The organism is Agrobacterium sp. S7/73, from assembly GCF_019355535.1.
Lineage (GTDB): Bacteria > Pseudomonadota > Alphaproteobacteria > Rhizobiales > Rhizobiaceae > Agrobacterium > Agrobacterium tumefaciens.
Genome location: NZ_CP072137.1, coordinates 1,612,380 through 1,726,396 on the forward strand (window position 1 = coordinate 1,612,380; position 114,017 = coordinate 1,726,396).

At 59.8% G+C, this 114,017-nt stretch carries 107 protein-coding genes (2 of these 107 cut by a window edge); 48 read left to right on the forward strand and 59 right to left on the reverse strand.

The features are described from left to right. The 7 genes from J5276_RS22335 to J5276_RS22365 all read left to right on the forward strand — a co-directional run. A protein-coding gene (locus tag J5276_RS22335) for a sugar ABC transporter substrate-binding protein (protein WP_003518078.1) crosses the window boundary here: on the forward strand, positions 1-704 show its 3' portion. 610 nt of this gene lie to the left of the window's left edge; the window shows 704 of its 1,314 coding nt (coding positions 611-1,314); the start codon falls outside the window, past its left edge; its stop codon occupies positions 702-704. Between the two features lie 172 nt (positions 705-876). Then, entirely contained in the window at positions 877-1,749 is an 873-nt protein-coding gene (locus tag J5276_RS22340; RefSeq protein ID WP_013761441.1) for a carbohydrate ABC transporter permease, read from the forward strand. Between the two features lie 12 nt (positions 1,750-1,761). Further along, on the forward strand, positions 1,762-2,586 hold the full coding sequence (locus J5276_RS22345; protein ID WP_003510506.1) for a carbohydrate ABC transporter permease: 825 nt from the start codon (positions 1,762-1,764) through the stop codon (positions 2,584-2,586). A gap of 12 nt (positions 2,587-2,598) precedes the next feature. After that, positions 2,599-3,597 carry an ABC transporter ATP-binding protein gene (locus tag J5276_RS22350; RefSeq protein ID WP_219256721.1) on the forward strand — a complete coding sequence of 333 codons (999 nt, stop codon included), beginning with the start codon at positions 2,599-2,601 and terminating at the stop codon, positions 3,595-3,597. A 91-nt stretch (positions 3,598-3,688) separates the two neighbouring features. Beyond that, on the forward strand, positions 3,689-5,173 hold the full coding sequence (locus J5276_RS22355) for a mannitol dehydrogenase family protein (RefSeq protein ID WP_174012322.1): 1,485 nt from the start codon (positions 3,689-3,691) through the stop codon (positions 5,171-5,173). A gap of 6 nt (positions 5,174-5,179) precedes the next feature. Continuing rightward, entirely contained in the window at positions 5,180-5,899 is a 720-nt protein-coding gene (locus J5276_RS22360; protein WP_003516170.1) for an HAD family hydrolase, read from the forward strand. Positions 5,900-5,959: 60 nt separating this feature from the next. Continuing rightward, positions 5,960-7,534 (forward strand): FGGY-family carbohydrate kinase, encoded by a 1,575-nt coding sequence (locus J5276_RS22365; protein WP_003516172.1) that lies wholly within the window; start codon positions 5,960-5,962, stop codon positions 7,532-7,534. A gap of 65 nt (positions 7,535-7,599) precedes the next feature. On the opposite strand, the gene J5276_RS22370 is transcribed toward J5276_RS22365, so the two are convergent. Further along, complete coding sequence (locus tag J5276_RS22370; RefSeq protein ID WP_025595058.1) at positions 7,600-8,433, reverse strand: MurR/RpiR family transcriptional regulator; 834 nt, start codon at positions 8,431-8,433, stop codon at positions 7,600-7,602. 295 nt (positions 8,434-8,728) lie between these two features. Here J5276_RS22370 and J5276_RS22375 point away from each other — a divergent pair, with 295 nt between their 5' ends. Further along, entirely contained in the window at positions 8,729-9,466 is a 738-nt protein-coding gene (locus tag J5276_RS22375; protein ID WP_003516176.1) for a sulfate transporter family protein, read from the forward strand. Here the strand turns inward: J5276_RS22375 and nth are convergent. Beyond that, a complete protein-coding gene (nth, locus tag J5276_RS22380) occupies positions 9,428-10,210 on the reverse strand; it encodes an endonuclease III (RefSeq protein WP_003516179.1) in 783 nt (260 codons plus the stop codon). The two genes, J5276_RS22375 and nth, sit on opposite strands and share 39 nt — an antisense overlap. A gap of 37 nt (positions 10,211-10,247) precedes the next feature. On the opposite strand from nth, the gene J5276_RS22385 reads away from it, so the two are divergent. Both J5276_RS22385 and J5276_RS22390 read left to right on the forward strand, forming a co-directional pair. After that, positions 10,248-10,727, forward strand: a complete 480-nt coding sequence (locus J5276_RS22385; protein WP_003516181.1) for a DUF2244 domain-containing protein — start codon at positions 10,248-10,250, stop codon at positions 10,725-10,727. 131 nt (positions 10,728-10,858) lie between these two features. Continuing rightward, positions 10,859-11,731 carry a bifunctional helix-turn-helix domain-containing protein/methylated-DNA--[protein]-cysteine S-methyltransferase gene (locus tag J5276_RS22390; RefSeq protein WP_003516183.1) on the forward strand — a complete coding sequence of 291 codons (873 nt, stop codon included), beginning with the start codon at positions 10,859-10,861 and terminating at the stop codon, positions 11,729-11,731. Between the two features lie 66 nt (positions 11,732-11,797). Here J5276_RS22390 and J5276_RS22395 read toward each other — a convergent pair whose 3' ends face one another. Next, entirely contained in the window at positions 11,798-12,784 is a 987-nt protein-coding gene (locus J5276_RS22395; RefSeq protein ID WP_065660367.1) for a sugar-binding transcriptional regulator, read from the reverse strand. Between the two features lie 206 nt (positions 12,785-12,990). Between J5276_RS22395 and tal the strand changes: the two genes are divergently transcribed. Next, positions 12,991-13,956 (forward strand): transaldolase, encoded by a 966-nt coding sequence (tal, locus tag J5276_RS22400; protein ID WP_013762313.1) that lies wholly within the window; start codon positions 12,991-12,993, stop codon positions 13,954-13,956. Between the two features lie 105 nt (positions 13,957-14,061). Here tal and J5276_RS22405 read toward each other — a convergent pair whose 3' ends face one another. Continuing rightward, positions 14,062-14,835 carry an IclR family transcriptional regulator gene (locus J5276_RS22405; RefSeq protein WP_003516189.1) on the reverse strand — a complete coding sequence of 258 codons (774 nt, stop codon included), beginning with the start codon at positions 14,833-14,835 and terminating at the stop codon, positions 14,062-14,064. Positions 14,836-15,051: 216 nt separating this feature from the next. Between J5276_RS22405 and J5276_RS22410 the strand changes: the two genes are divergently transcribed. Continuing rightward, positions 15,052-15,783 (forward strand): SDR family oxidoreductase, encoded by a 732-nt coding sequence (locus tag J5276_RS22410; protein ID WP_013762314.1) that lies wholly within the window; start codon positions 15,052-15,054, stop codon positions 15,781-15,783. A gap of 58 nt (positions 15,784-15,841) precedes the next feature. On the opposite strand, the gene J5276_RS22415 is transcribed toward J5276_RS22410, so the two are convergent. The 5 genes from J5276_RS22415 to J5276_RS22435 all read right to left on the reverse strand — a co-directional run bounded on the left by J5276_RS22415 (position 15,842) and on the right by J5276_RS22435 (position 19,612). Further along, the gene (locus J5276_RS22415) at positions 15,842-16,015 is read right to left on the reverse strand and encodes a DUF1328 domain-containing protein (RefSeq protein WP_003516193.1); all 174 of its coding nucleotides are present in this window, start codon (positions 16,013-16,015) and stop codon (positions 15,842-15,844) included. Positions 16,016-16,124: 109 nt separating this feature from the next. Further along, positions 16,125-16,979, reverse strand: coding sequence for a metal ABC transporter permease (locus tag J5276_RS22420; RefSeq protein ID WP_019566953.1), 855 nt, complete (start codon positions 16,977-16,979; stop codon positions 16,125-16,127). Continuing rightward, positions 16,976-17,836, reverse strand: a complete 861-nt coding sequence (locus tag J5276_RS22425) for a metal ABC transporter permease (RefSeq protein WP_003516197.1) — start codon at positions 17,834-17,836, stop codon at positions 16,976-16,978. Before J5276_RS22425 ends, J5276_RS22420 begins: the two co-directional genes overlap by 4 nt. After that, positions 17,817-18,725, reverse strand: a complete 909-nt coding sequence (locus J5276_RS22430) for a manganese/iron ABC transporter ATP-binding protein (RefSeq protein ID WP_162729747.1) — start codon at positions 18,723-18,725, stop codon at positions 17,817-17,819. The genes J5276_RS22425 and J5276_RS22430 overlap by 20 nt, the downstream gene beginning before the upstream one ends. Beyond that, positions 18,722-19,612, reverse strand: coding sequence for a metal ABC transporter substrate-binding protein (locus tag J5276_RS22435; protein WP_013762318.1), 891 nt, complete (start codon positions 19,610-19,612; stop codon positions 18,722-18,724). The genes J5276_RS22430 and J5276_RS22435 overlap by 4 nt, the downstream gene beginning before the upstream one ends. A gap of 314 nt (positions 19,613-19,926) precedes the next feature. Between J5276_RS22435 and J5276_RS22440 the strand changes: the two genes are divergently transcribed. After that, entirely contained in the window at positions 19,927-20,811 is an 885-nt protein-coding gene (locus J5276_RS22440) for a hypothetical protein (RefSeq protein WP_174012456.1), read from the forward strand. Between the two features lie 252 nt (positions 20,812-21,063). Here J5276_RS22440 and lysS read toward each other — a convergent pair whose 3' ends face one another. From lysS to J5276_RS22465, 5 genes are all read right to left on the reverse strand, one after another. Beyond that, complete coding sequence (gene lysS, locus J5276_RS22445; RefSeq protein ID WP_013762320.1) at positions 21,064-22,563, reverse strand: lysine--tRNA ligase; 1,500 nt, start codon at positions 22,561-22,563, stop codon at positions 21,064-21,066. A gap of 203 nt (positions 22,564-22,766) precedes the next feature. Continuing rightward, the gene (gene gltX / locus J5276_RS22450; protein ID WP_013762321.1) at positions 22,767-24,224 is read right to left on the reverse strand and encodes a glutamate--tRNA ligase; all 1,458 of its coding nucleotides are present in this window, start codon (positions 24,222-24,224) and stop codon (positions 22,767-22,769) included. A gap of 212 nt (positions 24,225-24,436) precedes the next feature. Then, complete coding sequence (locus J5276_RS22455) at positions 24,437-26,209, reverse strand: SLC13 family permease (RefSeq protein ID WP_003516208.1); 1,773 nt, start codon at positions 26,207-26,209, stop codon at positions 24,437-24,439. Between the two features lie 235 nt (positions 26,210-26,444). After that, complete coding sequence (locus tag J5276_RS22460) at positions 26,445-27,203, reverse strand: TerC family protein (RefSeq protein WP_003516210.1); 759 nt, start codon at positions 27,201-27,203, stop codon at positions 26,445-26,447. Positions 27,204-27,385: 182 nt separating this feature from the next. After that, positions 27,386-28,072 carry a TetR/AcrR family transcriptional regulator gene (locus J5276_RS22465; protein ID WP_003516212.1) on the reverse strand — a complete coding sequence of 229 codons (687 nt, stop codon included), beginning with the start codon at positions 28,070-28,072 and terminating at the stop codon, positions 27,386-27,388. 160 nt (positions 28,073-28,232) lie between these two features. Here J5276_RS22465 and J5276_RS22470 point away from each other — a divergent pair, with 160 nt between their 5' ends. The 11 genes from J5276_RS22470 to J5276_RS22520 all read left to right on the forward strand — a co-directional run bounded on the left by J5276_RS22470 (position 28,233) and on the right by J5276_RS22520 (position 44,035). Continuing rightward, positions 28,233-29,438, forward strand: coding sequence for an HlyD family secretion protein (locus J5276_RS22470; RefSeq protein ID WP_112497599.1), 1,206 nt, complete (start codon positions 28,233-28,235; stop codon positions 29,436-29,438). A gap of 30 nt (positions 29,439-29,468) precedes the next feature. After that, positions 29,469-31,052, forward strand: a complete 1,584-nt coding sequence (locus tag J5276_RS22475; RefSeq protein ID WP_013762324.1) for a DHA2 family efflux MFS transporter permease subunit — start codon at positions 29,469-29,471, stop codon at positions 31,050-31,052. A 368-nt stretch (positions 31,053-31,420) separates the two neighbouring features. Further along, complete coding sequence (locus J5276_RS22480; protein WP_013762325.1) at positions 31,421-32,443, forward strand: LacI family DNA-binding transcriptional regulator; 1,023 nt, start codon at positions 31,421-31,423, stop codon at positions 32,441-32,443. A 103-nt stretch (positions 32,444-32,546) separates the two neighbouring features. After that, entirely contained in the window at positions 32,547-34,001 is a 1,455-nt protein-coding gene (gene xylB, locus J5276_RS22485; protein WP_174012458.1) for a xylulokinase, read from the forward strand. 240 nt (positions 34,002-34,241) lie between these two features. After that, positions 34,242-35,552 (forward strand): xylose isomerase, encoded by a 1,311-nt coding sequence (gene xylA / locus J5276_RS22490; protein ID WP_003516221.1) that lies wholly within the window; start codon positions 34,242-34,244, stop codon positions 35,550-35,552. Positions 35,553-36,321: 769 nt separating this feature from the next. Then, complete coding sequence (locus tag J5276_RS22495) at positions 36,322-37,701, forward strand: GH1 family beta-glucosidase (protein WP_113473458.1); 1,380 nt, start codon at positions 36,322-36,324, stop codon at positions 37,699-37,701. Between the two features lie 371 nt (positions 37,702-38,072). Beyond that, complete coding sequence (locus tag J5276_RS22500; RefSeq protein ID WP_003516226.1) at positions 38,073-38,702, forward strand: NAD(P)H-dependent oxidoreductase; 630 nt, start codon at positions 38,073-38,075, stop codon at positions 38,700-38,702. A 295-nt stretch (positions 38,703-38,997) separates the two neighbouring features. After that, positions 38,998-40,098 (forward strand): methionine ABC transporter ATP-binding protein, encoded by a 1,101-nt coding sequence (locus tag J5276_RS22505; RefSeq protein WP_013762329.1) that lies wholly within the window; start codon positions 38,998-39,000, stop codon positions 40,096-40,098. Next, positions 40,088-40,756: a methionine ABC transporter permease gene (locus J5276_RS22510; RefSeq protein WP_003516230.1), complete on the forward strand. Its 669-nt coding sequence runs from the start codon at positions 40,088-40,090 to the stop codon at positions 40,754-40,756. Before J5276_RS22505 ends, J5276_RS22510 begins: the two co-directional genes overlap by 11 nt. A gap of 53 nt (positions 40,757-40,809) precedes the next feature. Continuing rightward, complete coding sequence (locus J5276_RS22515) at positions 40,810-41,589, forward strand: MetQ/NlpA family ABC transporter substrate-binding protein (RefSeq protein ID WP_003516232.1); 780 nt, start codon at positions 40,810-40,812, stop codon at positions 41,587-41,589. A 196-nt stretch (positions 41,590-41,785) separates the two neighbouring features. After that, positions 41,786-44,035 (forward strand): EAL domain-containing protein, encoded by a 2,250-nt coding sequence (locus tag J5276_RS22520; RefSeq protein WP_003516234.1) that lies wholly within the window; start codon positions 41,786-41,788, stop codon positions 44,033-44,035. A 110-nt stretch (positions 44,036-44,145) separates the two neighbouring features. On the opposite strand, the gene J5276_RS22525 is transcribed toward J5276_RS22520, so the two are convergent. From J5276_RS22525 to J5276_RS22535, 3 genes are all read right to left on the reverse strand, one after another. Beyond that, positions 44,146-45,102 carry a rhodanese-related sulfurtransferase gene (locus J5276_RS22525; RefSeq protein ID WP_174012324.1) on the reverse strand — a complete coding sequence of 319 codons (957 nt, stop codon included), beginning with the start codon at positions 45,100-45,102 and terminating at the stop codon, positions 44,146-44,148. Between the two features lie 100 nt (positions 45,103-45,202). Further along, a complete protein-coding gene (locus J5276_RS22530) occupies positions 45,203-46,111 on the reverse strand; it encodes a CHAD domain-containing protein (protein WP_111789864.1) in 909 nt (302 codons plus the stop codon). Next, entirely contained in the window at positions 46,095-46,583 is a 489-nt protein-coding gene (locus J5276_RS22535) for a CYTH domain-containing protein (protein ID WP_003516240.1), read from the reverse strand. Before J5276_RS22535 ends, J5276_RS22530 begins: the two co-directional genes overlap by 17 nt. Positions 46,584-46,754: 171 nt before the next feature. Between J5276_RS22535 and J5276_RS22540 the strand changes: the two genes are divergently transcribed. The 4 genes from J5276_RS22540 (at position 46,755) to J5276_RS22555 (ending at position 49,450) form a co-directional block, all read left to right on the forward strand. Then, positions 46,755-47,393: a 2-dehydro-3-deoxy-phosphogluconate aldolase gene (locus J5276_RS22540; RefSeq protein WP_003516242.1), complete on the forward strand. Its 639-nt coding sequence runs from the start codon at positions 46,755-46,757 to the stop codon at positions 47,391-47,393. Between the two features lie 110 nt (positions 47,394-47,503). Next, positions 47,504-48,199, forward strand: coding sequence for a tellurite resistance TerB family protein (locus J5276_RS22545; RefSeq protein ID WP_111789865.1), 696 nt, complete (start codon positions 47,504-47,506; stop codon positions 48,197-48,199). 332 nt (positions 48,200-48,531) lie between these two features. Further along, the gene (locus tag J5276_RS22550) at positions 48,532-49,224 is read left to right on the forward strand and encodes a GNAT family N-acetyltransferase (RefSeq protein ID WP_019566970.1); all 693 of its coding nucleotides are present in this window, start codon (positions 48,532-48,534) and stop codon (positions 49,222-49,224) included. Beyond that, entirely contained in the window at positions 49,211-49,450 is a 240-nt protein-coding gene (locus tag J5276_RS22555; RefSeq protein ID WP_003516247.1) for a hypothetical protein, read from the forward strand. Before J5276_RS22550 ends, J5276_RS22555 begins: the two co-directional genes overlap by 14 nt. On the opposite strand, the gene J5276_RS22560 is transcribed toward J5276_RS22555, so the two are convergent. The 3 genes from J5276_RS22560 to J5276_RS22570 all read right to left on the reverse strand — a co-directional run bounded on the left by J5276_RS22560 (position 49,441) and on the right by J5276_RS22570 (position 52,419). After that, complete coding sequence (locus tag J5276_RS22560) at positions 49,441-50,502, reverse strand: nickel/cobalt transporter (RefSeq protein WP_019566971.1); 1,062 nt, start codon at positions 50,500-50,502, stop codon at positions 49,441-49,443. The two genes, J5276_RS22555 and J5276_RS22560, sit on opposite strands and share 10 nt — an antisense overlap. Continuing rightward, positions 50,496-51,137 carry a DUF1007 family protein gene (locus tag J5276_RS22565; protein WP_004430943.1) on the reverse strand — a complete coding sequence of 214 codons (642 nt, stop codon included), beginning with the start codon at positions 51,135-51,137 and terminating at the stop codon, positions 50,496-50,498. Before J5276_RS22565 ends, J5276_RS22560 begins: the two co-directional genes overlap by 7 nt. Positions 51,138-51,240: 103 nt before the next feature. Next, positions 51,241-52,419, reverse strand: a complete 1,179-nt coding sequence (locus J5276_RS22570; RefSeq protein WP_174012326.1) for a hypothetical protein — start codon at positions 52,417-52,419, stop codon at positions 51,241-51,243. Positions 52,420-52,689: 270 nt separating this feature from the next. On the opposite strand from J5276_RS22570, the gene J5276_RS22575 reads away from it, so the two are divergent. From J5276_RS22575 to J5276_RS22585, 3 genes are all read left to right on the forward strand, one after another. After that, complete coding sequence (locus J5276_RS22575; RefSeq protein WP_004430950.1) at positions 52,690-52,977, forward strand: hypothetical protein; 288 nt, start codon at positions 52,690-52,692, stop codon at positions 52,975-52,977. A 488-nt stretch (positions 52,978-53,465) separates the two neighbouring features. Next, positions 53,466-54,113 carry an outer membrane protein gene (locus J5276_RS22580; RefSeq protein WP_174012328.1) on the forward strand — a complete coding sequence of 216 codons (648 nt, stop codon included), beginning with the start codon at positions 53,466-53,468 and terminating at the stop codon, positions 54,111-54,113. 190 nt (positions 54,114-54,303) lie between these two features. After that, the gene (locus J5276_RS22585; RefSeq protein ID WP_065663296.1) at positions 54,304-55,485 is read left to right on the forward strand and encodes an MFS transporter; all 1,182 of its coding nucleotides are present in this window, start codon (positions 54,304-54,306) and stop codon (positions 55,483-55,485) included. A 218-nt stretch (positions 55,486-55,703) separates the two neighbouring features. On the opposite strand, the gene J5276_RS22590 is transcribed toward J5276_RS22585, so the two are convergent. The 3 genes from J5276_RS22590 to J5276_RS22600 all read right to left on the reverse strand — a co-directional run bounded on the left by J5276_RS22590 (position 55,704) and on the right by J5276_RS22600 (position 58,981). Continuing rightward, on the reverse strand, positions 55,704-56,696 hold the full coding sequence (locus tag J5276_RS22590) for a WD40 repeat domain-containing protein (RefSeq protein WP_025595037.1): 993 nt from the start codon (positions 56,694-56,696) through the stop codon (positions 55,704-55,706). Between the two features lie 244 nt (positions 56,697-56,940). Continuing rightward, positions 56,941-58,065, reverse strand: a complete 1,125-nt coding sequence (locus J5276_RS22595) for a GTP-binding protein (protein WP_004430957.1) — start codon at positions 58,063-58,065, stop codon at positions 56,941-56,943. Between the two features lie 115 nt (positions 58,066-58,180). After that, entirely contained in the window at positions 58,181-58,981 is an 801-nt protein-coding gene (locus J5276_RS22600; protein ID WP_174012330.1) for a creatininase family protein, read from the reverse strand. Positions 58,982-59,060: 79 nt separating this feature from the next. On the opposite strand from J5276_RS22600, the gene J5276_RS22605 reads away from it, so the two are divergent. The 3 genes from J5276_RS22605 (at position 59,061) to J5276_RS22615 (ending at position 61,986) form a co-directional block, all read left to right on the forward strand. Further along, positions 59,061-59,570 carry a MarR family winged helix-turn-helix transcriptional regulator gene (locus J5276_RS22605; RefSeq protein ID WP_004430960.1) on the forward strand — a complete coding sequence of 170 codons (510 nt, stop codon included), beginning with the start codon at positions 59,061-59,063 and terminating at the stop codon, positions 59,568-59,570. Positions 59,571-59,701: 131 nt separating this feature from the next. After that, entirely contained in the window at positions 59,702-60,724 is a 1,023-nt protein-coding gene (locus tag J5276_RS22610; protein WP_004430963.1) for a LacI family DNA-binding transcriptional regulator, read from the forward strand. A gap of 299 nt (positions 60,725-61,023) precedes the next feature. Then, a complete protein-coding gene (locus tag J5276_RS22615; RefSeq protein ID WP_013762344.1) occupies positions 61,024-61,986 on the forward strand; it encodes a 2-hydroxyacid dehydrogenase in 963 nt (320 codons plus the stop codon). A gap of 133 nt (positions 61,987-62,119) precedes the next feature. On the opposite strand, the gene J5276_RS22620 is transcribed toward J5276_RS22615, so the two are convergent. The 11 genes from J5276_RS22620 to J5276_RS22670 form a co-directional block, all read right to left on the reverse strand. Continuing rightward, positions 62,120-63,247, reverse strand: coding sequence for a Gfo/Idh/MocA family protein (locus tag J5276_RS22620; RefSeq protein ID WP_174012332.1), 1,128 nt, complete (start codon positions 63,245-63,247; stop codon positions 62,120-62,122). A gap of 145 nt (positions 63,248-63,392) precedes the next feature. Beyond that, positions 63,393-64,205, reverse strand: coding sequence for a 5-deoxy-glucuronate isomerase (gene iolB, locus J5276_RS22625; RefSeq protein ID WP_013762346.1), 813 nt, complete (start codon positions 64,203-64,205; stop codon positions 63,393-63,395). Positions 64,206-64,305: 100 nt separating this feature from the next. Beyond that, positions 64,306-65,214 carry a myo-inosose-2 dehydratase gene (gene iolE / locus J5276_RS22630; protein WP_174012334.1) on the reverse strand — a complete coding sequence of 303 codons (909 nt, stop codon included), beginning with the start codon at positions 65,212-65,214 and terminating at the stop codon, positions 64,306-64,308. Position 65,215: 1 nt separating this feature from the next. Beyond that, complete coding sequence (iolD, locus tag J5276_RS22635) at positions 65,216-67,042, reverse strand: 3D-(3,5/4)-trihydroxycyclohexane-1,2-dione acylhydrolase (decyclizing) (RefSeq protein WP_035200203.1); 1,827 nt, start codon at positions 67,040-67,042, stop codon at positions 65,216-65,218. Then, positions 67,039-68,955 carry a 5-dehydro-2-deoxygluconokinase gene (gene iolC / locus J5276_RS22640; RefSeq protein WP_174012336.1) on the reverse strand — a complete coding sequence of 639 codons (1,917 nt, stop codon included), beginning with the start codon at positions 68,953-68,955 and terminating at the stop codon, positions 67,039-67,041. Before iolC ends, iolD begins: the two co-directional genes overlap by 4 nt. A 170-nt stretch (positions 68,956-69,125) precedes the next feature. Further along, entirely contained in the window at positions 69,126-69,941 is an 816-nt protein-coding gene (locus J5276_RS22645) for a MurR/RpiR family transcriptional regulator (RefSeq protein ID WP_004430982.1), read from the reverse strand. A 187-nt stretch (positions 69,942-70,128) separates the two neighbouring features. Then, the gene (locus J5276_RS22650) at positions 70,129-70,845 is read right to left on the reverse strand and encodes an ABC transporter ATP-binding protein (protein WP_004430985.1); all 717 of its coding nucleotides are present in this window, start codon (positions 70,843-70,845) and stop codon (positions 70,129-70,131) included. Continuing rightward, the gene (locus tag J5276_RS22655) at positions 70,826-71,590 is read right to left on the reverse strand and encodes an ABC transporter ATP-binding protein (protein WP_112154169.1); all 765 of its coding nucleotides are present in this window, start codon (positions 71,588-71,590) and stop codon (positions 70,826-70,828) included. Before J5276_RS22655 ends, J5276_RS22650 begins: the two co-directional genes overlap by 20 nt. Next, positions 71,587-72,594 (reverse strand): branched-chain amino acid ABC transporter permease, encoded by a 1,008-nt coding sequence (locus J5276_RS22660; RefSeq protein WP_174012338.1) that lies wholly within the window; start codon positions 72,592-72,594, stop codon positions 71,587-71,589. Before J5276_RS22660 ends, J5276_RS22655 begins: the two co-directional genes overlap by 4 nt. A gap of 1 nt (position 72,595) precedes the next feature. Further along, on the reverse strand, positions 72,596-73,459 hold the full coding sequence (locus J5276_RS22665; RefSeq protein ID WP_111801973.1) for a branched-chain amino acid ABC transporter permease: 864 nt from the start codon (positions 73,457-73,459) through the stop codon (positions 72,596-72,598). A gap of 82 nt (positions 73,460-73,541) precedes the next feature. Further along, complete coding sequence (locus J5276_RS22670) at positions 73,542-74,714, reverse strand: ABC transporter substrate-binding protein (RefSeq protein WP_097099478.1); 1,173 nt, start codon at positions 74,712-74,714, stop codon at positions 73,542-73,544. A 379-nt stretch (positions 74,715-75,093) separates the two neighbouring features. Here J5276_RS22670 and J5276_RS30435 point away from each other — a divergent pair, with 379 nt between their 5' ends. Next, the gene (locus J5276_RS30435; RefSeq protein WP_013762356.1) at positions 75,094-75,465 is read left to right on the forward strand and encodes a hypothetical protein; all 372 of its coding nucleotides are present in this window, start codon (positions 75,094-75,096) and stop codon (positions 75,463-75,465) included. Positions 75,466-75,658: 193 nt separating this feature from the next. Here the strand turns inward: J5276_RS30435 and J5276_RS22680 are convergent, their stop codons facing one another. From J5276_RS22680 to J5276_RS22700, 5 genes are all read right to left on the reverse strand, one after another. Further along, the gene (locus J5276_RS22680; protein ID WP_174012340.1) at positions 75,659-77,392 is read right to left on the reverse strand and encodes a M14 family metallopeptidase; all 1,734 of its coding nucleotides are present in this window, start codon (positions 77,390-77,392) and stop codon (positions 75,659-75,661) included. 5 nt (positions 77,393-77,397) lie between these two features. Beyond that, entirely contained in the window at positions 77,398-78,246 is an 849-nt protein-coding gene (locus J5276_RS22685; protein ID WP_004430999.1) for an ABC transporter permease, read from the reverse strand. Between the two features lie 6 nt (positions 78,247-78,252). Beyond that, positions 78,253-79,176, reverse strand: coding sequence for an ABC transporter permease (locus J5276_RS22690; RefSeq protein ID WP_174012341.1), 924 nt, complete (start codon positions 79,174-79,176; stop codon positions 78,253-78,255). Positions 79,177-79,252: 76 nt separating this feature from the next. Then, positions 79,253-80,788 (reverse strand): ABC transporter substrate-binding protein, encoded by a 1,536-nt coding sequence (locus J5276_RS22695; RefSeq protein ID WP_174012343.1) that lies wholly within the window; start codon positions 80,786-80,788, stop codon positions 79,253-79,255. 41 nt (positions 80,789-80,829) lie between these two features. Next, positions 80,830-82,650: an ABC transporter ATP-binding protein gene (locus tag J5276_RS22700; protein WP_174012345.1), complete on the reverse strand. Its 1,821-nt coding sequence runs from the start codon at positions 82,648-82,650 to the stop codon at positions 80,830-80,832. A gap of 524 nt (positions 82,651-83,174) precedes the next feature. On the opposite strand from J5276_RS22700, the gene J5276_RS22705 reads away from it, so the two are divergent. After that, a complete protein-coding gene (locus J5276_RS22705) occupies positions 83,175-83,468 on the forward strand; it encodes a putative quinol monooxygenase (protein WP_174012347.1) in 294 nt (97 codons plus the stop codon). Positions 83,469-83,550: 82 nt separating this feature from the next. On the opposite strand, the gene J5276_RS22710 is transcribed toward J5276_RS22705, so the two are convergent. Next, positions 83,551-85,452 carry a bifunctional sugar phosphate isomerase/epimerase/4-hydroxyphenylpyruvate dioxygenase family protein gene (locus tag J5276_RS22710; protein ID WP_026331045.1) on the reverse strand — a complete coding sequence of 634 codons (1,902 nt, stop codon included), beginning with the start codon at positions 85,450-85,452 and terminating at the stop codon, positions 83,551-83,553. Positions 85,453-85,573: 121 nt separating this feature from the next. Here J5276_RS22710 and J5276_RS22715 point away from each other — a divergent pair, with 121 nt between their 5' ends. After that, a complete protein-coding gene (locus J5276_RS22715; RefSeq protein WP_111801969.1) occupies positions 85,574-86,269 on the forward strand; it encodes a TetR/AcrR family transcriptional regulator in 696 nt (231 codons plus the stop codon). Here J5276_RS22715 and aroQ read toward each other — a convergent pair. From aroQ to pcaD, 12 genes are all read right to left on the reverse strand, one after another. Then, positions 86,241-86,684, reverse strand: coding sequence for a type II 3-dehydroquinate dehydratase (aroQ, locus tag J5276_RS22720; RefSeq protein ID WP_004431014.1), 444 nt, complete (start codon positions 86,682-86,684; stop codon positions 86,241-86,243). The two genes, J5276_RS22715 and aroQ, sit on opposite strands and share 29 nt — an antisense overlap. Beyond that, positions 86,681-87,568 (reverse strand): shikimate dehydrogenase, encoded by an 888-nt coding sequence (locus tag J5276_RS22725; protein WP_019566995.1) that lies wholly within the window; start codon positions 87,566-87,568, stop codon positions 86,681-86,683. The genes aroQ and J5276_RS22725 overlap by 4 nt, the downstream gene beginning before the upstream one ends. A gap of 58 nt (positions 87,569-87,626) precedes the next feature. Next, positions 87,627-88,388, reverse strand: coding sequence for an amino acid ABC transporter ATP-binding protein (locus tag J5276_RS22730; RefSeq protein ID WP_004431018.1), 762 nt, complete (start codon positions 88,386-88,388; stop codon positions 87,627-87,629). A 29-nt stretch (positions 88,389-88,417) separates the two neighbouring features. Next, positions 88,418-89,257, reverse strand: a complete 840-nt coding sequence (locus J5276_RS22735) for a transporter substrate-binding domain-containing protein (protein WP_149916192.1) — start codon at positions 89,255-89,257, stop codon at positions 88,418-88,420. Between the two features lie 34 nt (positions 89,258-89,291). Beyond that, complete coding sequence (locus J5276_RS22740) at positions 89,292-90,128, reverse strand: transporter substrate-binding domain-containing protein (protein ID WP_004431022.1); 837 nt, start codon at positions 90,126-90,128, stop codon at positions 89,292-89,294. A gap of 43 nt (positions 90,129-90,171) precedes the next feature. After that, positions 90,172-90,822: an amino acid ABC transporter permease gene (locus J5276_RS22745; RefSeq protein ID WP_004431025.1), complete on the reverse strand. Its 651-nt coding sequence runs from the start codon at positions 90,820-90,822 to the stop codon at positions 90,172-90,174. Between the two features lie 10 nt (positions 90,823-90,832). After that, a complete protein-coding gene (locus tag J5276_RS22750) occupies positions 90,833-91,501 on the reverse strand; it encodes an amino acid ABC transporter permease (protein WP_004431026.1) in 669 nt (222 codons plus the stop codon). 368 nt (positions 91,502-91,869) lie between these two features. Continuing rightward, on the reverse strand, positions 91,870-92,931 hold the full coding sequence (locus J5276_RS22755) for a 3-carboxy-cis,cis-muconate cycloisomerase (protein ID WP_174012349.1): 1,062 nt from the start codon (positions 92,929-92,931) through the stop codon (positions 91,870-91,872). Between the two features lie 18 nt (positions 92,932-92,949). Next, positions 92,950-93,570 (reverse strand): protocatechuate 3,4-dioxygenase subunit alpha, encoded by a 621-nt coding sequence (gene pcaG / locus J5276_RS22760; protein WP_174012351.1) that lies wholly within the window; start codon positions 93,568-93,570, stop codon positions 92,950-92,952. Positions 93,571-93,572: 2 nt separating this feature from the next. After that, positions 93,573-94,313, reverse strand: coding sequence for a protocatechuate 3,4-dioxygenase subunit beta (gene pcaH / locus J5276_RS22765; protein WP_004431032.1), 741 nt, complete (start codon positions 94,311-94,313; stop codon positions 93,573-93,575). Further along, complete coding sequence (gene pcaC / locus J5276_RS22770; RefSeq protein ID WP_004431033.1) at positions 94,310-94,732, reverse strand: 4-carboxymuconolactone decarboxylase; 423 nt, start codon at positions 94,730-94,732, stop codon at positions 94,310-94,312. The genes pcaH and pcaC overlap by 4 nt, the downstream gene beginning before the upstream one ends. A 3-nt stretch (positions 94,733-94,735) precedes the next feature. Next, positions 94,736-95,533, reverse strand: coding sequence for a 3-oxoadipate enol-lactonase (gene pcaD, locus J5276_RS22775; RefSeq protein ID WP_174012353.1), 798 nt, complete (start codon positions 95,531-95,533; stop codon positions 94,736-94,738). A gap of 95 nt (positions 95,534-95,628) precedes the next feature. Here pcaD and pcaQ point away from each other — a divergent pair, with 95 nt between their 5' ends. Continuing rightward, positions 95,629-96,570, forward strand: coding sequence for a pca operon transcription factor PcaQ (pcaQ, locus tag J5276_RS22780; protein ID WP_019567002.1), 942 nt, complete (start codon positions 95,629-95,631; stop codon positions 96,568-96,570). On the opposite strand, the gene pobA is transcribed toward pcaQ, so the two are convergent. After that, positions 96,567-97,739: a 4-hydroxybenzoate 3-monooxygenase gene (gene pobA, locus J5276_RS22785; RefSeq protein WP_111789878.1), complete on the reverse strand. Its 1,173-nt coding sequence runs from the start codon at positions 97,737-97,739 to the stop codon at positions 96,567-96,569. The two genes, pcaQ and pobA, sit on opposite strands and share 4 nt — an antisense overlap. A gap of 119 nt (positions 97,740-97,858) precedes the next feature. Here pobA and J5276_RS22790 point away from each other — a divergent pair, with 119 nt between their 5' ends. Further along, entirely contained in the window at positions 97,859-98,782 is a 924-nt protein-coding gene (locus J5276_RS22790) for a helix-turn-helix domain-containing protein (protein WP_174012460.1), read from the forward strand. Here J5276_RS22790 and J5276_RS22795 read toward each other — a convergent pair. Further along, positions 98,752-99,513, reverse strand: coding sequence for an IclR family transcriptional regulator (locus tag J5276_RS22795; RefSeq protein ID WP_004431042.1), 762 nt, complete (start codon positions 99,511-99,513; stop codon positions 98,752-98,754). The genes J5276_RS22790 and J5276_RS22795 overlap by 31 nt on opposite strands. A 137-nt stretch (positions 99,514-99,650) precedes the next feature. Between J5276_RS22795 and J5276_RS22800 the strand changes: the two genes are divergently transcribed. The 9 genes from J5276_RS22800 (at position 99,651) to J5276_RS22840 (ending at position 109,047) form a co-directional block, all read left to right on the forward strand. Beyond that, on the forward strand, positions 99,651-100,358 hold the full coding sequence (locus J5276_RS22800) for a 3-oxoacid CoA-transferase subunit A (RefSeq protein ID WP_112154176.1): 708 nt from the start codon (positions 99,651-99,653) through the stop codon (positions 100,356-100,358). Further along, on the forward strand, positions 100,355-101,050 hold the full coding sequence (locus J5276_RS22805) for a CoA transferase subunit B (RefSeq protein WP_004431045.1): 696 nt from the start codon (positions 100,355-100,357) through the stop codon (positions 101,048-101,050). The genes J5276_RS22800 and J5276_RS22805 overlap by 4 nt, the downstream gene beginning before the upstream one ends. A gap of 10 nt (positions 101,051-101,060) precedes the next feature. Next, positions 101,061-102,266 (forward strand): 3-oxoadipyl-CoA thiolase, encoded by a 1,206-nt coding sequence (pcaF, locus tag J5276_RS22810; protein WP_174012355.1) that lies wholly within the window; start codon positions 101,061-101,063, stop codon positions 102,264-102,266. A gap of 403 nt (positions 102,267-102,669) precedes the next feature. Beyond that, the gene (locus J5276_RS22815; RefSeq protein ID WP_060642650.1) at positions 102,670-103,698 is read left to right on the forward strand and encodes a LacI family DNA-binding transcriptional regulator; all 1,029 of its coding nucleotides are present in this window, start codon (positions 102,670-102,672) and stop codon (positions 103,696-103,698) included. A gap of 282 nt (positions 103,699-103,980) precedes the next feature. Further along, positions 103,981-104,922: a sugar ABC transporter substrate-binding protein gene (locus tag J5276_RS22820; RefSeq protein ID WP_174012357.1), complete on the forward strand. Its 942-nt coding sequence runs from the start codon at positions 103,981-103,983 to the stop codon at positions 104,920-104,922. A gap of 142 nt (positions 104,923-105,064) precedes the next feature. Beyond that, positions 105,065-105,964 (forward strand): sugar phosphate isomerase/epimerase family protein, encoded by a 900-nt coding sequence (locus J5276_RS22825; RefSeq protein ID WP_004431052.1) that lies wholly within the window; start codon positions 105,065-105,067, stop codon positions 105,962-105,964. Between the two features lie 10 nt (positions 105,965-105,974). Continuing rightward, positions 105,975-106,985 carry a Gfo/Idh/MocA family protein gene (locus J5276_RS22830; protein ID WP_174012359.1) on the forward strand — a complete coding sequence of 337 codons (1,011 nt, stop codon included), beginning with the start codon at positions 105,975-105,977 and terminating at the stop codon, positions 106,983-106,985. Positions 106,986-106,994: 9 nt separating this feature from the next. Next, on the forward strand, positions 106,995-107,780 hold the full coding sequence (locus J5276_RS22835; protein ID WP_076844714.1) for a TIM barrel protein: 786 nt from the start codon (positions 106,995-106,997) through the stop codon (positions 107,778-107,780). A 220-nt stretch (positions 107,781-108,000) separates the two neighbouring features. After that, positions 108,001-109,047 carry a LacI family DNA-binding transcriptional regulator gene (locus J5276_RS22840; protein ID WP_174012362.1) on the forward strand — a complete coding sequence of 349 codons (1,047 nt, stop codon included), beginning with the start codon at positions 108,001-108,003 and terminating at the stop codon, positions 109,045-109,047. 10 nt (positions 109,048-109,057) lie between these two features. On the opposite strand, the gene J5276_RS22845 is transcribed toward J5276_RS22840, so the two are convergent. The 5 genes in view from J5276_RS22845 to J5276_RS22865 are tightly spaced (at most 2 nt apart) and all read right to left on the reverse strand, a layout consistent with a single transcriptional unit that may run on beyond the window. Next, positions 109,058-110,116 (reverse strand): carbohydrate ABC transporter permease, encoded by a 1,059-nt coding sequence (locus tag J5276_RS22845; RefSeq protein ID WP_013762383.1) that lies wholly within the window; start codon positions 110,114-110,116, stop codon positions 109,058-109,060. A 2-nt stretch (positions 110,117-110,118) separates the two neighbouring features. Further along, positions 110,119-111,114, reverse strand: a complete 996-nt coding sequence (locus J5276_RS22850; RefSeq protein WP_004431062.1) for a carbohydrate ABC transporter permease — start codon at positions 111,112-111,114, stop codon at positions 110,119-110,121. Position 111,115: 1 nt separating this feature from the next. Beyond that, positions 111,116-112,222, reverse strand: a complete 1,107-nt coding sequence (locus J5276_RS22855) for an ABC transporter ATP-binding protein (RefSeq protein WP_019567012.1) — start codon at positions 112,220-112,222, stop codon at positions 111,116-111,118. Then, positions 112,222-113,574 carry a glycoside hydrolase family 28 protein gene (locus tag J5276_RS22860; RefSeq protein ID WP_111795307.1) on the reverse strand — a complete coding sequence of 451 codons (1,353 nt, stop codon included), beginning with the start codon at positions 113,572-113,574 and terminating at the stop codon, positions 112,222-112,224. The genes J5276_RS22855 and J5276_RS22860 overlap by 1 nt, the downstream gene beginning before the upstream one ends. Beyond that, on the reverse strand, positions 113,571-114,017 hold the 3' portion of the coding sequence (locus J5276_RS22865) for a glycoside hydrolase family 88 protein (protein WP_013762386.1). Its footprint extends 648 nt past the window's final position; only the last 447 of its 1,095 coding nucleotides appear in the window; the start codon falls outside the window, past its right edge; the stop codon is at positions 113,571-113,573. The genes J5276_RS22860 and J5276_RS22865 overlap by 4 nt, the downstream gene beginning before the upstream one ends.

The following is a 114,017-nucleotide window of genomic DNA, read 5'->3' on the forward strand; positions in this document are numbered from 1 at the left end:
GCTGGTTCGATGAGAACTGGAAGCCGCAGTTCGATCAGCCGGAATGGAAGAGTGCTCTTCAGTTCTACGTCGATCTGATGAAGGATGCCGGTCCGTCGGGTGCTTCCTCCAACGGCTTCAACGAAAACCTGACGCTGTTCCAGCAGGGCAAATGCGGCATGTGGATCGATGCCACGGTGGCTGCTTCCTTCGTTTCAAACCCGAAGGATTCGACCGTTGCCGACAAGGTCGGTTATGCGCTCTTCCCGACGCATGGCGAGCTGAAGAACCATGGCAACTGGTTGTGGTCCTGGAACCTTGCTATCCCGAAGAGCTCGCAGAAGGCGGATGCCGCCGAGAAGTTCATCTCCTGGGCAACCAGCAAGGAATATACCCAACTCGTCGCTGCCAAGGAAGGCTGGGCAAACGTGCCTCCGGGTACCCGCACCTCGCTTTACAAGAATGCTGACTATGAAAAAGCAGCCGCCTTCGCCAAGCCGACGCTTGCTGCGATGGATGCCGCCGACATCACCAAGCCGACCGTAAAGCCCGTGCCTTACACCGGCGGTCAGTTCGTGGCGATCCCTGAATTCCAGGCGCTCGGCACCACGGTCGGTCAGCTGTTCTCGGCGGTCGTTGCCGGCCAGTCCAGTGTCGACGATGCGCTTGCCAGCGCCCAGTCGACAGCGACGCGTGAAATGACCCGCGCCGGTTACATCAAGTAATCCTCCTGAAGATCGCTGTCCGGCGCCAATGCCGGGCAGCGAACCTTGGGGGCGCAAGCCGCGAGCTGCGCGGCGGCCTTTAAGCCTTTCAAATCAAAACTGGAATGAGCCGGTTCTTCCGGATATGCCGGGGGCATTTCGTGATGCCCGAGCCCATGGGGAGGTTAGTGCAATGGCAACACGAAACACGAGCGGTCTGGCGCGGGTTATGCTTGCGCCTTCGGTGCTGCTTTTGCTGGTGTGGATGATCGTGCCCCTGGCGATGACGCTGTGGTTTTCGTTCCAGAACTACAATCTCCTCAACCCTGCCAATGTCAGCTTTGCGGGCCTGTTCAATTACCAGTATTTCTATACCGATCCGGCCTTCTTCCAGTCGATCTTCAACACGCTTGCCATCGTCGGCGGCGTGCTTCTGATCACCGTCATCGGCGGTATTGCGATTGCGCTTCTGCTTGACCAGGACATCTTCGGTCAGGGCATCGTGCGCATCATGATCATCTCACCCTTCTTCGTCATGCCGCCTGTCGCGGCGCTGGTGTGGAAGAACATGATCATGCATCCCGGTTACGGCGTGCTTGCCGATCTGTCGCGCTTCTTCGGCCTGCAGCCGGTCGACTGGTTCGCGCAGTTTCCGCTGCTCTCCATCATCATCATCGTCGCCTGGCAATGGCTGCCCTTTGCCACGCTGATCCTGCTCACCGCCCTGCAGTCGCTCGATGGCGAGCAGAAGGAAGCGGCCGAGATGGATGGCGCCAACTTCATCAACCGCTTCATCTACCTGACGCTGCCGCATCTTGCCCGCGCCATCACCGTCGTCATCCTCATCCAGACGATCTTCCTGCTCGGCGTTTACGCGGAAATCCTCGTTACCACCAATGGCGGCCCCGGCTATGCCTCGACCAACCTTGCCTTCCTCATCTATCGCACGGCGCTTCTGGGCTACGACGTCGGCGGCGCATCGGCCGGTGGCATCATCGCCGTCGTGCTCGCCAATATCGTCGCCATCTTCCTGATGCGCGCCGTCGGCAAGAACCTCGACCGTTAAGGAGAAGCGATCATGGCCCGCAAGACAACGACACGCGCAAAGATCGGCTTCACCATCGCGGCATGGGCCGTGGCGTTGCTGCTGTTCTTCCCGATCCTTTACGCCTTCCTCACCTCGATCAAGACCGAGCCGGAGGCGATCGCAGGCTTCAGCCTCATTCCCTCGGGCACGCTCGAAAACTACATCACCGTGCAGACCCAGCGCGATTACTTCAAGCCGTTCATGAACTCGGTCGTGCTGTCGCTCGGCTCGACGATCATCGCGCTCATGATCGCCATTCCCGCCGCCTGGGCCATGGCATTCTCGCCGACCAAACGCACCAAGGACATTTTGATGTGGATGCTCTCCACCAAGATGATGCCGGGGGTGGCGGTGCTGGTGCCGATCTACCTGATCTTCCGCAATGCCGGCCTGCTCGATACCCGCATTGGGCTGACCGTCATGCTCACCTTCATCAACCTGCCGATCGTGGTGTGGATGCTTTATACCTACTTCCGCGAAATCCCCGGCGAGATCCTTGAAGCAGCCCGCATGGATGGTGCCTCGCTCTGGAACGAGATCGTACATGTACTGACCCCAATGGCGGTTCCGGGCATTGCCTCGACGCTGCTCCTGAACGTCATTCTTGCCTGGAACGAATCCTTCTGGACCATCCGGCTGACGACCACCAATGCGGCACCGCTGACGGCCTTCATCGCCTCCTTCTCCTCACCGCAGGGGCTGTTCTGGGCCAAGCTCTCGGCCGCCTCGATGATGGCGATCGCCCCCATTCTCGTCATCGGCTGGTTCTCGCAGAAACAACTCGTGCGTGGCCTCACCTTTGGCGCCGTGAAATAAGGAACGACAATAATGGGCAGCATTTCCCTTCAGAACGTGTCCAAGCTCTTCGGCGAGGCAAAAGTCATCCCGTCGATCGATCTCGACATCCATGACGGCGAGTTCGTCGTCTTCGTCGGCCCCTCCGGCTGCGGCAAGTCAACGCTGCTGCGCCTGATTGCCGGGCTGGAAGACGTCTCCGGCGGCAGAATAGTCATCGACGGCAACGATGCCACCGAAAAGGCCCCGGCCGAGCGCGGCCTTGCCATGGTGTTCCAGTCCTATGCGCTTTATCCGCATATGAGCGTCAGGAACAACATCGCCTTCCCGCTGAAGATGGCCAAGCTCGACAAGGCCGTCATCGACAAGAAGGTCGACGATGCCGCCCGTATCCTCAACCTCACCGATTATCTCGAACGCCGGCCCTCGCAACTGTCCGGCGGCCAGCGCCAGCGCGTGGCCATCGGCCGCGCCATCGTGCGCGAACCGAAGGCGTTCCTGTTTGACGAGCCGCTCTCCAACCTCGATGCGGCGCTGCGCGGCACCATGCGGCTGGAAATCTCCGAGCTGCACAACACGCTGAAGACGACGATGATCTACGTCACCCACGACCAGGTGGAAGCCATGACCATGGCCGACAAGATCGTGGTCCTCAACCGCGGCAATATCGAGCAGGTCGGCTCACCAATGGAGCTGTACCGCTCGCCCGCCAACCTCTTCGTCGCCGGCTTCATCGGCTCGCCGAGCATGAACCTGGTGACCGGCGATTACGCCCGGCAAAAGGGTGCGACCACCGCCGGCGTGCGGCCCGAGCACCTGACGCTGTCGAAAGAAACCGGCCTGTGGCAGGGCAAGGTCACGGTCGCCGAGCATCTCGGCTCCGACACCTTCCTCCACCTCGACGTCCCCGGCATCGGCCCCATCACCGCCAGAACCGACGGTGAATTCGAATGCAAACACGGCGATACCGTCTTCATCACACCAGATGATGCCAAAATCCACAGGTTCGATGACAAGGGCATCGCGATATGACGCGAAGACCGGAAGGCAAATCCGCGCTGCGTGCCGGGTATCTGTCATCCGGTCCTGGCACAAACAACGTTTCCCCTTCGAGGATCGTGACATGACATGCAAACTCTCCCTCGCCACGCTTGATGAAGCCAAAAAAACCGCGGCGATTCCGGCCTATTCCCGGGCCGATCTTTCCGCCGGAATCTTGCATTTCGGCGTCGGCAATTTCCATCGCGCCCATCAGGCGGTCTACCTGGACGACCTGTTCAACACCGGCGCGGACCACGACTTCGCCATCATTGGTGCGGGTGTACTGCCATCGGACGCAGTAATGCGCGAAAAACTTGCCGCGCAGGATTTCCTGACCACGGTGGTGGAGCAGGACAATAATCGCACCGGTGCGCGCGTCACCGGGCCAATGATCGACATTCTGAAGGTTGGCGATACCCAAGGCATTATCGACACGCTCGCAGATCCGAAAATCCGAATTGTTTCGATGACGATTACCGAAGGCGGTTATTTCATCGATGCTTCCGGCTCCTTCAATCCGCAGCATCCCGCGATTGCCGAGGATGGCAGGAACCCGTCTTCCCCGAAAACCGTGTTCGGCCTTATCGTTGCCGGGCTGAAGGCGCGGCGCGACAAGGGGCTTTCACCCTTCACCGTCATGTCCTGCGACAACATTCCCCATAATGGCAAGGTCACTAAAAACGCGGTGGTCGGTCTCGCCGCCTTGTCCGATCCGGCCTTCGCCAACTGGATCGGCGATAACGTCGCTTTCCCCAATTCGATGGTCGACCGCATCACCCCCGCCACGGGAGAGCGCGAACGCAATATCGCCCGTGACGATTTCGGCATCGAGGACAATTGGCCGGTCTTCTGCGAAGAGTTCAAGCAATGGGTGATGGAGGATAATTTCCCGGCGGGCCGACCGGCGCTCGAAAAGGCGGGCGTTCAGTTCGTCAAGGATGTTGCGCCTTACGAGCACATGAAGATCCGCATCCTCAATGGCGGCCATGCGGCGATCGCCTATCCGGCAGCGCTGCTCGACATCCATTTCGTGCATGAGGCGATGGAGCATCCGCTGATCCGGGCGTTTCTGGCAAAGCTCGAAAAGGAAGAGATCATCCCGGTCATTCCGCCCGTGCCCGATACCGATCTTGGCGAATATTTCGGCCTGATCGAACGGCGTTTCCTCAACCCGAAAATCGGCGATACCATTCCGCGCCTCGCGCAGGATGGCTCCAACCGCCAGCCGAAATTCATCCTGCCCTCCACCGCCGACCGTCTGGCGCGCGGTGAAGATATTGTCGGTCTGTCGCTGGTTTCAGCACTGTGGTGCCGTTATTTCTACGGCACCTCCGACAGCGGCAGGCAAATCACCTTCAACGACGCCAGCGCCGAGAGGCTACAGGCGGCAGCCACAAAGGCCAAGGACGACCCGATGGCCTTCCTTTCACTTGACGATATCTTCGGGGAGGTTGCCGAATCGGAGCTTTTCCGTAAACGCTTCTCTCATGCATTGACGACACTGTGGCACGAAGGCACGGCGAAGACCTTGCAGCTTTATCTGGATGACAAGCTGGCTGAAAAGTGACGTGAGATGCGAGACGGAACCGGACCTCTTCTGATTTTCGACTGCGACGGCGTTCTGGTCGACAGCGAGCCGGTCTCCATCTCGGTTCTTCTCGACATGCTCTCCCATCTTGGCGTGGAGATGGGGGAGGAAGAGGCCTACAACCGCTTTCTCGGTCGCAGCGTTGCCAGCATGACGACGACTTTGTTTGAGGAATACGGTATCGAGACCGACATCGATTTTCTCGAGCATATGCGCGCGACGCTGTTTGAGCGTTTCCGCACCGAGTTGCGCCCCATCGACGGCATTGCCGAAACGCTGGACAGGCTGGTGGCCTTCAAACGCTGCGTTGCCTCCTCAAGTCAACCGGAACGCATCCGTTACTCGCTGGGGCTGACCGGCCTCATCGATAAATTTGAGCCGCATGTTTTCAGCGCCACCATGGTGAAGAACGGCAAGCCGGCACCCGACCTTTTCCTGCATGCGGCGAGGCAGATGGGCACTGATCCGCGTCAGTGCATCGTGATCGAGGACAGCCCGGCGGGCATTGCGGCGGCGAAGGCAGCCGGCATGGCGGTTTTTGCCTTCACCGGCGGCTCGCATGCGCGGTTTCCGGCATTTCGCGAAAAGATCGCGGAGCTCGGGGCCAATGCCACGTTTGACGCCATGGAAGATTTGGTTCAACTTGTCGGCGATTATATGGGGAAGGGCGGTTTTGACAGCCAGGTGGAACGTGACGCAGGCTGAAGGAAACCATGCCTGCCACCGCCCGGAGGTCGTTACGCAAGGGATGGAACTGAAGTCTTGATGCGTCAAAATCTCGTCGCTGTCGATGTCGGAACGGCGAGCGCCCGCGCCGGGATTTTCGACCCGACCGGCAGGCTTCTCGCCCGCTCAACCCATCCCATCCTGATGCAAAGGCCGCAGGAAAACCACGCCGAACACGATTCCACCGATATATGGAACGCCGTCTGCCTTGCGGTGAGAGCAGCGCTTGCCGACGCGGGTGTGTTAGCGGACAGCATAGCGGCCATTGGTTTTGATGCTACCTGCTCGCTCGTTATCCGTGATGAGCGTGGGGAACCGGTTTCTGTCTCCGTCACGGGCAAAGACCGGTTCGACACCATCGTCTGGCTGGACCATCGGGCAATCGGCGAGGCCGACCGGCTGACGGCATCCGGCCACCGCGTGCTGGATTTCGCCGGCAAAAGCGTGTCACCGGAAATGCAGATGCCGAAGCTGATGTGGCTGAAGGCGAATTTGCCGGCAAGCTGGGCGCGCATGTCTTTCGCCTTCGATCTGGCGGATTTCCTGACATGGAAGGCAACCGGTTCCACTAAGCGTTCAAATTGCACGCAGACGGCGAAGTGGAATTTTCTGGCGCAGGAAAATCCCGGCTGGCAGGCGGATTATCTCAATCTTGCCGGGCTTGGCGATCTGAAACAGCGGGCAGGCCTGCCCGAAACGACCGTGATGCCGGGCACAGCCATCGGCCCGCTTTCGCCCGAGGCTGCCGCCGAACTCGGCCTTGACACCGGCTGTCAGGTGGCGGCGGGCATGATCGATGCTTACGCCGGCACGCTGGGTGCGCTTGGCGGATGCCTTTCTGATGATGTGGGTAAACATGTGGCGCTGATCGCCGGCACCTCTAGCTGCCTTGTCGCCATGTCCGAGCGGCAGATGCCAGGCCACAGCCTGTGGGGTCCCTATTGGCAGGCGGTGCTGCCCGGCCACTGGCTGGTGGAGGGCGGGCAATCTGCCACCGGCGCGCTGCTCGATCATATCGTGCGCATGCACGCGGCGGGCGGAGAGCCGGATACGGCGCTGCACGCCCGCATCGTTGCGCGGGTTACCGAATTGCGCGCGCTCGAGGGCGCGGCCTTTGCCGAACGGCTACATGTACTGCCGGATTTCCACGGCAACCGCTCACCGCTCGCCGATCCGCATGCGGTGGGCGTCATCAGCGGGCTGACGCTCGATACATCCTTCGACAGTCTCTGCCGGCTCTACTGGCGCACTGCCGTGGCGATTGCGCTTGGCGCGCGCCATGTGCTCGATGCGATGGAGCGTTTCGGTTATGCCGTCGAAAGCCTGCACGTTACCGGCGGCCATGTGAAGAACCCGCTGTTGATGGAGCTTTACGCTGATGTGACCGGCAAGCGCATCGTCGTGCCTGCCACAGCCGACGCCGTTCTTCTCGGCACTGCAATGACGGCGGCAGCCGCCGGCGGTGTGCATGCGGGCCTTGCAGCGGCGGGTGCCGCCATGTATCCGGGCAATACGGAAATCCCAGGCAATCCGGCGCTCACACCGCTTTACGAGCGGGATTATCGCCGTTTTCTCGCCATGCACCGCCATCGCCAGGAGCTGGAAAGCCTCTGATCTTTGCCGACAACGGCAGGTAAGGTCGTGGCGGACGGGCGCGATCCGTTTCCTCCCGCCGAGGGTCAGATGCCAAGCGAGCGTTTCAGGCCGGTTAGGTTTTTCATGCGTGCCGTGCGCTGCTCGTCGGCTCCGGCAATCAGGCTGCAGAGGGTGAATTCCATCAGCGCAACGAGCTGCAGCAGGCCTTGTCCGCCGGTCTGGGTGTGCGGCATGGCAAGACAGATATCGGCGCTTTCCGGTCCCCATTCATAAAACCGGGTGGTGATCAACAGGGTTCTGTAGCCGCTCTTTCGCGCTGTCGCAGAAAGGCTCTGCAAGGGCGTGATGCTGCCGCCGCAATCCATGAGGATGAGAAGCGCTTCTGCGGGATCGAAGTCCCAAAGGGCGATATAGGCGGCGCTGTCGCTGCCGAGGAAGTGCACGCGTCTGCGATACTCCAGCAACCGCCCGTGAAAGTGCCTTCCAGTGCCAAGGCCTTCCGGTGACGTTGCCAGAAAAACATCTGCCGCCGAAGCGATCTCGCTCATGGCGACGCGCCATATCGGCTGGTCCGTCATTTCGAAAGCAGCCTGAATGGCCTGGATCTGTTGGGAAAGGAGTTGCGAAAACGGATTGGACTTCTGATCGCCGCTTTCAACAATAGCGGGCTGGTCCACGCCCGCGGTCTCTTCGGCGTGGCGCAGATCGATGCGAATATCGCTGAATTGCCGGTATCCGAGCGAGCGCAGAAAACGTCCAACCGTCATCGGACTGAGACTGAGCTTGGCAGCCAGCGTCTGCGCCGTCTCAAACGGCAATTCGTCCAGATGCTCGATCAGATATTTGGCGATCTTGCGCTCTGAAGGCGTACCGGCCTTCATGGCACGGGTCAGATTCAACAGTAGCTGTTCCACCAACGCCTCATTCTTTTATATTTATGAACGATGATGCATCCGCGCGCCCGGGCGAGCGTGCGAACCGCGACTTGTCGGTGGGGGCGAGCTTTTCCGGCCTTGTCCTCCACCGGACCGGAATGCGAATTCTAATAGATAGATTATTATATTTTAGAGACGTCTTTTATTCAAGGGAAATTCCATCAGCGGTTTAATTCCCAACAGCGACGTCTTCATTCCTGTCTTGCGGAGCGGATGGGCGGCGCCTATCTCTCCTGAACGCCAGTTTAAAACGCGAGAGGCGTCACAGGAGTTCCGAATGATTTTTAATGCGGCGAGGCTTGCCTTCAGCAATCTTTTTGCCACCGAGACCCGGTCGGTGTTCTGGAAGGTTCTAGGGCTGACGCTTCTGGTGCTGGCAGCGCTGTGGTTCGCCATCCGCTCTGTCTTCATCTATTTCGCCTTGCCGTGGGTGGATACGCTGATCCCCAGCGTGCCTGACTGGGCGGGATGGCTGACTTTCGTTTTCGCCATTTTCGCCGGAATCGGGCTGGCTTTGGCGTTGGCCTTGCTGATCTCGCCCGTCACTGCCGTTATTGCCGGATTGTTTCTCGACGATGTCGCCGAAGTCGTGGAGAAAAAGACCTATCCCGATGATCCGCCGGGCAAGGCGATGCCCATCGGTGAGGCCGTGGTGTCATCGATCAAGTTCTTTGGCGTCGTCATTGCCGGCAACCTGATTGCGCTTTTGTTGCTGCTGGTGCCGGGCGTCAACCTCATCGCCTTTTTTCTGGTGAACGGTTATCTGCTGGGCCGGGAGTTCTTCGAATTTGCAGCCATGCGTTTCCGCTCGCCCGCTGACGCGCGGCTTTTCCGGCTGAAACACCGCACAACCGTGTTCATGGCCGGGCTGGTGATTGCAGCGTTCCTTGCAATCCCCTTCCTCAACCTTCTGACGCCGCTTTTTGCGGCTTCGATGATGGTGCATCTGCACAAGGCCGTCAGCCGGCGCGATCCGTCATTCGCCGCTGGCCGCACCGAACAATTGCGCGGGTAGTTCCACGAGCGGAGCTGGAATATCGAAGGTCTTTTCCGGTGACTTGCAGATATCGGCAATCACGCAGCGCTCGCATTCCGGTTTGCGCGCCTTGCAGCAATAACGCCCGTGCAGGATCAGCCAGTGATGGGCATGGAACAGATATTCTTCGGGAATGATGCGGACGAGCCGGTCTTCCACTTCATCCGGGGTTTTCCCCGGCGCAAGACAGAGCCGGTTGGCAATACGAAAAACATGGGTGTCCACGGCGAGTGTGGGCACACCGAAGGCCATCGACATCACCACATTGGCCGTCTTGCGGCCCACGCCGGGCAGGGTCACCAGCTCCTCGCGCGTCCTCGGCACCTCGCCGCCGAAATTGTCGATCAGCATCTGTGACAAAGCGATAACGTTCTTGGCCTTGTTGCGGTAAAGCCCGATGGTCTTGATATGGCCGATCAGCTCCTCCTCGCCAAGTGCCAGCATTTTTTCCGGCGTATCGGCCACCTTGAACAGCGCCCGCGTCGCCCGGTTTACGCCCACATCGGTCGCCTGCGCCGAAAGCGCCACGGCCACCAGCAGGGTAAAGGGGTTGGTATGTTCCAGCTCGCCTTTCGGCTCCGGCCGCTGAATGGAGAAACGGCGGAAGATCTCGTTCAACTCGTCCTTCGAATAGATCGTCTTCACACGCGCCGGTCTGCGGGCGGATGTCGCATTTGACTTTTTCAATGTTTGGGTGCTGGATCGTTTTTTGGCGACTGTCATGACCTATCTATAGCCAGCCCGCCCTGAGGAAATCAACGTGGATACGCTCAACGATCAGCCGATTTTTGCGGCGGAACTCGTTCCGCATCGTTCGCTCGGAAGAAGAGGTTTCCGGCTCCTTCTCGCCTTGTCCGGGCTTGCATGCCTCCTCCATGGCGGCTTTTTCCTCACCACTGGCGCATGGCCCGTCGGCCTGTTCCTCGGGCTGGATTTTCTGCTGCTTTATGTCGCCTTTCGCGCCAATTACCGGGCAGCGAAGGCGCGGGAAGAGGTGAGCGTCTCGCGCACCAGCCTGTCTATCCGCAAATTCTCCCCGACTGGCCGCGTCGTCGAGCATCGTTTCAACCCATTCTGGGCCCGCTTCAGGGTTCAGCGGCACGAGGAAATCGGCATCGTCTCCATGCATGTAACGGGTGAAGGCAAGGCAACGGATATCGGCTCGTTTCTCAATCCGGATGACCGGGAAAGCTTCGCCAAGGCTTTCGGCGGTGCGTTGGCGACGGTGCGGCGGATGTGAGCGGATAATTCCGCTTAAAACCCGTCAATCGGCTCGAGGCCGGTATCTCGGCAGAAACTGAGTACGGCGCAAGAAACGGGTGGAGACCGACGCGCTTTGATGGTTTTCTGTGAGGCGTTAGGAGACATGCGATGAACGCCAATATCATGCTGAATGAAGACATCACCCCCATCGGTTCGGATTACGATACGGTGCGCGGGGTTATCGAGCTTTTGACGCTGGATTATCGCGACCAGCCCTCCCTTGAAGCCATTGCCGCAAGGCTCGGCCAGTCGCCGACGCAATTGCAGAAGACCTTCACCCGCTGGGCCGGTCTTTCCCCCAAGGCGTTTTTGCAGGCCGTAACGCTCGATCATGCCAAAAGGTTGTTGCGCGAAGAGGATCTGCCGCTGCTGGAAACCTCGATCGAGGTCGGCATGTCTGGGCCCGGCCGCCTGCACGATCTGTTCGTCACCCACGAGGCCATGTCTCCGGGCGAATGGAAGGCCAAGGGCGGTGGATTGACGATCCGGTACGGTTTCCATGTTTCACCCTTCGGTCTTGCATTGGTCATGGTGACCGATCGCGGTCTTGCCGGCTGCGCTTTCGCCGATCCCGGCGAGGAAAGAGCCTGTTTCGAGGACATGGCAGGTCGCTGGCCGAATGCGGATTATGTCGAGGATCGTGAAGCCACCGCGCCCTATGCCGCACGTATTTTCGAACCGACGCTGTGGTCGGCGGACCGGCCACTGCGGGTCGTGCTGCTCGGCACGGATTTTCAGGTGCGGGTATGGGAAAGCCTTCTGAAAATTCCCATGGGCCGCGCCGTTACCTATTCGCACATCGCCTGCGATATTGGCCAGCCAACTGCCTCCCGTGCGGTCGGTGCAGCTGTTGGCGCGAACCCGGTCTCCTTCGTCGTTCCTTGCCATCGCGCTGTGGGAAAAAGCGGGGCGCTCACGGGTTATCACTGGGGCCTTACCCGCAAACGGGCGATGTTGGGATGGGAAACGGGGAAGGTGTGAGGCAGCTCTCCCTCATCCCTGTGACAAGCGCAGAAATGAGGAACAGCCCGGGTCGCATGTCGAGGCCTAAACCAGTTCTATCAACGCTCTTGCCGCCGCCTCGTCTGTAATCAGCGTATTGCATCCGATGCGCTTGATGGTGGCGCGGATGGCGATGGCTCGGTGGGCGCCGCCGGAGGCGAGCACGATGTGTTTGGCCTTGCGCAGCGTGTCTAGATCGATCGCCATGGCGCGCTCGTTGATCGGGTGATCGACGGAGCGGCCTTCCGCGTCGATGAAGTTGAACATGGTGTCGCAGACGCAGCCGGCATCGATGAGTTCCTGAAGCGTTTCCTTCGAAATGAAACCTTCCGACAGCGAAGTGGAATGCGGGCCGATATCGCCGCAGGATACGATGGCGAGGTCGAGCGTTTCGGCCAGATCATAAAGCGTGGCAAGTCCGCATTTCTCAATCAGCGCCCGTTTGGTCTCGACGGAGTCTACCAGCAGCGGTGCAAGGAACATGTAACATTCCGCCCCAAGCGCGCTTGCCAGCCGCCAGGTGTAATCAAGCGGGTTTGTCTGGTGCACGGCGACGATACCGCCGAGCAGCGAGACGACCTTGCAGTTTTCCCGGCGCGGCGGGCGAAAGCTGGATAGCGAGGCGGTCATGGTGCGCCCCCAGCCGACGCCGATGGTGGCGTCGTTCGGCACCGCTTCGGAAAGGAATTGCCCGAGCGCCAGGCCAACGGCCTTGGCCGTGCCTTCGGCATTCGCTTTGCCGGGGGATGGGCCGGGGGAGGGAATGATCACCGCCTCATCCAGCCCATAAGCTGCCTCCAGCCTGCCGGCCAGTTCGACGAAATCCTCGATGCCCTCGTTGATCCAGATCTGTACTTCGGAGCGTTTCATCGCCTCGTCCAGAAGGCGTATGACGGTGGAGCGGCTGATGCCGAGCTTCTCGGCGACATCTTTCTGCGTCAAACCCTGATTATAGTAGAGCCATGCGGCACGCAGCCTCAGCGAAGCCGCTTCCGAATAGGCCGTATGGGTTTCTCTTCTCAGTTTCGCCACGGTTTTTGTCACTCTCTTTATGGGGCGGAGTATCGCAGGCATGAAACTTATGTCAATTGCGATGCGCAAATGTCTTGACTTTCGACCTTGCCGCTTGCGATAGTCGGAGCCGGACAAAACCGTGATTTCGGCCTTGGGCGCACCATGGTGCGGGAACGAAAAGACGGCTGTGCAAGTTTACAAGAGATCATGAAGGATCATTCGCCATGACGTCCAAACTCGAACAACTTCGCGCTATCACCACGGTCGTTGCCGATACCGGCGACATCGAGGCGGTTGCGCGCCTGAAGCCGGTGGATTGCACCACCAACCCCACCATCGTTCTGAAGGCGCTCGGCACCCCCGCGTTCGCGGATGCGGTGAAGGAAGCCGTTGCCTGGGGCAAGAAACAGGGCGGCCAGTCTGACGCTGTCGTTGCGGCCGTTGCCGACCGTCTTGCCATTTCCGTCGGTGCAGCCCTTGCAGGTCTGGTTCCCGGCCGCGTATCGACGGAAGTCGATGCCGACCTGTCCTTCGACACACAGGCCTCCATCACCAAGGCACGCCACATCATCGCCTCCTACAAGGAGCGCGGTATCGAGCGTGAACGCATCCTCATCAAGCTGGCTTCCACATGGGAAGGCATCAAGGCTGCAGAAGTCCTGCAGTCCGAGGGTATCGACTGCAACCTGACGCTGCTGTTCTCGCAGGCACAGGCCATCGCCTGCGCGGAAGCGAAAGCTTTCCTCATCTCGCCCTTCGTCGGCCGTATCCTCGACTGGTACAAGAAGTCGACCGGCGAGACCTACACTGCCGAGACCGATCCGGGCGTCGTTTCGGTGCGCAGCATCTACAATTATTACAAGGCCAATGGCATCGGCACCGTCGTCATGGGCGCATCGTTCCGCAATGTCGGCGAGATCGAAGCGCTTGCCGGTTGCGACCGCCTGACGATCAGCCCGGCGCTGCTGGAGGAACTGGACAAGGACACCGGCACGCTTGAGCGCAAGCTTTCGCCCGACAATGTGAAGGCCGAGCCGCTGCAGTCGCTTGATGAAAAGGCGTTCCGCTGGGCAATGAACGAAGACGCGATGGCAACCGAGAAGCTCTCGGAAGGCATCCGCCTGTTCGCCAAGGATCTGGTAACGCTGCGCGAAATGGTCCGCAAGGAACTGACGCTGGCTGCCGCCTGATAACAAAAAGGGGAACCATCCCGGTCCCCTTTGCGTTTAAGATACAGAAATCTTCAGTCACTTTAAACGCGATCGGTCCCTGCCGGTCGCGTTTTTTTGTGCGTCTCAGATGGTTCCCTGACCCGTCGCCACTTCGGAAATGCGCCTTGCCGCATCGCGGATCAGTACCTCGCAGGCCTCGCGCGTCGGGGCCTTGCCGCCAAGCGGGGTGATATAGGGGCAGGTGATGACGGCAAGTGCGGTACCATCAAGTGTCAGCACGGGGGCGGAAATATTGCGCACGCCTGCGGTCTGCATGCTGTCCATGGATTCGAAACCATTCCTGCGAACTTCCGCCAGCCGCTCTTCAAGGTCTGAAGGCTCGGTTTCCCCGCCACCGCGCACCTGCTCGGTGATCATGATCTTGCGCTGCACCTCGTTCTGGAAGGCCAGCAGCACATGGCCGGAACCGGTCTGGAAGAGGCTCATCTGCGCGCCCACCCGCATGGACATCGCCCAATAGGTGGAGGACTCCTGTTGGGCGATGACGACAACACTGCCGCGGTCGTAAACTGCCAGATGACAGGCCTGCTCGGCGCTTGCGGAAAAATCGCGCATCACCGGGGCTGCGAAAGAGACCAGCCGGCGCACCGGCGCGTGAAAATGTGCGAGCCCGAACATTTTCAGCGTCAGCGAAAACCGGTCACCCTCCAGCCGCTGTACGTAACCACGGCGCACCAGGCGGTCCAGCATGCGGTAAAGCTCGTTCGGGGTTTTGCCTATGGCCTTGGCAATCTCGATCTGCGTCAGCCCGCCATCCGTGCGGGCGAGAAGCTCGAGAATGTCCAGACCCTTGTCGAGGGCGGGGGCGCGATATCTTTCGCTGTCGTCTTCGGTCATCTTGCCTCGGTGGCGTTTTGCAGGATTGCCTGGCGGGAAATGCACTTTTTAAATACCGTTGCCGCACGCTGCCCTTTTGCGCAAGCCTGCTTGACGTTACATGAATACCGCGTTTACATATGAATTGTCGATCCATATTTGAGATCAATGAAATTCACTGGCGAAATTCAGCGGCTCGGCCCCAGCGGGCGGGTGCGCCGTAGCGGGAGGCTATTCATGGTGCAGGATTTTAACGGGCGGACAGTGGTAATCACCGCAGCCGGCCAGGGTATCGGCCGTGCGACGGCGGAGCGATTCATATCGCTCGGTGCGCGCGTCATCGCCACTGATATCAACGAGCAGGCGCTCTCGACCCTGAAAGGTGCGGAAACGCGGGTTCTGAACGTGCTGGATGGCGATGGTGTGAAGGCTTTTGCTGCCGATATCGGCCATGCGGATGTTCTGTTCAACTGTGCCGGTTTCGTTCATTCCGGCACCATTCTCGATTGCGAGGAAAAGGACTGGGATTTCTCCTTCGACCTCAATGCCAAGGCCATGTACCGCACCTGCCGCGCCTTTCTGCCAGGCATGCTGGAAAAGGGTAAGGGCGCAATCGTCAACATGTCCTCCGTCGCATCCAGCGTAAAGGGCGTGCCGAACCGTTTCGCCTACACCGCCTCCAAGGCGGCTGTTGTCGGTTTGACCAAGGCAATTGCTGCTGATTTCGTCACCAAGGGTATTCGCTGCAACGCCATTTGCCCAGGCACAGTGGATAGCCCGTCCTTGCACGACCGCCTGCGCGCCACCGGCAATTACGAACAGGCCCTAGCCGACTTCATTGCCCGCCAGCCTATGGGCCGCATTGCCACGCCGGAAGAAATCGCCGCACTCGTCACCTATCTCGCTTCGGACGAGGCAGGTTTCACCACTGGCCAGATCCATGTGATCGACGGTGGCTGGACAGGCTGATAATTCCATACGGGAGAGAGGAGAAGGCGACCGGCCCAAAAGCCGGTCGCCTTTTTTATTACGCCACCACGCTTCCAGCGATCAGTGCAAGCACGAGGAAGACCAGGAAGATCACGACGGCGATGAAGAACAGGATACGGGCAATGCCCGACGCCGCTGCCGAAATGCCGGTAAAGCCGAATACGCCCGCGATCAACGAAATAACAAAGAAAATAAGAGCCCATTTCAGCATGGAGCTTCCCCTTTCGCTTAATTTTCATGAGTTTGCCGCTTGAGGGCAAGCTCATGAAAATGACGCGCAAAAGGGGAAAATGTTCCACGCGCCCGCAAAAATCGTTCTTTTACACCACCGTTTCATTGGCGGCGTCGATCCGGCGGGCCTTGAGGCTGGTGCGAATGAATGTCGCGACGAATGCCAGGCTCATGAACAGTACAATGGTCGGGGCTGGCGCGCTGTCGATCAGGAAGCTTAGCCATATTCCTGCAAGCGAAGAGAGAACCGCAACCGAGATGGCGACCAGGAGCATGGCGGAAAAGCGCCGCGCCAGCAGGAAGGCGATGGCGCCGGGGGTGACCAGCATTGCGACGGAGAGGATGATACCCACAGCCTTCAGCGCGCCGACCACGGCAAGCGACAAAACCATCAGCAGACCGTAATGCAGGATGCGAACGGGCAGGCCGATTGCCTTGGCATGCTGCGGATCGAAGGCATTGACCAGCAGGTCTTTGCGCAGCACCCCGAGAAACAGGGTGGCAAAAAGCGCGATCAGCCCGGTCTCCAGCATGTCTGAAGGCGCAATGCCCAGCATGTCGCCGAAGAGGATGTGATCCAGATGCATGTCGCTCTGCACCTTCACGTAAAGCACCAGACCCAGCCCGAACATGCCGGAAAAGACGATGCCGAGCACCGTGTCTTCCTTGATGCGGCTATTTTCCTTGATGAAACCGGTGCCGAGAGCGCAGATCATACCGGCGGTGAAGGCGCCGATGGAAAGGGGAATTCCGGCAATGTAGGCAATCACCACGCCGGGCAGCACGGCGTGCGAAACTGCGTCCCCCATCAGCGACCAGCCCTTCAGCACCAGAAAACACGAGAGCATGGCCATCGGCACGGCAATCATCAGGGTGATGATGAAGGCATATTGCATGAAGGGCAGCTGAAACGGCAGGATGGCGAGTTCGAGATATTCGCTCATTGCGCTTCTCCCAGTGCCTTGCGCGCTTTGGCGCGCGAAGCGAGCAGCCCGTGTTTGGGTGCAAACACGAAAGCGGAAAGGAAGATCGCTGTTTGCAGCACGACGATAACGCCGCCGGTGGCGCCGTCGAGGAAGTAGCTGAGATAAGCGCCGACGAAGCTGGTGGTCGCGCCGATCACGAGGCTCATCAGGATCAGCCGCTCGAAACGGTCGGTCAGAAGATAGGCGGTCGCGCCTGGTGTCACCACCATGGCAACGACAAGGAAGGCGCCGACGGTTTGAAGGGCTGCAACCGTGGAGGCGGCAAGCAGGGTGAAGAAGATCACTTTCAGCACTTCCGGTTTCAGCCCCACTGTGCGCGCATGGTTCTCATCGAAGAACACCACCATGAAGTCGCGCCATTTCAGCGCCAGTACGATGAGGCTGATGCCGCCGATCAGGGCAAGCTGTATCGTGTCTTCGGTGGTAATTGCCAGAATATTGCCAAGCACGATGGTCTGGATATTGATCGAGGTGGGCGACAGCGACACCATGAACAGCCCCAGCCCGAAGAACGAGGTGAAGATCAGGCCGATGATTGCGTCTTCCTTGAGCCGGGTTTTCTGATTGAGGAACAGCATCGAGCCAGCCGCAAGCCCGCCGGAAAGAAAGGCGCCGAGCGAAAAGGGCAGCCCCAGCATATAAGCGCCCGCAACGCCGGGAACGATGGCGTGCGAGAGCGCGTCGCCGATCAGCGACCAGCCCTTTAGCATAAGATAAGCGGAAAGAAAGCCGCAGACGCCGCCCACAAGTGCGCTGACCCAGATGGCATTCAGCATGTAGCCATAGGTGAAAGGCTCAAGAAGGCTGTTTATCATCGGCTTTTTCCTTCGGAGCCTGCGGATCATGTCCGTTCTGGCCGTTCTTTCCGTAGATCACGAAAGGCCGCTCATCGTCGGTAATCACCTTCACCCGGCGCGGATCGGCATCATCATGCAGTTCGGCCCCGCCGAGAACGAAGTGGCGCAAGCTGCCGCCAAAGGCTTTTTGCAGGTTCTCTTCGTTAAAGGTGTCCGCTGTTTTGCCCGACGCCAGAACGGTACCCTTGACGAAGACGGCGCGATCGCAGAATTCCGGTACGCTACCGAGATTATGGGTGGAAACCAGCATGACGCGGCCCTCCTCACGCAGTGCCTTCAACAGCGCGACGATCTGTTCTTCCGTCGTCACGTCGACGCCGGTGAAGGGTTCATCCAGCAGGATAACCTGACCTTCCTGCGCCAGCGCGCGGGCCAGAAACACCCGCTTCTTCTGTCCGCCGGAAAGCTCGCCGATCTGCCGCTTGCGATAATCAAGCATATTGACGCGCGTCAGCGCTCTCTCGACCATCTCGTGATCGTGTTTCGACGGAATACGGAAGAAGTTCATGTGGCCGTAACGGCCCATCATCACCACATCCTCAACCAGTACGGGAAAACTCCAGTCCACCTCTTCAGCTTGCGGCACATAGGCGACGAGGTTTTTTCTGAGCGCATCCTTCACGGGTAGGTCGAAAATAGAGACAGAACCGGTGGCCAACGGCACAAAACCCATGATTGCCTTGAAAATCGTGGACTTGCCGGCGCCGTTGACGCCGACAAGTGCAGTGATCGTACCGCGTGGAATGGAAAAGCTGGCATTTCTTAATGCGGTGTGGCCGTTGCGATAGGTCACTGTCGCATTTTGAACCGTCAGGCCGCCGCCGCTTTTTTTGCTGCCCATTCTCATGAAGACAGTCCTTTGGCGATGGTGCTGCTCGTCACGCGCAGCAGGTCGAGATAGGTCGGAACAGGGCCGTCGGCCTCGCTCAGCGAATCCACGTAGAGTATGCCGCCATAGGCCGCTCCGGTTTCCTTGGCCACCTGCCGGGCGGGATCGGCGGAAACCGTGCTTTCGCTGAAGATGACCTGAATATTATGTTCGCGCATGGCGTCGATCACGCCGCGCACCTGTTGCGGCGTACCCTGGCTGTCGGCATTGACCGGCCACAGGAACAGTTCCTTCAGCCCGAAATCCCGGGCGAGATAGGAGAACGCCCCCTCGCTCGTGACCAACCACCGCTTGTTCTCAGGAAGCGCGGAAAGCTCATCGCGGATGGGCTGCACAGTGGCACGGATCTTGTCGGAATAGGCCTTGGCATTGGCGGCGTAAATCTCGGCGTGGGCGGGATCTATTCCAGCGAGTCCTTTGCGGATATTTTCCACATAGATCAAGGCGTTATCGGGTGACATCCAGGCATGCGGGTTGGGTTTCCCCTGATACGCCCCGCCATTGATCGCCATCGGTTCGATGCCGTCGCTGACAGTCACATCAGGCACGCCTGAAAGATTGGCCAGAAACTTCTCGAACCACAATTCCAGATTGAGGCCGTTGCGCAGCACCAGATCAGCCTTGCGGGCCTTGAGAATGTCGCGAGGCGTCGGCTGGTAGTTGTGAATTTCAGCGCCTGGCTTGGTGATGCTCTCCACCTCTGCCGCATCGCCCGCCACATTGCGCGCCATATCGGCAATGATCGTGAAGGTGGTCACCACCTTCGGTTTTTCCTGCGCGACAGCCGCAGCAGGCAGGAAAAGCGAAAAAGCAAAAAGGGCATGGCGGATTTTATGGAGATTCACGTCTGTCACCGATTTTTGTTGCGATCAACTCGCAACACCATCTGTCATGGAAACACACTTGTCAACGCTATTGCAAATCATTCGCAATTTAGCGGATTTCAAAAATGTCTGAAAATGGTGCGCTTTTGCCCGCACGGCGCCGGGGGGATTAAACTTTTTTCAATGAGAAAGCGGCACTATCGCAAGGCTCGGACAACGAGGTCCCGAGCTTATCCCGCGTGTGTTCCTCATCCTTCGAGCCACGTTCCGGGGTGAGGGCGATAGGCGGGGTACTGAATGTCAGGATTTTGCGCGTGAAGGCTGTATTCGGACGAATGCGGTTTTCGCGCAAACTCGTTATGATCGGAGGCGGGATCCTGCTTTTGGCGGGTGCGACCGGTTCTGCTGCCGTGTTTATCGGCAGCGAGCGGCTGCTCGGGTCCACCTATGCCTCCGTCAACGGGCTTTCCTGCGACGCAGTCCAGACAGTCAACATCCGCAAGAACGGTTCCCTGTGGGTCCGCAAATTCATTCGTACTGACGGCGGCAACGGCACGGACCGGTTGAAAACAGCGCTGCGTGTCGCCAGGGCAGTTTACGACAAACAGAAGCCTGATCTGGTCCAGGTTTCCGTGCTGGATAAAAACGGCCCGCAATTGCGCTCGGAAATGCGCGGCCGCGCTATCGCGGCCCAGGTGGTCTTCATTGCCGACCCTGCGAAAATTCCCGAAGGCGCCGATGCCCAGCGTTATTCCGCCTTTTATTACGACGGTGCATCAAACGGCAGCGGCCAGTTTTACGGGCTGCGCATCGATCTGCCGCTGGAAGATGCCGAAGCAATGGCCGCAAGCCTGAGCGATGCCGCCGACTGCGCAACCCCCGCTTCGGACGCCGCACCCGAAGGGCATGGCGGAAAAGCCGCAAAAGGCGCGGGCGGACACGGCGAAACCAAGGGCGAAGGCGACGGCGGCCACGACGCTGCGCCGGCGCAAACGCATGAGGGCGGACCCGGTGCGGAAGCCCACGGCGAACCCGTAGCCGACGAAGAACTTCTGACCTCGACCCCGGAAGCCGATGGCGGCAGCATCTTCAGCATCAGCTATCTGAAATCACTGATCTTCGGAAAAGGCACAACGACCGCGCAGGCGGCGGAAGAGAAGCTGGCCGAGAGCGCGCCTGCGGAAGAGCCGGCTGCGGGGAAGGCGAAGGCGTCGCATTAGGAGCGTTTGAGCTCTTGCTGACACCTCGGAACTAAAACCATCTGGAAAATTGATACGGCTGTGCCGACGTTTGTAAAATATCGTCGCAGCGCCTTCTTTCGTGATGCCGGACCTGATCCGGCATCCAGCCTTTGCGCGTCTGCGCCATGAGACGATCTAGCAGGAAATTTTGCCACAGGGGCCACAATGTTCGGTAGAGACCGGGCGCATGAGGGCAAGGGCGGCCATGCGGCCGCCTTCGCTTGATTATCCTTAGTCCGCCTTGTTGCGGCGGGCCGGGAAGAGGATGACGTCGCGGATCGAGGGGGCGTTGGTCAGGAGCATGATCAGGCGATCGACACCGATGCCGAGGCCGCCGGCGGGTGGCATGCCCTGATCGATGGCGTCGAGGAATTCGTCGTCCAGCTGCTTGTCCTTTTCACCGCGGGCATGGGCCTGCTCAAGCTGCTCCACCATGCGGCGGCGCTGCTCTTCGGGATCGTTGAGTTCGGAGAAGGCATTGCCCACTTCCCAGGCGTTGCAATAGCTCTCAAAACGCTCAACGAGGCGCGGTTCGCCCGGCACTTCCTTGGCGAAGGGCGAGATATCCTTCGGGAAATGCGTGACGTGGCTCGGCTGGATAAGCGTACCTTCGACCTTCTCTTCGAAGATGAAGGCAAGGCATTCGCCCCAGGTCCAGTCCTTCTCGACGGCGAAACCGGCAGCCTTGGCGGCGGCGCGGGCTTCCTCGTCAGTCTTGATCGCAAGGAAGTCAATGCCGGTCGCTTCCTTCACCGCATCAGGCATGGGCACGCGCTTGAACGGACCCTTGAAGGAAATTGTCTGGCCCTGGAATTCCACCTCGGTCGTGCCGTGGAGGGCAATCGCCAGCGTCTCGAACAGACGCTCTACGAGACCCATGATGTCTTCGTAGTCGGCATAGGCCCAATAGCACTCCATCATGGTGAATTCAGGATTGTGCCGGGTGGAGACGCCTTCGTTGCGGAAGTTCCGGTTGATTTCGAACACCTTGTCGGAAAGACCTGATACCAGCGTGCGCTTCAGGAACAGTTCCGGCGCGATGCGCAGATACATGTCCATCTTCAGCGTGTTGTGGAAGGTCTTGAACGGATCGGCCGTCGCACCGCCATAAACTGTCTGCAGCATCGGCGTTTCCACTTCGAGGAAGCCTTCGGCCTCCATGAAGCGACGGATGCCGGACAGGATCTTCGAGCGCTGCAGGAAGCGCAGCTTGGAGTCCTCGTTCGCCAGAATATCGAGATGGCGCTTGCGGTAACGCAGCTCGATATCGGAGACACCGTGCCATTTTTCCGGCATCGGCAGCAGCGACTTGGTGAGCATGGTGATTTCTTCGGCGTTGATCGTCAGCTCGCCGCGCTTGGTGCGGCGCACCTTGCCGGTTACGCCGATGATGTCGCCAATGTCGATCATAGGCAGCAGATTGCGCGCCGTTTCCGGCGTCGTATCTTTGTGAGAGAAGATCTGCACCTTGCCCGAGGCGTCATGGATATCCATGAACATGCCGGAATTGCGCGACGAATAAACGCGGCCCGCCACCGTTACCGTGTCGCCGGTTTCCGTGTCCGGTTCGATATCGGCATATTTTTCCGCCAGCTCCGCATTGGTCAGCGTGCGATGGAAATGGGCCGGATAGACATCGCCGATCTGCTCGCGCAGCAGCGCAAGTTTCTGGCGGCGCACTTCGGTGGCGTCGGAGGAAAGGGCGGTGGTTTCGGTTGTCTTGTCGTTCATTGTTCAATCCTGTTGCGGCGTTGCCGCGGCGACAATTGCCTCCCGTATCCCTCATTCCTGTGCTTGTCACAGGAATCCAGTGCGCCCAAGTCCTTGGCGCGGGAGACCTCAATTCATTCTTTCACGGCGCCGACGCGCCGTGGCTGGATTCCTGTGACAAGCGCAGGAATGAGGGGTGGATTTAAAACCCGCCCCGGCAGGCATCAAGCACCGCTGCCAACCATCGTGGCCACAACGGCAATAGCGACCTTCAGGCGCTGGCGCACGACGGAGCGGCCGAGCAGCGCCATCGAGTCAAACAGCGGCAGCGAGCGCGAGGAACCGGAGACGGCGACGAAGAGCGGCGGCGTGACGACGCGCAGTTTCTTGCCCGTGCGTTCGGCAATGTCGCGCAGCTCGGCCTCGATGGCTTCAACGTTCCAATCAGGCATTTTTTCCAGATCGGTGGCAACCGTGGTGAGGATTTCGTGGATTTCCTCGGGTTTGCTTTTGAGACCGGCAAAGGAGGCGGGCGTCAGGCCAACGTCGCTCGAAAGCAGGAAGCCGGCAAGGTTTGGCAATTCGCCGAGCTTGGAAATGCGGCTCTGGGCAAGCTTCAGGCCTTCGGTCAGGCGGGAATTTTCCATCGCCCATTCCAGCGTGCGGGCAATGAAGTCCTCAGGCGTGAGCTTTTCGCGCAGCCAGCGGCCGTTCAGCCAGTCCAGCTTCTGGATATCGAAGATGGCGCCGGCCTTGGAAAGTGCTTCCGGATCGAACTTCGCGGCCAGCTCTTCCATGGTCAGCAGCTCTTCGCCTTCGGCGATCTGGATGAAGAACAGGCCGAGGAAGTTCATCAGCGCTTCCGGCAGGTAGCCGAGCGCGGAATAATAGGAGATCGACGTCGGGTTCTTGCGCTTGGAAAGCTTCGACTTGTCGGCGTTGCGCATCAGCGAAAGATGCATGAACGTCGGCTGGTCCCAGCCGAAATAACGGTAAAGCAGGATGTGCTTGGGCACTGAAGCCAGCCACTCTTCGCCGCGCGCCACATGGGTGATCTTCATCAGATGGTCGTCGATGACGTTTGCCATGTGATAGGTCGGCATGCCGTCGGCCTTGATCAGCACCTGCATGTCAACCGAATCCCAGGGGATCGAGACATCGCCGTAAACGCCGTCATGGAAATCGCACGAACCTTCGGTCGGGATTTTCATGCGCACGACGTTGGCTTCGCCGGCGGCGACGCGGGTGGTCACTTCTTCAGCCTTCAGGTGGAGGCAGAGACCGTCATATTTTGGCGGCTTGCCAGCGGCGCGCTGCGCTTCGCGCATCTGCTCAAGCCGCTCGGGCGTGCAGAAACAGCGGAAGGCATGGCCTTTTTCCAGCAATTCTTCGGCATAGGGCCAGTACATCGGCTTGCGCTCGGACTGGCGGTAGGGACCGTAGGGGCCACCGACGTCAGGGCCTTCCGACCAGGTGAGGCCGGTCCAGCGCAGCGCCTCCAGAACCTTCTGCTCATATTCCAGCGTCGAGCGGGTGGCGTCGGTATCCTCGATGCGCAGGATGAACTCGCCGCCGTGTTTCTTGGCGAAGAGATAGTTGAACAGCGCGATGTAAGCGGTGCCGACATGCGGCTCGCCGGTGGGGGAAGGTGCGATGCGGACGCGAACGCCGGAAGTGGTCATGAAATTCACTCGTCGTGACGGGGTGGTGACATCGGGGCGGCTTCACCCTTCTATCACGAAGTTTTCGTTTGAATGCGGCGGGAAAGGGTGCGGAAAGGCGTGTTGAACGCACTTTTGCATATTTCCGTTCGGCATCGGCTTAGGCCATATTATGCCGCAGGCGTCAAGGAAATATGGCGCTTGCGCTGTCTTCGCCCGGGCGTAAACCGCCCCTAATTCACCGGCCAGACATAAAGCAGCATCGGAATGCTGGCAATGACGATCATGATCGACAGCGGCAGTCCAAGGCGCGGATAATCGCTGAACCGATAACCGCCCGGACCCATGACCAGCGTGTTGCACTGGTGGCCGATGGGCGTGAGGAAATCGCAGCCGGCGCCGATCGCCACCGCCATCAGAAAGGCCTCCGGCCGAAAGCCGAGCGTGGTGGCGAAACCGGCGGCGATGGGTGCCATAACCAGCACGGTTGCAGCATTGTTGAGGAAGGGCGTTACCGCCATGGCAGTCAACAGGATCATGCCGAGTGCTGCGAAGGGCGGCAGTCCTTGTGCGGCATGGCCGAGCCAGGCGGCGATCAGCTCGCTGGCGCCGCTGGTGCGCAGACTGTCGCTGACGGGAATGAGGGCGGCGAGCATGACGAGGATCGGCCCGTCGATCGATTTATAGACTTCGGTCAGCGGTATCGCGCCGACAACGATCATCAGGAAGGCGGCGGCGAAAAAGGCGACGGATACCGGCACCAGCCCGCTGCCGGCGGCAATCATGGCCGCGGCAAGCACGATGACGGGCAAAAGCGCGCGGCGCTGCACTCCAAGCAGGATTTCCCGCTGCGCCAGGGGCAGCAGCGAAAACTCCTGCAATACCTGTGGCAGGTTCTTGCGGCTGCCCTGCAGGAGAATGACGTCGCCCGCCTGCAAGGTCAGGTCGGAGAGCCGCTGGCTGACGCGCTGGCCGCGACGGCTGACTGCAATCAGATTGACGCCGCGGGTGTAGGACAGCGCCAGTTCGCGCGCGGAAATCCCGTTGAGAACGGATTCGTTGCTGATAACCGCTTCCATGGAAATAAGGTCGGCGGTCTTCTGGCCGTTCTCGGTGAGCGGCTTGCCTGACAGCAGCAGCTTGGCCTGCGAGACGATGCGGTCGAGGCCCTCCGGGTTGCCTTCGAGAAGAATGGTGTCGCCCGGCTTCAGATTGACATCGGGGAAGGGGGAGATACGCCGGGGTCCGCGCAGGATCGTGCTGGCGATTACGTCGCCATCCGCCTGTTTCAACAGCTCCCGCAGCGGCTTGTCGGCGTATGTGCTGTCGGCGGGAAGCGTCGCCTCGGCGGTATAGGCCGACTGGTCCAGAATATCTTCCATCGATGCCTGCTGGCGGTTGCGCACCGGCAGCAGGCGGTAACCGAAGGTCAGGAAGATGATGCCGATCACGGTCAGCCCGGCACCGACCGGGGTGAAATCGAACATCGAGAAGCTCTGCCCGGTCATTTCCTCACGCAGCCTGGAAACGACGATGTTGGGCGAGGTGCCGATCTGCGTCATGAGCCCGCCCAGAAGGGCGGCGAAGGCCATGGGCATCAGATAATAGGAAACAGGGCTGCCGGATTTGCGGGCGAACTGGAAAGCAACCGGCATCATGATGGCAAGCGCGCCGATGTTCTTGATGAAGGCCGACATGATGGCGACGACGATCATCAGAAAGGCCAGTTGCAGGGTTTTGGAGTGCATCTCCGGGAAATATTTCTTGATCGTCATATCGACGACCCCTGAACGCGCCACGGCCGAACTGACGATCAGCGCGCTGCCGACGATGATGACGATATCGTCCGAGAAACCGGAGAACGCCTTGTCGAAAGGCACGACCCCAACCGCCACAGCCACCAGCAACGCGCTGCACGCGACCACATCATAGCGGAACCTGTCCCATATGAACGCGACCATCATGCCGGCGATCACGGTAAAGGCGAGGATCTGGTCGGTCGTCATGCTTGCTTATGCTTTCGAAGGAGAGACGGCGGGACGGACTCTTCCGGTAGGGATGTCGAAGAACGCGAGGCGGGGCATGCGGTTCCGAATGGCCGGCGCGTTCCACACGTTCGCGTCATACCGGCCTTGAGCCGGTATCAGCCGCCGCGCGTCGGCGCGGCGGAAAGTGTCCCTTCAGCCCAAGGGCTTGGGCTGAAGGGATGCCGGATCAGGTCCGGCATGACGGTCAGGGCAATCAGTGCGGTTTGGCCGCCTGTGCTTTCTTGCGCTGTCTGGCGTTACGCGCCAGCATGTTGAGCAGTTCCACCAGCGCCGAAAACGCCATGGCGGCATAGACGTAGCCCTTGGGAACATGGAAGCCCATGCCTTCGGCGATCAGGGTCGTGCCGATCATCATCAGGAAGGCGAGTGCCAGCATGACGATGGTGGGGTTGCGCTCGATAAAGTTGGCGAGCGGCGTTGCGGCGAGCAGCATCACGGCAACGGCAAAGATCACGGCCACGATCATGATCGGCAGATGCGGTGTCATGCCAACGGCGGTGATGATGCTGTCCACGGAGAACACGAGGTCGAGCAGCAGGATCTGGCCGATGGCGGCGCCGAAATTCATCGCAACCGGGCCGCCCACCATGTCTTCCTTGTGATCTTCAGGATCGACATTGTGGTGGATTTCCTTGGTGGCCTTCCACATCAGGAAGAGACCGCCGGCGATGAGGATCATGTCCTTCCACGAGAAGGCGTGGCCGAAGATTTCGAAGACCGGCGTGGTGAGCTGCACGATCCAGGCCACAGTGCCGAGAAGGCCGAGGCGCATGATCAAGGCAAGCCCGATGCCGATCTTGCGGGCTTTTTCGCGCTGTTCAGGCGGAAGCTTGTTGGTGAGGATCGAGATGAAGATCAGGTTGTCGATGCCAAGCACGACCTCCATGACGATCAGGGTGACCAGCGCCACCCAGGCAGCGGGGTCGGACAGAAGAGGGAGAACGGACTCCATCAGGGAATTTTTCCTTTCAGCAACAAGGCCACCCGAAACATTCGGTTCGTGGAATTTATAGCGCAATACGCGAGAAACAAGGAGACCGCGCCTGTGATAGGCAAGATTTCATCGAAATTTCGCGCAAACCGCGTATCAGGCCCCGTGCCGTTGCCGGTCCGGTCGCCCGTTGCTGAATGATTTCAGGCCTTGTCGGTTCCGTAAGCCGCCATGAACACCATGATGGCGCTGTCGATCACCCGGTCCAGCTCCTCTTCGGGAACCGGGCCTTCGAGTTCTCCGAACAGGCGCAGCTTGAAGAAAGTTCCCGTGGAAAGCTCGATATATTGCCGGGCGGCAAGTTCGACGTCATCGACCTTGAGATGGCCGAGCGAGACCTGATGCTCGATGAAATCCTGAAGAACGGTGCGCACGTTGTTGGGTGCTGCGATGAAGAAACGCTGCGCCAGCTTCGGCATGCGGTCGATAACGCCGATCACCGAGCGCATGGCCGGTATCATTTCGGAGCAGATCATCTTGTTGGCGAAGGCCTTGCCGAACTGTTTCAGGCCGTCGCGCACCTCTTCGGTGCCGGCCAGAATGTTGCGCATGGAGGTCGCGAATTCCTGGCGGTGATGATCGACAAGGGCGGCGAACAGGTCTTCCTTGTTGGAGAAATAGACATAGATCGTTCCCTTGGAAACGCCGGCTTCCCGCGTGATGTCGTTCATGCTGGCGGCATCGAAGCCCTTGCGCTTGAACACGCGCCAGGCGCCGGCAACAATCTGCTCACGCTTGGCCGGGTCTTCGCCCGCAGCAAAACGCCCGGCGGGGTTTCCCGGACAGCCCGTTTCGGTTTCCGTCTCCATATCCATGTCTTCACCTGCCATCGTTACCGGTTCCTAGCACTGCAATGGCGTAAAAAAAATTAACCGAACGTCGAACCAATCAGTTCGATTACACTTGATATGTGTCAGGAAAGGGATTATGTCAATCGAACCGAACGGTTCAGTTCGAAAAACTTTCTTCAATTTATCACGGTACAATCTCATGTCGGCCCAGAAGAATAGCGCGGTTCGCGCCGTCAACGATGCGGAAGAGGCGGACGTTTCCGCCAAGGCTGAGACCTCTCCGGCAAAGCCGGTGGAGGCCCCGCCGCAACAGCCGCCACAGACAATTGCCGCACGTAAGAAGAAGAAGCGTTCGCCGCTTCTGCCGATCTTTGCGATCGCCCTTCTCGCTGGCGCCGGCTGGTACGGTTATAACTGGTGGATCGACGGTCGCTTCATGGTTTCGACGGATGACGCCTACATTCAGGGTGATATCGCGGTCATCGCGCCCAAGGTTTCGGGTTACATCGCCAAGGTGAACGTTGTCGAAAACCAGGAAGTCAAGGCGGGTGATCCGCTGGTTACTCTGGATGACGGCGACTATCGCATCGCGCTTGAACAGGCCGACGCGCAGATCCGCACTGAGGAACTGTCGCTGAAGCGCATCGACGCGCAGATCATCGGTGGCGAGGCAGCGCAGGAACAGGCCGTTGCCCAGAAGGGCGCTCTGGATGCGGCCCTTCGCGGCGCGGAAATCACCCAGAAGCGCGCCACCGAATTGCAGGCGAAGGATGTCGGCACCGTTGCCGCTTCCGACAGCGCGCAGGTCGCGCTCGATCAGGCCAGGGCGAATGTCGTAGCCGGCGAGGCGGCGATCTCGTCCGCGAAAGCCAATGTCGAGCTTCTTCGCGCCCAGCGCGAGGAAGCCGAAAGCACCATCCGTTCGCTGCAGCTTTCCAAGGACAAGGCGGCCCGCGATCTGGCCTTCACCGTGCTGAAAGCGCCTTATGACGGCGTTATCGGCAATCTGGCGGTGCAGACGGGCGATCTCGTTTCGGTCGGCAAGCGCCTTGCTTCGCTGGTGCCGTTGAACGAGCTTTATATCGACGCCAATTTCAAGGAAACGCAGCTGGCCCGCGTGGTGCCCGGTTCGAAGGTCCGCGTCCATGTGGATGCTTTCGACGACGAGACCATTGAGGGCACGGTCCAGTCGATATCGCCCGGTTCCGGTTCGGTCTTCTCGATGCTGCCGCCGGAAAACGCCACGGGTAACTTCACCAAGGTCATCCAGCGCGTACCGGTGCGTATCGTCTTCTCAAAGGAAGATCTCGCCAAGCACAATCTGCGTGCGGGCCTGAGCGTCGTCGTCGATGTGGATACCCGCACGGCGCCGGAAAACACGAAAACGGCGCACGTTAACCCATAGGCCAACCAGGGCGTCGTTGAGGGCAAGATCATGGCGGCTACGGTTGTCGGCACAGGCGGGGTATCTGTTCCCGTCGATCCACCCATGGACAAGCGCAGGCTCATCGCGTTCTTCGCGATGGTCTTCGGCATGTTCATGTCCATTCTCGATATTCAGATCGTCTCCGCCTCGCTTGCGGAAATCCAGGCAGGTCTCGGGGCGGGCTCCGACGAGATCGCCTGGGTGCAGACATCCTATCTGATCGCAGAAGTCATCATGATCCCTCTGTCGGGCACGCTGGCGCGCATCCTGTCCACGCGCGTATTGTTTGCCACCTGCGCCGCCGGCTTCACCCTGTCGAGCGCGCTCTGCGCCACCGCGACCAATATCGACCAGATGATCGTCTACCGGGCGATCCAGGGCTTTATCGGCGGCGGCATGATCCCGTCGGTCTTTGCGGCCGCCTTCACCATTTTCCCGCCCTCCAAGCGTTCGGTCGTCTCGCCGATCATCGGTCTCGTCGCCACGCTTGCGCCCACCATCGGTCCCACGGTCGGCGGTTATCTTTCCAATGCCTTCTCCTGGCACTGGCTGTTCCTCGTCAACATCATTCCCGGCATCATCGTCACCATCCTGACATGGAGCCTGATCGATTTCGACAAGCCTGAAACCTCGCTCTGGAAGAAGTTCGACTGGTGGGGGCTGATCTCCATGGCCGTCTTCCTCGGCTCTCTGGAATACGTGCTGGAAGAGGGCAACAACAAGGACTGGTTCAACGACGAGCATATCGTCATCGGTTCGGTGGCCATGGTCATCGGTGCGGTGGTGTTCTTCTGGCGTGCCTTCAAGGTGGACTTCCCCGTTGTGGACATCCGCGCCTTTGCGGACCGAAATTTCTCCATCGGCTCGCTGTTTTCCTTCGTGATGGGCATAGGGCTTTACGGGCTGACCTATCTCTACCCGCTCTATCTCGGTCGCGTGCGCGGTTACGATGCGCTGATGATCGGCGAGACCATGTTCGTTTCCGGTCTTGCCATGTTCTTCACCGCGCCGATTGCCGGCAAGGTGTCCACCAAGCTCGATCCGCGCATCATGATGGCCATCGGCTTCATCAGCTTCGGTTGCGGCACGTGGATCATGACGCATGTGACCACCGACTGGGATTTCTACGAGCTGCTGATTCCGCAGGTCCTGCGCGGTTTCGGACTGATGATGTGCATGGTGCCGATCAACAACATCGCGCTCGGCACGCTTCCGCCCGCGCGCATCCGCAATGCCTCGGGCCTGTTCAACCTCACCCGCAACCTCGGCGGCGCGGTTGGCCTTGCCGTCATCAACACCCTGCTGTCGCAGCGCACCGACGATCATTATGTGCGGCTGGCGGAACATGTCAGCTATTCCAATCCACAAGCGCTGGAGTGGCTGAACAATGTCGGCGCGAACTATGATTCCTACGGGCTGGACGGTGCTTCCGTCGCGATCAAGAAGCTGGTCGGCATGGTCTCGCAGCAGGCGTGGATACTCGCCTTTGCGGATGTGTTCTTCGCGCTGACCCTGCTGTTCGGCAGCCTGATCTTCATGACCGTGCTGATCCAGAAACCCAAGGCAGCGCCGCCACCAGACGCGGCGCACTGAACAAAATCCCCTCCCATCCACCGCAGAGCTGGGGCCGTCGGAAATGACGGCCCCTTTTTTGTGTGCTTCGCGATACTTTTCCGTCATGCCGTCCTTGAGCCGGTATCCAGTAAGCCCAAGTCCTTGGCCCAGGGCTAAAATGACGGAAGTTGTTGGTCAGCCCCGATATTCTGCAGCCTGTTGATTTTATTGACGTGTCTAAATCCTTGGGAAAAGCCGAGGGATGACGCCGGGCAAAGGCGCGCACCCATAGTGCAAAGGTAGAAATAAAGTGAAATCATCGTCTTGCTGAAAATGTGAGGTACGTACATCATTTTTCGGTTTACGACGGCGGCAAAGCTGGATATTCAAATGGCACGGGAGGAAACATGAAGCCGACAGTTCACGATATCGCCGAGCGGGCGGGTGTCAGCCTTGCCACCATCGACCGGGTGCTGAACATGCGCCCCGGCGTTCACGCCGCTACTCGAGCGCGGGTGGAGGCGGCGATTGCCGAGCTTGGTTATGTGCGCGATATCGCTGCCGCCAATTTGGCCAAAGGTCGCAATTATTCACTGGTCTTCATCCTTCCCGGCAACGACAATTCCTTCATGGCGACGCTGCGAGCCGAAGTTCGTGCCGCAGCCGCCCGTGCCCATCTGGAGCGCACGGCGATCCGCGTTATCGAGGTGCCGCCTTTCAATGCCGCGGCACTGACGGAGGCGCTGGAAGTCGCGCGGCGGGAAAAGCCGTCGGGCGTCGCCTTCGTCGCGACCGATTCTGAGGATGTTGCTGAAGCCGCAGACCGGCTGGCCGAAGATGGCATCGCCACCGTCACGCTGGTTTCCGATCTCTCCGGTTCGCGCCGCGACCATTATGCCGGCGTCGACAACGTTGCGGCCGGGCGCACGGCGGCTAGCCTCATGGGGCGCTTCCTGTCCGGGCGCGGCGGCGATATTGCGGTCGTTGCCGGCTCCATGCTGGTGCGCGACCATCGCGAACGCCTAGACGGCTTCCGCTCCGTCATCGAAAGCGAATTTCCGGACCTGCGACTATTGCCGGTCCTCGAAGGCCGGGACGATCCCGTCACCGTCGAGGCGCTGGTCACCAAGGCGCTTGCGAGCGACGCGCTGTCCGGCATCTACAGTCTCGGCGCCGGTAATCGTGGCCTCATCCGGGCGCTCAGAGCGTCATCGGGCGAAAGGTCGCCATCCGTCATCGCCCATGAGCTCACCGAAAACACGGCCAATGCGCTGCGGGAAGGCGTGCTTGATGCCGTGCTCAACCAGGATGCAGGGCATGAGGTGCGCAGCGCCATTCGCGTGTTGAAAGCGCGCGCGGATGGTCTCGCTGTCATCGCCGCGCAGGAGCGTATCCGTATCGACATATTCCTCAGGGACAATCTGCCCTGAGGAGAGCATTTCCAGGAAAAGTGGCCGCCGGTTTTCCGTCCGGAAATGCGGTGACCCTTAAAATCGCTGAAGTGGCGCAAGGAGCGCCGGAATGGAGAATTACATGTATCTCGGTCTCGATCTTGGAACATCCGGTGTCAAAGCCCTGCTGATGGACGGCGATCAGAAGATCGTCGGCTCGGCCAACGGCTCGCTGGAGGTCTCGCGCCCGCATCACGGCTGGTCGGAACAGGACCCGGCGGACTGGATCGCTGCCACGAAAACCGCAGTCGAAGGTCTGAAGCAGAAGTTTGCGAAGGAACTCGCTGCCGTGAAAGGTATCGGCCTTTCCGGCCAGATGCATGGCGCGACGCTGATAGACGCGAGCGGCAATGTGCTGCGGCCGTGCATTCTGTGGAACGACACGCGCTCCTATGCGGAGGCTGCCGAACTCGATGCCGATCCGCGCTTCCGCAAGATCACCGGCAACATCGTATTCCCAGGCTTTACCGCACCGAAACTGGCCTGGGTCGCGAAGAACGAACCTGAAATCTTCGCGAAGGTGGCCAAGGTACTGCTGCCGAAGGATTACCTGCGACTGTGGCTGACGGGTGAATATATCTCGGAAATGTCGGATTCCGCCGGCACATCGTGGCTGGATACCGGTGCACGCAAATGGTCTGCCGATCTTCTGGCGGCGACCGGACTTGAAGAAAAACACATGCCGTCGCTGGTCGAAGGCACCGAGGAGGCAGGTGTGCTGCGTGCCGAGCTCGCCTCGCAATGGGGCATTGCGGGCAAGGCCGTGGTGGCCGGCGGTGCGGGTGACAATGCCGCTTCCGCCTGCGGCATGGGCACGGTGAAAGCGGGCCACGCGTTCGTTTCGCTCGGCACTTCCGGCGTGTTGTTTGCCGCCAACGCCTCCTATCTGCCGAAGCCGGAAAGCGCCGTACACGCGTTCTGCCACGCGCTTCCCAACACATGGCACCAGATGGGCGTCATCCTGTCCGCTACCGATGCACTCAACTGGTATTCGCGCCTCACCGGCAAGTCCGCAGCCGAACTGACGGGTGAACTGGGCGACGAGCTTCTGGCGCCGAGCGGCGTCACTTTCGCACCCTATCTTTCCGGCGAGCGCACGCCGCATAACGATGCCGCCATTCGCGGCTCTTTCATTGGCCTTTCGCATGAAAGTGACCGCAGGGCGCTGACGCAGGCTGTGCTGGAAGGCGTGACTTTCGCCATCCGTGACAATCTCGAAGCGCTGAAGTCGGCCGGCACCTCCATTTCCCGCGTCACCGCCATCGGCGGCGGTTCGCGCTCGGCCTATTGGCTGGCCTCGATCGCGACTTCGCTCGGTGTGCCCGTGGATATTCCGGCCGAGGGCGATTTCGGCGCCGCTTTCGGCGCCGCCCGACTCGGTCTCATCGCTGCAACAGGTGCAGATCCGGTTGCAGTCTGCACGCAGCCGGAAACGGCGCGGACGATCGAGCCGGTGGTGGCGCTTGGCGATGCTTATGAGGAGGCTTACCAGCGGTATCACGCGCTTTATCCCGCCATTCGGTCGCTTTCGCATTGAGGTTTTGCGTGCGCCGTTCACCCCTCTCTGCCCTGCCGTGCATCTCCCCCACAATGGGGGAGATCGACAAGCGGCTAGGTCACGTCCTCCTGTGAGGTCGCGATCGAAGCGGTTGAGCGCAACTTGCTGATCTCCCTCCTTGTGGGGGAGATGTCCGACACGACAGAGGGGGTAAGCGGCCCGCGCAGACCTCGAATTTTTGAACACCACCTAAACCCACCCCAGAGGAGGAACCATCCAATGAGCACAGGCTTCTTCGGCGATATCGCCAAGATCAAATATGAAGGCCCCGACAGCACCAACCCGCTCGCCTTCCGCCATTACAACCCCGACGAGATCGTTGCCGGAAAGCGTATGGAAGATCACCTGCGCTTTGCCGTGGCTTACTGGCACACCTTCACCTGGCCGGGCGGCGACCCATTCGGTGGGCAGACGTTCCAGCGTCCGTGGTTTGAAGACACCATGCAGGCCGCCAAGCTGAAGGCCGATGTCGCCTTTGAATTCTTCTCGCTGCTCGGTTCGCCGTTCTATTGCTTCCACGACGCCGATGTGCGCCCGGAAGGCAGGAACTTTGCCGAAAACACCAGGAACCTCAACGAGATCGTCGACTACTTCGCGCAGAAGCAGGCTGATACCGGCGTAAAGCTTCTGTGGGGCACGGCGAACCTGTTCTCCAACCGCCGCTTCATGTCGGGTGCCGCGACCAATCCGGACCCGGATGTCTTCGCATTCTCGGCTGCGACGGTGAAGACCTGCATGGATGCCACCAAAAAGCTCGGCGGCGCCAATTACGTGCTATGGGGCGGTCGTGAAGGTTACGAAACGCTGCTCAACACCGATCTTTCGCGCGAGCTGGACCAGCTCGGCCGCTTCCTCAATCTGGTTGTGGAATACAAATACAAGATCGGTTTCGAAGGCACGATCCTGATCGAGCCAAAGCCGCAGGAGCCGACCAAGCACCAGTACGACTACGACGTCGCAACCGTTTATGCGTTCCTGCAGAAGAACGGTCTCGAAAAGGAAGTGAAGGTCAATATCGAGCAGGGTCACGCCATCCTCGCCGGCCATTCCTTCGAACACGAACTGGCCATGGCCAATGCCTTCGGCATTTTCGGCTCCATCGACATGAACCGCAACGATTACCAGTCTGGCTGGGATACCGACCAGTTCCCCAACAACGTACCTGAAATGGCGCTGGCCTATTACCACGTACTGGCCGGCGGCGGCTTCACCAATGGCGGCACCAACTTCGATTCCAAGCTGCGTCGCCAGTCGCTTGATCCGCAGGACCTGCTGATCGGCCATATCGGCGGCATGGATTGCTGCGCCCGCGGTCTGAAGGCGGCGGCGAAGATGATCGAGGACGGCGCGCTGTCGAAGCCGCTGTCGGAGCGTTACGCGAAGTGGGACGCACCTGAAGCCCAGAAGATGTTGCGCGGCGAGCTGAAGCTCGAAGAAATCGCAGCGCTGGTCGAGCGCCAGGATATCAACCCCGAGCCGAAGTCCGGCCGTCAGGAATATCTGGAGAACGTCGTCAATCGTTACGTTTGACGGGCTGGTACGTTCATAAACAAAGGACGGGGGAGCATCCCCCGTCTAGAGGCTGGTTAAAGCCGCAAAACCTCTCCTCCGTCATCCTCGCGACACGCCCGAGGATGACGTCGTATCTGCGGTGTACGGCACCGTTCGGTCTCCGGGCCCGATGGTGCAGATAACATTCCATAAAATGAGACTAAGAAGGTTGCGATAGCTGGATTAAGGGGGCATGCTTGCCGTCTGCTGCCAAAGGCGAGAACATTTCCGCGCCACCCCTCCTTTCTTTCCAGTCACTTACCGCAAAACCTTTCCCCGCATGTCCCCACCCGTCCGTTTTGCAGCATCATTCCCCTGCAACCGGAACGGAAGGGCGATACGCGCGGCGCCTTTCGCGGACCGGCTGCCGGCATCGACAAGCGTGGTTCTGGCAAACCGCGTTCCGGAAAGGCGTCCCGCAATTGCCAGCAGCGGGAAGGGCCGATCCGGTAGGTGTCGTGAAAAGGCTGTCACAGATCGACCGGCATTCCGGTCAACAAGGCGCGGCCCGGCAGATGCAAGACTTTCCACCACACTCAACTCCCATCCGCATTTGCCGGGCTGTCGTTTCTCCCGCCGCCGGGAAACCGTTGCGGCGACTCTCGTGTACCTAAAGCGCTTTGGATATCTTAACCGCGCTGCTGAAACGTTGCAGATTTTGCGTGCCTGCGGCTGTATCTCATTGCTGACTTGGTCTAAACCGCTCTCCATCTTTTGACGCTCGATGGATGACGAAAGGGCCTATCCGATGACCGATCACAAAGCGCTTGCAGCCCGTTTCCCCGGCGATTTCCTGTTCGGCGTGGCGACCGCCTCCTTCCAGATCGAGGGTGCCACCAAGGTTGACGGCCGCAAGCCATCCATCTGGGATGCCTTCTGCAACATGCCGGGACATGTCTTCGGGCGCCACAATGGCGACGTTGCCTGCGATCACTATAATCGCTGGGAGGATGATCTCGATCTCATCAAGGAAATGGGTGTCGAGGCCTATCGTTTCTCCATTGCCTGGCCGCGCATCATTCCCGATGGATTCGGTCCGATCAACGAGAAGGGGCTGGATTTCTACGACCGCCTCGTCGATGGCTGCAAGGCGCGCGGCATCAAGACCTATGCGACGCTTTACCATTGGGACCTGCCGCTGACACTGATGGGCGACGGCGGCTGGGCCTCGCGTTCCACCGCCCATGCCTTCCAGCGTTACGCCAAGACCGTCATGGCACGGCTTGGCGACCGGCTGGATGCGGTGGCGACCTTCAATGAACCCTGGTGTGCGGTCTGGCTCAGCCATCTCTATGGCATTCATGCGCCGGGCGAGCGCAACATGGAAGCAGCCCTTGCGGCCATGCACCACATCAACCTTGCCCATGGTTTTGGCGTCGAGGCGTCCCGCCATGTTGCGCCCAAGGTGCCGGTCGGACTGGTGCTGAACGCCCATTCCGTCATCCCGGCCTCCGATAGCGACGCCGACATGAAGGCAGCTGAACGGGCATTCCAGTTCCACAACGGCGCGTTTTTCGATCCGGTCTTCAAGGGCGAATATCCGGCCGAAATGATGGAGGCCCTGGGCAGCCGCATGCCGGTGGTGGAGGCGGAAGACCTGTCCATCATCAGCCAGAAGCTCGACTGGTGGGGCCTGAATTATTATACACCGATGCGCGTTGCCGACGACGCTACCGAAGGTGCGGAATTCCCTGCCACCAAACCAGCCCCGGCCGTCAGCGATGTCAAAACCGATATCGGCTGGGAAGTCTATGCGCCGGCGCTGCATTCCCTGGTGGAGACGCTCTACGAGCGCTACGAGCTGCCCGATTGCTACATCACCGAAAATGGCGCCTGCTACAATATGGGCGTCGAAAACGGCGAGGTGGATGATCAACCCCGTCTTGACTATTACGCCGAACATCTTGGTATCGTTGCTGATCTGGTGAAGGACGGTTACCCCATGCGGGGTTACTTCGCCTGGAGCCTGATGGACAATTTCGAATGGGCGGAAGGGTACCGCATGCGCTTTGGCCTCGTTCACGTGGATTACGAAACGCAGGTTCGTACGTTGAAGAACAGCGGCAAATGGTACAGCGCGCTGGCATCGGGTTTTCCGAAGGGGAACCACGGTGTGATGAAGGGGTGAGGCTTTCTCCCTCATCCCTGTGCTTGTCACAGGGATCCAGCCGCCCCAAGTCCTTGGGCTAGAATGAGTATTTGCGCCACGCAGACGCGTGTCGGCTGGATTCATGTGACAAGTACAGGAATGAGGGTGGAGAGGCTGGCTCGTGTGTGAACTTTACCTGCCGTATTCCTCACCAGGAAAGCACGCGATCGCTCTCCCCAATAAAGTTCTTCCACCTTACTATCAGTTTTCCAAACTTTTTTGCCAGTTACCCGGCGGTGCCTGCTTGCGCCTGCCATCCTGTCTCCTATGTCAGGCAGGCTACGCAGACGTAGCGCCTGCTGCTGCCTCATCCGGAGCGGTGCGGGCTGGTCCTCCCAGGGAAAACGAACATGCTTATCGAAAAACTCAACTGGCGTTATGCCACCAAGAAAATGGATCCTTCCAAGACTGTTGCGGAAGACAAGGTCGAGCGCATCGTCGAAGCCGCCCGGCTGGCGCCCACTTCCAGCGGGTTGCAGCCGTTCGAAGTCATCGTCGTTACCGATCCGGAAGTGCGCGCAAAGATCCGCGAGATCGCCTGGAACCAGGCGCAGGTGACTGAAGGTTCGCATCTTCTGGTGTTTGCGGCGTGGGATAACTACACGCAAGAGCGGATCAACCATATGTTCGACTTGGTCAACGAAGAGCGTGGCGTCAAGAACGAGGGCTGGGAAGCGTATCGTCAGAAGCTTCTCTCCTCCTATCCGCAGCGTGATGAGCAGGTGAATTTCGAACACGCAGCCCGTCAGGCCTATATTGGTTTCGGCATGGCGGTGGCGCAGGCTGCTTTCGAGGGTGTGGATTCCACACCGATGGAAGGTTTCGATCCGGCCAAGCTGGATGAAATCCTCGGCCTGCGTGAAAAGGGCCTGCGCTCCGTTACCATCCTGCCGCTCGGATACCGCGAGCCGGAAGGCGACTGGCTGGTGAACCTGAAGAAGGTCCGCCGCCCGCTTGAGGAATTCGTCAGCCGCGTCTGATTTCCACGCACTCGCGAAGTCTTGACTGCCGCAGGGCCGCACAGACGGCTTTGCGGTAGATTTTTTCTCTGATTTCAGATAATTGAAAAATCATCCCTGTTAAAAGATGGCGCCTGCGGGCAAGTATGCGCCATCGAATTGCCGATCCCCGGCATTTCTGAGTGAAAGCCTGACGAAATGACCCGGAAAATCAGCTGTCATCGAATGTGCCGGAAGGCTGCATGAAGAGAGCGGTTCAGCACCGCAACAGGATTTTTTGAGACCCGATCCGTCAAGAGTTTTCGCAGAGTTCCCAATGAGTTTTTCATCCAACGCGACATCGCTCGCGCGCGCACCGCAGACTGCCAAGGACGCGATGGTCACGTTTGAAGGCGTGACCAAGACCTTTGGCGGCAGCGATGGCAAGCCGGGCTTCGCAGCCCTCGCCGGCATTGATTATGTCGTGCCGAAGGGTTCCATCACCGGCATCATCGGCCGCTCTGGTGCCGGCAAATCCACCCTCATCCGCCTCGCCAACGGCCTTGAAAAACCGTCGTCCGGCCGGGTGGTCGTCGACGGCGTCGATGTTGCCGCCCTTGATGAGAAGAGTCTGAGGACCCTTCGCCGTTCCGTCGGCATGATCTTCCAGCACTTCAATCTCCTGTCGTCGCGCACCGCTTTCGACAATGTGGCGCTGCCGCTAGAAATTGCCGGTCTCGGTAAAAAAGAGATCGAAACGCGGGTAACGCCGCTGCTCGAACTCGTCGGCCTTTCCGACAAGGCGAAGCGTTATCCGGCGGAACTGTCGGGTGGGCAGAAGCAGCGTGTCGGCATCGCCCGCGCGCTTGCGACGCAACCCAAGCTGCTGTTGTCGGACGAGGCGACGTCCGCGCTCGATCCGGAGACGACCCAGTCCATCCTTGAACTCCTGAAGCGGATCAATGCCGAACTTGGGCTGACAGTGCTGCTCATCACCCACGAGATGGAGGTGGTGAAGACCATCGCCTCGCAGGTCGCCGTCATCGACAGGGGCCTGATCGTGGAGGAGGGGCGCACCTTCGATATTTTCACCGCGCCGAAACACGAGACGACCCGCAGCCTGCTGTCGTCCTCGGTCGGGGTTAAGCTGCCGCACTGGGTTACATCAGGGTTGAAGCCGGAAGCCGCGGAGGGTGACCGCGTTCTCGTGCGGCTGGTGTTCTTCGGCGAAACGGCATTCCAGCCGCTGACCGCGCGTCTTGTTGCGGAAATAGGCCCTGACGTGAACATCCTTGCCGGCACCATCGAGGAAATTTCCGGCGAACCATTCGGCTCGCTGGTTGTGTCCTATCCGGCCACGGCGGAAATCACCGCCCGCGCCGGCCGCTTTTATACTGAGACCGGTCTTCACACGGAGGTGCTGGGTTATGTCGCCTGATATGCTTTTCAACCTTCTGTCGAAGGGTCTTCTGCAAACGCTGCACATGGTCGCGGTCGCCGGCATCGTCGGCTCCATCATCGGTGTGCCGATGGGCGTTTTCCTTGCCACCAGCGGCAAAGGCGAACTCTTCCCCGCGCCGATGACGAACCGCATCCTCGGCCTTGTCGTCAATGCGGCGCGCTCCACGCCCTTCATCATTCTGGTGGTGGCGATCATTCCCTTCACGCGGCTGGTCGCCGGCACTTCCATCGGCACCAGTGCGGCCATCGTGCCGCTGACGGTTGCCACCGTGCCTTTCATCGCGCGGCTGGTGGAAGCGGCGATCCGCGAAGTCGACAAGGGCCTGATCGAAGCGGCCCGCGCCATGGGCGCAACACCGTTGCAGATCGTCACCAAGGTCCTGCTTGCGGAAGCAAAGCCGGGCATCACGCTGGCGCTTACCCTCACGCTCGTCAGCCTCATCGGTTATTCGGCCATGGTCGGTGCTGTCGGCGGCGGCGGGTTGGGTGATCTCGGCATTCGCTACGGCTACCAGCGCTTCATGCCTGACGTGATGCTGGTCGTGGTGCTGGTGCTGATCGTGCTCGTGCAGCTCGTGCAGAGCGCCGGCGACCGGCTTGCCCGCAGCTTCGACAAGCGCACCCGCAAGAACTGATAAAACCGTTCACGAACAACAAACCCAAGAACAACAAACCCAAGGAGACATCCATGAAGAAAATCATCCTCGCGGCTTCGCTCGCCGCTCTCTTTACCGCCGGTCAGGCGCTTGCCGAAACCATCAAGATTGGTGTTACACCTGCCGAGCACGCGCAGATCATGGAACAGGTCAAGAAGATCGCCGCCGCCAAGGGACTGGACATCGATATCGTCGAGTTCTCGGACTACGTCGTGCCGAACCAGGCACTGGCAGACGGTGAGCTTCAGGCCAACTCCTTCCAGCACCAGCCTTACCTCGACAACCAGATCGCTGACCGCAAGTTCGATCTCGTCAGCGTCGGCACCACCATCACCACGCCGATGGGCGTTTATTCGAAGAAGGTGAAGAGCCTTGACGAGCTGAAGGACGGCGCGACGGTCGGTATTCCGAACGACCCGACCAATGGCGGCCGTGCGCTTCTCGTTCTCGCTTCCAAGGGTGTGCTCAAGGTCAAGGAAGAAGCCGGTCTGAAGGTAACGCCTGCCGACATCACCGAAAACCCGAAGAACATCCAGATCGTCGAACTTGACGCTGCGCAGTTGCCGCGCTCGCTGGATGACACCGACGCGTCGGTCATCAACACCAATTATGCTACGGCAGCAGGCCTGAACCCCAAGAAGGACGCCATCGCCATCGAAAGCGAAAAGTCCCCTTACGCAAACGTCATCGCCGTTCGTGCGCAGGACAAGGACAAGCCGTGGGTGAAGACGCTGGTGGAATCCTACCACAGCCCGGAAGTGAAGGCCTTCATTCTGGAGAAGTTCAACGGCACGGTCATTCCGTCCTGGTAATCAGGCCTGACACGATTGAAGTTGCAGCCTCTCCCGTTCGCGGGGGAGGTTTTTTGTTTGCGGGGCGAACGCATCCGCAGTTTTTATGAAAATCCCCCACCATTGTGGGGAGAATTTTTCTCTATTTCACCCATACTGTCGTTTTATACCCGTTGTTTTTTGTGGCGTCGCCACAATCCAACTTAACGGCTTTTGAATGTTTCCTTCGCAAGATGATGCTTTCGAAGGGGATTTTATGCGGATTGCGCCGCGAAACATTGGGGAATATTTGCCGGTCGGGCGTAGAACCGCCGTCGGCGTCGTATTGTCCACATTTGCGCTGGTGCTTCTCATTGTCACCGCGCTGGTCTTGTCTGCTCTGAGCCAGGTCAGGGAAAGGGCGAACTCGCTCGACAATGCCCGCTCGCGAGAGACAACGGCGGGCGCCCTTGTCACCTTCCGCGACCAGCTTGGCGCGACGCTGAACGACTACGCCGCCTGGGACGATGCCGCCGACTATGTCTACGCCCCCGACAGGTTCGACTGGGTGGCGAGCAATTATGGCGAGATGACGGTCAACAGCGATCTTTTCGATACCGCCGTCGTCCTCGACGAAGACGGCAAGGTCCGCATGGCCTACCAGAACGGCAAGCCGGTTGCCTGGAAGCCCCATGACTATTTTGCAGAAGGCCTCAAGGAGATGATCGAACGGGTGCGCTCCATGCGTCCCGGCATCGCGTCGCAGGTCACCGGTTTCGTGAAAACCCGCGACGGCGTCGCGGCTACGGGGGTCGCGCTGGTGCGGCTCAAATCCGGGGTCTTGCCGCCGGTCGGGTCCGAGCGGCGATATCTGATTTTCGCGCGTCATCTCAAACAGGCGACGGTAGACAAGCTGGCCCGCAACTACGTCATCGATGGTCTGCAACTGCAATATGGCGACGGACCGGCGACCAACCATGTGGATGTCGTCAATCCGCTTGGTGATGTGCTGGCGCGGCTCGTCTGGCGCTCGCAACTGCCGGGGGACGTGAGCTTCCATGAGGCCCGGCCGGTCGTCTTCACGGCACTCGGCATTGCCGGAACGTTCTTTCTCGTACTTCTCATCATCGGTTCGGCGACGCTCGATCGGCTGAAGGCTGACGAAGCGGCGGCGAGGGAAGAGGCGCTGCGCGATCGTCTGAGCGGGCTCAGCAACCGCGCCGGGCTGTTTTCCAAGCTCAACCGCATGGTGGGCAAGGCCCGCCACGACAAGACCGATATCAAGCTGCTTTACCTCGATCTTGATGGTTTCAAGGAGATCAACGATTCCTACGGTCACGCTGCCGGCGATCGGCTGATCAAGGGCGTTGCGGCGGCGCTCAGGGTGCTTGTGCCGGAAGATGCCGTGCTCGCGCGGCTCGGCGGCGACGAATTCGCCATCGCCATTCAGGGCAACGACGTGTGGTCGGAAGGCCGCAAGCTCTGCCAGGCGCTGCTCGAACTGTTCACCGAGCCGTTCAGCATCGGCGAGCGGGTGGCGAGCATCGGTTGCAGCATCGGCACTTCCGTCTCCAGAGCCGGTGATATCAACGGTGAGGAACTGCTGCGCCGCGCCGACATGGCCATGTATCAGGCCAAGGAAAACGGGCGTGGGCGTTACGTCGCCTACGAGCTGAAAATGGACGCGCTGCGCGAGGAGAAGCTGCAGCTTGAGGCCGATCTGCGTTATGCCATCCTGAATGACGAGATATCGGTGGTCTACCAGCCGGTCGTCAATGCCGCCACGCGCAGTATCACCGGGGTGGAGGCGCTTGCCCGCTGGCAAAGGCCGGGATACGGCTTCGTGCCGCCGGATATCTTCATCGCCGCTGCCGAAACCAGTGGCCTTATCGAGCGGCTCGGCCTGCTGGTGCTGCGCAAGGCCTGCGAGACGGCGGGTCAATGGCCCTCCATCAAGCTCTCGGTGAATATTTCACCCGTTCAGTTCCGCAATCCGGCCTTTTCCGGCAACGTGGCGGATATTCTCGCCGCCACGCAGACGCCAACCGCAAGGCTGCGGCTGGAAATGACCGAGGGCTATTTCATCCAGAATCCGGAGCGGGCAAGTGCGGCAATCGACAAGCTGAAACAGCTTGGCCTGCATATAGCGCTCGACGATTTCGGAGCCGGTTTCGCCAGCGTCGGATATCTGCGCCGCTTCGGTTTCGACCGCATGAAGATCGACCGGTCGCTGGTCATGGCCCTGGAGCAGGGTGGGCGGTCGCTGGAAATGTTGCAGGCAACCGTGGCGCTTGCGAAATCTCTCGATATTCCTGTCACGGCGGAGGGCGTCGAGACAGAAGAACAGGCGGCTATCCTGCATCTGTGTGGCTGTGACGAATTGCAGGGCTACCTGTTCTCAAAACCCGTCGCCGCTGAAGAGATTACCGCCATGCTGGAGGAGCAGACGGCGCCGCTGTTTGCGCTTCGGGCAGGGGCAAAAGGGTGATCCACACTCCGTCACCCCGCACCTCATCCGGGGTCTAGGGCGATCAAGTCGTTAATCGCGTAAGAGCCTTCTCACCGTGAAGACGTGCCGTGGCTGGATGCCGATCCGCTTTAGCGCCCCAGATGGCGCTCGCCGCGCTTCTTTGCCAGTTCGATCTGCTGCTGCCGGTCGCGGAACCTCTGGCGGTCCTCTTCTGTCCGGTCGTCGTAACAGCTCGGGCAGGACACACCTTCCTCGAACAACGGGGATTGGCGCACCTGCGATGTGATCGGGTTGCGGCAGGCGTGGCAGAGTTTGTGATCGCCTTCGGCAAGACCGTGGACGACGGAGACGCGCTCGTCAAACACGAAGCAGGCGCCTTCCCACAGGCTCTCTTCTTCCGGCACCTCTTCCAGATATTTCAGGATGCCACCCTTGAGGTGAAAGACCTCATCGAACCCCTGTCCCTTCATGAAGGCGGTCGCCTTTTCGCAGCGGATGCCGCCGGTACAATACATGGCGATCTTCGGCTTGTTGTGCAGGCCGGGATTGTTCTTTACCCAGTCGGGAAACTCGCGGAAGGTCTTGGTCTTCGGGTCCACCGCGCCCTTGAAGAGACCGATCGCGGTCTCGTAGTCGTTGCGGGTGTCGATGACGATGGTGTCCGGGTCGGAGATCAGCGAGTTCCAGTCGCGCGGATCGACATAGGTGCCGACGATGCGGTTGGGATCGATATCCGGCACGCCCATGGTGACGATCTCTTTCTTGAGCTTCACCTTCATGCGCACGAAGGGCATGTTCGATGCCCGGCTTTCCTTATGTTCCAGCGCCGCAAATTCCGGCTGCGCACGCAGGAAGGCAAGTATGGCGCGCACACCCGCATCCGGCCCGGCAATGGTGCCATTGATGCCTTCCGCCGCCAGAAGCAGCGTGCCCTTGACGCCGTTTTCCCGGCAAAGCTGAAAGAGCTCGTCGCGCAGGCTTTCAAACCGCGGCAGGCGGGCGAAATGATAAAGCGCAGCCACGAGAAAATCGCCAGTGGGGTGAGGGGCGGCTTCCGGGCGGGGGAGAATGGTGGTGTCGGTCATGGCCGCTGAAATACAGCGGCGGCGGCCGCAAATCAATATTTATCCGCCGCTGCCGCTATTTTGAAAATCGTCAAATCTCAGTCTCTTCGGGCTTTCCGGTCTACTTCGCCGCCCGCCGCCATAAAAGGCCGACGATGCGGCTTTCGGTTCTGGCGGATTCGGAGAAGACTTCGTTTGCCAGCTCAAGGCCATCTCCGCGCAGCGCCTGCTGCCTCTGAATGATTGCATCGAGAAGCAGAGCCAGTCGCTCGCCATTGCCGAAACGCTCCGGTTCCCGGTCGGCAAAGGCTGCAAGGACCGAAAGATCGTGCTCGTGGCCAAGGATGTCGACCAGCCGCTTGGTGTCGGCCCGCTTGGCGCGCATGGCCGATGGCCAGAGGCGGCGCAGAAGGCCGAGATGCATCCAGTAGGCCTGGCCCGCCTTGCGCAATTCGTGGAAATGTTCGACGTCGGCCTGCTCATGGCAGTCGGCAAGTGCTTTACGCGCCCTCTTCCTCTGCTTCGCCCACCCGGTTTTCACCAGCCTTGTCACATCTTTAAGCTCGTCCGGCAGCGACACTGCCTTCAGCCTCTTGCGTGCTTCCTCGCAGCCGGCGATGGCGGCCGCAATGGCCTCGTCGAGACCTGCCTCATGTTCGATGGCGTGGTCACGGCGCTTGCGCAGGACTGTCGCGATCGATCGCAGCGCCTTTCCTTGCGTCGTGGAGGCCGCGAAAGTCTCGAGATACTCCACCGTCTCCACCAGCGCCGTCGCTTCCCGTGCAAAAGCGAGCGAGCGGGCGATGTCGCGAAAGCGGGCGTTTTCCTCTTTGCTGAAATCGGGTGCTGCCCTGGCGATGAGGCGGTAGAGGGCGCGCAGCCGCTTGAACCGCTTGCGGGCATCGTGCACCGCCTCATGGCGCCCGGAAGGCTGGTCGCGAAGGCTGATTATCGCCTCTTCGATGAGTTCCAGTCCCGCGCGGCGGATTTCATCGTCGAACGGTTTGTTCGGGTCAATCCTGAAGGGCATCCGCCAAGTCTCCGTGGGGACAGTCCATGGCGAGCGACTGGTTGGAGAAGCGACGGTCGCCCGTTACCTCCTTGCCAAGCCAGGAGGGCAGATCGGGGTTGGCGTTCTCGTCGTCCATCTCTACCTCCGCCACGATCAGCCCCTTGTATTTACCCTCGAAAACATCGACTTCCCAAGTGAATCCACCGTGATCAACCGTGTGGCGCATCTTCTCGATCACCACGCCGGGGGCGCTGGCCATCAATTCTTCCGCGTCATTCAGTGGAATGGAATATTCATATTCATCACGGACGAGCGAACTCGCGCCGATCTTGATGGTCAGTGTCGCGTCAAGCCCGTTGACGATCCTGACCCGGACCGAACGATTTTCCAGCGACGCGACATATGCCTGCCGGAAAGCCATGCTACGCGTCACTTCATTACGCCATTCATCGCCTGCAACCAGAAACTTCCGCTCGATTTCCTTGGCCATGCTGTCTCCGTAAACCGGTGCGCCAGATTATCGCATGAAGACGTCATAAAGAAGCGAATAGATTGAAGTATCTGGATAAAAATGGTCTTGCCATGCCTCGACATCAAGGCCGGGGCAGGCTAATCGATAAACCGGATTTCAATCGTTTCAATCGCGCAAGGGAGGCTTATCTTGGCCCAGGACTCCGAAAAACTGCTCTCCATCCTCAAGCTGCAGCCGGTCGTGCCGGTGCTGATCGTGGATGATGCTGCTTCCGCCGTGCCGCTCGCGCGCGCTCTGGTCGCAGGTGGCCTGAAGGCAATCGAGATCACCATGCGCACGCCGGCGGCACTGGATGCCATCCGTGCGGTTGCGGCGGAAGTGGAGGGCGCCCATGTCGGCGCTGGCACCATCCTCAACGCCAAAGATTTCGAGGCGGCCGCTGAAGCCGGTTCCACCTTCATCGTCAGCCCCGGAATCAACAAAAGCGTGCTGGAAGCAGCGCGCGCCTCCAACGTGCCGCTGCTTCCAGGGGCCGCCACGGCAAGCGAAGTCATGGCGCTGCGCGACGAAGGCTACAAGGTGCTGAAGTTCTTCCCGGCGGAACAGGCCGGTGGCGCGCCATACCTCAAGGCACTGTCCTCGCCGCTCGCCGGCACGGTGTTCTGCCCGACCGGCAGCGTCTCGCTGAAGAATGCCAATGACTATCTTTCCCTGCCGAACGTCGTCTGTGTCGGCGGTTCCTGGGTTGCTCCGCGCGAACTTGTGGCAACGGCTGACTGGGCCGGCATCACCAGGCTCGCTGCCGAAGCCGCAGCACTGCGCGGCTGATCTGCCACTTCTTCAAGCCCGTTCACGAAGGCGTGAGCGGGTTTGTCATTTGTATTCGTGCCATGGCTCCCTATCTTCCCGTGTAGACTTTACCCTCACAGGAGATTTTGATGTTCGACGCCAAGAAGCTTCTTGAACAATTCCTCGGCTCACAGGTGCCGGGCCTTTCGGGAAGCGTCCGTGACAGAGCCGGGCAGGCCGCCGATATCGCCAAGAACAATCCGATGAAGGCCGGTGCGCTTGCCGCCGCCATTCTGGGCACCAAGACCGGCCGCAAGCTCGCCGGCAATGTCGCCACCATCGGCGGCGTCGCGGCCATCGCCGGTCTCGGTTATCTCGCCTACAAGAATTATAAATCCGGGCAGGCACCTGAAGTAGCTCCAAAACCCGAGCCGGAGCTTCTCGCCCCGCCCGTCGATTCCGCCTTCCATCCGCAGTCCCCCGCCCTTTCCAACGATTTTGCGCTGAAACTCATCCAGGCGATGATTGCCGCTGCCAAGGCAGACGGCCATATCGACGAAAAAGAGCGCGCCAACATCATGGATAAGGTGCAGGTGTCCGGCCTCGACACGGAAGCCGAGCGGTTCCTCGAAAAGGAACTGGCCGATCCGCTGGATATCGACGCACTGGTGGCTGCTGCCCGCACAGAGGAGCAGAAGGTGGAAATCTACACCGCCTCGCGTCTTGCCATAGAGGCCGATACGCGGGCTGAGCGCGGTTATCTCGATCTGCTTGCCGGGCGGTTGGGATTGCCCGATGCGCTGGTCGATCATATCGAGTCGACGGTGGTGGCGGCGAAGGTTTGAGGTTTTTTACATGACGGCGTGAGGGTGTAGTTCACCGCGTTGGTGCGTGTGGCTCACCCCCCTCTGTCCTGCCGGACATCTCCCCCACAAGGAGGGAGATCAGCAAGGCGTTCTTCCGCCACTTCATTCTCTAGCGTTGATATGGGCTAAACCTTACCTCGGATCGATCTCCCCCCCCTTGTGGGGGAGATGTCCGGCAGGACAGAGGGGGGCGAGCCACACCCACCCACGCGGTACGCCTGACCCACGACAGCCACCGCACTCCACCCCACTTCCCGGTTGTCATCCAGCCCCGCTTGGCCTAATCCTTCTCCCAGACAACGGGGAAGAGAATGCGCGATCTGAGTGATTTTAAGGGATGTCCGGCGCCGCAGCCGGTGACGCTGAAGGGCCGTTATGTGACGGCGGAAACGTTTGATCGCGACAGGCATCTTGCAAGGCTCTGGACTGCGCTTGGTGGTGAGGGGGTCAATGCGCTTCTCAAATATTTCCCGCAAAGCGGCTTTGCCGATGCTGCAGCCTTTGGTGACTGGCTTGTCAACGCGGGTGATAAACTCAACTGGGTGACATTGGTTTTCGTTGAAAATGCCACCGGTGACGTCGTCGGAATGGCAAGCTACATGCGGCCCGATCCCGCCAATGGCGTGGTCGAGGTCGGTTCGGTTGCCCATGGCGCCAGGATGAAGCGCTCGCCGCTTTCGACCGAAGCGCATTATCTGATGGCGAAACACGTTTTCGAGGATCTGGGTTACCGCCGCTACGAGTGGAAATGCCACAATCAAAACGAACCCTCCAAGATCACTGCGAAGCGTTACGGCTTCACCTTCGAGGGTGTGTTCCGCCAGCACATGATCTCCAAGGGTGCCAACCGCGATACGGCGTGGTTTTCCATGATCGACGGCGAATGGCCGTTGATTGGCAAGGCGTTTGAAATCTGGCTTTCGCCGGAGAATTTTACGGCCGATGGCGCGCAGAAGCGCAAGCTTGAGGATATCCGCGCGGAGCTCGCCCATGACCACGCCTGAAAAGAAGGCTGGCTCTGGCCGTAAAGACTGGTCGCCGGGCCTTGCAGCCGCTGGCATCATCCTTGGTTTTGGGCTGGTGTTTTACGTGATGCCGAAAATCATGCTGTGGCTGGGGGATTATTCGCCCTTTCTTGCTGCGGCTTTTGGCTCGGTGGTGGTGCTGTGCTTTTTCCTGCTGTTCTGGCTGCGCGCCCGCTACCAGCGCCGCCGCGACAGTCAGAACTGAAGCGACGCGCCAAGCAGCATAAGGCCCATCAAAAGCACGAACAGCGCACCGGCAATCTCGATCGCGTGGCTGATGCCCGCTGCCCTGCGGCTTCCGGGGCCGGCGAAGCGCACGGCAAGCCCCTTGGCCGAGACGGCCATGATGGCAAGCAGCGATACGGTGATGGCGGTACCCAGCGACATGGCAAGCACGGAAAGCACGCCGCCGAGAAAAATCCCGTTCAAGAGCGCAAAGCTCATGACGATGATGGCACCGGAGCATGGCCGCAGGCCAACTGCGATGATCGCCGACCACGCTTCGTGCAGGCTGAAATTCTTGCCTTTGAGAAGCAGCGGATCGGGCGCGTGCGATTTTCCGCAGGAGACGCAAAGATCACCTGTGCCGCTATGGGCGTGGTCCGCGAAAACCGGCTTGCCCTGAAACCTGAGGCCCGTGCCCATGCCCGTGGTTCTGACTGCTGTTGCTTCCCCCGCAACCGCGAAGGCTGCAACCGGTACGCGCCGGATGCGCAGCGACCAGAGCTTGCGTAGCAGAAGCCAGGCGCCGAACAGCGCCACCATGGCAAAGCTGGCGATCTCCATTGCCTGCGTGGCTTTCGTCATGGTGATGGAGGTGCCGCGCAGCACGAGCCAGGCTGCGACAACGAGGCCGATGGCCATTGCGCCCTGAATGAGTGCTGAAATGAAGGAAATGAGAATGCCGCGTTTCAGCTGCGTTTCATTGGCGATCATATAGGAAGAGATGACAGCCTTGCCGTGGCCAGGACCGGCGGCATGAAAGACCCCGTATGCAAAGGAGAGGCCAACCAGCGATGCCATCGCCCAATTGTCTTCGCGCATGGCTTTCAGGGCACCGGTCAGCGCCCGGTAGAACATCTGCTGGTGCACGTTGATCCATTGCATCAGCGGCGCGAACGGCCCGCCAGGGGCAAAGGACGGCTCGGCCGAGCCTATGCCGAGCGGCGATTGCGCATGGGCAGCACCTGCCACGGCCAGCACGCAGAGTGCGGCGATGGTCAGGTGTCCGCAAAGGCGCCCGCTTCGGCTCAGCATGTCACCTCCAGCCGGGTGGCGAAGAGTTTGGTCATGTCGGTGCCGGTCGGGTCGTTGAAGAAAGCGTCGGTGAGCGAACTCTGGTTTTGTGAGATCACCTCGTCCGGGTCGGGGCGCACGACATGGTGCTTGCAGGCGGCGAGATCCTTGCCGACGGTCGCCAGATCGCCGTCTTTCGCAAAATCGATCGCCGTATACATGGTTGGGTCCCACGCGCCGAAGCTGAGCTTGCCCTTGATGGAAAGCGGCGTGTTTGGCTTGACGGAAAAGAACATCAGGATCTGCTTGTCCTTGTAGTCCACATGAATGGTGTCGGGCTTTGCGAAATCCACCTGTTTTCCGTTGGCGGTAATGAAGGTGTAATAGGAATATTCGCCAAGCGATTCACGCACGGTGTTGCCGATTTCGGCCAGCTCATTCTTGTCCAGCTTCAGGTCGCCGTTCTTGTCGTAATCCATCACCACGCTTGCCGAGAACATCTCGTCGAAACGCCAGATGTTGCGCACCTCCTGGATGGTACCGTTCGGCCCCTCGACGATTTCCATGCGCGCTTCGGCGAAAATATGCGGATGTGCCGCGGCGGCAACGGGAATGGAGGTCAGGCCAGCCGCAAGGAGCAAAAGTCGTCTGTTCATTATCCGGTCTGTCCTGCCTTCGAATCTCGGAGCTGGATTCTAGCAGAAATTGGGACCGAATTTCGACCTGATATGCGCTTTGGTGATGTGGCTGCCCTATGTTTCAGAAGGTGCCGGTGAAACGCGAGGTGACGCTCGATCCGCTATAGGAAAGGTCGGGGTCGCGCTCGCCATGCAGAAGGCGGTTGAATTCCACCTCCAGCTTGCTGTTCTTGCCGGTGTCGAAGGACAGTGTGGCCACCAGCCTGCGTTCGCTGGTGTCGTAATTGTAATAGATCCAGTCCTTGTGGACACGCTGCAGCGCCAGGTCCAGCCCCACCTTGTCGGTGAGCTTGCTTTTAACCACGAACTGCCAGCGGCGGTGGAACTCGGCAATGGGATCATCAGGGTCGAAAAGCGCGTAATCCTGCGAGAAGCCAGCACCGAAGGCGATGCGGTCCGTGGCTTTTACCTCGGCTTCGGCCCTGAGATAGGGCCGGGTGCGCTTCACCTTGTCGCTGATATCGTCGCCGGAAATGGTCGTCAGGCCCCCTTCGGCCAGAACGGCGAAGCGTTCGGAGAACTTGTAACCGTAGGCAAGTGATCCCCGCAACGTGCTGGCCGGAAAACGCTCGTATTTCTCCTGCTGGCTTTCCGGCACGACAATGTGGTCATAAGCAATTGTCAGTCCGGCCTCGCCGCCGGCCAGCGGGCGCACATGTTCGGCCTTGAGCGACAAGAGCGCTTCATTGGCCTCCAGGCGGGTGGGCTCGAAATAGGCCGGACGAAAACGCGCCTTGCCTTTCATCAAACTGGCAAAACCCGCCGTCAGCGTGTTCTTTCCGCCAAGAGCAAGGATGCCGAGCTGTGTCGATGCCTCCAGCTTGTGGTCCAGTCGCCGGTAACCGATGTCTTCTTCCGGCAGATGCAGGAAGATATCGCCGGCATCGCTGCGTGTGCCACGCAGTTCCACGGCCCATTCCAGCCGCTCCGACAGACGCCTGGTCAGCCCCAGGCTGGCAATGGTGTTGTGTTCATTGGCAAAACGGTAACGGGGGAGGCGAACCTCCTCATGCTCGAGCGAATAACGCAGTTCCGTGCCATCAAGCACGAACTTTCCGTTAAGCCCGAAGCCCGCGCGCAGCGAAATCGCCTTCAGCCGGTTGGTATCGCCGAAGTAATTGGTGTCGTAGCCGATGCCGGTTTTATAGGTGATATTGTGTTCATCGGCGTTTTCCCCCGCCTGCGCACCGCAGGTGCAGGCAAGCCCAAGAACAAGCGCGATGTATCCTCCCAGCCGCATTTGCATCTCCGGTCTCTAATTAAGCAATATCTTATATTTGGATGGTTAATAAAGTTTCAGGGGCGATATATTGTCGAGGCCGGAAGTCATGGTGTATTTCACGGAAATTCCAGAAGAATAGACCGGTGCCAATCGCGTAAAACTTGATTAAAATCACCAGTATTAAAGTTAATTATTTATTGTAATATTAGGCTTTGCTTGAATTAGAATCCTCTAAATATACAGTTCGACTACGCCATGGGGCGTGATCAAACATAAGAGGAGAGAGAAATGATTGCCAAATTTGCTTGCATAGCCGCTGTTCTTACTGTCGCTTCCGTTGGTCAAGCCAATGCCGGTGGTCTGCTGGGCGGTATCCTGTCCGGAAACAGCAACAAGGGCGGCGCACTCGTCGTCGTGTCGCCAAGCATCGATCTGGGTGTCAGCGGTATCCTGTCCAATAACGGGATTCTGAACGGCAACAAGACCGGTATCCTGAATGGCCTTCTCAACGGCAACAAGACTTCCGTCGATGTCATCGACAACAAGAACGATGGCGGCAAAAAGCGTCGCCACTAATGGTGCAGATCGAAAATCGACAGGGATTTTCGGCGTGAACGATGCGCGCAGGATATAAGCCGGAAGCAGTCCTCCAGCTAGGTGTGTATGACACACGGTGCTTCCGGAAATAACAAACGGCGCATCGCATGACTGCAAGGGGGCCTTCGGGCTCCCTTGTTTTTGTTTGTGTGGCCGCCAATGACTGCACACACAAAACTGCGGGATGGCCACTACTCATGAGGGTTTTGTGACGCGATCGCTGTCGTCATAGGTCGGGACGCACGGTTCGGGATCATCCGCGTGAGTTCTAATCTATATTTGATAAATATTGGTAATATTAACGGGAATACGTTCTGCAAGGGCCTTTTTGTCCGTGCCGTTTACGCGATTTTAACCACGATGTTCTTCAATCTAGGGGTGCGTCAACCCCGTCATTACGCTGCGTTTCTGGTCGCGAAAACTCGCATCACGCAGGTGCCGGGATGGTATTTTCAAGGAGCTATCGCATGTTGAAACAATCTCTTCTCGCCCTCGGCCTGCTCGGCATTCTTTCTGACGCATCCGTTGCAGCCGACGCCGTCGGCGATATTCCAGTGGCACCCGTCGTCAACGATGTTGCGCCTGCCTTTTCCTGGGACGGTGTTTATGTCGGCGCCTCCGCCGGTTATGGCTGGAACCGCGTGAAGTCGACCACTTTCGGTGTCACCACGAAGCATGAATTTGACGGCGGCCGTTTTTCCGGTTTCGCTGGTTATAACGCTGAAGTGGCCCCCTCCATCATTCTGGGTGTCGAGGGCGATCTCGGTTATGCCTGGGGCGACAAGACCATCGTCACCAGCGAGGTTTCCGCAGGCCTGAACGGCTCCGCGCGTCTGCGCGCCGGTTATGCGATCGACCGGGCGCTGATCTACACCGCTGCCGGCTACACTGCGACGGACAGCGAAGTAAAGGCACCATTCGGTGAGGACAGCAAGGTACTGCACGGCTGGACGGTCGGCGCGGGTGTAGACTACGCCTTTACCAACAACCTGTTTGGACGCGTCGAATATCGTTACAACGACTTCGGCAAGGCAACCTACCATACCGGTCCCATCACTTCGACCGGCGATGTCAGCGAACATGTCGTCAAGGTTGGCCTTGGCGTGAAGTTCTGACGGTTTTTCCGTCTTCGACAAAGGGCGGCGCAAGCGCTGCGACGCCCCGGTGCTCAGGGAAACAGGGGTGGCGTGCTTCGTGATGAACGAAAACAAACATCGCCTTCCGCTCGGGCTTGAATAGCATACCCTTTTGGTGTGATGGTGGCATCAATCCACTTCCCGCTGCCGATCTTCAGTCGATTCCCCCATGCTACAGAAAAACACCTCGCCGGGCGTTTTTGATCGTCAGGCCTATATGATTGCCGTGCTGGTCTTCATCGCCGGCGGCACCAATGCGGCTGTTGTTCCATTTATCGGTTTTTACATCATACAGGTCCTTGGTCACCCGCCGGCCACGCTTGGTCTCTACAGCGTGACGGCAATGGTTGCTTCGATCATCGCCAGCCGCACTTATGGCGAACGTGTAGATGCCGGTGTGCGGGTGCGGCCATTGCTGCTGCTCTCTGTGTTTGGTGCTTTTATCGCAGCGGCGGCGGCGACCTCCGGGCATTTGGCATTGCTCGTGGCGGTGACGGCAACGGGGATGGGGCTTTCCAACGCCGCCAGTACCCTGATTTTCAGTTATGGTCGCTACCATGGCCGGGTAAAAGCACTGGATGCACCTGCCTATAACGCCTTTCTGCGGACAATGGTGTCGCTGGCATGGATGCTGCTTCCGGCCGCCGCCTATCTGATCCTCGATCTTGCCGGTGCGCAGGCCGTGTTCATGAATGCCATGCTGATGGCGGCCATCTGGGGCGGGCTTGCCCTTGCCTTCGTGCCGCGCGGCCAGACATGCCCGATGGAACGACGGAAAGAGGGCGACAACGATACGCGGCGCAACCTGCCGCTGTTGATGGCGGCGGCGGCCAGCTTCTGCATGTCTTTCGCCCACGCCCTGTGCGCCTCGGCCCTGCCGGTATTTCTGGTGCGCGAGGTGGGCCTGCCGGATTACGTGCCGGGCCTGTCGCTCAGCGTCAAATGCGCGATGGAGGTTCTGCTGATCCTGCTTGCGCCAAGGATCATGCGCCGGGTCAGCGCTCGCATCCTTCTTTGTATCTCTGCGGTGATGGCAATCGTCGCCTTCAACGTCATAGCCTCGGTCCAGACCCTTCCGGCCATGTTGTTCGGAGCAGCACTTGAAGGGGCCTATTACGGGCTTTGCGCCGGAACGTGCCTCACCTTCGTGCAGGGCTTTGCGCGCGGACGCACCGCGCGGGCGACCGCGCTCTACATGAATTCCATTTTCCTTGCCGGGTTGTTTGCGGTGCCGCTTATGGGGTTTGTGTCGCAATATGCGAGCTTCGGTACGTCGATCAGACTTGCTTCGGTTGGTGCAGGGGCAGCCCTGCTGCTGCTGTTCCTGACGCGGCGTCAGGTCAGCGAATAGCGAGACAATGCCGAGGTTTTCTGGCGCTGACACCTTCCAGCCCTCATGCCTGTGCTTGTCACAGGAATCCAGTCGATGCGCGTCTGCGTGGCGAAAACAGTCCCTTGCAGCCCAAGGACTTGGGCTGGCTAGATTCCTGTGACGAGCACAGGAATGAGGGCGGAGACTGAGCCGTATCGAGCCATCCGTCGAAACCGGACGTGCGCCTGTTGCTGTCCTTACGCCGAAATATCGACAATGCCGCAGTCGCCTGCCTCGGAGGCAAATGCGAGCAGTTTGCCGGTGGCGCTCCAGTCCATGCCGGTAATGGCGCCCTTGCCGGGGCGGCGAAGCAGGGCTTCCTTGCCATCCGCAAGCCGCACGCCAAGGATCATGCCGTCAATGAAGCCAATGGCCAGCACATCTTCCAGCGGGTGAAAAGCGACATTGGTAGCCATGATGTTGGCGCGGCTGCCGAGTTCTTCGGGTGCCTTGCCCATCGGGCCGTCCTTGCCGGAAAACGGCCAGACGATCGCGGCCGGGGCACCTGATGAGGCGAGCCACTTGCCCTTTGCCGACCACGAAACGGATTTCACCTTGGCGGGATAACCCGTCATGCGCATATGGCGGGCTTCCATGCCGCCCTTGGTGGCCTCCATCTTCCAGCCATGCAGGGCGTTTTCCTGCATGGTGGTGACGAGGAACTTACCGTCAGGCGAGAAGGTGACGCCGGTATGGGCACCTTTCCATTCCAGATCGACCGGATCGCCTGCACTCGCCACCCAATGCAGCGTGACGCCGTTATAGCGTGCAACAGCAATGCGCAGGCCCTTGGGCGCGAAGGCTATTGCCTCCACCGTGCGTTCTTCCTTGAATTCCTTGACCGTGCCGTCCGAGAGGCGCACGAAGCTGGACTTGCCGACACCATAAGCGACCGCCTTCTGCGGTCCGCCCGCGACGACGCCCACCCACTTGCGCGGCACATTGGCCAGCTCGCTGATGCTGCCATCATGGCCAATTCGCAGCACGCGCCCGTCCTCGCCGCCGGAAAGCAGCGTGGCGCTATAGGGATCGCGAATGCAGGTCAGCAAACCCTCATGCGCCTCAGTGACCTTCTCGCCGCCATCCAGCCGGTGAATGGTGCCGGCGGCGGTGGCAAACAGCGGAATGTCGCCGAGAAAATGGGTCGAGACCACGTGGCCTTCGATATCAAGCGGGGCAACAGTCGGCATGGGGCATCGGTCTTTCGTCTATGTGTTTGTCATTGATGGATTTCGGTCGCAGACCAGGTCGGGAAGACCCGTTGGCGCGGTTTCAACCCGTGGCGTCAAGGTCGGTCCTCGGGCCATACCCGGGGATCACTCGACCATCCATATGCTGGCGGCAATGGCTCCTCGGGTCAAGCCCGAGGATGACGTCGAAAGTGAGGAAGGGCACCGAAAACGCCAAGGGTGACACGGTGCCCCGTCAAGGATGTCAAGCCGTGGCGAGGCAGGCGTTAAAGCTCTTTTCCAGCTTTTCGCGGTCGAGTTCGCGGCCGATGAAGACAAGGCGGCTTTCGCGCTTTTCGCCTTCCTTCCACGGGCGCTGGTGATCGCCCTCGATGATCATGTGCACGCCCTGCACCACGTAACGTTCCGCATCGCCCTTGAATGCGATGATGCCCTTGAGGCGCAGGATGTTCGGGCCGTCTGTCTGGGTGACCTTCTGGATCCACGGGAAGAAGCGCTCAGGGTTCATTTCGCCGCCGCGCAGCGACACCGACTGCACCGTCACGTCATGGATCGGGGAGGCGGCGCCATGGTGGTGGTGATCGTGGCCGTGGTCATGATCGTGGTGCGCGTGATCATGGTCGTGATGATGGTGGTCATGGCCGTGATCGTGCCCATGATCATGGTGGTGGTGGTCGCAATCAGGACCGCATGCGTGATCCTCGTGGCCGTGCTCGAGGAAGTGCGGATCGTTTTCGAGCGCACGTTCCAGATTGAAGGCGCCCTGGTCGAGAACGCGGGCAAGATCGACGCCGGAACGGGTGGTCTTGTAGATGCGCGCAGAGGGATTGATGGCGCGCACGATATCCTCGATGCGGGCGACTTCTTCCGGCGAAACGAGATCGGTCTTGTTGACGATAACGACATCGGCAAAGGCGATCTGGTCTTCGGCTTCGCGGCTGTCCTTCAGGCGCAGCGGCAGGTGCTTGGCATCGACAAGTGCGACCACGGCGTCAAGCTCGGTCTTGGCGCGCACGTCGTCATCCATGAAGAAGGTCTGGGCGACCGGAACGGGATCGGCAAGGCCAGTGGTCTCGACAATAATGCCGTCGAAGCGGCCGGGCCGGCGCATCAGGCCTTCGACCACGCGGATGAGGTCGCCGCGCACCGTGCAGCAGACGCAGCCATTGTTCATTTCGTAGATTTCTTCGTCGGATTCGACGATCAGATCGTTGTCGATGCCGATCTCGCCGAATTCGTTGACGATGACAGCGTATTTCTTGCCGTGGTTCTCGGACAGGATACGGTTGAGAAGCGTCGTCTTGCCGGCGCCTAGATATCCCGTCAGGACGGTGACTGGAATGGGCTTGGCTGGTGCTGTTTCGGTCATGGAAACCTCGCGTGGAGAAAGGCCGGTTGAGGCCTCAAGGAATAAGTGTCGACGTCCATATAGGCGCGACGTTCGGGCAGTTCAAAGGGATTCTGGCTGGTTTCGGCGCAGTTTTTCAAATTTTGTTATGAAATAACGTTATGTCAAAAGCGTGGACGTCTTCAAGCAGTTCGACAAGGCCCGAAACGGCATGGGAAATGATCCTTTCGCCCTTCTCGGCTGAAGCGGCAGCGGCGTTTCCGGCAACGCCATCAGGGTTCAGGTCGCTCATCAGCCAACCGAAAGCGTGTGGACCATAGGCACGCAGATGCCTGAAACGGCTGGCGAAATCGCTCTGGCGGGAGGGGAAGTTGGCGGCTTTTTCCATCGCCACCCGCTCCGGGCAAAGCGCCAGCATGACCGACGTCTCGATATCGCCACCATGGATATCGATCGCCTTGTCTTCAGGCTTCACGATATCCGCCGGCACGCCGAAACGAGTCCAGCTGGTGGCGACCGCCAGCATACCGAAGCGGGCGCGCGCCTCGGTGGCGACGATGGTCATCAATGGCGAATTGCCGCCATGGGCGTTCAACATCACGAATTTGCGCACGCCTTTTTCATATTCGGCCTTAGCAATGTCGAGCCAGCGCTCAACGGCCTCATCGTAACGCAACGACTTCGTGCCCGGCACATTCATGTGCTCGATGGAATATCCAACGGGCTCCACCGGCAGGAAGGAGACCGGCAGACCGGCGGGCAAAACAGCAGCCAAACGGGAGACAATGCCCGCCGCAATCAGCGTGTCTGTCTCGAAGGGCAGGTGCGGCCCGTGCTGTTCGTGCGCACCGAGCGGCAGCACTGAAATTGCACCTGTTGCGCGAAGATGAGGGTCTGTTACGTTTTCGTCGTGATAATGCGTGTATGAGTTTGGCATCTGGCAGTCCGCGCGTGCATTCGGTAAGGATTTCCAGCAACATATATCGGTTCCGCCACAGGGTAAAAGGCACTCGCATATGAGCAAGGACAAAACTGGGCATAAGGACAAGGGCGCCAAAAAGGACAAGGGCACCAAGAAAGTAAAGGACGCCAAAAAGAGGGATGAGAATTTCAACCCTGAGGAACTGGCGCAATCCATCACCCAGGCCGCCCGTTCCATGCGCACGGCGTTGAGCCACAGCCTTGCCGAAAGCGGCCTTTATGCCGGGCAGGACGGCGTTATTCTGGCGTTGGCGCAGGAAGGCAGCCTCACGCCTGGGCAGATCGCCCAGAAACTTGGTGTCAAGGCGCCGACCATGACGCGAACCATCGGCCGCATGGAAGCCCAGGGCTTCGTGGAGCGCAGCGGCGATGACGAGGATGGCCGCGTAACACTGGTGAAACTGACGGAGACAGGCCTGAAAAGCGTCGAACATATCAACGTCTCCATCGCAAATTGCGGTGCGCGGGCGATTGAGGGGCTTTCGGCCAAGGACATCAGGACGGTGGTTAAACTTCTCAAGGTGATCGATACCAACCTTCAATAATTTGTTGAGTTTTTAAAAACCACTGTCTTTTTGTTGATATTCCTTAAACCGGTTGCGGATTTTGTTTAAATTGTTTAATTGCGATTTAAACAGAAACGTCTGTCAATGACATGGGTTTGGGGAGAAATGCCGTGGCACAAAAGATCAAACTGTCGACAATCGCCGAAAGCCTCGGTCTATCGACTGCCACCATCTCCCTTGCATTGCGCGACAGTCCGCTGGTCGCCTCTGACACCCGCGACAAGATCAAGGAACAGGCACGGGCGCTCGGTTACATCTACAACCGCCGGGCCGCCAGCCTGCGCACCTCGCGCTCCGGCATCATAGGCGTGGTGTTCCACGATGTGATGAACCCGTTTTATGGTGAAATTCTCAAGGCCATCGAAACCGAGCTGGATCGCAGCCGCCAGACCTTCATTCTGTCCAACCATTATGATTCGGTTGAAAAACAGCGCACCTTCATCGAAACGCTGCTGCAACTAGGTTCTGATGGTATCATCATGTCGCCCGCCATCGGCACGCCGATCGAGGACATGACGCTGGCTGAGGAAAACGGCATGCCCGCCATTCTGGTGGCCCGCTCGCTCGAGGGCGTCGACATGCCGACCTATCGCGGCGATGACAGCTATGGCATTTCGCTTGCGACCAATCATCTGATCAGTCTTGGCCATCGCACCATCGCCATGGTTGGTGGTACCGACCAGACCTCGACCGGCCGCGATCGTTATCAGGGTTATGTCAACGCGCTGCGCAAGGCGGGAATCGAGGTCGATCCGAACCTGCGTATTCCCGGCCCACGCTCCAAGCAGGGCGGTTTCGAGGCCGCAGTGCATTTCCTGTCGCTGCCGCAGAAGCCCACCGCTGCCGTCTGCTGGAACGATCTGGTCGCCATCGGCCTGATGAACGGAATTTCGCGCGCCGGACTGGTGGCGGGCGTGGATATTTCCGTGACGGGTTACGACGATCTGGAGGAGGCGGCCATCGCCACGCCGGCGCTGACCACGGTGTCCAACGGACAGGCCGAGGTGGGGCGCCTTGCGGCGCGCGCGCTTCTGGACAGGCTGGCGGGCAGCCACGAGCCGGATGGCGTGCACCTCATCAAGCCGGAAATGCGCATCCGCCAGTCGACAGGGCCGGTGCGTCCGAGGGTTTGAGCAGCGTTTCTCTCTCTTTCGTCATTCCGGCCTTCAGCCTAAAGCCAGCCAGCTCAAGCCCTTGAGCTGGAAAGACTCTTTGCGCCCCGCCGACGCGCGCCTGAAGTCCGGCATGACGGAGGCGGGCGCGTAAAAAAACGGCATGAAACTTCCGTCTGCCCCCATAGCTTCCCCTTATTGCCCTTTTCACGGCCGCTGTTGTTTGAAAAGATCGCGGCCCAGAAGAGCGGGATGGCGAGTGGTTCGCCCATGAATCCGCTCTGACGATATCGGAATGCAATCAGGAGGAATATCCACCCATGTCTGACAGACAAGCCGTCGTTCTCGTTCCCGGCAAGATCAACCCGCGCGTGCTCGAACGCCTCGAAGGTAAGGTCGAGATCGTGACAGTGCCCGCCGGTGCTGAGCCGGTTCTGCCTGATGGCGCGGCTGAGCGCATTAATGCCATCGCCGTTTCAGGCGTCGTCAACGCCAAATGGATCGATGCGCTGCCGAAACTAGAGATCATTGCCAATTTCGGCGTCGGTTATGATGGCGTTGATGCCAAACATGCCGCCACGCGCGGGATCGTGGTGACCAATACGCCCGACGTGCTGAACGACGAAGTTGCGGACACGACGATTGCGCTGCTGATCAACACGGTTCGCCGTCTCTATCAGGCCGAAACCTGGCTGCGTGAGGGTAAATGGGTTGGCGAAGGGCCCTTCGCGCTTTCGCCGTTTTCCCTGCGCGGCCGCAAGGTCGGCCTGTTCGGCATGGGCCGCATTGGCCAGGAAATTGCCAAGCGGCTGGAGCCATTCAAGGTGGAGATCGGCTATCATACCCGCAGCAAGCGCGATGGCCTGCCCTATACCTATTACGGTTCGCTAAAGGAGATGGCGCAGGCTGTCGACACGCTGATCTGCATCGTGCCCGGCACCCCTGAAACGCACAAGGCGATCAACGCGGAAATCCTCTCGGCACTTGGTCCGCAGGGCGTGTTCATCAATGTCGGACGCGGCTCCAGCGTCGATGAGGATGCGCTTTTGCAGGCCCTCAAGAGCGGTGCGGTGGGTGCTGCCGGTCTCGATGTGTTCTACGCCGAACCGAAGGTGCCGGAAGCGTTCCTGTCACTGCCGAACGTTTCCCTGCTGCCGCACGTCGCCTCTGCGTCCATCCCGACGCGCAACGCGATGGCCGATCTGGTGGCCGACAATATTCTCGGCTGGTTTAGGGATGGCAAGGTGCTGACGCCGGTGCCGGAAACGCCGGTTAAGGGATAACACCTCTCCGCCGTCATCCTCGGGCTTGTCCCGAGGATTCAACCAGGTAGCGTTAAATCAATCGGTTGCAGATGCTCGGGACAGGCCCGGGCATGACGAAAGAGGCAAAGTTCCGCGCTAACCCCGCCTCTGCCTATTCCGCAATCTCACTCGTCGCGACCCATCGTCCCTCGGAGAAGGACCGGGCCATGGCATGAATGCTGCGCTCGATCTTCAGGCCTTCCTCGAAGTCGATGATATGCGCCGTCTTGCCCTCGATGGCCGCGATCAGTTCCCGGCACTCGATCACCTTCAGATCGTTGAAGCCGAGCCCGTGGCCGGGGGCGGGGATGAAGCGGTCATACGGCTTGTGGTGAGGGGCGGCGAGAACGGTTCTGAAACCCTGCTCCTCCGGGCGCCCGTCCGTGGTGTAGAGCTGGAATTCGTTCATCCGCTCCTGGTCGAAAAGGATCGAGCCGGTGGAGCCGTAAATCTGGATGGCGATACGGCCCTTGCGGCCCCAGGCCGAGCGGTTGGCGATCAGCACCGCCGAAATGCCGCCTTCGAGCTTCAGAAGCACGCTGGCAAGATCATGCGTTTCCACAGCGCGCTCGCCGCCGCCACTTAGCGGCCGCGTCTCGTAAGGCTTCACCATATCGGTGATCGCGCTTTCGGCATGGCCGAAAAGGGAAAACAGAAGTGACAGCGGATGAACAGCGAAATCATCCAGCGCGCCATAGCCGGAGGAGGCTTCGCTCTTCCAGTAGAAGGGCTGGGTGGCATCCGCCATGAAGTCCTCATCCATTTCCGCACGGACATGGTAGACATTGCCGATCGCGCCTTCGTCGATAAGGCGGCGCATATGGCGGATGACAGGGTTCTGGATGTAGTTGTAGCCCATGGCCGCCGCCTTGCCCGATCGGCGGGCCGCATCGCGCATCTTCACGGCATCCGTGAAGGCAGGCGCCATCGGCTTTTCGCACCAGACGTGTTTGCCGGCATCAAGTGCGGCAATCGCCATTTCGGGGTGAAAGGCATTGGGTGTGGTGACCGAGATCACATCGATTTCAGGGTCGGCAAGCAGATCGCGCCAGTCGCCGGTCGAGCGGGCGAAACCGAACTCGGCAGCTTTCTTCGCCGCAAGCTCGGGATTGACCTCTGCCAGTGTGACCAGTCGTGGACGCTCCACATCGCCGAAAACGCTGGTGACGTTGTTCCACGCTAAAGCGTGGCACTTGCCCATGTAACCCGTGCCAATAAGGCCAACGCCAAGAGCGGCCATGGTCTCTTCTCCCCTAAATCATTACGATGAAATCAATACGTTCGATTGCTTTTTTCTCTACGGCAATCGCGACGCGGACCTTCCTCGCCCCTCATTCCTGTGACAGGCACAGGGATGAGGAGGGTGCCGTGGACGCTGGCATGCCTCAGGGATTGTCGCGCTTGAAAATCCAGTCGTGATCGGGGTGGTTCTTGAAGCGCCATTTGCGCATCGGCCCGGCCATCACGTTCAGATAATACATTTCGTAGCCATAAGGCGCGCCGCAGGGGTGGTGTCCCTTGGGAACCAGCACGACATCGCCATCCGCTACAGCCATGGTCTCGTCCAGCGACCCATCCTCGGTGAAAACGCGTTGGAAACCGAAACCCTGTGCCGGGTTGAGACGGTGATAATAGGTCTCTTCCAGATAGGTCATATCGGGGTAATTGTCTTCGTCATGCCGGTGTGGCGGATAGGACGACCAGTTGCCCGACGGGGTGAACACTTCCGTCACCAGGAGACTATCGGCGACATCGCGTTCTTCCATGGCGATGGGGAAAATGTAACGCGTATTGGCGCCTTTGCCGCGCTCGGTCAGTTGCACGCCATCGGGACCGATCTGTTGCGCTTCGCGGCTACCTTTTTCACCCGGTGCGGTGCAGACACCGACGGTGCAATCCGTTGTGGCCGTCAGCGACCATTCGGAGCCGGCGGGGACATAAACGCAGTGCGGCGGCTTGCGCTCGAACACGTTCATGCGGTCGCCGAGTTCACCGAACTCCTTGCCCCCGGCGGAAATCTTCGCCTTGCCTTCGACAAGCACCAGAATGACTTCCGTATCGCCAGTCTTCTCGGCTGCGGTTTCACCGGGCTTCAGACGATAAAGGCCGAAACCGACATAACCCCAATCCGCGCTTTGGGGCGTGATGTCGTGCACCTTGCCGCTTGTCGCGACCGGCTTGCGCAGAAGTGAGGTCATGGTGGTGTTCCTTTTTGGTCAGTCGTTCAATTTATCGGGCGGCTATTCCCGCGTTTCCCTCATCCCTGTGCTTGTCACAGGGATGAGGGAGTAATGGGCCTCAAGCCGCCTGAGCCTTGTCCAGTCCGGCCTCATGCGCAAAAGCCTTCAGCGATTTCAGGCCGAGGCTCTGATATTCGAAGGGGTTGCGCACATCCGGGTCTTGTTCGGCCTCGATGACCAGCCAACCGCTGTAATTGTGCTCGGCGGCAATTTTCAGAACCGGCGGGAAGTTTACGCCGCCTTCGCTGTCACCCGGCACGGTGAACACGCCGCGGCGAACGCCTTCGAGGAAGGAAAGCCGCTCGTTCCGAACCTGATCGGCAATCACCGGCCGCACGTTCTTGGCGTGGATATGGCCGACGCGGTGCATGTATTTCTGCGCGACGCGCACGGGATCTCCGCCGCCGAACAGGCAATGGCCGGTATCGAGCAGCAGATGGGTCTTCGGCCCGGTATGCTTCATCAGAAGGTCGATTTCGTCTTCGCTCTCGACCACGGTTCCCATGTGGTGATGGTAGACGAGGGTGATGCCCTGTTCGGCAGCATAGGCCGCCAGCGCCTCCACACCCGCGCCGAACTTCGCCCAGTCCTCGGCCGCAAGGCGAGGACGGTCAACCAGCGCCGTGTCGTCGGCACCGTGAACGGCGTTCGAGGTCTCGCAGACGATGATGACTTTCGAGCCCATGGCTTTCAGCAGATCGAGCGCCGGCTGCATGGCCTTCTTTTCGGATTCGATGTTGTCGGTCAGAAGGTTCAGCGAATGCCAGCCGGAGACGAAGGAAAGGCTACGCGGCGCAAGCACACCCTTCAGGCCTTCCGGGTCAGTCGGGAACTTGTGGCCCTTCTCGATGCCGTCGAAGCCGATCTTGGCGGTTTCGTCGAGGCATTGTTCAAGGCTGATATGGGCGCCCAGCGTGCGGTCGTCGTCGTTGGACCAGGCAATCGGGTTGGTTCCGTAACGGATCATCTTACTGTCTTTCCTTGATATGGTTTTCGTAGCGCGCGCGCGCCGGTCCGATTTCGGCCCGGTCGGAAACTTCGGGTACCGCCACATCCCACCAGTGGCCACCGGCCTGCGGGGTCGGATAAGGGTCGGTATCGATGACGATGACAGTCGTGCGGCTGGATTCGCGAGCGGCCGCAAGCGCCGCTTCCAACTCGGCGATGGTGGAAACCTTGCGCGCATCCGCGCCCATAGAGCCGGCATGGGCGACGAAGTCGATGGCGATGGGGTTGACGTTAGTGTGGGCGTAGAGGTTGTTGAACTCCGCGCCGCCGGTTTCCATTTGCAGCCGGTTGATGCAGCCGTAACCCCTGTTATCGGTGATGACGAGGGTGATTTTGACGCCCATGGCAACCGATGTCGCAAGCTCGGAATTCATCATCATATAGGAGCCGTCGCCGACCATGACGATCACGTCCCGGTCCGGTTCCGCCATCTTGATGCCGAGGCCGCCGGCAACCTCATAGCCCATGCAGGAGAAGCCGTATTCCATGTGATAGGAAAGCGGCAGCTTGGATTTCCACAACTGATGCAGTTCACCCGGCATGGTGCCCGCTGCACACATGACGACGGTATTGTCGCGCGACTGGCGCTGCACGGCGCCGATCACCTGCATGTCGGTGGGCAGGCTGTTGGCGTTTTCCTCACCCGGTGCCGCCGTATCGGCATCGGCCTTCTCGAACCATGCGGCCTTGAGCTTGGCATCCGGTGCCGTGAAGCGGTGGCTGCCAAGGGCGGCCGACAGTTTTTCGAGACCGATCTTCGCATCCGCCGTCAGGCTGATCGCATCGTGTTTGGCGCTGTCATAGGGCTGCACGTTGAGGGCGAGGATCTTGCGGTCCGGGTTCTTGAACAGCGCCCATGAACCGGTGGTAAAGTCCTGAAAGCGGGTGCCGACGCCGAACACCAGATCGGCTTTCTCGCTTATGATATTGGCGCTTTCGGCACCCGTGACGCCGACCGGGCCGAAATTGAGATCGTGATCCCACGCCAGTGCCGATTTGCCGGCCTGCGTTTCGACGACCGGAATGGAATGGGTTTCCGCAAAACGCTTCAGCGTTTCGGTGGCGCCGGAAAAATGCACACCCCCGCCGGCAACGATGACGGGGTTCTTCGCAGCCTTCAGCGCGGCGACGGCCTCTTCGAATTCCACCACATCCGGTTCCGGGCGGCGTTGCCGCCAGACGCGCTTTTCAAAGAAGCTGACGGGATAATCATAAGCTTCCGCCTGCACGTCCTGGCAGAAGGCAAGCGTTACCGGGCCGCAATCGGCAGGGTCCGTCATGGTGCGCATGGCGCGGGGAAGGGCGGTCAGCAATTGTTCCGGGCGCATGATACGGTCGAAATAACGGCTAACCGGGCGGAAGCAGTCATTCACCGTCATCGTGCCGTCGCCGAAATCCTCCAGCTGCTGGAGCACGGGGTCGGGACCGCGATTGGCGAAGACATCGCCGGGGATGAGAAGAACCGGCAGGCGGTTGACATGGGCGAGCGCTGCCGCTGTTACCATGTTGGCAGCACCGGGGCCGATAGAGGAGGTGACCGCCATTGCCCGCCGGCGACGCAGCTGCTTGGAATAGGCAATCGCCGCATGCGCCATGGATTGCTCGTTCTGGCCGCGATAGGTCGGCAGTTCCTCGCGAATGCCATAAAGCGCCTCGCCGATGCCGGCGACATTGCCATGGCCGAAGATGGCCCAGACACCGGCAATATAGGTCTCGCCATGCTCATTCATCTGCGCGGCGAGGTAACGAACCATAGCCTGCGCAGCCGTCAATCTGATTGTCTTCACGCTGCCTCTCCCTTTTTGGCGCGCGCCTCATCCCATATGCGGCACAGGCTGGTATAGCGCTGCGCCATGTCCTTCACCGCTTCCTCATCGGTGATCTTGCCACCGAGCCAACCCCGCGCGGCGTCGGCGAAAATCGTGCGGCCAACCGCGAAACCTTTGACCAGATCGAAACCGGCGGCAAGGCGGAAGCTCTCCTCCAGCTCGCTTTGCGGTGCGTCTAGACCAAGAACGACGATGCCGCGCACGTAAGGATCGTTGCGATGCACGGCGTCGCAGGCATTTTTCCAGGCGGCTCTGGTTTTCATCGGCTCCAGTTTCCACCAGTCGGGATAAACGCCGATCTCGTAGAAGCGTTCGATGATGCGCGCGGCGGTCAGATCGTCGGTCGGGCCGACCTTGGAGGGAATGACCTCGAGCAGCATTTCCAACCGGTTGCGGCGTGTCGCCTGGAACAGACGCATCACCGTCTCCTCCTGCGCGGCGCGCATTTCGTCGGTATCATCCGGGTGATAGAAGCACAGAACCTTGACGACATTTTCCAGCGGCCATTCGGAAAGCCCGCCGAAATCCTTGCCGAGTTCCGGTTCCAGCGTCAGCGGGCGCGAACCCGGCCATTCCACCGGCCGGCCGATCCACAGACCGGAGCCGCTGGCTGCGAAAAGCGCATCGCGTCCGAGGCGGCCATCGCAGAGAATGCCGTAACCCGCCTTGCCACCGGCGACCGTTTGCGCGGCCTCGAGGCAGAGCTTCTTGAAGGCGCCGATGCGCTCATGTTTAATGCCGAGTTCGTCGGCGATCGCTTCCAGTTGCATGCGATGGTCGAAGGCGAAGACGCGCATGGTGTCCCATTCGCCCTTGCGATTGGTTGACCAATGCACCTGTTCCAGCGCCTCGTCCTTGCGCAGCGCCTTGTTGCGGATGCCGGCCTTGAAGAAATATTGCAGCTCTTCCCAACTCGGATAGGCGGGAGTGCAGCCGTGGCGGGAAACGGCAAAGGCGCCACAGGCATTGGCGTATTTCAGTGTCGTCGGCCAGTCCTCGCCGCGCAGCCAGCCACGGAAAAGCCCGGCCATGAAACCATCGCCCGCGCCGAGAACATTGAAGACCTCGATCGGGAAACCTTCGCCCGTCTCGCCATCGTCCAGGCTTGCCGGAATTTCGCCGGCGAAAACCGAAGCACCCATCGGGCCACGCTTGCACACCAGCGTCGCGTTCGACACCTTGCGTACGGCGTTCAGTGCGGCCAGCGTATCGGTCGAGCCGCCGGCAATGTGGAATTCTTCTTCCGTGCCTACAATCAGATCGAAGAGATGCAGGGTGGATTGCAGTTTGGCGGTGACCTTCTGCGATTCCACGAAGCGGCTTTCGCCATCGCCATGGCCGGCAACACCCCAGAGATTGGGTCGATAGTCGATGTCGAGCGCTGTTCTCGCACCGTTTTCGCGGGCAAGTGTCAGCGCCTTCAGCACGGCCGCTTCCGTCTTCGGATGCGACAGATGCGTGCCGGTGGCGCAGACACAGCCTGCTTCGGCAATAAAGGCGGGATCGATGTCGTCTTCGCTGAGCGCCATGTCGGCACAGTTCTCGCGATAGAAAATCAGCGGAAACTGGTTCTGGTCGCGAATGCCGAGAAGCACCAGCGCCGTCAACCGCTCCGGGTCGGTTTTCACGCCGCGTACGTCCACGCCTTCGCGCACCAGCTGTTCACGGATGAAGCGGCCCATATGCTCGTCACCAACGCGGGTGATGACGGCGCTGGCAAGGCCGAGCCGCGCAGCGCCGGCCGCAATATTGGTGGGGGAGCCGCCAATATATTTGGCAAAGGAGGCCATGTCCTCCAGCCGGCCGCCGACCTGCGAACCATAAAGGTCGACCGACGAGCGCCCGATCGTGATAAGGTCAAGTTTTTTCAAAAGCTTCCTCCTTCGGACCCCGCATTGAGGGAGCCTGATGCCAGTGGGCCTCCTCCGCCCACTTTCTGTCTCACCACCTTCGGGTGCATTCACGAGACGGACAATTATGGAATGCCCGTTTCATGAATTTGGATCATAAATTCTATTTTTTATGTTTTCAATAAAAATATTCAGGCTGTTTTGCGCGTTCCCACAGCGACAGCGAGTGTGATGGCGAGACAGAGCGTGGCGGAAAGCGAGCGGAATGCACCAAAATCGATTTCCGTTACCGTGAGCAGCGTCGCGCCGGACTTGCGCAGCGGATTGACGGCCGAATCGGACATGGCGACAACGGGAATGCCGTTGGCGCGGGCCATCTCGGCCAATTCCAGCGTTTCCGCCGAATAGGGGGAGAAAGTGATCGCAATCAGCGCGTCATCGCGGGAGATGGCGCTTAGATTGCCAAGGCCACCGACGGCGCTGTGCAAAACCGCAGGTACCTTCATTTTCTCGAAGGCGTAAGCGAGGTAACTGGCAATGGGGAAGGAGCGCCGCAAACCGATGATATGCACGGTGCGCGCCTGTGCCAGCGCCGAGACCGCCTCGTCAAGCTGCCGTGTATCGACCGATTTCAGCAGCATTTCCAATGAAGAACGGCCAGCCTCCACGAACTCCGCCAACAGGCCCGACGCGCTCTCGTCGCCTTTTTCGCGCAGGTGGTCCAGCCGGGTCGCATAATCCGGCCAGCCGCCGACATAGGAATCGCGAAACAGGCGCTGCATCTCCGAAAAGCCGGAAAAACCCATGATCTGGCAAAAGCGCATGAATGCAGACGGCTGCACGCCGGCACCTTCTGCCATTTCGGCGACGGTGGAAACGGCAATGCGATCCTGATTGGACGCGACATAATCCGCACATTGACGTAATCGTTTCGGCAGGCCTTCCGCGACCTGGAGCAACCGCTCCTCAAAAGCCTTCACGGAGTCTGGCGCATCGATTGCCGTCATTGTCGTTCCTTTGTGCAGATTGAAATCGTGTGCACTTTAACTGCAATGGAATTTTTATTCCATTGTGTTTTTTACGAACGGATCAATGAAGCGGGATCGGGGTTTGTTGCGGTGTGTGATCGGGTTAACTTTCGTCATTCCGGCTCGAGGCCGGAACGACGAAGAGGGGATGATTGACGCTTTTGGGTCAGTGCAATCCACCCACACCAAGATGCGTATCAACAATATCCGGGTTCGCCGCAAGATCGTCGGACGGTCCTGACCAGACGATGCGGCCGCGTTCCATGATGATGGCGTGGTCGGCGAAGTCGATGGCCATCTGGATGCGCTGTTCGATGAGAAGAATGGTCATTTCGCCCGATTGCGCGAGTTTCGAGAAGGCCGCCATCAGTTCCTCGCAGATAACAGGGGCGAGACCTTCGAGGGGTTCATCGAGAAGCAGCACCTGCGGCTGGCCGAGGATGGTGCGGGCGGTGGAAAGCATCTGCTGCTCGCCACCGGAGAGTTGCGAGCCGAGATTGCGGCGTCTTTCCTTCAGGCGCGGAAACAGCGTGTAGGCTTCCTCGATGGCCGATTTCGGCCGGCCCTTGAGGCCGACGAAGAGGTTTTCTTCGACTGTGAGTGTCGGAAAGACATCGCGGGTTTGCGGCACGTAACCGAGACCGGCGAGGGCGCGGGCAGCACTTGGCAGGGCGGTGATGTCCTGCCCGCCGAGATGGATATCACCGGCAAATCGTTTCGTCTGCCCGGCAAGCGTGGCAAACAGGCTTGTCTTGCCAACGCCGTTACGTCCGAGCACCGCGAAACGCGAACCGGCGGGAACGGAGAGCGACAGACCCTCGATGACACGGGTGGGGCCGTAACCGGCGGTCAGGTTGGCGATTTCAAGCGGCGCTGCGGGCATTGGCGTAACTTCCGAGATAGGCTTGGCGGACTTCTGCGTTGCTGGTGACTTCGCCAGGCGAACCGTCGAATATGACGGCGCCTGCGGCGAGCACGACCACACGTCTGGCGAAACGGAAGACCAGATCCATGTCGTGTTCGATCATCAATATGGCGAGGTCGGCGGGCAGGCGATCGAGCGCCTGTTCGATACGCGCCGTTTCCGTCGAGGGAACGCCGGCGGCAGGTTCATCAAGCAGCAGGATTTTGGGCCTGAGCGCCATGGCAAGCGCGATCTCGATCAGCCGCTGCTGGCCATAGGCGATTTCACGGACGCGGGTTTCGGCGATGGCAAGCAGGCCAAGCGTTCCGAGAATGTCGCGCGCCTCGCTCATCACCGTTGGCATGGAGCGGTAACGGCCGAAAATCCGGCCCGTCCTGCCTTCCCTTTGCAGAATGGCGAGTGCGACATGTTCCTCCGGCGTCATGTCCTGGAACAGCCGCGTCACCTGAAACGAGCGGACAAGTCCGCGCTTCACGCGCTGACTGGCGCTGAGCCCCGTCACGTCTTCTCCGGCAATCCGCACGGTTCCGGCGGAGGGCTTGATGTTTCCGGTAACGAGGTTGACGAAGGTGGTCTTGCCGGCGCCGTTGGGGCCGATCAGCACGGTGCGATCTCCGGGCGAAAGCGACAGCGAGACATTGTTGGTAACGACGAGACCGCCGAAATTTTTCTGCAGGCCGGAAACTTCGAAAATGGCGCTCATTTGCGATCTCCCCGCAGGCGCGCGATGATCTGTTCGCCCGCGCCATAAAGGCCGCGCGGCGCAAACAGCACGACGGCGATCAGAAGCAGGCCTACGATTGTGAGCCAGTGGAACGGATTGGCGGCGGAAACGACGTCTTCGAACCACATGAAGGTGACGGTGCCGATCAGCGCGCCATAAAGCGAGCCCGCGCCACCGAGAACCAGCATGACCAGCGCTTCGGCAGACAGCGTGAAGCTGAGGCTGTCGAGGCCGACCACCTGCGTGGAGATGGCGTTCAGCGCGCCGCCGATTCCGGCGACGATGCCTGATATCACGAACATCTTCAAAATCGTGCCATTGACCGAACCGCCCATGGCCTGAATGCGGATGCTGTCCTGCTTGACGCCGCGACACAGCATGCCGAAGGGCGAATTGACGACGACGCGAAGTGCCAGAAAAACCAGAAGCAGCAGGCAGACGCCGTAGATATAGGCGGTGCGGCCGTAAAGATCGAATTCGAAGGTGCCGAACAGCGCATCGGGCGAGACGCCGGCAAGCCCGTCGCTGCCGCCCGTCCAGTCCGACGCCTTGTTGGCCGCCTCGTGAAAAAGATGGACGACGGCGATGGACAGCACCAGTTGCGGCAGGCCGTGCGCGCGCAACAGAACGGTGCCGGACAGCAATCCCGCGATGCCGCCCACTGCTGCGCCGATGTGGGTCATGAGAAGCGGGTCCGTGATACCGTAGTGGGCAGCGGCAATGCCGGCGGCATAGGCGCCGGCACCGAACAGGGCCGCATGGCCAAGTGTCGCCACGCCGCAATAGCCGGTAACGAGATCGATGGAGAGCACGAGAAGCGCTATCGCGATGATGCGCGTCAACAGCGCCAGATTATCCGGAAACAGGAAGTAACCGGCGATGGCGGCGATGATGATGAGCAGCGGACCGCCAATCGCGCGCAGGGGCGAGCGGGCCTTCGGCGGTTTTGCCGTTTCAGTGAGGTCGTTCATGAGCACCGCCATCTCATTTCGCCCTTCCAAGAAGGCCGCGCGGAAACAGCGTGATGATCACGATAACCGCCAGATAGAAGAAGAATTCGCCATATTCGGGGGCAAGATACCGCCCGGTCGTATCGATGGCGCCAAGTAGCAGACAGGCGATCAGCGCGCCGGGGATCGAGCCTGCGCCGCCGACGGATACGACCACCAGGAAGGTGACCATGTAGCGCAGCGCATAATAGGGTTCGACCGGCAGCAATTCTGCGCCGATGACGCCGCCCATGGCGGCAAGGCCGACGGCGATGGCGAAGCTTACGGCATAGATGATTTCGGTGCGCACGCCGAGGGCTGCTGCCATGGCCGCATTGTCCACCGCTGCCCGCAACTTGATGCCGAAGGCGGTCTTTTCGAACGTGAACCAAAGTGCCCCCGCCACCACGAGGCCAGCGACGATGGCGAAGATGCGGTGGGTGGCGATGGTGCGAAAACCGAGATCGGTAGGACCGGCCAGTTCCTGAGGCAGCGGAATGGTTTTGAGCGTTGGCCCGAACACGAAATTGGCGATGCCGATGATGCAGAAGGTGATGCCGATGGTCATCAGCACCTGCGTCAGTTCGGGCGCGCCGTAGATGCGCCGGTAGAGAAACCGTTCAAGCGGTATGGCGATCACGATGGTGCCGACAATCGCAACGAGGATTGCCGCCGCGTAACCAAGGCCGAGGCCATGGGCGGCATAGGAGGCGAGATACCCGCCGATCATGGCGAAGGCGCCGTGGGCGAGATTGACCACACGCATCAGCCCCATTGTTACGGATAGGCCGATGGAGATGATGAAAAGCACCATGCCATAGGCAAGCGCATCGACAAGGATGCTGAAGACCGTCTGCATGTTCGAAAGCTCCTCCTGATGCGATTGCACCCGTGCCGGAGCCGCCCGCAAAAGGCGGCGCCGGTCATTTCCGTCTCAATGCTTACTTGGCGGCGGCAAGGCCCGGATCGCCCTGTTTTTCGAAAGTCTGGACTTCCTTGTTGTAATAATTGCCGTCATCGCCCTTGGAGACTTCGCGCAGGTAGATGTTCTGCGTGATGTGGCGGCTCTGCGGATCGATGCTGACAGGGCCGCGCGGGCTTGTCCAGGAAAGACCCTTCACCGCCTCGACAGCCTTTTCCGCATCCTGTTTGCCGCCGGTCGCCTCGATCATCTTGGTGATGACATACATGCCGTCAAACGCGCCGACTGCGGGGAAGGACAGTTCCTTGGGATTGCCAATGGCCTTGGTTGCGGCCTCCACGAAGGTCTTGTTTTCGGGTGAATCGTGGGAGACGGCATAGTGAAAGGTAGTCTGCATGCCGAGTGCTGCTTCGCCAAGGGCCGGCAGATCCGATTCCTGTGTAAGATCGCCCGGCGCGAAAAGCTTGATGCCTGATGATTTCAGGCCGTTGTCGTTGAAGGCCTTCACGAAGCCGAGCGTCGTCGGGCCGGAGGGCAGGAAGGCGAAGACGCCTTGTGCGCCGGAATCCTTCACGCGCTGCATGATGGGGCTGAAATCATTGGTGGAAAGCGGCATGCGAATGCTTTCCACAACTTCGCCGCCAGCGGCGGTGAAGGCTGCCTTGAAGGCGTTCTCCGCGTCAACGCCCGGGCCGTAATCGCTGACCAGCGAAATGACCTTCTTGACGCCGCCATCGAAAGCCACCTTGGCGATGGGGGTGGATGTCTGCCATGTCGTGAACGAGGTGCGCACCACATAGGGGCTTTTCGTAACGATGGCCGACGTGGCCGCATTCATGATGACCATGGGCACATTGCCCTGTTTCAGAAGCGGCGTAACCGCCATGGCGTCGGGCGTAAAATAGAAGCCGGCGAGATATTGCACGCCTTCCTTTACAACCAGCTCCTGCGCCAGCGCCTTGGATTGCGCCGGATCGGCCTGCGGCACATCGCGGTAGACGACTTCGACAGTGTCATTGCCCACCTTGTTGCCGTGAAGCGAAAACCAGGCGTCTATGCCGGCCTTGAAGTTCTTGCCCTGCAGCGCGAAGGGGCCGGAGAACGGGCCAACCACGCCGACCTTGATCGTCTCGGCGTAGGCAACGGAACTGAAGCAGATGGCCGCGATTGCGGCGGTGATCCGTAATTTCATGATTTCCTCCCAATTGATCCGTGGCTCCCTCCACCGATCCAGCCAGTCAAACTGGTAAGTGCGATGGCCAAAGTAAAATGAAAAAAAGGGGGCAATAAATAACCTGATGGTTATGGATCGCCGCCTTATCCGGTTCTGCCCGATATTGGATCATACAATAGGGATAGTCTGGCGATTCTCAATTGCCGCAGCCGCTGCAGCCATCACGAAAGGTCCCGTTTCAGCATGCTGCTTCCAAATGCCGCCGTTATGAAAAATGCCCTGCTCCACGCGGCCGGAAAATGACGATAATATGCACGTAATCCCGGTGCCTTAACCAGTTCTAAGGGGATTGTCCGTAGTCTCCCGAAGCATATTTTGAATTTCATTTGGTGTCTTGATGGGCGAATATCAGAATAAAGCCGTTGATCTTATGCGGAATCGCGTTGGCGACAGTATACTCAACAACAAGATCGAGCGCCGCGAAGCTTTTCTCCGCAAGGCGCTGGCGCTGTATCACGTCATGGGCGGCGCGGCGGATGGCATGCGCGCCGCGGTGGAAGATGTTGTGCACCTGCCGAAGCCGAGCGTCGATGTCGCTGTTGGCGACGTGATGCATGAACTGGCAGCAATCGGTCACGTCGCCGATCTCGATATTATCCAGGCCGGATATAACAAACTTGATGCCGCCAATCTGCATATTTTGAGCAAGGGCAAGCGGCTTTTGCAGAAGCAGCAGGAAAAGAAGCTTGCCGCCACGGCTGAGAAGTAAGCCGTACAGGGGCAACTGAGGGTGATGACAAAGCTCCCTCACACCCGGCGTCATCGCTGGATTGCCCCAAGGATCCAATCACGTCCAACTAGACCAAGACGTTGCAGCTGCTCCGGACAAGTCCAAGCATGACGGACGAGGGCTTCGGGACTTCGCCATCATTCTGAGGCCCCCAATCGGGGGCGCTTCGAAATCAGGCAACGTCCGCGACGAAAATATCCTGCCAGGCGTCGTAAGCGGAAAGAACCGTTTCCATCTGCGCGGTGTGGCCGGTGATGAAGTCATCGCCGTAGATCGTCTCATCAGGATATTCGGTAATCAGCGTCATCGGCACTGTGTGGCGGTCGTCGATGGACGACAGGCACGGGAAACCGTTGATGATGCGGAAACCGGTTTCACCGGCGTGAATCTCGTAGAGCGCGATCTGGCGGTTGTTGTAATCCAGCAGGCCCGGAATGGCGCCGAGATGGCGGGTAACCCGGTCGAGCAGGGCTTCCGCCTGCTTTTCCCAATCCGCATGGTGGCGGATGATGAGGAAGAAACCCTTCGGCAGCGTCCACATGGCGAAATTGCGCGGCACATAACCGGAAAGCGGACGGGTCCATTCGTGCGAGGGATAACCGTGCAGGTTCACATGCAGGCTCGCGCCGCTCATCTCCTGCGCGCTGAAACGGATTGCCTTCTCGTTGAGATGGACGCCCGAATTTTCCCGCGTGCGATATTCGAGATCGTCGCCGAGCGCCGTGTACCGCGCCGCATGGTGCATGTGGCGTGGATTGTCGGCGCGCAGGCGCTGGTGCAGGGCATAACCATCAGGGTTTTCCAGCGGCGAAATGGTGAAATGCGCGCCCTGTCTTTCCGCAAGTTTGCAGGCGGCGCGGACGGCGCCAACGATGCCGGTGGTTTCATTGGGATGCTGGCCGCCGCTGATCATCACGGCGGCATCGCTGCCCGCGACATAACGGGCGGCAAGAACGCGGCCCGACCGCGAGCGGGCCTCGAACGCCTCGCCGCCGATCTCGGCAAGCATACGCGCGATCTGACCCGCCGCCACCGGTTCGCGGGCCTCGTCGATCCGCTGTTCGCCGCCATCCAGGAAAGTGGTGGTGAGTGCACGGGTCTCGATACGGACCGAAACGTCGCCGTTGCTTTTGACGACTTCCGGAACGATCTGGCCGGGTTTCAGGCCCCGGTCGCCCAGCGGCCGGCCGGACTTCTTCTGGAAGAATTCCAGGAGGGAGAAATAGAAATCCTCGTGCAGCGCTTCACGCAGGCTGATCACCTCGTGCCCGACCGGCAGCGCCATGTCTTCGGACGGGTGCGTAACGCGGATGTTCAATTCCTCGAAATAGGGTTCCTCATCGCCCCAGCCGTGGTTGGCAACGGCATTGATTGCCGCTTCGAAAAGCTCCTCGTAATCCGTCTCCAGCCGCTCGCCCGTAGCGTCACCGGCCGGACGGAACCAGCCGGTTGGCGAGACATTGGTTTCGCCGACGATATCGGTATGAACCCGGTTGGGAGCGAGAACCTTCAGGGTTTCCTTCTTGCCGTTGCGGCTCAGCGTAACGTCATAATGAAGGGCGTCGTCGTCGCGGGCGATAAAATCGATCTTCGCGTCGCCGGCTAGTGCCGCCAGCGGATAGGCCTCCAGCCGGAAACGATTGGCGGGTGCATTGGCGTGCACCGGGTAATGCACCTCGATGGCATCGACGCCACCAAGATTGATCTCTTCAAGAAAGGTGAAGAGAAGCGGCTTGTAGGCGCTGCGGATGCGGGCACTGACGCCTTTTTTCTTCAGCCTTTCTTCGGCTTCGCGGCGGCTTTTGGCGTCATCGAACGTCCATGCCTCGAAGGACTGGCCGGGCGCGGAGTTGGCGAGAAGCACATCCAGAGTACGCTTGAAGGTCTGGTCGAAAATCTGGCTCATAACGATCACCTTGAGGTTCTGCCGGTGGGGTCGAGGCTGTCGCGCAGCCAGTCACCGAGAAGGTTGAGGCCAAGCACGGTCAGAAGGATGGCAAGACCGGGGAAGACGCTGACCCACCATGCCGTTTGCAGATAGGTGCGGCCATCCGCCAGCATGCCGCCCCAGCTCGGAATGGTCGGATCGACACCGAGGCCGAGGAAGGTGAGGCTGCTTTCCAGCAGGATGTTGTTGGCGACGTTGAGCGTCATCAGCACGATGACCGGGCCGATCAGGTTCGGCAGAAGGTGCTGGAGAATGATGCGCCAGTCCTTCACGCCAATGGCGCGGGCGGACAGGATGAATTCCCGCTCGCGAAGCGTCAGCACCGAGCCGCGCACCAGACGGGCATATTGTACCCATTGCGAGACGATCAGGAGGATGATGGTGTTGGTGAGGCTGCCGCCAACAATTGCGATGAAGGTGATGGCCAAGAGAATGAAGGGCATGGCGAGCTGGATATCGGCAAAGCGCATGACCAGCATGTCCCAGAAGCCGCGATAATAACCGGCGACCAGGCCGACGATCACGCCGAAGACCACGGCACCGATGACCGAGGTGAAACCGACGAGCAGCGAAATCTTGCCGCCGGCCACGACACGGGCCAGTACGTCACGGCCGAGCGGATCGGTGCCGAGCGGATGGGCGGCGCTAGTGAAGGGCTTGGCAAGGCGCGCCATCAGGTCGATCTTTTCGGCACCGCCCGGAAACAGCACGTCGGAAAGAAGAACGGCAAGGCAGATGACGACGGTAAGCAGGGCGCCGAGGATGAATTCGAGATTGTTGAAGCGCGACAGGCGCGAGGTTTTGGCAGCCATCGTCAATTACTCCGTGCGGATGCGCGGATCGACCAGCCCGTAGGCGATATCGACCAGAAGGTTGATGCCGACGATCATCAGCGACAGCACGGTGATGACGGCCTGAAGCACGGGATAGTCGCGCGCGCCCACCGCATCGAAGGCGAGCGTGCCGAGACCCGGCCAGTTGAAGACGCGCTCGATGACGACGATGCCGCCGAGAAGTCCGCCGAATTGCAGGCCGAAATAGGTAATCAGCGGAATGGCGCAGTTACGCAGCGCATGCTTGTAAAGCACCTTGTTTTCGCTGAGGCCCTTGGCGCGCGCCACCATGACATATTGCGAGCGCAGCGTATCGAGCATGGCCGTGCGCACCAGGCGCACATTGGTCGCCGTCAGGATAACGCCCATGGTGACCGATGGCATGATGTAGCTTGCAAAGCCGCCCATGCCGCTTGGCGGCAGCCAGCCGAGCGTGATGGAGAAAAGCAGCACCAGCATGGTGGCCAGCCAGAAATTGGGGAATGACAGGCCGACGAGCGAGAAGATACGGATCACCTGATCGGCCGTCTTGCCGCGCGAGGTCGCGGCCTTGATGCCGAGCGGAATGGAAAGCGCAATCGACACCGCCATGGAGATGAAGGCAAGAAGCAGCGTGGCGGGCAGGGCATCGGCGATGAGCCGTGATACCGGCGTGCTGCCAGTGAAGCTGCGGCCGAAATCGAGCGTAACCAGGCCTTTCAGGAAGCTGAAATATTGCACGAAGAACGGCCGGTCGGTTCCAAGCGTCGCACGAATGCGCGCCAGATCGTCTTCCGTCATGCTGCCGCCGCCCTGGAACATGGTGACAGCCGGATCGCCCGTCAGGCGGATGGCGAAGGAAACGAGAAGGGTGATGGCGATGACGACGAAAATCGCCTGCAGCAATCGCTTGATGAGGAAACCGGCCACGTTTTTTACCTTGAAGAGAGACCCGACCTTGCCCGCGGGATGGCGGGCAAGGCGCTTTTAGGGAGGATAAGCCTGATTATTCGATGGTGACGTCGGTCAGCTTCAGGCGGTTATCCGGCGGTGCCACGAAACCCTTGACCCGCTTGTTGATGCCGTAAATGGCATTGGTGTTGTAAAGCGGAATTTCCAGCGCGCGCTCGGCGGCATAGGCGCCGACTTGCTTGAGGATCTTTTCGCGCTCGGCTCGGTCAGTCAGTGGGCGCTGCGATTCCAGCAGCTTGTCCAGCTTCTCGTCCTTGTCGTAAGGATTCCACTTTTCACCCGAGTGGTACATGGAATAGGCCGTGTTGTCGTAATCGAAGGTCCAGCCGCCCCATTTCTGCTGGAACATCGCGCCGGTCTTGCCCTGCGGGATGATGTCGTTCAGGAGCACGTTGGTCTCATAGGGCTTGATGGTGGCGGTGATGCCGACCATGGACAGATAGCTGGAGATGACCTGCGCGACTTCGTTCATCGTCGCATCGTTGCCTCTGATATCGATCTGCAGCGCCGCACCCGGCTTGACGCCGGCTTCCGCGAGCAGCTTCTTTGCGCCTTCCGGATCATAAGGCAGCGGCTTCAGATCGGCGTCGTAACCGAAGGACAGCGCGCTCTGGAAGCTGGCGATTTCCGAGGCCTGACCGGCAAGGATCGACTTGACGATCGTGCCGCGATCAACGGCCATAATGATGGCCTTGCGCACCTTGGGATCAGCGGTGATGCCGTCACGAGTGTTGAAACGCAGCGCATCCACCGTCGGGCCTGGAACGCTGACGATCTCCAGCTTGGAATCGCCTTCGATGACCGGGATCATGCCAATCGGGATGGTGGGAGGAATGACGAGATCGACGCGGCCGGCCTGCAATTCGGCAACTGCGGTCGCCGGCTCGGCGATGAAGCGGAATTCCAGTTCGGAGAGCTTTGGTGCGCCGCCCCAGTAATCCGGGTTGGCTTCCAGCTTGATGTTGGTCTTCGGCGCATAGGAGACGAATTTGAACGCGCCGGTGCCGACCGGGTTGAGGTTGAAGTTGTCTTCACCCTTTTCCTGAATGTATTTCGGCGGAACGATCATGCCGCCATAACCGGCAAGCTTGGTCAGAAGTACCGGATCGGGCGCCTTCAGCTTCATGTCGACGGTATAGTCGTCGATGACGTCGACGCTTTCGATGGCGACATAGTTGGAGCGCTGCGGGCCCTTGGCACCCTGTTCGCCGAGAAGGCGCTCGAAGGTGAACTTGACGGCGGCGGCGTTGAAGGGCTCGCCATTATGGAACTTGACGTTCTGGCGCAGCTTGAAGCGGATGCGCTTGCCTTCATCCAGCTCTTCCCAGGATTCGGCAAGGCCGGGCACGAGTTTCAGGTCCGGACCGCGATAGGTCAGGCCATCAAAGATGTTGGTGGCGACAGCTGCCCATTGCACCAGGAAGGTGTCGATCGGATCCCAGCTGCCGGGGTCCTGCGGGCTGGAAATGGTCATCTTGCCAGCGGCGAAAGCCGGCGCTGCGGTGAAGGCCGTGCCGGCCAGCGCAAGCGCGACGAACGTTGCCGTCATCCCCTTTTTGATTTTTGTCATCTACCTGTTCCTCTTCAGATGGTTACGGTTTTGGTTATTGTTCAGGCACTCTTCGCGATGAAGTGGCCTGGATTGATTTCCTCATGGGCGAGAATGGCGGGCTCATCGCCGACGCGGCGCACGGGATTGGGAATTTCGCCCTCGATCATGGCGATGCGGCGCTCGATCAGGGGATCGGCAACCGGCACTGCGGAAAGCAGCCGGCGCGTATAATCATGCGTGGGCGTTTCGAAGACCTGCTGGCGGCTGCCCATTTCCATGATCTGGCCGAGATAAAGCACGGCGACGCGGTGGCTCATCTTTTCCACCACCGCCATGTCATGGCTTATGAACAGGTAAGCAAGACCACGTTCCGCCTGCAAATCCATGAACAGATTGATGATCTGCGCCTGGATGGAGACATCGAGCGCCGACAGCGCTTCGTCGGCGATGATGAGCTTGGGATCGGAGGCGAGCGCGCGGGCAATGCAGACACGCTGCCGCTGGCCGCCCGAAAACTCGTGCGGATACCGCGATGCATGTTCCGAACTCAGACCCACCCGTTCCAGCAGTTCATCCACCCGGCGGCGCACCGCCTTGGCATCGTTGATCAGGCCGTGGGTATTGATCGGTTCGGCGATCGAGAAGCCTACCGTCTTGCGCGGATCGAGCGAGGCGAAGGGGTCCTGGAAGATATATTGCACTTCCTGCCGCATGCGGAAACGTTCCGCCGCCGACATCTCAGAATAGCCGCGGCCGTTGAAGGATATTTCGCCTGATACCGCCGATTGCAGCTGCTGGATTGTGCGACCGATGGTGGATTTGCCCGAACCGGATTCACCGACCAGCGCCAGTGTCTCCCCGGCGTGGATGTCGAAGCTGACCTTCTGCACGGCGCTGCAACGGTGCGTCGCCTTGCCGAACAGGTTCTTGCGAATATCGAAGCGAACGAACAGGTCGCGAACCGAAAGCAGCGGCTTCTCGTCGTATTTTGCGGTGTTCTGCACCCGTTCCTCGCCCACCACGACCGGCTGGCCATCCTGCAGGACGGTGAGCGGAAGGCGCTTGGGAAACTCTTCGCCGGTCATGCTGCCGAGGCGCGGAACGGCGGAAAGCAGCGCCCGCGTATAGGGATGCTGCGGATTGGCGAAGATGTCCTTGACCGGGCCTTCCTCAACCTTCCTACCCTTCCACATGACGACGACGTCATCGGCCATTTCCGCCACCACGCCCATGTCATGGGTGATGAAGACCATGCCCATGCCGAGCTTCTTTTGCAGGTCGCGCATGATGTTGAGGATCTGCGCCTGAATGGTGACATCAAGTGCCGTCGTCGGTTCGTCGGCGATCAGCAGCTTCGGCCGACAGGCAAGCGCCATGGCAATCATCACGCGCTGGCGCATGCCGCCGGAAAGCTGATGCGGATAACGGTGCAGAAGCTCGGCCGCATCCGGCAACCGCACCATGTCGAGCAACTTTTTTGCCTCGGCCATGGCCGCCGCCTTGCCCATTTTCTCGTGCAGGACAAGCACTTCGCAGATCTGGTCACCGATGGTGAAGACCGGGTTCAGCGATGTCATCGGCTCCTGGAAGATCATGGCGATCTCCTTGCCGCGGATCGACCGCATTTCCTTCTGCGATGCCTTCAGCAGATCCTTGCCTTCGAACATGATGCGACCGGCGGGGTAAGTCGCGCCCATCATATCCGCAAGACGCATGGTCGAGAGCGACGTGACCGATTTGCCCGATCCGGATTCTCCGACGATCGCCACTGTCCTGCCGGCTTCCACGGCAAAGGAAATATCGTCCACGACGCGGCTGTCGCCGAACTCAACGCTCAGGTTTTCAACCGAGAGGAGGGCGTTGCGGTTTGCGGCAGTCATATCAGCGTCTCCGGCTTGGCATGCGCGGCAATGCCGGCGCGGCCATCTGAAATAGTGAGGGGGCAAGGGCGTCGGGCAGGCGCGCGGGATGAAACGCTGTGCCGGAGGATGGGAGTGTCAAAAAGAAAGCGCATGGCGTTTCAGGCGCGATGTAGATTGGCTGCTGCCGGTCGATACGGAAATTGCGACCTGGTCGAAGTGCTACGGGCGACCTCACCGGTGCCGGTAAAATGCCTGTTGCCAGTCTCAGAATCGATGATGCACATGAACTTGTATTCCCCACCCCTTGTTTTACAAAAAAAGCTAACAAAACAGGACAATCATGTCCAGAGTGTTGAACAATTTTTGTATACTGCTCTACAAATACGCAAGTGCATTTATTTTGGGCGCGGGTGTGCCGAAGGGCCGGACCCCGATTAAGGGATGTTTTTAGTCTGTATTGAGGATGTATCGATTTCAGTGGTTGCGGGTGCCGCTGCCCGTGATACAGGCCGGACGAAGACCATTGAAAAAGGATACCGGGTATGACGAATAGAACGGGTGCGGTCAGGCTATCCGGCTTCCTAAGTTGCGCATCGGTGCAGGATGTCCAACTTGTAGAAAGCCATCTACCCGATCACATTCGCCTGACCAGAGCGGAGCCGGGCTGTATTTCCTTTGAGGTATCGCAGACCGAAGACCCCCTGATCTGGAGGGTGGAAGAGCTTTTTGTGGACCGCGCTGCTTTCGATTTTCATCAGCAGCGCACGCGCGCATCTAAGTGGTTTGTTGCCACCTCCGCCATTCCACGGGACTATGAGATAGTGACGCTGGCGTAAATAAAGACAGGGGCCGCAGCGGCATTCCTGCTGGCTGCGGCCTGTTTGCATTTTTGAAGCACCAGTGGACTGGTGTCTGCGCCTATTCCTTCGGCATGCCGATCGGTGGCGCAAGACGCCGCTGCGCAGCGATGCGGAAGGGGGCGTTCATCGCGCCATATCCGCCGTAGGCACCGCGCCTTTCGACGATTTCGAAGAAGAACCCTTCGCCGAAGGTGCGGCTGTATATCTGGAAATATTCGCCGTTGTCGTCCCGGTCGTAGAGGATGCTTGCTTCTCGGAGTGCGTCGGAGAATTCTGGTTCCAGCCCGAAGCGGGCCTCCAGATCGTCATAATAATTGCGCGAGATCGGCAGGGCGTGAAAGCCGCGCGCATGCAGAGCCTTGGCGGTGGCGAAGATATCGTCCGTGGCGAAGGCGATGTGCTGGATGCTGGTGCCGAAACCTTCCGCCAGAAATTTGCCGGCGAAGGTCTTTCGGTTGTCGGCGCCGTTCATGGTCAGGCGGAAACGCGGGGAGGGCACGCTTTCTATGGCCTGGCTGCGTACCAGACCGCCGGGATCGACCACATCCACCATCGGCGTGCGGCGCGTTGAAAACAGCGATGTGTAAAACAGAAGCCAGGTCAGCATTTCATCGTAATGCGTTGTTTGCGCAAGATGGTCGATGCGGGTCAGTCCGGTATTGCCTGCCGGTGCCGTCGCATCTACCGGTGCGAATTCATTGTCCCAGATGGAGGCGAGCGCCGTGGACCCGTCGAGGAAATAGATGACGCCATTGCCCACGCCCTGAATGGCTGGAACCGCGACTTCGCCGGATTTGCGCGGTTCGGCGAATGTCGGCGCGCCCAGCGCTGCCGCACGCGCAAGCGCTGCCTGCGCATCATCGACCTTCAGGCCGAATGCATAGGCATTGGTGCCGTGGATGGAGTAGGATGCACCGGCGAAACTCTCACCGGTACCGCCGGTATTGATAACGATGCGAATGTCGCCCTGCGTATAGAGATCGACATCGCGATTGCGGTGCCTCGCGGTTTTATCAAAACCGAGTGTGGCGAGCAGCGCTTCCAGATTGGCCTTTTCCTCCGGTGCCGTTGTGAACTCGACAAACTCCACGCCTTCCGTCTGCACCCGCTCAGGCATGGCGGGCGCCTCGATGCGGATGTCGGGCTCCAGACGGCGCACCTGATCCATGAGGTTGATGAGCGAACGATGGCCGTCCTCAGCCAAAAGGCGCGCCGAGCCACCGCGGAACTGGTCGTTGAAGATTTCGAGCGACAGCGGGCCGCTATAACCGGTTGCGGCGACAGCGCGCATGAAATCCACCACCGGCAGATCGCCTTCGCCGGGCATGTTGCGGAAATGGCGGCTCCAGTACAAGAGGTCCATGTCAATCAGCGGGGCGTCGGCCAATTGCACGATGAAGATCTTGTCGCCGGGAATGGAGCGTATGGAGTTGGGATCGATCTTGCGCGACAGCGTGTGGAAGCTGTCGAGGATGATACCGACATTGGGGTGATCGGCGCGGCGCACCACTTCCCACGCATCGCGATGATCGCTGATGTGCCGGCCCCAGGCCAGCGCCTCGTAGCCCACGCGAACACCATGCCTGGCCGCAAGCTCGCCAAGCTCATGGAAATCGGCGGCGGCGCGGTCTATGCCACCCAGCGACACCGGCGAGACATTCGAGCAGATCAGCATCAGATCGGTCCCGAGTTCGCCCATGATGTCGAATTTACGCCCTGCGCGCTCAAAGGCGCGGGCGCGGTGCGGTTCCGGCATGCCTTCGAAATCGCGGAACGGCTGGAAAAGCGTGATATCCAGCCCATGATCCGCCGCAAGGGCCTTCACCTCGCGCGGCGAGGCGTCGTAGGTCAGGAAATCGTTCTCGAAAATCTCCACGCCGGTGAAACCGGCTTTCGCAATGGCCGCCAGTTTCTCCGGGAATTCGCCGCTGATGGAGACGGTGGCGATGGAAGTACGCATTGGCACGCCCTGTTTGCCTGTGTCATAGCTCGCCATATTGCGTTCCTTTTCAGCGTTATGTACTAATTGGTTAATAATAGGGGTGCGGCGGCAAGCCGTATACCCTGCTGATGGATGGATCATGACAAAAAGCGCAACTTCGAATGGCACCAGCGAAACCCGGCAGGCGAAGCGCGATCCGGAAGGCGTGCGCCGAGACATTCTTTCCGTTGCGATGGAGGAGTTTTCGCAAAACGGCCTGTCGGGGGCGCGCATCGACGAGATCGCCGCCCGCACGCGCACGTCCAAGCGGATGATCTATTATTATTTTACCGACAAGGAAGGGCTTTACCAGCGCGTTCTTGAAGAAGCCTATGCCAAGGTGCGTGGCGGCGAGAGCGATCTCGAGCTGGACGGTCTGGAGCCGGTTGCGGCGCTCGAAAAGCTCTGTCGGTTCACCTTCGATCACCATCGCCGCAACCCGGCTTTCATCCGCATGGTGATGATCGAGAACATTCATCACGGCCGGCACATGCAATCGTCCGGAACGATCCGCCAGCTCAACCGGCCGGCCATCGATGCCCTGGAAAGCGTGCTGCTGCGCGGCCAGAGGAGCGGCATTTTCCGCAACGGCATCAATGCGCTGGAACTGCACTGGCAGATCAGCGCGCTGTCCTTTTTCAACGTCTCGAACGTCGCAACCTTCTCTTTCATCTTCGGCGACGGGCTGTTTACCGAGAAGGGTCAGCAAACATTGTCGCATCACGTCAGCGACATGGTGTTGCGATATGTGCTGAGCCCGGACCATATCACGAAGATCGGGAAAGACGGCCGATGAGGTGGCTGAGCGCCACCCCGTAACCTTCGATGCCGAGACCGGCGATCACGCCTTCGGCGCGCGTCGAGATATAGGAATGGTGGCGGAAGATCTCCCGTTTGTGGATGTTGGAAATGTGAACCTCGATCACTGGTGCCTCGAAGGTGTTGAGTGCATCGAGGATCGCCACCGAGGTATGGGTAAAGGCACCGGGATTGATGACGATGCCTGCCGATGTGCCGCGCGCCGCATGGATCCAGTCGATCAGCTCGTATTCCCGGTTGCTCTGGGCAAAGAATATCTCGTGGCCCGCCGCCTCGGCAATCGCGCGGCAATTGGCCTCCACATCGGCCATCGTTTCGTAGCCGTAGATTTCCGGCTGGCGTTGGCCGAGCAGGTTGAGGTTCGGTCCGTTAAGTATGGTGAAAAGGCTCACGCCACACCCTCTTTCGTGCAAATTTCGGTAAAATGTGCCGTCATGCGCTCGGCATCAGGTTCACGGCCGCAGAACAGCCGAAACGCGCCAACAGCCTGAAACACCGTCATGCCGCCGCCGGGCAGGGTGCGACAGCCTTTTTGGGCCGCCGTCGCAAGAAGCTCGGTCACCAGCGGCATATAAACGATATCGGCCACCCAGTGCCGTTGTTCAAGGAGGTCGGCCTTGACCGGCATGCCGGGATGGGCGGGCATGCCCATCGGTGTGGCGTGGATCAACCCATCCGCGAAGGGCAGGGAATCTGCCGGGTCTTTCACGGCAAAGGCGTGGCCTTCGCCAAAACGGGCGTTGAGTTCGGCAGCCAGATGATCTGCGCGGCTGAAATCGCGGTCGCAGATATCGAGATGGGTAATGCCGAGTTTCAGCGCCGCATGGGCCACCGCAACGCCTGCACCACCAGCACCGACCAGCAGCGCCCGGTCGCGTTTCGCATCCGGCAGGCCGCGCATGAAGCTTTCGTAAAATCCGTACCAGTCCGTATTGTGCCCAATGCGACGTCCGTCCTTGAAGACGACGGTGTTGACCGCGCCGAGCATGCGGGCATCATCAGACAATTCATGCAGGTGCGGAAGTACCGCCTGCTTGAATGGATGGGTAATGTTGGTGCCAGCAAAGCCGCGCGATTCCAGCTCATTGAGCAGATCGGGAAGCGCGCTTTCCGGCAGCTTGCGCGCCACGACATCGACAAGCTCATAGGAATAATCGAGGCCGTGGGCAGCCCCTTCGCGCATGTGCAGCGCGGGAGATTTGGAAAGCTGGATGTCGGCGCCAATCAGGCCGACCTTGAAGGATTTGGTGTCTGTCATGTTCAGGTCATCGCTCATCGAACGTGGTGGGAGAGGCGGGGGTCATCCCCGCCTGCCTGTCGGCTCCGGGTGAGCCTCAGTGATGGGCGAGAATTTCGCCGAGGAATGTGCGGGTACGCTGGTGCTTGGGATCGCGGAAGAACTCGTCCGGCGGGCCTTCCTCGATGATTTCGCCTTCCGACATGAAGACCACACGGTCGGCAACCTGCCGGGCAAAGCCCATTTCATGGGTCACGCAGATCATCGTCATGCCGTCGCGGGCAAGACCGATCATCGTGTCGAGCACTTCCTTGACCATTTCCGGATCAAGCGCCGAAGTCGGCTCATCGAACAGCATGGCTTTCGGCTCCATGCAGAGCGCACGGGCAATCGCTGCGCGTTGCTGCTGGCCGCCGGAAAGCTGCGCCGGATATTTATCGGCCTGATTGAGAATGCGCACGCGCTCCAGATATTTGCGCGCGGTCGCTTCCGCATCGGCTTTCGACAGGCCCTTCACCCGCATGGGCGCGAGGGTGCAGTTTTCCATGATGGTCTTGTGCGGGAAGAGATTGAAGCTCTGGAACACCATGCCCACTTCACGGCGAACGGCATCGATGGCGCGGGTCGAATCCGAAAGCGTGGTTCCTTCGACCGTGATCTTGCCCTCCTGGATTTCTTCCAGATGGTTGATGCAGCGGATAAGGGTGGATTTTCCTGAACCCGACGGGCCGCAAAGAACGATTTTTTCGCCTTTGCGAACCGTCATGTTGACGCCTTTCAGCGCATGGAAGGCTCCATACCACTTTCCAACCCCTTCAAGGGCGATCAGCGGAGCCTGTGCGGCGGAGGATTGCGACATGGAACTTTCCTTCATGCTGGGAAGCAGCGTTAGTTAACGGTGTAGGGAATGTCAGGAAGCGAGGCCGGGAAGTCCGGAACCGGGCGCTTCATCCATTTGGCATAGACTTTTGCGAGCTCGCCATTGGCCTTGGCTTTGTCGAGCCAAGCGTTGAGTGCCTCGTTCCAGTCCTTTTCACCGGGGCGCGTGGCGGCGCTGTTGTAGAGGGTCACGAGGTCGAACTTTACCTCGTAATCCTTGCCGCCAGCCGCTGCGAGACGGTCACCATAAAACTGGTTGCCGCCGATTGCCTCGATCTGGCCCGACAGGATCGCCTGAATGGTGGCGGCGTCATCGTCGAAACGCAGAATTTTTGCCTTGGTGCCGGCACCTGCGGTCAAAGCCGTGTCCATCGGACTGGATTTCGGCGCGCCGACGGTCATTCCCGTGAGATCGTCGAAGTTGGCGATCTTCTTGTCCTTGGTGGCATAGACCGACATGACGTTATGCGCGTAAGGCTGCGCATATTGTACGTTTTTCGCGCGTTCCGGCGTCATCCCCATCGACGCGAACAGGGCATCGACCTTTCCGGTGCGAAGCGACGGGATGCGGTTGGCGACTGCAAGCGGTACGAACTCCACTTTCAGTCCAAGATAGTCCGCAAACCCGCGGGCTAAATCCGCATCATAACCTTCCTGAACACCAGAGGAGTTTATGAAACCCCAGGGCGCGTTGTCGCCCTGAATGCCGATGATGATCTTGCCGCTGGACTTTGCTTCTTCAAGTGTTCTGGCTTCTGCGCCTGCGGGTGTCAGGATTGGCAGCAAAGCTGCTGCCAATCCGATGGCGATGGCTGTTCGCCAACGCGTCTGTTTGTTAAAGATTCCCATTGGTTACTCCTCCCAATCCAGCCTCTTCCGGTCTTCACTTCACGGTGAAAGGAATATCCGGCAGGCTTTCCGGGAAAGCGGGAACTTCGCGCTTCATCCACTTGTCGTAGATCTTGGCAAGCTGGCCATCCGACTTGATCTTGTCGAGGAAGGCGTTGACGGTCTCGTTCCAGTCCTTTTCACCCGGACGAGTGCCGGCGCCGTTGTAAAGCGTCGTCAGGTCGAACTTCGGCTCGTATTTGCCGTTGGCAGCCTGATTGAGGCGGTCGCCATAAAACTGGTTGCCACCGACAACCTCGACCTGGCCGGAAATCAGCGCCTGAATGTTGGCGGCATCATCGTCAAAGCGCAGGATCTTGGCCTTGGAGCCTGCACCTGCCGTGATCGCCGTGTCCATGGCGCTGGACTTCGGAACGCCGACGGAGACGCCGGTCAGATCGTCATAGTTGCCGATCTTCTTGTCCTTGGGGCCGTAGACGGAAAGCACGTTACCGGCATAGGGCTTGGAATACTGGATGGTCTTGGCGCGCTCGGCGGTCATGCCCATGGTTGCGAACAGCAGGTCGACCTTGCCCGTCAGAAGGGCCGGAATGCGGTTTGCCACGGCAAGCGGTACGAATTCCACCTTGACGCCGAGATATTCGGCAAACGCCTTGCCGATATCGGCATCGAGGCCGTCCTGAACGCCGCTCGAATTGACGAAGCCCCATGGCGAATTGTCGCCCTGAATGCCGATTACTACCTTGCCCTTGGCCTTGGCCTCATCCACCGTGCCGGCGAAGGCGTCGACCGGTGCGATAAAGGGCAGGGCGACCGTCGCTGCGGCGAGCGCGAGCAGGGTGCGACGTGAGAATTTACCGTTGGATTTCATCTTTTGCTCCTCCTTACAAAGCTTGATGACATGTTGATGGGTATTAGCGGGAAGCGGCTTGCATCCGCTTTTCTACACTGGCGCCCCACAGGGAAAGCGGCCAGCAGATCAGGAAATACATGATGCCGACGATGGCAAAGACCGTCAGCGGACGGAACGTCTGGTTGGAGACGATCTGGCCGGCGCGGGACAGTTCGACAAAGCCGACAATGGCGGCAAGCGACGTGCCCTTGATGAGCTGCACCAGAAAACCGATGGTGGCGGGCAGCGAAATCTTGAAGGCCTGCGGCAGAACCACGTCTTTCATTCGCGACACGTAGTGCAGGCCAAGCGCGTTGGCGGCTTCGGTCTGACCCTTCGGCACAGCCTGGATGCCACCGCGCCAGATTTCACCCAGAAAGGCGCTGGCATGCAGGGTGAATGCGATGGCGACCGCAATCCAGGCATCCACATTCAGGCCCGCAAGCGCCACGCCGTAATAAACGACGAAAAGCTGCATCAGGAGCGGTGTGCCCTGGAAAATCGCGATGAATCCGGTGCTGGCGCGCTGGATCGCCGGGGTTTCGGCAACGCGGCCAAGCGCGACGCAAAGACCGAAAATGCCGCCGCCGATGAAGCCGATCAGGGTCAGCGCAAGGGTCCATTTCAGGCCCTGCAGCAGGAAGAACAATTCGTTGGAACCGATGGATGCCATTGTCTTTTCCTCACTTGACCGGATAGCTGAACGATGTGCGGGAGATGAGGGAAAATACCCCCATCATCAGCGAGGAAATTACCAGATAAAGCAGCGTGATCGAGAAATAGACCTCAAAGGAGCGGAAGGTGTCCGCTTCGATCTGCTGGGCCACCGAGGTCAGCTCGTAAGCCGCAATCGAGGTACAGACCGAAGTGGTCAGCGTCAGCATGATGAACTGGCTGGTGAGTGACGGATAGACCGCGCGAAGCGCCGGCTTCAGAATGATGTGCCGGAAGATCTGCGCCCGGTGCAGGCCAAGCGCCAATCCCGCCTCAACCTGACCCTTGGGAATAGAATCGACGCCGCCGCGAATGATTTCAATGGCATAAGCGCCGCCGTTCAACGCAAGCGCAATGATTGCCGTGACCGTGGGGTTAAGCTTGATGCCGATTTGCGGCAGGGCGAAGAAGATGAAGAATATCTGCACCAGAAACGGCGTGTTGCGAATGGCTTCCACGAATCCGATGACCAGACCGCGCAGCAGCTTGAAGCGCGAGCGGCGGGCCACGACGCCGAGAACCCCGATGACGGTGGCAAGCGACATGCCGGCGATTGCAAGGCCGATCGTTGCAAGACAGGCCAGAAGCAGCTCGGGCAGACGGTCTATAACCGCCGAAAAATCGAGACTGTAAGACATATTTCCTCCCAACCCGTTCGGGTCCGAACAGACGTTTCGCCTTGTTCGCATCGCTTTGGAAACCCTGTGGCTCCAAAGCCCTCCGTTTGTTTTTACCGTGCCGGGGAAGCTCCACACTTCTGTGCCAGCATAGCGTTAACCTGAATGTTTGTACCAGTTAGTTCAATTTTATGTCAAGCGCCAACTCCGGTTAGAAACAGCTTAAAGATCACTTTTTCTTCATTCATCTTGTTCAAGAAAGTCGTTTTTTATCAACGACTAATGTGATTGGTCGCAAGCGTTTTCATCGCGCGCCCGCGCCATTCCCATCTCGCTGGCAAAAGCGCCCGAAGGCCGCTCAGTCCTCGCGAAAATCTGTCATTCCCTCTTTATTCTTCGCTTGCTCCCAGCCGGTCGATCTGCCTCGCGAGGCGCTCGGCGATCAGGAGTGAGGACCCCGTTGCCGTCACCATTTGCGGCAGCGACAGCCATTCGAGCATCCAGCCCGCGCCCGAACGTTCCTGTTCGTGTACGAGAGACTGGTGCAACGCCGAAATCTGCACGGCGTTGAAGCGTGCCAGCGTCACCAGCGTTTCCGCATTGACCGGGTTCTGCTTGTGCGGCATCGCCGAGGAACCACCCCCGCCGCTCATGCGAATTTCGGCGCCGACTTCGGCCAGAAGCGCGATATCCTGCCCGAACTTGCCAAGCGTGCCGGTGACGAGCGACAGCAGATTGGCAAGCTCGGCGATACCGTCGCGCTGGCTGTGCCACTGCGGCCTGTCAGAAAGGCCGAGGCGCTTTGCGAGATCGGCGCGGACAGTGCCGGCATTGTCGCCGAGCTTTTCCAGCGTGCCGGCCGCGCCGCCGAACTGGACGGCAAAACCGTGCTGCAAAAACGTGTCGATCCGAACCAGATGCCGTTCCAGCGGATCGATCCAGCTTGCCACCCTGTCGCCGACCGTGATGGCGATGGCGGCCTGCATGCGGGTATATCCCGTCAGCGGGTTGCTGCCATCGCGGGCCGCAATATCACCCAGCGTATCGATGAGGCGGCCGAGCCGTGCCGCGATGATTTCCGCTGCCGCCTTCAGCCGCAGCATCAGGCTGGTATCGATGACATCCTGGCTGGTGGCGCCGAAATGCAGCTTTTCCGCCGCAGTACCGGCAACCGCCGCCCGCATCTGCCGGACAAGTTCCGGCACCACAACGCCGTCCTTGGCGACGCCATGGCGAAGCGCGGTGGTATCGGCGGCAAAATCGGAAAGGCGGGAGACGATCGCATCCGCCGCATCCGCTTCAATGACGCCCGCCCCGGCTTGCGCCTGCGCCAGCGCCGTCTCGAAACGGATCATGGCATCGATATCCGCTCTGGCCGAAAACAGCTCAACGATTTCGCTGTCGCCAAAAAGGCCGGAGAGAAACGGATGTTCAAAGGGGGAAAGGCTCATCTCAGGTTACGGCTCCGCTCAGATATCGAAAAACACGGTTTCGCCCTCGCCCTGAAGGCGGATATCGAAACGATAGATGTTTCCTTCCTCCTTTTTGGCGACAAGGGTGGCGATGCGGCTTTTCTGCTCGACGCGGGCAAGGACCGGATCGGCCGCATTGGCCTCCTGCTCTTCGGGAAAATACATGCGGGTTTGCAGGCCGATATTGATACCGCGCGCCACGATCCAGAAAGTGATGTGCGGCGCCATCCACCGGCCGTCGCGGAAGGGCACCTTGCCGGGCTTGATGGTGTCGAAGATGAATTCGCCGGTATCCATGTCGCCGGGCGAGCGGCCCCAGCCGGTGAAATTCGGATCCGCCTTGCCGCGTGTTTCGCTGGGGCTGTTGTAATAACCGTCCGTATCCGCCTGCCAGATTTCGATCAGGGCGTCCTTCAGCGGTATGCCAGCGCCGTCGTAGACCGTGCCACGCACGCTTACGCGTTCGCCGCGAGCCTTGTCGTTATAGAGCGCGCCGGAGCCCAGGTCCTTTTCGAACACGCCCTCGATGCCAACGAAATTGGGGGTGCAGCCGATATGGACATATGGACCTGCCGTCTGCGACGCTGATTCCTTGAGATAACTGAGCGGCTGGACCATGATCAGTTGCCTTCCTTGCGATTTTCGAAAAACGTGGAGCGGCGGCCGCGAAGCACGATGTCGAACTTGTATGCCAGCATGTCCATGGGAATGTTTGAATTCATATCCAGCGGCGCGATCAGCCGCTTGATCGCATCCTCGTCCGGGATGGTTTTGACGATCGGACATTTCCAGATCAGCGGATCGCCTTCGAAATACATCTGGGTTATCAGCCGCTGGGCAAAACCGTGGCCGAAGACCGAGAAGTGGATATGGGCAGGCCGCCAGTCGTTGACGCCGTTCGGCCAGGGGTAAGCGCCCGGCTGGATGGTCTTGAACCAGTAATAACCGTTCTCATCCGTGATCGTGCGGCCGACGCCGCCAAAATTCGGATCGATGGCGGCGAGATAGGTTTCCTTCTTGTGGCGATACCGCCCGCCGGCATTGGCCTGCCAGAATTCCACGAGCGCACCGTCCACGCCGCGGCCGCGCTCGTCCAGCACCCGGCCGTGGACCAGAATGCGCGGGCCAATCGGCATTTCGCCAGGGCGGGCATAATTGAGGATCAGGTCGTTATCCAGCTCGTTCAGCAGGCTGTGGCCGAAAACCGGCCCGGTGATCTCGCTTTTGGTGCCTTCCAGCGAAATCAGGGCGCGCTGCGGAGAACGCAGGATAGAGGTCTTGTACCAGGGAGCATAGGCCAGCGGATGAATATCGCGGTCGCGTGCGAAGAACGGCCCGGTTTCGGGCTTTGTATTACTCATTTCGTCTCCTCCTCGTCGCGGGAACTATCGGCTTTCATGCCGGCCAGAGCAAGCTTGGCGGTCTTGAAAGCGTGGTTGGCGGCGGGCACGCCGGCATAGATTGCGACATGCAGCAGCGCTTCGCGAATATCCGCTTCGGTGGCGCCGGTATTGGCGGTGGCGCGCACATGCATGGCAAGCTCCTCGTCCTGACCGAGTGCGGCAAGCAAGGCGATGGTGACCATCGAGCGCTCGCGCTTCGTCCAGTGGTTACCGGACCACACCGTGCCCCAGGCCGCTTCGGTGATGAGCTGCTGAAACGGCTGATCGAACCCCGTCGTCACCGTCTGCGCGCGGTCGACATGCGCGTCACCGAGCACGGCGCGGCGCGTTTTCATGCCCTGCTCAAATCTCTCGTTCTTGTCGATATTGTCCGCCATCTGTCAGTGCTCCGGCAAGGTCTTCAGAAAATCACCGACCGCCTGCGCATAGGCGAGCGGCTGTTCAAGGCATGGAATGTGGCCGCAGCGTGCAATGGTGGCGAGACGGCTTGCGGGAATGAGGTCCGCCAGCGATTGCACCAGTGCTGGCGGTGTCGACCCGTCTTCATCGCCCGCCACGCAGAGCGTCGGAACAGCGATGCGACCCGCTTCGTGCGTGAAATCGGCATCGCGTATGGCGGCGCAGGTGCCGCTGTAACCGGCCTCCGGCTGTTGGGAAAGCATGTTGCGCGCGCCCGCATAAACCACGTTGTCCGGCTGGCGAAAGGCTGGTGTGAACCAGCGCTCCATCACCGGATCGATCAGCGAGGCAAGGCCGTCTGCGGCGATCTTGTCGATGCGCGCGTTCCACATCTCGGTGGTGCCGATCCTGTGGGCGGTATTGCTGAGCACAAGGGCACGCACGAGATCGGGACGCCGGGCATAAAGTCCCTGTGCAACCAGTCCACCGACTGACAGACCCCAGATGACCGCATTGTCGACGGAAAGATGATCGAGGATGGCAATCAGGTCGTCCGCGTGATCGTCTATCGAATAGGCAGGGCGGCCGATATCGGACAGGCCATGGCCACGTTTGTCGTGCAGGACGAAAGCATAGTTGTCGCCAAGTTCCGCAATCACCGCATCCCAGATACGGAAATCGGTGCCAAGCGAATTGATAAAGGCGATGACCGGCTTGCCGCTTTCCAGTTCGTGCGCACGATAATGGATCGCGTTTTCGCCACAGCGCAGAAAATGCATGAGGTACGTCCTCCTGTTGACGATATTGCAAGCACGTTCCGGTTAAGTAAAATGACATTATCGGTGAAAAGTATAACCAATGGATTATATGTTAGATGGTCGAGCAGCGTATAAAGTTCCGGCATCTTCAGACATTCGTGGAGGTGGCGCGCCAGAAAAGCGTCATTCGTGCGGCAGAAATCCTGCATGTCAGCCAGCCGGCGGTAACGAAAACCATCCGCGAACTCGAGGAGATTCTGGGCGTCTCGCTGTTCGACCGCGAGGGGCGCGGCATCCGCATCAGCCGCTATGGCGAGGTGTTCCTGCGCCATGCCGGGGCAACGATGACGGCACTTCGCCATGCGGTCGATTCCGTCTCGCAGGAGGCGGCGCGTGCCGGCCCGCCGGTTCGCGTCGGTGCCTTGCCGACCGTATCGGTGAGGATCATGCCGAAAGCCATGGCGGGATTTCTTTCGGAAAAAACCGGCAGCCCGGTCAAGATCGTCACCGGTGACAATGCCGTTCTTCTGGAGCAGTTGCGCGTCGGCGATCTGGATCTCGTCGTCGGGCGCCTGGCTGCGCCGGAAAAAATGGCGGGCTTTTCCTTCGAGCATCTCTATTCCGAAAAGGTGCGGTTCGTCGTGCGCGCCGGCCATCCGCTGCTGTCGCCGGGCATTTCGGTTTTCGATCACCTGCACGAGTTCCCGGTATTGATCCCCACCCGCCAGTCGGTAATCGGTCCCATCGTTGAGCAGTTCCTGATCGCCAATGGGGTGCCGGCCTTGCCGATCCGCATCGAAACGGTATCGGATGCGTTTGGCCGCGCGTTCCTGCGCACCAGTGATGCCGTCTGGATCATTTCGGAAGGCGTGGTCGCAGGCGATGTGGCAGATGGAACTCTGGCGATCCTGCCGGTCGATACCGGCGATACCAGCGGCCCGGTCGGATTGACGGTGCGAGCCGATACGCAGCCCTCACTGCCGCTGTCGCTGCTGATACAGGCCATTCGCGAAGCTGCGCGCGAACTGCTCGACCCGAAGCCCGAAACTGTTTCCTAATAGGGAAGCCCGACATAGTTTTCCGCAAGCGCCGTGGAGGCCGCGCGGGAATGCACGAGGTAATCCAGCTCCGCTTCCTGGATGCGCTGGCCAAATTCGCCGGTATCGGGAAAGCGGTGCATCATTGTCGTCATCCACCAGGAAAAGCGCACGGCCTTCCAGACGCGAGATAGCGCTTTCTGCGAATAGGAATCGATGCCCGCTTCCGACCCTTCACGATAAAATTCGATGAGCGCCTCGCTGAGATAATGCACGTCGCTGGCAGCAAGGTTGAGGCCCTTGGCGCCGGTCGGCGGCACGATGTGGGCGGCGTCGCCCGCCAGAAACAACCGCCCGAAGCGCATCGGTTCGCACACGAAGGACCGAAGCGGTGCAATGGATTTTTCAAATGACGGCCCAGTCACCAGGGCATCGGCGTGGTTTTCCGGCAGGCGGCGGCGGATTTCATCCCAGAAGCGCTCATCGCTCCAGTCCTCCGGCCGGTCTTCCAGCGAACATTGCAGGTAATAGCGGCTGCGCGTGTGCGAGCGCATGGAACAGAGCGCAAAACCACTGGGATGGTTGGCATAGATGAGTTCGTGGCTGACGGGTGGCACTTCGGCCAGAATACCGAGCCAGCCGAAAGGATATATCTTTTCGAATTCCTTGATCGAGCGCTCAGGCACGGATTTGCGGCTGACGCCGTGAAACCCATCGCATCCGGCAATAAAATCACAATCTATCCGATGGCTTACGCCGTCTTTTTCATAGGTGACATAGGGGCTGGTGCCGTCGAAATCATGCGGCTCCACGTTCGAGGCTTCATAGATTGTGGTAAGCCCCGCTTTTTCGCGGGCATCCATCAGGTCGTGCGTCACCTCCGTCTGACCGTAGACCGTTACCCGTTTGCCGCCGGTCAGATCGAAGAGGTCGATACGGTGATCGCGCCCGTCAAAGGCCAGCGAGAAACCGTCATGTGGCAGACCTTCCTTGTGCAGGCGTTTGTCGGCGCCAACCTTTTCCAGAAGGTGCACTGTACCTTCTTCCAGCACCCCGGCGCGGACCCGACCGAGGATGTAGTCCTTGCCGGCCCGGTCGAGAATGACGGTATCGATGCCTTCATTGGCAAGCAGCTGACCAAGCAGCAGACCCGAAGGACCGGAGCCGATGATGACGACCTTGGTGCGCATTAGTTTCCTCCCGGAATTGTCTCCTGTCAGGAAATTGACCAAAGCGCGCGACAAGCTCAATGGACTTTCTGATGCGTAAATTGCACAATTCGACCATGATGAGCGGAGCCGGGGGTGACATGCGGGTTGCGGCGAATGAAGGCCTATATGGCGAGGAGACTGCGCAAGGAACCGCTTTCCGCTTTCATTGCGAGACGCTTTTTTCCAGAAGCAGCCTGCATCGCTTTGAAATCGGCCTGCACCGGCATGCCGCGTTCCTGCAAATCTTGTACATTTGGGGCGGCGAGGGCGATGCATTGCTGGATGGCCGCACCGAGGCTATCCGCCCACCGGTCGCCATTGTCGTGCCGCCGGGTTTCGAGCACGGCTTTCGTTTTTCGCGCGATATTGGCGGGGTGATCGTCACCGTGCTGCCGGGCGCGCTTGCCGCATCCGTGCAGGCGCTGCTGCTGCGGAATTTCCAGCAGCCCGTGTTGTTGCCGTTGCAGGATTTCTCCGAGGGCGAGCGATTGCGCAGGGATTTCGAAAATATCTCCGCGGAGTACGAAAGCCACGAGATAGGCCGGGAGGCCATGATCGAAGGTCAGCTTGCCACCGTGGCTGCACTTCTTGCACGAGCGGCGCGGCCTCTAGTGGAAAGAACCGGGGAAGGTCCTGCGGAACAGCGCTTCGAACTCCTGCTGTCACTGATCGCCCGACATATTCGCGAGCCGCGCAAAGCGGCGTTTTATGCGCAGAAGCTCGGCCTTTCCGAGACCCATCTCAACCGTCTCGTCCGTTCCGTTTCCGGCCTCAGCCTGCAACGGCTTGTTGCCAGGCGACAGATCGAGATCGCCCAGCAGGAACTGATCTTCACCGTATCGACCGTTCAGATGATTGCGGAAGATCTCGGTTTTGCCGACCCGGCCTATTTCAACCGCTTCTTCAAGCGGGAAACAGGCATGACACCGCGGGCATGGCGATTGGCTGAACGGCGGAAAATGGGAGATGACGGCGCGGCTTCGGCCTCAGCTCAGGCAAGCATTCTTCCCAGTTCACGCTGAACGGAAAGCAGTGCCGGCAGATAACGCTCCACCAGATCGTCCATCGACGCTACCGAGGCGGCAAGCCCGACATTGAGTGCTGCGACCGTCTGCCCACGCACGGTTTTCACCGGCACGGCAATGGAGCGAAGGCCGATCTCCACCTCCTGATCGATCAGGGCATAACCGCGATTGCGGGTCGCCTCGAGTTCGTCGAGCAGGGCGTCGATACCGGTCATCGTCTTTTCCGTCCGTGCCACCAGCCGCGAGTGTTCCAGGACCTCGCGCTGCCGTTCCGGTGTAAGGGCTGAGAGGAGAACGCGGCCCATGGACGTGCAATAGGCGGGCAGGCGCGAGCCAGGCATGAGGGCGATGGACATGACCCGCTGCTGGGCGGCGCGCGCCACATACACGATTTCGGTATCGTCCAGAATGGAGACTGATGTGCTGTGGCCGATCTCTTCCGAAAGACGGTCGAGAAGGGGCTGGACGATGCGCGGCAGCGGCATGGTGGCAAGACAGCCGGTGCCAAGCCGCAGCACCTTGGGCGTCACAGTGAAGAACTTGCCGTCATAGGCGGCGTAACCCATTTCCGACAGTGTCAGCAGACAGCGCCGCGTGGTGGCGCGGTCAAGGCCTGCGATGTCAGCGGCATCTGATATGGACAGGCGCGGGCGCTCGGCGCTGAACGCCTCGATCACCTTCAGCCCCTTGGCGAGACCGCCCATCATGTCTCTTTCATTGACGGCCATGTCACGCTCCATTTGTGCGATATACGAACAAAAATCATATAACGCACAAAATTGTTGCCGTCGAGGCGGATTCGGATTTAGCTCTGCGCCAAAGCAGCCTTGCGAGTTCCCATTGCTGGGCTGGATGGAGGATTGATATGGACAAGACAATCAAGAGCGCGACTGATGCCATTTCCGGTATCGGCGACGGCGCGACGGTGATGATCGGCGGTTTTGGCGGCTCCGGCGCGCCCATCGAGCTGATCCACGCCCTGATCGACAAGGGACCGAAAAACCTGACGGTCATCAACAACAACGCCGGCAATGGCCGTATCGGCATTGCCGCAATGATCGATGCGGGCATGGTCAAGAAGATGATCTGCTCGTTTCCGCGCTCTTCCGATCCGCGCGCTTTCACCGACAGATATCTGGCCGGCGAAATCGAGCTGGAACTTGTGCCGCAGGGCACGCTTGCCGAGCGTATCCGTGCCGGTGGCGCCGGCATTCCGGCATTCTACACCCCGACTGCCTTCGGCACGGAGCTTGCCAATGGCAAGCCGATCGCCGAATTCGACGGCCGGTCGTATGTTCAGGAACGTTGGCTGAAGGCGGATTTCGCCATCGTCAAGGCTGAGCTTGGCGATACCTACGGCAATCTCACCTACAACAAGGCGGGGCGCAATTTTAACCCGCTGATGTGCATGGCGGCAGCCACCACCATCGCCCAGGTCTCCAAGATCGTCGCTGCCGGCGAGATCGACCCCGAGCATGTCGTCACGCCAGGCATTTTCGTCAACGGCGTCGTGGAGATCGCCGATCCGCAACAGGAAGAAGTCCTCATTCGCGCGGGAGTAGCCTACGCATGACCCAGCCAATCAACACTCGCGACGATATCAAGCTTTCCAACGCCCAGATCGCCTGGCGCGCGGCGCAGGACATCGAGGATGGCGCTTACGTCAATCTCGGTATCGGTTTTCCCGAAATGGTCGCCCGTTACCAGCCGCCCGGCCGTCAGGCTATCTTCCACACCGAAAACGGCATCCTGAATTTCGGCGAAGCGCCGCCGGAAGGTGAAGAGGACTGGAACCTCATCAATGCCGGCAAGAAGGCCGTGACGCTGAAGCCGGGTGCCTCCTTCTTCCACCACGCCGACAGCTTCGCCATGGTGCGCGGCGGGCATCTGGATGTGGCGATCCTCGGCGCCTATCAGGTGGCGCAGAATGGTGATCTCGCCAATTGGCGCGTTGGCTCCAAGGGCGTGCCCGCCGTTGGCGGCGCCATGGATCTGGTGCATGGCGCCAAGCAGGTTTTCGTCATCACCGAACATGTGACGAAGAACGGCGAGCCGAAGCTTGTCGAAAAATGCGCCTTTCCGCTGACCGGCGTCGGCTGCATCACCCGCATCTACACCAGCCATGCGGTGATTGACGTCGTGGATGGCCGTTTCGTTTTGCGCGAAAAGCTGGCGGCGATGAGCTTCGATGAATTGCAGGCCATGACCGGCGCGCCTCTCCATGTCGATGGCGAAGTCGCCGATCTTGTCGCCCCGGAACTTTGAGGAACAACCGATGACCGATGCATTCATCTGCGACTATATCCGCACACCGATCGGCCGTTTCGGCGGTGCATTGTCTTCAGTGCGGGCTGACGATCTCGGTGCTGTGCCCTTGCGGGCGCTTGTCGAGCGTAACCCGTCCGTGGATTGGGAAGCCGTCGAGGACGTGATCTTCGGCTGCGCCAACCAGGCGGGCGAAGATAACCGCAATGTTGCCCGCATGTCGCTGCTGCTGGCCGGCCTGCCAGTTTCGGTGACCGGAACCACGATCAACCGGTTGTGCGGTTCGGGCATGGACGCTGTCATCGCCGCTGCCCGCGCCGTCAAATCCGGCGAGGCGGAATTGATGATTGCAGGCGGCGTGGAAAGCATGAGCCGCGCGCCCTTCGTGCTGCCCAAGGCCGAAAGTGCCTTTTCACGCAACGCCGAAATCTACGACACGACCATCGGCTGGCGTTTCGTCAACCCGCTGATGAAGGCGCAATATGGCGTCGATTCCATGCCGGAGACCGGTGATAACGTCGCCGTCGATTATCAGGTCTCCCGCGAAGATCAGGACGCCTTTGCCGTTCGCAGCCAGCAAAAGGCAGCCGACGCGCAGGCCAATGGCCGCCTCGACAAGGAAATCGTCTCGGTCACGATCCCGCAGCGCAAGGGCGATCCGCTGGTAGTGTCTAAAGACGAACATCCGCGCGCGACGAGCCTTGAAGCCCTTGCAAAGCTGAAGCCTGTCAACAAGCGCGACGGTGCGACAGTGACGGCGGGCAATGCATCCGGCGTCAATGACGGTGCGGCGGCTCTCATCATCGCTTCGGCTGAAGCCGCAAAGAAATACGGCCTGACGCCGATTGCCCGCATTCTCGCCGGAGCAACTGCCGGCGTTCCGCCGCGCGTCATGGGCATTGGCCCCGCGCCTGCCTCAGCCAAGCTTCTGGCGCGTCTCGGCCTGAAACACGAAGAGCTTGACGTGATCGAGCTGAACGAAGCCTTCGCCAGCCAGGGTCTCGCAACGCTTCGCCAGCTCGGCATTGCCGATGACGATGCGCGGGTGAATGCAAATGGCGGGGCGATTGCGCTTGGGCATCCGCTTGGGATGTCCGGTGCGCGCATTGCCGGCACCGCAGCACTCGAGCTTTCTCTGACCGGCAAGCGTTATGCGCTTTCGACCATGTGCATCGGCGTCGGGCAGGGCATTGCCGTGGCGCTCGAGCGGGTCTGACGGGACCGCGGCATTCGGTTCTGTTGAACGGTCCGGATGCCGCTGCCGCCGTGTCTTCACCTATGTCGGCAGGTGCTCAGGAACTCCACGCATGATTTTCTCGCGTTGGTGCATTCCAACTCCCCTCATTCCTGTGCTTGTCACAGGAATCCAGCCGACGAGGGTCTGCGCGGCGGAGGGAGTCTTTTCGGCCCAAGGACTTGGGCTGGCTGGATCTCTGTGACAAGCGCAGAGATGAGGGAAGTGGAAAAGCAGGCCTCGCACCGGACACCCCAGCCATCAATATTTATGCCGCGCGTTATGGCACCCCTCGCCGAAATCTCGGTATGCGTTGGATTCTATCATGATCCGTGACATGTTTTGCGGGGTATGACAGGATTCTTTCCGTGTAAGGGGTGTCTTCATGAAGCGTCCGACAATCACAGATGTTGCAAACGCCGCCGGCGTCAGCGTTGCGACTGTCGACAGGGTATTGAATGGTCGCCTGCCGGTGCGGGAGGAAACCTCGCGGCGGGTGTTCGAGGCGGCGGAAAAGATCGGTTTTCATGCCACCAACATCATCCGCCAGCGCATGCTGGCCGATCTGCCGTCCTATAATCTCGGAATCATTCTGCGGAAAGAACGGCACTCCTTTTACCAGACATTTGCCGATGAGCTGGAGCTTGCGGCGCGCAACGTGAGGGATCGCCATCTGAACCTGCGCATCGAATTTGCGCAGTCGGGAGAGCCGAGCGAGCTTGCGGGCCTTCTGACGGCCATGAAAGGTCGGGTGCAGGCCGTTGCAGCCACCGGGCCTGACCATCATGACGTTACGGCGGCCGTTGAGGCGCTGAAGGCGAAGGGTATTCCCACCTTTTCGCTGCTTTCCGATTTCGCGCAGGGTGTGCGGGAGGCCTATCTTGGCGCGAATAACATGAAGGTCGGGCGCACGGCGGCGTGGATGATCTCGCGGCTGGCGCGCAGCAAGGGCAAGGTGCTGCTATTGCTCGGTGGCCACCGTTTTCACGGCCATTCACTGCGGGAGACCGGCTTTCGGAGCTATATCAGGGAATATGCGCCGGAATTCGAGGTGATGGACGCGCTGATCACGTTGGAAACGCGGCGGCTGACCTACGAGCTTGTCATGGACACCATCGCCAAACACCAAGATCTCGTCGGCATCTATTGCATCGGCGGCGGCATGGAAGGTGTGATCGAGGCCTTGCAGCAGGAGAACCGCCAGGAAACCATCGTCTGCCTCGTCAACGAGTTGACGCCGGAATCCCGTCAGGCGCTGCTTGAGCGGCGTATTACCGGCGTGTTCCAGACACCGCTTCGCGAACTATGCACGGACCTCGTTGCCACGATGGTTCACACCATCGAACACGGCATGGCGGAAACGCCGGGACAAAGATTTGTGCCCGCTCATCTATGGGTTCCTGAGAGCCTTTGATGGTTTGATAGATTCTATCATAAATGCCACGTCTATTTCTATCAGCCATGATGGTTTTGCCCGCCGAAGACGCGTTGACGCCGGCCCCGGACTAGGATCATGTTGCCGGCATGTGGAGCGGGCAGGAGGCTGATCCACGACAATAACGATGTTTCAAGGTTGCCAAACGCCGCAGATTTCCATCTTCGGCGACGGGTATCCTTTTGCCGGCGATCGGCTGTGGCGCGATGCACTTGCGGCTGTGCGACCGGTTTCTTTTCAAGAGTTTCGGAGGAGGATGACATGAAAAGACATTTTGCGATTGCGGCTCTGGCCACCATGCTGGCGACCACGGCTTCGGCTCAGACCATCGGCGTTTCGATGGCCCTGTTCGACGATAATTTCCTGACCGTGCTGCGCAACGGCATGATCGACTATTCGAAGGGCATGAAGGGTGTCTCGCTGCAGATCGAGGACGCCCAGAACGATGTCGGCAAACAATTGAGCCAGGTGCAGAACTTTGTCGCCGCCGGCGTCGACGCCATCATCGTCAATCCCGTCGATACGGATGCGACGGTGGCGCTTTCGCAGGCGGCTGCCGCAGCCGGCATTCCGCTTGTCTACGTCAACCGCCAGCCGGTCAATCTCGACAACCTGCCGGACAAGCAGGCCTTCGTCGCTTCCGATGAAAAACAGTCGGGAACGTTGCAGACGCAGGAAGTCTGCCGGCTTCTGAAGGCTGCCGGCAAGACGGAAGCCAAGGCCGTGGTGATGATGGGCGAGCTCTCCAACCAGGCGGCTCGCATGCGGACTGAGGACATCAAGGAGGTCGTCGCCACTCCGGATTGCAGCTTCATCAAGCTCGTTGAGGAGCAATCCGCCAACTGGTCGCGCACGCAGGGGTCGGACCTGATGACCAACTGGCTCTCGGCTGGCGTTGAGTTCGATGCGGTGATTTCCAACAATGACGAGATGGCGATCGGCGCGATCCAGTCGTTGAAGGCGACCGGCCGGCCGATGGATGGCGTCATCATCGCGGGTATCGACGCGACCCAGGATGCACTTGCCGCGATGGCGGCGGGCGAACTGGATGTCAGTGTTTTCCAGAATGCCGCCGGCCAGGGCAAGGGCGCGGTGGATGCCGCGCTGAAACTCGCCAAGGGCGAGACGATCGACAAGAAGGTCTTCGTGCCCTTCGAACTCGTCACGCCCGCCAACCTCAAGGATTATCAGGCGAAGAACTGAGGCCGGCATTCACTGGGAATGCCAGGAATAAACCAGGGGCCGCTCATGGAAAAGCAGGCCCAAGGCCGCGGTCTCTTCTCCCGGATCGCGGCCTAACCTGTCCGCAACGACCTCAACAGATACCGACGACAAGGAAGCGTAAATGCGCATCGCCATCGACCCGTTCATGCACCGCCATCTCAGCCTCGAAGCCCTTCCTGCCAAAGTTAGGGAGCTCGGCTACGACTGGATCGAGCTCAGCCCGCGCGCCGATTTCCTCGAATGGTTCAAGGCGCCACGCGTGTTTCCCGAAAGGATCCGCTCGTTCAAGAAGGCGCTGGCGGCCGAAAACGTCAAGATTGCCTCGCTGCTGCCGATGTATCGCTGGGCCTCCAATGACGAGACCGAGCGGCAGGCGGCAGTGAAGCACTGGAAGCGCGCCATCGAGATCGCCGTCGAACTGGAGGTCGACACGATGAACTCCGAATTTGGCCGTGGACCGCATCCCGACAAGGGTTCCTGCTATTGCTGCCATACCGGCTCGATGATCGAGGCCTGCGAGGATGCCTGGTGGCGTTCAATGGAAGAACTTGTGCCGATCTTCGAGCGCGAAGGCATCAATCTGCATGTCGAGCCGCATCCGGAAGACTGGTGCGAGACACTTCAGCCGGCGCTCGACATCATCCGCACCGTCAATTCGAAGAATGTGAAGTTTCTCTATTGCGCCCCGCACACCTTCTATTTCGGCGACGACACCAAGGCGATGCTGCGCGAAGCGAAGGATGTGCTCGCCCACGTGCATGTCGGTGACACCTTCAATCACAAGGCCAGTTCAGGGCTGCGCTACATTCTCAACCCGCCCGGCACGCAGGCGCGCGTGCACCAGCACTTGAACATCGGCCAGGGTGAGGTGCCGTGGGACGACTTCTTCGGCACGCTTTCCGAAATCGGCTTCGACGGCATCATGACCTCCTGTGTTTTCGCGTGGGAGGACAGGGCCGATGAATCGGGCAGGTTCATGTGCGCCGAGATCAACAACTATATCGAAAAATACCGCAAGTGAGGTTTTTCCCATGACTGTGAGAATTGGTGTCATCGGCACCGGCGCGATTGGCCGTGACCATGCCCGCCGCATCAACAAGGTCCTCGGAGGCGCAAAGGTCGTGGCGCTGAGTGACGTCAACCCTGCATCCGCCGAGGCGGTGAAGAACGACATTGCTCCGGACGCCGTCATTTTCGCCACCGGCGAGGAACTGATTGCATCGCCGGATGTGGACGCCGTTCTGGTGACATCCTGGGGTGCAACGCATGAGCAATATGTGCTGGCCGCCATTGCCGCCGGCAAGCCCTGCTTTTGCGAAAAGCCGCTGTCGACAACGGCGGAAGGGGCAAAACGCATCGTTGACGCCGAGGTGGCGCAGGGCAAGCGGCTGGTTCAGGTGGGCTTCATGCGCCGTTATGACGCCGGTTATGTGGCGTTGAAACAGGCCGTCGACACCAAGATCGGCGCGCCGATCATGGTGCACGCCGCCCACCGCAATCCGGCGGTTCCGGAGCAATATGTGACTGCTATGGCCATCCACGACACGATGATCCACGAGATCGACGTGCTGCGCTGGCTGCTCGACGATGACTATGTTTCGGCGCGGGTCCTCTTTCCCCGCTCGGCGGCCAGAAGCCATGTACAGCTGAAGGATCCGCAGATCGTCATTCTGGAGACCACCAGGGGCACGCTCATCGACGTCGAAATTTTCGTCAATTGCCATTATGGCTATGATATTCAGTGCCAGGTGGTGGGAGAGGATGGCATCGCCAGCCTACCGGAACCGATGTCCGTCCAGACCCGCCTTGGCGCCAAGCTACAGAACGATATCCTGACAGACTGGAAGGATCGCTTTATCGCGAGCTATGATGTCGAGCTGCAGGATTTCATCCATGCGGCGGCGAAGGGCACCGCGGCCGGACCTAATTCCTGGGACGGTTACGTGGCCGCCATCACATCCGATGCCTGCGTCGCCGCGCAGGAAACCGGTGGCGCTGCGGTCGCCATCGACCTTCCCGCGCGTCCTGCCCTTTATAAGTGAGGATATCTCATGCGTTTTGCCATCAACCACATCACCGCACCAAAACTCTCCCTCGAGGACTTCTTCGCGACAGCGCGCAATCTTGGCCTTAGCGAAGTTGAAATCCGCAACGACCTGCCTGACATCGTCGGCACGGTGGACCCGGCTGCCGTGAAGGCCGCGGCCGAAAAGGCCGGCGTGACCATCATCTCCATCAACGCGCTTTATCCATTCAACGTCTGGTCGGGCGATCTGCCAAAAAGGGCAGTCGTGATGGCTGATTACGCCGCCGCAAGTGGTGCGAAGGCGCTTGTCATGTGCCCGCTCAACGAGGGCCGACAGGTACCGTTCGACGATCTCGTGGCCGCGCTCAAGGCCATGAAGCCCATCCTCGAGGAACGTGGGCTGACCGGCCTTGTCGAACCACTCGGTTTCCCCGTCTCGTCGCTGCGCACCAAGGCTGAGGCCGTCAAGGCCATCGACGCGGCAGGCGGGGGCGATGTCTACAGGCTGGTGCACGACACTTTCCATCATCATCTGGCAGGAGAGACGGTGTTTTTCCCCGAACGCACCGGCCTCGTCCACATATCAGGCGTGACAGACCCCGCTGTCTCCGTCGCCGACATGCTGGACGCCCACCGCGTTCTGGTGGATAGCGACGACCGGCTGGAGAATCTTGCCCAGATCAGGACGCTGGAGGCAGCTGGCTACAAGGGGCCTTACAGCTTCGAGCCTTTCGCGGCTGAGGTGCATGAGTTGAAAGACCCGGCTGCTGCCGTCAGAGACAGTATCGACCATATCTCCCAGGCGCTATGACCGCCTCACCGCCTGCGGTTTGCTGCAGGCGGTGCTTGCGTTCGAATACAGGCTGATTGGTAGAAAACACAGAGAAATCAATTCCGCTTTTACGGATGATGCTGTAATCTTTGCGTGACAAAACAGAGCAGCAATCGGGCTCGGGTATTCTTGAAATCAACTGCTTTGTGCCGGTTTCTTGCCCGCCCCATCCTTAAAAGAGTGGGTGAATTTCCCTTTTATGAAAATAGACAGGAAAACGACGCTTAAGGATGTGGCGCAGCAGGCAAATGTTTCGCTTAGCACCGCTTCGCACGCCCTTAACGGCACGGCCCCCTTGACGACGCTGGTGCGCGAGCGGGTGCTGGAAGCGGCCCGTTCGCTCGGTTATCTCGAAAACCGCCGGCAGAAGGCGACGATTGCGACCCTGCGCGTGGTGTTGCTGGCAATGACCAACGATGCGGCTCCGCAAAGTGATCTCAACATGGTCAGCTGGACGATGCTGAACGGCTTCCGGCGCGAATGCGAACGGCGCGGCATTCGCATCGTGCCCTTCGTCAGCGCCACAAGCCGGCTTGACCCTGTCGCGGTGGCGCAGGCGGCGGATGCCGACAATGTGGATGGCATCGTGGTGTTGAACGATGACCGGTCGCAACTGGTTCAGGCGCTTTCGGCGCTCGGCAAACCGGTGGTGCTGATCAATGGCGAGGACCCGGCCATGATCGTAGATACGGTGACGGCCGAGAACCGTTTCGGCGCCCGCCTCGGCATCGAGCACCTGCTTTCCCTTGGGCACCGCAATATTCTGCACATTACCTGGAAGGGGCGCACGACGATCCGCCGCCGTTTCGACGGCTATAGCGACGCATTTCTTGCGGCGGGGTTTCCGGTGCCTGCGGATATGGTCATTGAGGTGGAGAGTTATGAACCCCAATGGGGCGAAACCGCCATTCGTCGCCTGCTGGCCGAGGAGCGCCCGCTCAGAAATGCAACGGCGATTTTCTGCGCTGCCGACAATCTGGCGCTCGGCTGTCTGAAAGCACTGACGGAAGCCGGTGTCCGGGTTCCCGATGATGTTTCGGTATTGGGTTTTGACGATATCATGCCGGCGGCCTTCAGTGCGCCACCGCTCAGCACCGTTCAATTGCCCGCCGACAGGCTGGGTGGTGCGGCACTTTCCCTGCTGGAGCAGCGGCTTGTCGCCGCCGACCCGACCCGGCCTGCGCACCGGCTGGAACTTGGCTGTCGACTTGTGCTGAGGGGCAGCATCGCACCGCCCCCCAAGTGATACCGAGCTTTTACTTCATGCCCGTCCCAGCAATGCCTGTCGTGATATAGCGTTGCAGGAACAGGAACACGACGGTGACCGGCGCCAGGCTGAGGAAGGTCATGGCGAGAATATAGTGCCATTGCACCGAGAACTCGCCCTGGAAGGCGTTCAGGCCCACCTGCAGTGTGAAGTTCTCGCGGCTGCTGAGGACGATCAACGGCCACAGGAAGTCGTTCCAGCGCCACAGCACCGAGAAGATTGCGAGAACCGCTAGTGCAGGTGCCGTCAGCGGCAGGATGATGCGCCAGAAGATGCGGAACTCGCTGGCCGCATCGACGCGCGCGGCTTCGATGAGTTCGTCGGGGATCGTCAGCATGTATTGCCTGAGCAGGAACACGCCGGTTGGCGTCGCGACGGTGGGAATGATGACACCCCAGAGATTGTCGACGAGGCCGACACCGACGATAACAAGATAGGCTGGCACCATGACGACGGTAAGTGGGATCATCAGCGTGGAGATGATCAGCACGAAAATCGCCTTCTCGCCGCGGAAGCGGTATTTCGAGAGAGCAAACGCCGCCATGGCGTTGACGATCAAGGTTAAAACCGTCGCGACAACAGTGACGAAGACCGAGTTTTTCAGGAAAGTCAGGAAGTTGAACTGGGTCAAGGGATCGGTGAAATTCTGCGTCGCGATCGTCAGTTTCTGGACGGGCGACATTTCGCGTGTGTCGACGCTGACCGGCGGGCCGGGATTGGCCGGATCCACCATCTGCGCCTTGATGCCAACGCGCCGGACCATGGCCATCTCCCGCTCCATGCCGTCGATGGTGACGGTCCAGAGGCTGAGCGGCCTGTCATAACCTGGAACTTCCACCTGCACGGCGGCGCGCGGCAGAAGGCTCGGCGGAAACCGTGTGATCTCGGCTTCCGGCTTCAGCGAGGACATGGCGGCCCAGACAACGGGTATGAGCACCGCGAGCGTGCCGCCGATGAGCCACACCCAGGAGAGAATATCGGTGAGACCGATCCTGCCGGGGCGGCGGGTTCGCGTCAGGAAAGTGACTGCGTTTATATTGCCGGACATGATCAGGACTCCATCTTTTTGCCGAGGCGCAGTTGCACGAGCGTCAGCGCGAGAAGAACAAGGCCCATCAGAACCGATGCGGCGGATGCGAGGCCGAAGAGCCTGAGATCGCTGCCAAAGGCCATCTGGTAGATATATTGCACCACGAACGTGTTGGCCGTGCCCGGCCCGCCGCCATTGGTCAAAACCCAGGCTTCATCAAATATTTGCACTGAGCGGATCATCAAAAGGATCAGTACGACGAGAAGGTTGGGAGCCAGCAGCGGCAGGGTGATGCGCAGCAATGTGCGTCGGGGCGAAGCGGCGTCGATTGCGGCTGCTTCATAAAGGTCTTTGGGAATGGCCTGCAGCCCGGCCAGCAGGATGAGCGTGTAAAAGCCCATGTGGAACCAGACGGATACGACCACGACGAAGAAGCGCGACCAGCCGACATCCAGCAGGAAGATTTCCGGCGGCACGCCGAGCATCTGGAAGAAGGCGTTCAGCAGTCCGTTGCGGTCAAGAAACCATTTCCAGATGAGGCCGATGACGACAGGTGACAGCAGCACGGGATAAAAGAACATGGCGCGGAAGAAGCCGCGCGCGGCAATCGCCCTGTTAAGAATAAGGGCCGTGACCAGCGCGACGAACAGCGTGGCGACAACGTTGAAGCCGACGAACCAGAGCGTGTTCCAGATCGCTGTCCAGAACAGCGATTCCCGGCAGCTTCCGGGGTCCATATAGCTCTGGCAATCGAGCAGCTTGCCGAAATTCTCCAGACCGACAAAGGGGCGGTCTGTGATCAGCAGCTCGGTGCCGCCGGTAAAGGCGTAACCGACGGCAATGGCAATCGGCAGGAAGGTGAAGATGCCGAAGAGAACGAGGTTAGGCATCAGGAAAATATAGGGCATGCGTCTTTTGCCGATCAGCCGCTCTATGAGGTTGAGCGGCACTTCGGCGATTGCCATCACGGCGTCGAGCACGCGGTCGGACAGTCTCGCAAGCGTCGGATTGGCCATGCTAGTCTCTCCCGCGGCTGTCGAGGCGCGGCAGCGCCAGTTCGGTTTCGGGGTCGAAGACATGCACCCTTTCGCGCGCCGGCATGATGTTCAGAATTGAGCCTGAAGCGGGTGCGAAGTGGCCAGCCTGGTGCACGATGATCTGCTCTTTCTGGCCCTGAAGATTGCCGTAGAGATAGGTCTCGGTGCCGAGGCTCTCGTGATACTGCACTTCGAAGGGCAGGCCCTTTTCCTGCGTGATGACAAAATGCGAGGGGCGGATGCCCGCCAGAACTGCCTGTCCGGGGGTAGCCACGGCGGGATCCACGAGGCAGGGCAGGGACACGCCGTATCCGGTGTCGATTGCGAAACCGCCGTCGCTGCCGGCGACGAATGTGCCCTTCAGTATGTTCATGCGCGGTGAACCGAGGAAGCCGGCGACGAAGAGGTTGCGCGGATTGTCGAAAAGCTCGAGCGGGCTGCCCACCTGTTCGATGCGGCCTGCACGCAGCACCACGATCTTGTCGGCCATGGTCATGGCTTCCACCTGGTCGTGGGTCACATAGATCATCGTCGTCTTGATATCGCGATGCAGCCTTGTGATTTCGGCGCGGGTCTGCACGCGCAGCGCCGCATCGAGGTTCGACAGCGGCTCGTCAAACAGGAAAATGTCAGGCTCGCGCACGATGGCGCGGCCGATGGCGACGCGCTGGCGCTGGCCGCCGGAAAGCTGTTTCGGCTTGCGGTCGAGATAGGGTTCGATGGCCAGCATGCGTGCCGCCTCGTTGATGCGGCTTTCGATTTCCGCCCGCTTGAAACGCAGGTTTTCAAGGCCGAAGGCGAGGTTCTTGCGCACACTCATATGTGGATAGAGCGCATAGGACTGGAAGACCATGGCGATCTTGCGCTCGGCCGGCGAGAGCGCGCTGACGTCGCGTCCGCCAATGCCGATGGTGCCTGACGTCACATCCTCAAGGCCGGCGATGATGCGCAGCAGCGTGGATTTTCCGCAGCCGGAAGGACCGACGAAAACGACGAATTCCCCGTTCTCGATCTGAAGATCGATATCATGCAGGACATGAACGGCACCGAATGCCTTGTTGAGGTTTTCCAGCTTTAGACTTCCCATTACCTGCTCCCTTCGGGCAAGGTCGTCTCTGCGACGATCTCTTTTGCATTCCAGCCCTCGGGTAAGGGCATCGTTCTTCCAATGGCAACGTCGCGCGCAGAAAATCCGTGAACGCCGGACAGATAGACCGCAGGCATGCCGCCGGGGTAATCTTCAAGTCCGACGATCCTGCCGTCGGCGCTGCGTGTCCAGGCATTGGCGCGGCCGGCAGCTTCCGGGCTTGGTGCAATGTCCGCATTGGTCGGGCGAAGATCATATTGCAGGCCGGTGCCGAGTTTGCCGGGCTGTTGCGACAGTGAAATGCGCGCGAGCGTGACATTGTGGATGCCGGCGCTCGAGGTGGCGACGAGGTTTATCGCCCCTTCCATCGAACCGCTCAGGTCTTCCACCACAAGGTTTTCAACCTCACCGGCCTGACGTTCCGGCCGGCGGTCTACCACGGTGACAGTCACGGCTTCGCCCGATCCCCAGAACCCGCCCGGCGTTTCGTGGCACTCCGCCTCGATCCGCGAAAAGCGGATATTGCGCATGGCGCCGCCATCGCGGGAGAAAAGGCCGATGCCGCGATTGGATGCGATGACTTTGCAGTCCTCGAACGCCACATCGGTGAAATCGCCGAAGGATTCCGTGCCGAGCTTCAAGGCGCAGCTCATGCTTGAGACAGTGCAGCGGCGAACCGTGATATCGGCGCAGGCGCCAACAGCCTTGCCATCCGGTCCGGCGCTGGTCTTCAGGCAGATACCGTCATCGGCGGTGGAGATGGAGCAATCCTCGATCAGTGCGCGCCGGCAGGCATCCAGCACGATGCCGTCGGTGTTGGGCAGGCGGCGATCGTTTTCGACACGGATGTTGCGGAAACTCAGATCTTCGCAATCGACCATGTGCAGGGTCCACATTGGCGAACCGCTGACGACGAGGTTTTCAAGGCGAACGTCGCGGCAGGATTCCAGAACCATGACACGCGGCCTCTTTTTCGCGGGCACATAGGTTCCCATGGCTTCGTCGTCACCGATGATGAAGTTCTCACCGCCAGCCTCGATACGGCCGGGGCCGGTGACAGCGATGTTGCTCGCGCCCTTTGCGACGATCATGCCGCGATCGGAATCCTCGGCGATGACCGAAACGGACGTATGGGCATAGGCGTCGTAGTCGGAAATCGGCGCAAGCACCGCGTCTTGTGCAAGGTGAAGTTCCACGCCGCTTTTAAGATGGAGGCCGCCGCTGACATGCCGTCCGGCCAAGAGCGACACGACGCCGCCGCCTGCAGCCGATGCTCTATCGATTGCCTGCTGGATATCGGCAGTGGCGTCACGTCCCTCGGCGGCTATGGTGATATTGGTGTGAGCACTCATGATGCCTGCGGCCTTTTCAGAAAGACGTCGATCAGGAGCAGCATCGTCAGCGCCTGCCCATAGGGTGTCGGCAAATTGGGAATGCGGCGGTAGAAATCGAGGTCGTGGCCCATGGGCGTTCCGTCCGACACACCGTGCACGACGCCTTCATCATCGATATTGCCCAGCACCGCCTTCAGCGCCCGCTCGGCATGGGCGCGGTTTTCTTCGCCGAGAATACCTGCCTCGATGCCGCGCAGAATGCCATAGGCGATGCCAGCGGTTGCCGACGTCTCGACCGGCGAAGTCGGATCGTCGAGGAGCGTGTGGAACATGCCATCCTCGCGCTGATACTGGCGCAGCGAACGCACCTGGCTTGCAAGCACATTGGCGAGGAAACGTTTGTCCTTTTCGGCAAGCGTCGGCACCAGTTCGAAGAGTTCGGGGATTGCAACGGTGATCCA

What these genes read in the sequence shown, in the direction of transcription:
- J5276_RS22340 (WP_013761441.1), top strand. Translation starts at nt 877, where the DNA reads ATGGCAACACGAAACACGAGCGGTCTGGCGCGGGTTATGCTTGCGCCT.
- J5276_RS22345 (WP_003510506.1), top strand. Translation starts at nt 1,762, where the DNA reads ATGGCCCGCAAGACAACGACACGCGCAAAGATCGGCTTCACCATCGCG.
- J5276_RS22350 (WP_219256721.1), top strand. Translation starts at nt 2,599, where the DNA reads ATGGGCAGCATTTCCCTTCAGAACGTGTCCAAGCTCTTCGGCGAGGCA.
- J5276_RS22355 (WP_174012322.1), top strand. Translation starts at nt 3,689, where the DNA reads ATGACATGCAAACTCTCCCTCGCCACGCTTGATGAAGCCAAAAAAACC.
- J5276_RS22360 (WP_003516170.1), top strand. Translation starts at nt 5,180, where the DNA reads ATGCGAGACGGAACCGGACCTCTTCTGATTTTCGACTGCGACGGCGTT.
- J5276_RS22365 (WP_003516172.1), top strand. Translation starts at nt 5,960, where the DNA reads ATGCGTCAAAATCTCGTCGCTGTCGATGTCGGAACGGCGAGCGCCCGC.
- J5276_RS22375 (WP_003516176.1), top strand. Translation starts at nt 8,729, where the DNA reads ATGATTTTTAATGCGGCGAGGCTTGCCTTCAGCAATCTTTTTGCCACC.
- nth (WP_003516179.1), bottom strand. Translation starts at nt 10,210, where the DNA reads ATGACAGTCGCCAAAAAACGATCCAGCACCCAAACATTGAAAAAGTCA.
- J5276_RS22390 (WP_003516183.1), top strand. Translation starts at nt 10,859, where the DNA reads ATGAACGCCAATATCATGCTGAATGAAGACATCACCCCCATCGGTTCG.
- tal (WP_013762313.1), top strand. Translation starts at nt 12,991, where the DNA reads ATGACGTCCAAACTCGAACAACTTCGCGCTATCACCACGGTCGTTGCC.
- J5276_RS22405 (WP_003516189.1), bottom strand. Translation starts at nt 14,835, where the DNA reads ATGACCGAAGACGACAGCGAAAGATATCGCGCCCCCGCCCTCGACAAG.
- J5276_RS22410 (WP_013762314.1), top strand. Translation starts at nt 15,052, where the DNA reads ATGGTGCAGGATTTTAACGGGCGGACAGTGGTAATCACCGCAGCCGGC.
- J5276_RS22415 (WP_003516193.1), bottom strand. Translation starts at nt 16,015, where the DNA reads ATGCTGAAATGGGCTCTTATTTTCTTTGTTATTTCGTTGATCGCGGGC.
- J5276_RS22420 (WP_019566953.1), bottom strand. Translation starts at nt 16,979, where the DNA reads ATGAGCGAATATCTCGAACTCGCCATCCTGCCGTTTCAGCTGCCCTTC.
- J5276_RS22425 (WP_003516197.1), bottom strand. Translation starts at nt 17,836, where the DNA reads ATGATAAACAGCCTTCTTGAGCCTTTCACCTATGGCTACATGCTGAAT.
- J5276_RS22430 (WP_162729747.1), bottom strand. Translation starts at nt 18,725, where the DNA reads ATGAGAATGGGCAGCAAAAAAAGCGGCGGCGGCCTGACGGTTCAAAAT.
- J5276_RS22440 (WP_174012456.1), top strand. Translation starts at nt 19,927, where the DNA reads ATGCGGTTTTCGCGCAAACTCGTTATGATCGGAGGCGGGATCCTGCTT.
- lysS (WP_013762320.1), bottom strand. Translation starts at nt 22,563, where the DNA reads ATGAACGACAAGACAACCGAAACCACCGCCCTTTCCTCCGACGCCACC.
- gltX (WP_013762321.1), bottom strand. Translation starts at nt 24,224, where the DNA reads ATGACCACTTCCGGCGTTCGCGTCCGCATCGCACCTTCCCCCACCGGC.
- J5276_RS22455 (WP_003516208.1), bottom strand. Translation starts at nt 26,209, where the DNA reads ATGACGACCGACCAGATCCTCGCCTTTACCGTGATCGCCGGCATGATG.
- J5276_RS22460 (WP_003516210.1), bottom strand. Translation starts at nt 27,203, where the DNA reads ATGGAGTCCGTTCTCCCTCTTCTGTCCGACCCCGCTGCCTGGGTGGCG.
- J5276_RS22465 (WP_003516212.1), bottom strand. Translation starts at nt 28,072, where the DNA reads ATGGCAGGTGAAGACATGGATATGGAGACGGAAACCGAAACGGGCTGT.
- J5276_RS22470 (WP_112497599.1), top strand. Translation starts at nt 28,233, where the DNA reads ATGTCGGCCCAGAAGAATAGCGCGGTTCGCGCCGTCAACGATGCGGAA.
- J5276_RS22475 (WP_013762324.1), top strand. Translation starts at nt 29,469, where the DNA reads ATGGCGGCTACGGTTGTCGGCACAGGCGGGGTATCTGTTCCCGTCGAT.
- J5276_RS22480 (WP_013762325.1), top strand. Translation starts at nt 31,421, where the DNA reads ATGAAGCCGACAGTTCACGATATCGCCGAGCGGGCGGGTGTCAGCCTT.
- xylB (WP_174012458.1), top strand. Translation starts at nt 32,547, where the DNA reads ATGTATCTCGGTCTCGATCTTGGAACATCCGGTGTCAAAGCCCTGCTG.
- xylA (WP_003516221.1), top strand. Translation starts at nt 34,242, where the DNA reads ATGAGCACAGGCTTCTTCGGCGATATCGCCAAGATCAAATATGAAGGC.
- J5276_RS22495 (WP_113473458.1), top strand. Translation starts at nt 36,322, where the DNA reads ATGACCGATCACAAAGCGCTTGCAGCCCGTTTCCCCGGCGATTTCCTG.
- J5276_RS22500 (WP_003516226.1), top strand. Translation starts at nt 38,073, where the DNA reads ATGCTTATCGAAAAACTCAACTGGCGTTATGCCACCAAGAAAATGGAT.
- J5276_RS22505 (WP_013762329.1), top strand. Translation starts at nt 38,998, where the DNA reads ATGAGTTTTTCATCCAACGCGACATCGCTCGCGCGCGCACCGCAGACT.
- J5276_RS22510 (WP_003516230.1), top strand. Translation starts at nt 40,088, where the DNA reads ATGTCGCCTGATATGCTTTTCAACCTTCTGTCGAAGGGTCTTCTGCAA.
- J5276_RS22515 (WP_003516232.1), top strand. Translation starts at nt 40,810, where the DNA reads ATGAAGAAAATCATCCTCGCGGCTTCGCTCGCCGCTCTCTTTACCGCC.
- J5276_RS22520 (WP_003516234.1), top strand. Translation starts at nt 41,786, where the DNA reads ATGTTTCCTTCGCAAGATGATGCTTTCGAAGGGGATTTTATGCGGATT.
- J5276_RS22525 (WP_174012324.1), bottom strand. Translation starts at nt 45,102, where the DNA reads ATGACCGACACCACCATTCTCCCCCGCCCGGAAGCCGCCCCTCACCCC.
- J5276_RS22530 (WP_111789864.1), bottom strand. Translation starts at nt 46,111, where the DNA reads ATGCCCTTCAGGATTGACCCGAACAAACCGTTCGACGATGAAATCCGC.
- J5276_RS22535 (WP_003516240.1), bottom strand. Translation starts at nt 46,583, where the DNA reads ATGGCCAAGGAAATCGAGCGGAAGTTTCTGGTTGCAGGCGATGAATGG.
- J5276_RS22545 (WP_111789865.1), top strand. Translation starts at nt 47,504, where the DNA reads ATGTTCGACGCCAAGAAGCTTCTTGAACAATTCCTCGGCTCACAGGTG.
- J5276_RS22550 (WP_019566970.1), top strand. Translation starts at nt 48,532, where the DNA reads ATGCGCGATCTGAGTGATTTTAAGGGATGTCCGGCGCCGCAGCCGGTG.
- J5276_RS22555 (WP_003516247.1), top strand. Translation starts at nt 49,211, where the DNA reads ATGACCACGCCTGAAAAGAAGGCTGGCTCTGGCCGTAAAGACTGGTCG.
- J5276_RS22560 (WP_019566971.1), bottom strand. Translation starts at nt 50,502, where the DNA reads ATGCTGAGCCGAAGCGGGCGCCTTTGCGGACACCTGACCATCGCCGCA.
- J5276_RS22565 (WP_004430943.1), bottom strand. Translation starts at nt 51,137, where the DNA reads ATGAACAGACGACTTTTGCTCCTTGCGGCTGGCCTGACCTCCATTCCC.
- J5276_RS22570 (WP_174012326.1), bottom strand. Translation starts at nt 52,419, where the DNA reads ATGCGGCTGGGAGGATACATCGCGCTTGTTCTTGGGCTTGCCTGCACC.
- J5276_RS22575 (WP_004430950.1), top strand. Translation starts at nt 52,690, where the DNA reads ATGATTGCCAAATTTGCTTGCATAGCCGCTGTTCTTACTGTCGCTTCC.
- J5276_RS22580 (WP_174012328.1), top strand. Translation starts at nt 53,466, where the DNA reads ATGTTGAAACAATCTCTTCTCGCCCTCGGCCTGCTCGGCATTCTTTCT.
- J5276_RS22585 (WP_065663296.1), top strand. Translation starts at nt 54,304, where the DNA reads ATGCTACAGAAAAACACCTCGCCGGGCGTTTTTGATCGTCAGGCCTAT.
- J5276_RS22590 (WP_025595037.1), bottom strand. Translation starts at nt 56,696, where the DNA reads ATGCCGACTGTTGCCCCGCTTGATATCGAAGGCCACGTGGTCTCGACC.
- J5276_RS22595 (WP_004430957.1), bottom strand. Translation starts at nt 58,065, where the DNA reads ATGACCGAAACAGCACCAGCCAAGCCCATTCCAGTCACCGTCCTGACG.
- J5276_RS22600 (WP_174012330.1), bottom strand. Translation starts at nt 58,981, where the DNA reads ATGCCAAACTCATACACGCATTATCACGACGAAAACGTAACAGACCCT.
- J5276_RS22605 (WP_004430960.1), top strand. Translation starts at nt 59,061, where the DNA reads ATGAGCAAGGACAAAACTGGGCATAAGGACAAGGGCGCCAAAAAGGAC.
- J5276_RS22615 (WP_013762344.1), top strand. Translation starts at nt 61,024, where the DNA reads ATGTCTGACAGACAAGCCGTCGTTCTCGTTCCCGGCAAGATCAACCCG.
- J5276_RS22620 (WP_174012332.1), bottom strand. Translation starts at nt 63,247, where the DNA reads ATGGCCGCTCTTGGCGTTGGCCTTATTGGCACGGGTTACATGGGCAAG.
- iolB (WP_013762346.1), bottom strand. Translation starts at nt 64,205, where the DNA reads ATGACCTCACTTCTGCGCAAGCCGGTCGCGACAAGCGGCAAGGTGCAC.
- iolE (WP_174012334.1), bottom strand. Translation starts at nt 65,214, where the DNA reads ATGATCCGTTACGGAACCAACCCGATTGCCTGGTCCAACGACGACGAC.
- J5276_RS22645 (WP_004430982.1), bottom strand. Translation starts at nt 69,941, where the DNA reads ATGACGGCAATCGATGCGCCAGACTCCGTGAAGGCTTTTGAGGAGCGG.
- J5276_RS22650 (WP_004430985.1), bottom strand. Translation starts at nt 70,845, where the DNA reads ATGCCCGCAGCGCCGCTTGAAATCGCCAACCTGACCGCCGGTTACGGC.
- J5276_RS22655 (WP_112154169.1), bottom strand. Translation starts at nt 71,590, where the DNA reads ATGAGCGCCATTTTCGAAGTTTCCGGCCTGCAGAAAAATTTCGGCGGT.
- J5276_RS22660 (WP_174012338.1), bottom strand. Translation starts at nt 72,594, where the DNA reads ATGGCGGTGCTCATGAACGACCTCACTGAAACGGCAAAACCGCCGAAG.
- J5276_RS22665 (WP_111801973.1), bottom strand. Translation starts at nt 73,459, where the DNA reads ATGCAGACGGTCTTCAGCATCCTTGTCGATGCGCTTGCCTATGGCATG.
- J5276_RS22670 (WP_097099478.1), bottom strand. Translation starts at nt 74,714, where the DNA reads ATGAAATTACGGATCACCGCCGCAATCGCGGCCATCTGCTTCAGTTCC.
- J5276_RS30435 (WP_013762356.1), top strand. Translation starts at nt 75,094, where the DNA reads ATGGGCGAATATCAGAATAAAGCCGTTGATCTTATGCGGAATCGCGTT.
- J5276_RS22680 (WP_174012340.1), bottom strand. Translation starts at nt 77,392, where the DNA reads ATGAGCCAGATTTTCGACCAGACCTTCAAGCGTACTCTGGATGTGCTT.
- J5276_RS22685 (WP_004430999.1), bottom strand. Translation starts at nt 78,246, where the DNA reads ATGGCTGCCAAAACCTCGCGCCTGTCGCGCTTCAACAATCTCGAATTC.
- J5276_RS22695 (WP_174012343.1), bottom strand. Translation starts at nt 80,788, where the DNA reads ATGACAAAAATCAAAAAGGGGATGACGGCAACGTTCGTCGCGCTTGCG.
- J5276_RS22700 (WP_174012345.1), bottom strand. Translation starts at nt 82,650, where the DNA reads ATGACTGCCGCAAACCGCAACGCCCTCCTCTCGGTTGAAAACCTGAGC.
- J5276_RS22705 (WP_174012347.1), top strand. Translation starts at nt 83,175, where the DNA reads ATGACGAATAGAACGGGTGCGGTCAGGCTATCCGGCTTCCTAAGTTGC.
- J5276_RS22710 (WP_026331045.1), bottom strand. Translation starts at nt 85,452, where the DNA reads ATGCGTACTTCCATCGCCACCGTCTCCATCAGCGGCGAATTCCCGGAG.
- J5276_RS22715 (WP_111801969.1), top strand. Translation starts at nt 85,574, where the DNA reads ATGACAAAAAGCGCAACTTCGAATGGCACCAGCGAAACCCGGCAGGCG.
- J5276_RS22725 (WP_019566995.1), bottom strand. Translation starts at nt 87,568, where the DNA reads ATGAGCGATGACCTGAACATGACAGACACCAAATCCTTCAAGGTCGGC.
- J5276_RS22730 (WP_004431018.1), bottom strand. Translation starts at nt 88,388, where the DNA reads ATGTCGCAATCCTCCGCCGCACAGGCTCCGCTGATCGCCCTTGAAGGG.
- J5276_RS22735 (WP_149916192.1), bottom strand. Translation starts at nt 89,257, where the DNA reads ATGGGAATCTTTAACAAACAGACGCGTTGGCGAACAGCCATCGCCATC.
- J5276_RS22740 (WP_004431022.1), bottom strand. Translation starts at nt 90,128, where the DNA reads ATGAAATCCAACGGTAAATTCTCACGTCGCACCCTGCTCGCGCTCGCC.
- J5276_RS22745 (WP_004431025.1), bottom strand. Translation starts at nt 90,822, where the DNA reads ATGGCATCCATCGGTTCCAACGAATTGTTCTTCCTGCTGCAGGGCCTG.
- J5276_RS22750 (WP_004431026.1), bottom strand. Translation starts at nt 91,501, where the DNA reads ATGTCTTACAGTCTCGATTTTTCGGCGGTTATAGACCGTCTGCCCGAG.
- J5276_RS22755 (WP_174012349.1), bottom strand. Translation starts at nt 92,931, where the DNA reads ATGAGCCTTTCCCCCTTTGAACATCCGTTTCTCTCCGGCCTTTTTGGC.
- pcaG (WP_174012351.1), bottom strand. Translation starts at nt 93,570, where the DNA reads ATGGTCCAGCCGCTCAGTTATCTCAAGGAATCAGCGTCGCAGACGGCA.
- pcaH (WP_004431032.1), bottom strand. Translation starts at nt 94,313, where the DNA reads ATGAGTAATACAAAGCCCGAAACCGGGCCGTTCTTCGCACGCGACCGC.
- pcaC (WP_004431033.1), bottom strand. Translation starts at nt 94,732, where the DNA reads ATGGCGGACAATATCGACAAGAACGAGAGATTTGAGCAGGGCATGAAA.
- pcaD (WP_174012353.1), bottom strand. Translation starts at nt 95,533, where the DNA reads ATGCATTTTCTGCGCTGTGGCGAAAACGCGATCCATTATCGTGCGCAC.
- pcaQ (WP_019567002.1), top strand. Translation starts at nt 95,629, where the DNA reads ATGGTCGAGCAGCGTATAAAGTTCCGGCATCTTCAGACATTCGTGGAG.
- pobA (WP_111789878.1), bottom strand. Translation starts at nt 97,739, where the DNA reads ATGCGCACCAAGGTCGTCATCATCGGCTCCGGTCCTTCGGGTCTGCTG.
- J5276_RS22790 (WP_174012460.1), top strand. Translation starts at nt 97,859, where the DNA reads ATGCGGGTTGCGGCGAATGAAGGCCTATATGGCGAGGAGACTGCGCAA.
- J5276_RS22795 (WP_004431042.1), bottom strand. Translation starts at nt 99,513, where the DNA reads ATGGCCGTCAATGAAAGAGACATGATGGGCGGTCTCGCCAAGGGGCTG.
- J5276_RS22800 (WP_112154176.1), top strand. Translation starts at nt 99,651, where the DNA reads ATGGACAAGACAATCAAGAGCGCGACTGATGCCATTTCCGGTATCGGC.
- J5276_RS22805 (WP_004431045.1), top strand. Translation starts at nt 100,355, where the DNA reads ATGACCCAGCCAATCAACACTCGCGACGATATCAAGCTTTCCAACGCC.
- pcaF (WP_174012355.1), top strand. Translation starts at nt 101,061, where the DNA reads ATGACCGATGCATTCATCTGCGACTATATCCGCACACCGATCGGCCGT.
- J5276_RS22815 (WP_060642650.1), top strand. Translation starts at nt 102,670, where the DNA reads ATGAAGCGTCCGACAATCACAGATGTTGCAAACGCCGCCGGCGTCAGC.
- J5276_RS22820 (WP_174012357.1), top strand. Translation starts at nt 103,981, where the DNA reads ATGAAAAGACATTTTGCGATTGCGGCTCTGGCCACCATGCTGGCGACC.
- J5276_RS22825 (WP_004431052.1), top strand. Translation starts at nt 105,065, where the DNA reads ATGCGCATCGCCATCGACCCGTTCATGCACCGCCATCTCAGCCTCGAA.
- J5276_RS22830 (WP_174012359.1), top strand. Translation starts at nt 105,975, where the DNA reads ATGACTGTGAGAATTGGTGTCATCGGCACCGGCGCGATTGGCCGTGAC.
- J5276_RS22835 (WP_076844714.1), top strand. Translation starts at nt 106,995, where the DNA reads ATGCGTTTTGCCATCAACCACATCACCGCACCAAAACTCTCCCTCGAG.
- J5276_RS22840 (WP_174012362.1), top strand. Translation starts at nt 108,001, where the DNA reads ATGAAAATAGACAGGAAAACGACGCTTAAGGATGTGGCGCAGCAGGCA.
- J5276_RS22845 (WP_013762383.1), bottom strand. Translation starts at nt 110,116, where the DNA reads ATGTCCGGCAATATAAACGCAGTCACTTTCCTGACGCGAACCCGCCGC.
- J5276_RS22850 (WP_004431062.1), bottom strand. Translation starts at nt 111,114, where the DNA reads ATGGCCAATCCGACGCTTGCGAGACTGTCCGACCGCGTGCTCGACGCC.
- J5276_RS22855 (WP_019567012.1), bottom strand. Translation starts at nt 112,222, where the DNA reads ATGGGAAGTCTAAAGCTGGAAAACCTCAACAAGGCATTCGGTGCCGTT.
- J5276_RS22860 (WP_111795307.1), bottom strand. Translation starts at nt 113,574, where the DNA reads ATGAGTGCTCACACCAATATCACCATAGCCGCCGAGGGACGTGACGCC.